This window comes from Pseudomonas sp. SbOxS1 (assembly GCF_013416725.1).
Taxonomy (GTDB): Bacteria; Pseudomonadota; Gammaproteobacteria; order Pseudomonadales; family Pseudomonadaceae; genus Aquipseudomonas.
In genome coordinates this window covers 229,071-342,872 of sequence record NZ_JAAVXC010000003.1, presented here as the reverse complement: position 1 = coordinate 342,872, position 113,802 = coordinate 229,071, and the positions used below count along the sequence as shown (strand labels likewise).

At 60.9% G+C, this 113,802-nt stretch carries 106 protein-coding genes, 4 tRNA genes and 1 pseudogene (2 of these 111 running past the window's edge); 85 read left to right on the top strand and 26 right to left on the bottom strand.

The genetic code is table 11. The features are described 5' to 3' along the window. From xopAW to HFK74_RS05855, 3 genes are all read right to left on the bottom strand, one after another. Positions 1-430 carry the 5' portion of an EF-hand domain-containing protein gene (gene xopAW / locus HFK74_RS05865; protein ID WP_180202716.1) on the bottom strand. Its footprint begins 248 nt before the window's first position, so 430 of the gene's 678 nt are visible here — the first part of the coding sequence; its start codon is at positions 428-430; its stop codon lies beyond the left edge, outside the window. A 171-nt stretch (positions 431-601) separates the two neighbouring features. Further along, the gene (locus tag HFK74_RS05860; protein WP_180202715.1) at positions 602-1,654 is read right to left on the bottom strand and encodes a cell wall metabolism sensor histidine kinase WalK; all 1,053 of its coding nucleotides are present in this window, start codon (positions 1,652-1,654) and stop codon (positions 602-604) included. Beyond that, complete coding sequence (locus HFK74_RS05855; protein WP_032831861.1) at positions 1,654-2,412, bottom strand: response regulator; 759 nt, start codon at positions 2,410-2,412, stop codon at positions 1,654-1,656. The genes HFK74_RS05860 and HFK74_RS05855 overlap by 1 nt, the downstream gene beginning before the upstream one ends. Positions 2,413-2,708: 296 nt before the next feature. Here HFK74_RS05855 and pyrF point away from each other — a divergent pair, with 296 nt between their 5' ends. Further along, entirely contained in the window at positions 2,709-3,407 is a 699-nt protein-coding gene (gene pyrF / locus HFK74_RS05850; protein WP_008016546.1) for an orotidine-5'-phosphate decarboxylase, read from the top strand. A gap of 100 nt (positions 3,408-3,507) precedes the next feature. Here the strand turns inward: pyrF and HFK74_RS05845 are convergent, their stop codons facing one another. Continuing rightward, entirely contained in the window at positions 3,508-4,512 is a 1,005-nt protein-coding gene (locus tag HFK74_RS05845; protein WP_180202714.1) for an NADP-dependent oxidoreductase, read from the bottom strand. Then, on the bottom strand, positions 4,509-4,646 hold the full coding sequence (locus HFK74_RS32985) for a hypothetical protein (RefSeq protein ID WP_218953559.1): 138 nt from the start codon (positions 4,644-4,646) through the stop codon (positions 4,509-4,511). Before HFK74_RS32985 ends, HFK74_RS05845 begins: the two co-directional genes overlap by 4 nt. Positions 4,647-4,747: 101 nt before the next feature. Here HFK74_RS32985 and HFK74_RS05840 point away from each other — a divergent pair, with 101 nt between their 5' ends. Together HFK74_RS05840 and HFK74_RS05835 are read left to right on the top strand one after the other, a co-directional pair. Continuing rightward, complete coding sequence (locus HFK74_RS05840) at positions 4,748-5,509, top strand: SDR family oxidoreductase (protein WP_180202713.1); 762 nt, start codon at positions 4,748-4,750, stop codon at positions 5,507-5,509. A gap of 134 nt (positions 5,510-5,643) precedes the next feature. Continuing rightward, positions 5,644-7,608, top strand: coding sequence for a methyl-accepting chemotaxis protein (locus tag HFK74_RS05835; protein ID WP_180202712.1), 1,965 nt, complete (start codon positions 5,644-5,646; stop codon positions 7,606-7,608). Positions 7,609-7,790: 182 nt separating this feature from the next. On the opposite strand, the gene HFK74_RS05830 is transcribed toward HFK74_RS05835, so the two are convergent. Next, positions 7,791-8,549 carry a hypothetical protein gene (locus HFK74_RS05830; RefSeq protein ID WP_180202711.1) on the bottom strand — a complete coding sequence of 253 codons (759 nt, stop codon included), beginning with the start codon at positions 8,547-8,549 and terminating at the stop codon, positions 7,791-7,793. Between the two features lie 351 nt (positions 8,550-8,900). On the opposite strand from HFK74_RS05830, the gene HFK74_RS05825 reads away from it, so the two are divergent. From HFK74_RS05825 to HFK74_RS05810, 4 genes are all read left to right on the top strand, one after another. Further along, a tRNA-Glu gene (locus HFK74_RS05825) sits at positions 8,901-8,976 on the top strand. Positions 8,977-8,978: 2 nt separating this feature from the next. Continuing rightward, a tRNA-Gly gene (locus HFK74_RS05820) sits at positions 8,979-9,054 on the top strand. A gap of 104 nt (positions 9,055-9,158) precedes the next feature. Further along, positions 9,159-9,234, top strand: a tRNA-Glu gene (locus HFK74_RS05815). 3 nt (positions 9,235-9,237) lie between these two features. Next, positions 9,238-9,313: transfer RNA gene (locus HFK74_RS05810), tRNA-Gly, on the top strand. Between the two features lie 113 nt (positions 9,314-9,426). Here HFK74_RS05810 and HFK74_RS05805 read toward each other — a convergent pair. Next, entirely contained in the window at positions 9,427-10,065 is a 639-nt protein-coding gene (locus HFK74_RS05805) for a LysE family translocator (RefSeq protein ID WP_180202710.1), read from the bottom strand. Positions 10,066-10,089: 24 nt separating this feature from the next. Continuing rightward, positions 10,090-10,716, bottom strand: a complete 627-nt coding sequence (locus tag HFK74_RS05800) for an alanyl-tRNA editing protein (protein ID WP_180202709.1) — start codon at positions 10,714-10,716, stop codon at positions 10,090-10,092. Between the two features lie 91 nt (positions 10,717-10,807). Here HFK74_RS05800 and HFK74_RS05795 point away from each other — a divergent pair, with 91 nt between their 5' ends. Further along, entirely contained in the window at positions 10,808-11,806 is a 999-nt protein-coding gene (locus tag HFK74_RS05795; RefSeq protein WP_180202708.1) for a LysR family transcriptional regulator, read from the top strand. A 59-nt stretch (positions 11,807-11,865) separates the two neighbouring features. Here the strand turns inward: HFK74_RS05795 and HFK74_RS05790 are convergent, their stop codons facing one another. Together HFK74_RS05790 and HFK74_RS05785 are read right to left on the bottom strand one after the other, a co-directional pair. Further along, the gene (locus tag HFK74_RS05790) at positions 11,866-12,273 is read right to left on the bottom strand and encodes a PA2817 family protein (protein ID WP_008062898.1); all 408 of its coding nucleotides are present in this window, start codon (positions 12,271-12,273) and stop codon (positions 11,866-11,868) included. 81 nt (positions 12,274-12,354) lie between these two features. Next, the gene (locus tag HFK74_RS05785; protein ID WP_180202707.1) at positions 12,355-14,802 is read right to left on the bottom strand and encodes an acyl-CoA dehydrogenase; all 2,448 of its coding nucleotides are present in this window, start codon (positions 14,800-14,802) and stop codon (positions 12,355-12,357) included. A 247-nt stretch (positions 14,803-15,049) separates the two neighbouring features. Between HFK74_RS05785 and HFK74_RS05780 the strand changes: the two genes are divergently transcribed. From HFK74_RS05780 to HFK74_RS05765, 4 genes are all read left to right on the top strand, one after another. Continuing rightward, positions 15,050-15,709 (top strand): transglutaminase family protein, encoded by a 660-nt coding sequence (locus HFK74_RS05780; protein WP_180202706.1) that lies wholly within the window; start codon positions 15,050-15,052, stop codon positions 15,707-15,709. A gap of 43 nt (positions 15,710-15,752) precedes the next feature. Further along, positions 15,753-16,376, top strand: a complete 624-nt coding sequence (locus HFK74_RS05775; protein WP_180202705.1) for a glutathione S-transferase family protein — start codon at positions 15,753-15,755, stop codon at positions 16,374-16,376. A gap of 132 nt (positions 16,377-16,508) precedes the next feature. Beyond that, positions 16,509-17,441 carry an ABC transporter ATP-binding protein gene (locus HFK74_RS05770; protein WP_180202704.1) on the top strand — a complete coding sequence of 311 codons (933 nt, stop codon included), beginning with the start codon at positions 16,509-16,511 and terminating at the stop codon, positions 17,439-17,441. After that, positions 17,438-18,217 (top strand): ABC transporter permease, encoded by a 780-nt coding sequence (locus HFK74_RS05765; protein WP_180202703.1) that lies wholly within the window; start codon positions 17,438-17,440, stop codon positions 18,215-18,217. Before HFK74_RS05770 ends, HFK74_RS05765 begins: the two co-directional genes overlap by 4 nt. 811 nt (positions 18,218-19,028) lie before the next feature. Here HFK74_RS05765 and HFK74_RS05760 read toward each other — a convergent pair. After that, complete coding sequence (locus HFK74_RS05760; protein ID WP_180202702.1) at positions 19,029-19,544, bottom strand: DUF2062 domain-containing protein; 516 nt, start codon at positions 19,542-19,544, stop codon at positions 19,029-19,031. A 136-nt stretch (positions 19,545-19,680) separates the two neighbouring features. Between HFK74_RS05760 and HFK74_RS05755 the strand changes: the two genes are divergently transcribed. The 12 genes from HFK74_RS05755 to HFK74_RS05700 all read left to right on the top strand — a co-directional run bounded on the left by HFK74_RS05755 (position 19,681) and on the right by HFK74_RS05700 (position 31,139). Continuing rightward, positions 19,681-21,906 (top strand): DNA internalization-related competence protein ComEC/Rec2, encoded by a 2,226-nt coding sequence (locus HFK74_RS05755; protein ID WP_180202701.1) that lies wholly within the window; start codon positions 19,681-19,683, stop codon positions 21,904-21,906. Positions 21,907-22,013: 107 nt separating this feature from the next. Then, positions 22,014-22,649 carry a MotA/TolQ/ExbB proton channel family protein gene (locus tag HFK74_RS05750; protein WP_008066570.1) on the top strand — a complete coding sequence of 212 codons (636 nt, stop codon included), beginning with the start codon at positions 22,014-22,016 and terminating at the stop codon, positions 22,647-22,649. Next, entirely contained in the window at positions 22,646-23,074 is a 429-nt protein-coding gene (locus HFK74_RS05745; RefSeq protein ID WP_008066569.1) for a biopolymer transporter ExbD, read from the top strand. Before HFK74_RS05750 ends, HFK74_RS05745 begins: the two co-directional genes overlap by 4 nt. Then, positions 23,074-24,084: a tetraacyldisaccharide 4'-kinase gene (gene lpxK, locus HFK74_RS05740; RefSeq protein WP_180202700.1), complete on the top strand. Its 1,011-nt coding sequence runs from the start codon at positions 23,074-23,076 to the stop codon at positions 24,082-24,084. The genes HFK74_RS05745 and lpxK overlap by 1 nt, the downstream gene beginning before the upstream one ends. A 25-nt stretch (positions 24,085-24,109) precedes the next feature. Further along, positions 24,110-24,295 (top strand): Trm112 family protein, encoded by a 186-nt coding sequence (locus HFK74_RS05735; protein ID WP_007945752.1) that lies wholly within the window; start codon positions 24,110-24,112, stop codon positions 24,293-24,295. Next, a complete protein-coding gene (kdsB, locus tag HFK74_RS05730; protein ID WP_180202699.1) occupies positions 24,292-25,056 on the top strand; it encodes a 3-deoxy-manno-octulosonate cytidylyltransferase in 765 nt (254 codons plus the stop codon). Before HFK74_RS05735 ends, kdsB begins: the two co-directional genes overlap by 4 nt. Continuing rightward, positions 25,056-25,520, top strand: a complete 465-nt coding sequence (locus HFK74_RS05725; RefSeq protein ID WP_008066559.1) for a low molecular weight protein-tyrosine-phosphatase — start codon at positions 25,056-25,058, stop codon at positions 25,518-25,520. The genes kdsB and HFK74_RS05725 overlap by 1 nt, the downstream gene beginning before the upstream one ends. Then, positions 25,517-26,536, top strand: coding sequence for a UDP-N-acetylmuramate dehydrogenase (gene murB / locus HFK74_RS05720; protein WP_180202698.1), 1,020 nt, complete (start codon positions 25,517-25,519; stop codon positions 26,534-26,536). Before HFK74_RS05725 ends, murB begins: the two co-directional genes overlap by 4 nt. Before the next feature lie 241 nt (positions 26,537-26,777). Beyond that, the gene (locus HFK74_RS05715) at positions 26,778-27,248 is read left to right on the top strand and encodes a (2Fe-2S)-binding protein (protein ID WP_008066557.1); all 471 of its coding nucleotides are present in this window, start codon (positions 26,778-26,780) and stop codon (positions 27,246-27,248) included. Then, complete coding sequence (locus tag HFK74_RS05710; protein ID WP_180202697.1) at positions 27,245-29,566, top strand: xanthine dehydrogenase family protein molybdopterin-binding subunit; 2,322 nt, start codon at positions 27,245-27,247, stop codon at positions 29,564-29,566. The genes HFK74_RS05715 and HFK74_RS05710 overlap by 4 nt, the downstream gene beginning before the upstream one ends. Then, positions 29,566-30,549 carry an XdhC family protein gene (locus HFK74_RS05705; protein WP_180202696.1) on the top strand — a complete coding sequence of 328 codons (984 nt, stop codon included), beginning with the start codon at positions 29,566-29,568 and terminating at the stop codon, positions 30,547-30,549. Before HFK74_RS05710 ends, HFK74_RS05705 begins: the two co-directional genes overlap by 1 nt. Continuing rightward, complete coding sequence (locus HFK74_RS05700; RefSeq protein WP_180202695.1) at positions 30,546-31,139, top strand: NTP transferase domain-containing protein; 594 nt, start codon at positions 30,546-30,548, stop codon at positions 31,137-31,139. Before HFK74_RS05705 ends, HFK74_RS05700 begins: the two co-directional genes overlap by 4 nt. A 212-nt stretch (positions 31,140-31,351) precedes the next feature. Here HFK74_RS05700 and rne read toward each other — a convergent pair whose 3' ends face one another. Further along, the gene (gene rne, locus HFK74_RS05695) at positions 31,352-34,630 is read right to left on the bottom strand and encodes a ribonuclease E (RefSeq protein ID WP_180202694.1); all 3,279 of its coding nucleotides are present in this window, start codon (positions 34,628-34,630) and stop codon (positions 31,352-31,354) included. Positions 34,631-35,332: 702 nt separating this feature from the next. On the opposite strand from rne, the gene rluC reads away from it, so the two are divergent. From rluC to HFK74_RS05680, 3 genes are read left to right on the top strand one after another with little or no spacing between them, the layout of a single operon-like run. Beyond that, positions 35,333-36,295, top strand: a complete 963-nt coding sequence (rluC, locus tag HFK74_RS05690; RefSeq protein WP_102669889.1) for a 23S rRNA pseudouridine(955/2504/2580) synthase RluC — start codon at positions 35,333-35,335, stop codon at positions 36,293-36,295. Beyond that, complete coding sequence (locus HFK74_RS05685; RefSeq protein ID WP_180202693.1) at positions 36,282-36,944, top strand: HAD-IA family hydrolase; 663 nt, start codon at positions 36,282-36,284, stop codon at positions 36,942-36,944. The genes rluC and HFK74_RS05685 overlap by 14 nt, the downstream gene beginning before the upstream one ends. 24 nt (positions 36,945-36,968) lie before the next feature. After that, entirely contained in the window at positions 36,969-37,958 is a 990-nt protein-coding gene (locus HFK74_RS05680; RefSeq protein WP_180202692.1) for a S49 family peptidase, read from the top strand. Positions 37,959-38,044: 86 nt separating this feature from the next. Here HFK74_RS05680 and HFK74_RS05675 read toward each other — a convergent pair whose 3' ends face one another. Further along, positions 38,045-38,623: a nucleoside triphosphate pyrophosphatase gene (locus HFK74_RS05675; RefSeq protein ID WP_180202691.1), complete on the bottom strand. Its 579-nt coding sequence runs from the start codon at positions 38,621-38,623 to the stop codon at positions 38,045-38,047. Between the two features lie 105 nt (positions 38,624-38,728). Between HFK74_RS05675 and HFK74_RS05670 the strand changes: the two genes are divergently transcribed. The 27 genes and pseudogenes from HFK74_RS05670 to HFK74_RS05540 all read left to right on the top strand — a co-directional run bounded on the left by HFK74_RS05670 (position 38,729) and on the right by HFK74_RS05540 (position 63,245). Then, complete coding sequence (locus HFK74_RS05670) at positions 38,729-39,256, top strand: YceD family protein (RefSeq protein WP_008066540.1); 528 nt, start codon at positions 38,729-38,731, stop codon at positions 39,254-39,256. A 13-nt stretch (positions 39,257-39,269) separates the two neighbouring features. After that, a complete protein-coding gene (gene rpmF, locus HFK74_RS05665; RefSeq protein WP_003179396.1) occupies positions 39,270-39,452 on the top strand; it encodes a 50S ribosomal protein L32 in 183 nt (60 codons plus the stop codon). A gap of 4 nt (positions 39,453-39,456) precedes the next feature. Beyond that, complete coding sequence (gene plsX, locus HFK74_RS05660) at positions 39,457-40,467, top strand: phosphate acyltransferase PlsX (protein ID WP_180202690.1); 1,011 nt, start codon at positions 39,457-39,459, stop codon at positions 40,465-40,467. Between the two features lie 126 nt (positions 40,468-40,593). Beyond that, entirely contained in the window at positions 40,594-41,532 is a 939-nt protein-coding gene (gene fabD, locus HFK74_RS05655; protein ID WP_180202689.1) for an ACP S-malonyltransferase, read from the top strand. Positions 41,533-41,548: 16 nt separating this feature from the next. Beyond that, positions 41,549-42,292 (top strand): 3-oxoacyl-ACP reductase FabG, encoded by a 744-nt coding sequence (gene fabG, locus HFK74_RS05650; RefSeq protein WP_008066534.1) that lies wholly within the window; start codon positions 41,549-41,551, stop codon positions 42,290-42,292. Positions 42,293-42,483: 191 nt separating this feature from the next. Next, on the top strand, positions 42,484-42,720 hold the full coding sequence (acpP, locus tag HFK74_RS05645) for an acyl carrier protein (RefSeq protein ID WP_007987170.1): 237 nt from the start codon (positions 42,484-42,486) through the stop codon (positions 42,718-42,720). Between the two features lie 109 nt (positions 42,721-42,829). Beyond that, positions 42,830-44,074, top strand: coding sequence for a beta-ketoacyl-ACP synthase II (gene fabF / locus HFK74_RS05640; RefSeq protein ID WP_180202688.1), 1,245 nt, complete (start codon positions 42,830-42,832; stop codon positions 44,072-44,074). Next, the gene (pabC, locus tag HFK74_RS05635; RefSeq protein ID WP_180202687.1) at positions 44,074-44,889 is read left to right on the top strand and encodes an aminodeoxychorismate lyase; all 816 of its coding nucleotides are present in this window, start codon (positions 44,074-44,076) and stop codon (positions 44,887-44,889) included. The genes fabF and pabC overlap by 1 nt, the downstream gene beginning before the upstream one ends. Positions 44,890-44,892: 3 nt before the next feature. Beyond that, on the top strand, positions 44,893-46,161 hold the full coding sequence (gene mltG, locus HFK74_RS05630; RefSeq protein ID WP_180202686.1) for an endolytic transglycosylase MltG: 1,269 nt from the start codon (positions 44,893-44,895) through the stop codon (positions 46,159-46,161). Between the two features lie 19 nt (positions 46,162-46,180). Further along, the gene (gene tmk, locus HFK74_RS05625; RefSeq protein WP_180202685.1) at positions 46,181-46,813 is read left to right on the top strand and encodes a dTMP kinase; all 633 of its coding nucleotides are present in this window, start codon (positions 46,181-46,183) and stop codon (positions 46,811-46,813) included. Then, positions 46,806-47,792: a DNA polymerase III subunit delta' gene (locus HFK74_RS05620; RefSeq protein ID WP_180202684.1), complete on the top strand. Its 987-nt coding sequence runs from the start codon at positions 46,806-46,808 to the stop codon at positions 47,790-47,792. Before tmk ends, HFK74_RS05620 begins: the two co-directional genes overlap by 8 nt. Before the next feature lie 36 nt (positions 47,793-47,828). After that, a pseudogene (locus tag HFK74_RS05615) lies at positions 47,829-47,912 on the top strand (pilus assembly protein PilZ); the annotation flags it as partial. Positions 47,913-47,926: 14 nt separating this feature from the next. Beyond that, positions 47,927-48,712, top strand: coding sequence for a TatD family hydrolase (locus HFK74_RS05610; protein WP_180202683.1), 786 nt, complete (start codon positions 47,927-47,929; stop codon positions 48,710-48,712). A 342-nt stretch (positions 48,713-49,054) separates the two neighbouring features. Beyond that, on the top strand, positions 49,055-49,693 hold the full coding sequence (locus HFK74_RS05605; protein WP_007945721.1) for a TetR/AcrR family transcriptional regulator: 639 nt from the start codon (positions 49,055-49,057) through the stop codon (positions 49,691-49,693). A 137-nt stretch (positions 49,694-49,830) separates the two neighbouring features. Beyond that, entirely contained in the window at positions 49,831-50,799 is a 969-nt protein-coding gene (locus tag HFK74_RS05600; RefSeq protein ID WP_180202682.1) for a GTP 3',8-cyclase MoaA, read from the top strand. 184 nt (positions 50,800-50,983) lie between these two features. After that, positions 50,984-51,592 (top strand): DUF4823 domain-containing protein, encoded by a 609-nt coding sequence (locus tag HFK74_RS05595; protein ID WP_008066520.1) that lies wholly within the window; start codon positions 50,984-50,986, stop codon positions 51,590-51,592. A gap of 16 nt (positions 51,593-51,608) precedes the next feature. Continuing rightward, the gene (locus HFK74_RS05590) at positions 51,609-52,169 is read left to right on the top strand and encodes a DUF1285 domain-containing protein (RefSeq protein ID WP_180202681.1); all 561 of its coding nucleotides are present in this window, start codon (positions 51,609-51,611) and stop codon (positions 52,167-52,169) included. 189 nt (positions 52,170-52,358) lie between these two features. Then, the gene (locus HFK74_RS05585) at positions 52,359-53,075 is read left to right on the top strand and encodes a FadR/GntR family transcriptional regulator (protein WP_180202680.1); all 717 of its coding nucleotides are present in this window, start codon (positions 52,359-52,361) and stop codon (positions 53,073-53,075) included. Between the two features lie 37 nt (positions 53,076-53,112). After that, on the top strand, positions 53,113-53,988 hold the full coding sequence (locus tag HFK74_RS05580) for an SMP-30/gluconolactonase/LRE family protein (protein ID WP_180202679.1): 876 nt from the start codon (positions 53,113-53,115) through the stop codon (positions 53,986-53,988). 273 nt (positions 53,989-54,261) lie between these two features. Beyond that, positions 54,262-55,080: an SDR family oxidoreductase gene (locus HFK74_RS05575; RefSeq protein ID WP_180202678.1), complete on the top strand. Its 819-nt coding sequence runs from the start codon at positions 54,262-54,264 to the stop codon at positions 55,078-55,080. 99 nt (positions 55,081-55,179) lie between these two features. After that, on the top strand, positions 55,180-56,184 hold the full coding sequence (locus HFK74_RS05570; RefSeq protein WP_180202677.1) for a substrate-binding domain-containing protein: 1,005 nt from the start codon (positions 55,180-55,182) through the stop codon (positions 56,182-56,184). Positions 56,185-56,248: 64 nt separating this feature from the next. Continuing rightward, positions 56,249-57,793, top strand: a complete 1,545-nt coding sequence (gene araG, locus HFK74_RS05565) for an L-arabinose ABC transporter ATP-binding protein AraG (RefSeq protein ID WP_180202676.1) — start codon at positions 56,249-56,251, stop codon at positions 57,791-57,793. A gap of 12 nt (positions 57,794-57,805) precedes the next feature. Continuing rightward, positions 57,806-58,774, top strand: coding sequence for an L-arabinose ABC transporter permease AraH (araH, locus tag HFK74_RS05560; protein ID WP_180202675.1), 969 nt, complete (start codon positions 57,806-57,808; stop codon positions 58,772-58,774). Positions 58,775-58,945: 171 nt separating this feature from the next. After that, entirely contained in the window at positions 58,946-59,659 is a 714-nt protein-coding gene (locus tag HFK74_RS05555) for a GntR family transcriptional regulator (protein ID WP_180202674.1), read from the top strand. Next, entirely contained in the window at positions 59,656-60,654 is a 999-nt protein-coding gene (locus tag HFK74_RS05550; protein ID WP_180202673.1) for an ADP-ribosylglycohydrolase family protein, read from the top strand. Before HFK74_RS05555 ends, HFK74_RS05550 begins: the two co-directional genes overlap by 4 nt. Before the next feature lie 202 nt (positions 60,655-60,856). Next, positions 60,857-62,323 (top strand): cytosine permease, encoded by a 1,467-nt coding sequence (locus HFK74_RS05545; RefSeq protein ID WP_180202672.1) that lies wholly within the window; start codon positions 60,857-60,859, stop codon positions 62,321-62,323. After that, a complete protein-coding gene (locus HFK74_RS05540; protein ID WP_180202671.1) occupies positions 62,316-63,245 on the top strand; it encodes a PfkB family carbohydrate kinase in 930 nt (309 codons plus the stop codon). Before HFK74_RS05545 ends, HFK74_RS05540 begins: the two co-directional genes overlap by 8 nt. Positions 63,246-63,354: 109 nt before the next feature. On the opposite strand, the gene HFK74_RS05535 is transcribed toward HFK74_RS05540, so the two are convergent. The 3 genes from HFK74_RS05535 to HFK74_RS05525 form a co-directional block, all read right to left on the bottom strand. Next, positions 63,355-63,609 carry a hypothetical protein gene (locus HFK74_RS05535; RefSeq protein ID WP_180202670.1) on the bottom strand — a complete coding sequence of 85 codons (255 nt, stop codon included), beginning with the start codon at positions 63,607-63,609 and terminating at the stop codon, positions 63,355-63,357. Positions 63,610-63,648: 39 nt separating this feature from the next. Then, positions 63,649-63,978 (bottom strand): hypothetical protein, encoded by a 330-nt coding sequence (locus HFK74_RS05530; protein WP_180202669.1) that lies wholly within the window; start codon positions 63,976-63,978, stop codon positions 63,649-63,651. An 84-nt stretch (positions 63,979-64,062) separates the two neighbouring features. Then, positions 64,063-65,268 carry an MFS transporter gene (locus HFK74_RS05525; protein ID WP_180202668.1) on the bottom strand — a complete coding sequence of 402 codons (1,206 nt, stop codon included), beginning with the start codon at positions 65,266-65,268 and terminating at the stop codon, positions 64,063-64,065. A 176-nt stretch (positions 65,269-65,444) separates the two neighbouring features. On the opposite strand from HFK74_RS05525, the gene HFK74_RS05520 reads away from it, so the two are divergent. The 6 genes from HFK74_RS05520 to HFK74_RS05495 all read left to right on the top strand — a co-directional run bounded on the left by HFK74_RS05520 (position 65,445) and on the right by HFK74_RS05495 (position 71,292). Continuing rightward, positions 65,445-65,927: a GNAT family N-acetyltransferase gene (locus HFK74_RS05520; protein ID WP_180202667.1), complete on the top strand. Its 483-nt coding sequence runs from the start codon at positions 65,445-65,447 to the stop codon at positions 65,925-65,927. 197 nt (positions 65,928-66,124) lie between these two features. Beyond that, complete coding sequence (locus tag HFK74_RS05515) at positions 66,125-67,117, top strand: 2-dehydro-3-deoxygalactonokinase (protein WP_180202666.1); 993 nt, start codon at positions 66,125-66,127, stop codon at positions 67,115-67,117. 19 nt (positions 67,118-67,136) lie between these two features. Beyond that, positions 67,137-67,757, top strand: a complete 621-nt coding sequence (locus tag HFK74_RS05510; protein WP_180202665.1) for a 2-dehydro-3-deoxy-6-phosphogalactonate aldolase — start codon at positions 67,137-67,139, stop codon at positions 67,755-67,757. A gap of 46 nt (positions 67,758-67,803) precedes the next feature. Further along, entirely contained in the window at positions 67,804-68,952 is a 1,149-nt protein-coding gene (dgoD, locus tag HFK74_RS05505; protein WP_008065848.1) for a galactonate dehydratase, read from the top strand. Positions 68,953-69,117: 165 nt separating this feature from the next. After that, positions 69,118-70,428, top strand: a complete 1,311-nt coding sequence (locus HFK74_RS05500; RefSeq protein WP_008065845.1) for an MFS transporter — start codon at positions 69,118-69,120, stop codon at positions 70,426-70,428. 60 nt (positions 70,429-70,488) lie between these two features. Continuing rightward, a complete protein-coding gene (locus HFK74_RS05495; RefSeq protein ID WP_180202664.1) occupies positions 70,489-71,292 on the top strand; it encodes an IclR family transcriptional regulator in 804 nt (267 codons plus the stop codon). Here the strand turns inward: HFK74_RS05495 and HFK74_RS05490 are convergent. Then, positions 71,289-72,341 carry an NAD(P)-dependent alcohol dehydrogenase gene (locus tag HFK74_RS05490; RefSeq protein WP_180202663.1) on the bottom strand — a complete coding sequence of 351 codons (1,053 nt, stop codon included), beginning with the start codon at positions 72,339-72,341 and terminating at the stop codon, positions 71,289-71,291. The genes HFK74_RS05495 and HFK74_RS05490 overlap by 4 nt on opposite strands. Positions 72,342-72,532: 191 nt before the next feature. Between HFK74_RS05490 and HFK74_RS05485 the strand changes: the two genes are divergently transcribed. Next, positions 72,533-73,423, top strand: a complete 891-nt coding sequence (locus HFK74_RS05485; RefSeq protein WP_180202662.1) for an AraC family transcriptional regulator — start codon at positions 72,533-72,535, stop codon at positions 73,421-73,423. A 185-nt stretch (positions 73,424-73,608) separates the two neighbouring features. On the opposite strand, the gene HFK74_RS05480 is transcribed toward HFK74_RS05485, so the two are convergent. Next, positions 73,609-75,273, bottom strand: a complete 1,665-nt coding sequence (locus tag HFK74_RS05480) for an electron transfer flavoprotein-ubiquinone oxidoreductase (protein ID WP_180202661.1) — start codon at positions 75,271-75,273, stop codon at positions 73,609-73,611. Positions 75,274-75,820: 547 nt separating this feature from the next. On the opposite strand from HFK74_RS05480, the gene HFK74_RS05475 reads away from it, so the two are divergent. The 10 genes from HFK74_RS05475 to HFK74_RS05430 all read left to right on the top strand — a co-directional run bounded on the left by HFK74_RS05475 (position 75,821) and on the right by HFK74_RS05430 (position 85,407). Next, the gene (locus tag HFK74_RS05475) at positions 75,821-76,570 is read left to right on the top strand and encodes an electron transfer flavoprotein subunit beta/FixA family protein (RefSeq protein ID WP_008017740.1); all 750 of its coding nucleotides are present in this window, start codon (positions 75,821-75,823) and stop codon (positions 76,568-76,570) included. Next, positions 76,571-77,500, top strand: a complete 930-nt coding sequence (locus tag HFK74_RS05470; RefSeq protein WP_096512851.1) for an electron transfer flavoprotein subunit alpha/FixB family protein — start codon at positions 76,571-76,573, stop codon at positions 77,498-77,500. Positions 77,501-77,688: 188 nt separating this feature from the next. After that, positions 77,689-78,513: an ABC transporter substrate-binding protein gene (locus HFK74_RS05465; RefSeq protein WP_180202660.1), complete on the top strand. Its 825-nt coding sequence runs from the start codon at positions 77,689-77,691 to the stop codon at positions 78,511-78,513. 9 nt (positions 78,514-78,522) lie between these two features. Further along, complete coding sequence (locus tag HFK74_RS05460; RefSeq protein ID WP_180202659.1) at positions 78,523-78,879, top strand: DUF4398 domain-containing protein; 357 nt, start codon at positions 78,523-78,525, stop codon at positions 78,877-78,879. Continuing rightward, positions 78,876-79,688 carry an OmpA family protein gene (locus HFK74_RS05455; protein WP_180202658.1) on the top strand — a complete coding sequence of 271 codons (813 nt, stop codon included), beginning with the start codon at positions 78,876-78,878 and terminating at the stop codon, positions 79,686-79,688. The genes HFK74_RS05460 and HFK74_RS05455 overlap by 4 nt, the downstream gene beginning before the upstream one ends. A 202-nt stretch (positions 79,689-79,890) precedes the next feature. Continuing rightward, entirely contained in the window at positions 79,891-81,330 is a 1,440-nt protein-coding gene (locus tag HFK74_RS05450) for a PLP-dependent aminotransferase family protein (RefSeq protein ID WP_008060827.1), read from the top strand. Positions 81,331-81,420: 90 nt separating this feature from the next. After that, the gene (locus HFK74_RS05445) at positions 81,421-81,876 is read left to right on the top strand and encodes a translation initiation factor 2 (protein WP_180202657.1); all 456 of its coding nucleotides are present in this window, start codon (positions 81,421-81,423) and stop codon (positions 81,874-81,876) included. A 165-nt stretch (positions 81,877-82,041) separates the two neighbouring features. Beyond that, positions 82,042-82,296 (top strand): YkgJ family cysteine cluster protein, encoded by a 255-nt coding sequence (locus HFK74_RS05440; protein ID WP_180202656.1) that lies wholly within the window; start codon positions 82,042-82,044, stop codon positions 82,294-82,296. Between the two features lie 41 nt (positions 82,297-82,337). Continuing rightward, positions 82,338-82,943 carry an START domain-containing protein gene (locus HFK74_RS05435; protein ID WP_180202655.1) on the top strand — a complete coding sequence of 202 codons (606 nt, stop codon included), beginning with the start codon at positions 82,338-82,340 and terminating at the stop codon, positions 82,941-82,943. A gap of 364 nt (positions 82,944-83,307) precedes the next feature. Then, positions 83,308-85,407, top strand: a complete 2,100-nt coding sequence (locus HFK74_RS05430; protein WP_180202771.1) for an LTA synthase family protein — start codon at positions 83,308-83,310, stop codon at positions 85,405-85,407. Between the two features lie 77 nt (positions 85,408-85,484). Here the strand turns inward: HFK74_RS05430 and HFK74_RS05425 are convergent, their stop codons facing one another. Further along, a complete protein-coding gene (locus HFK74_RS05425; RefSeq protein WP_008060837.1) occupies positions 85,485-85,637 on the bottom strand; it encodes a DUF3309 family protein in 153 nt (50 codons plus the stop codon). Between the two features lie 286 nt (positions 85,638-85,923). Here HFK74_RS05425 and HFK74_RS05420 point away from each other — a divergent pair, with 286 nt between their 5' ends. The 3 genes from HFK74_RS05420 to csrA all read left to right on the top strand — a co-directional run bounded on the left by HFK74_RS05420 (position 85,924) and on the right by csrA (position 87,480). Beyond that, the gene (locus HFK74_RS05420) at positions 85,924-86,739 is read left to right on the top strand and encodes an SDR family oxidoreductase (RefSeq protein WP_008060839.1); all 816 of its coding nucleotides are present in this window, start codon (positions 85,924-85,926) and stop codon (positions 86,737-86,739) included. Positions 86,740-86,803: 64 nt separating this feature from the next. After that, the gene (locus HFK74_RS05415) at positions 86,804-87,136 is read left to right on the top strand and encodes a YnfA family protein (protein ID WP_074878904.1); all 333 of its coding nucleotides are present in this window, start codon (positions 86,804-86,806) and stop codon (positions 87,134-87,136) included. 152 nt (positions 87,137-87,288) lie between these two features. After that, the gene (gene csrA, locus HFK74_RS05410; protein ID WP_180202654.1) at positions 87,289-87,480 is read left to right on the top strand and encodes a carbon storage regulator CsrA; all 192 of its coding nucleotides are present in this window, start codon (positions 87,289-87,291) and stop codon (positions 87,478-87,480) included. Here the strand turns inward: csrA and HFK74_RS05405 are convergent. The 4 genes from HFK74_RS05405 to HFK74_RS05390 form a co-directional block, all read right to left on the bottom strand. After that, positions 87,469-87,696, bottom strand: coding sequence for a YheU family protein (locus HFK74_RS05405; protein ID WP_008060849.1), 228 nt, complete (start codon positions 87,694-87,696; stop codon positions 87,469-87,471). The genes csrA and HFK74_RS05405 overlap by 12 nt on opposite strands. A 171-nt stretch (positions 87,697-87,867) precedes the next feature. Next, a complete protein-coding gene (locus HFK74_RS05400) occupies positions 87,868-89,058 on the bottom strand; it encodes an osmoprotectant NAGGN system M42 family peptidase (RefSeq protein ID WP_180202653.1) in 1,191 nt (396 codons plus the stop codon). A 137-nt stretch (positions 89,059-89,195) separates the two neighbouring features. After that, on the bottom strand, positions 89,196-90,941 hold the full coding sequence (gene ngg, locus HFK74_RS05395) for an N-acetylglutaminylglutamine synthetase (RefSeq protein WP_180202652.1): 1,746 nt from the start codon (positions 90,939-90,941) through the stop codon (positions 89,196-89,198). A gap of 3 nt (positions 90,942-90,944) precedes the next feature. Continuing rightward, positions 90,945-92,717 (bottom strand): N-acetylglutaminylglutamine amidotransferase, encoded by a 1,773-nt coding sequence (locus HFK74_RS05390; RefSeq protein ID WP_180202651.1) that lies wholly within the window; start codon positions 92,715-92,717, stop codon positions 90,945-90,947. A 296-nt stretch (positions 92,718-93,013) separates the two neighbouring features. Here HFK74_RS05390 and HFK74_RS05385 point away from each other — a divergent pair, with 296 nt between their 5' ends. After that, a complete protein-coding gene (locus HFK74_RS05385) occupies positions 93,014-97,828 on the top strand; it encodes an NEL-type E3 ubiquitin ligase domain-containing protein (protein ID WP_180202650.1) in 4,815 nt (1,604 codons plus the stop codon). Between the two features lie 5 nt (positions 97,829-97,833). Here the strand turns inward: HFK74_RS05385 and mnmC are convergent, their stop codons facing one another. Next, positions 97,834-99,816, bottom strand: a complete 1,983-nt coding sequence (gene mnmC, locus HFK74_RS05380) for a bifunctional tRNA (5-methylaminomethyl-2-thiouridine)(34)-methyltransferase MnmD/FAD-dependent 5-carboxymethylaminomethyl-2-thiouridine(34) oxidoreductase MnmC (protein WP_180202649.1) — start codon at positions 99,814-99,816, stop codon at positions 97,834-97,836. A 159-nt stretch (positions 99,817-99,975) separates the two neighbouring features. Between mnmC and pap the strand changes: the two genes are divergently transcribed. The 3 genes from pap (at position 99,976) to HFK74_RS05365 (ending at position 103,906) form a co-directional block, all read left to right on the top strand. After that, positions 99,976-101,481, top strand: a complete 1,506-nt coding sequence (pap, locus tag HFK74_RS05375) for a polyphosphate:AMP phosphotransferase (RefSeq protein ID WP_180202648.1) — start codon at positions 99,976-99,978, stop codon at positions 101,479-101,481. A 105-nt stretch (positions 101,482-101,586) separates the two neighbouring features. Next, positions 101,587-102,771, top strand: a complete 1,185-nt coding sequence (locus HFK74_RS05370) for a thiolase family protein (protein ID WP_180202647.1) — start codon at positions 101,587-101,589, stop codon at positions 102,769-102,771. 175 nt (positions 102,772-102,946) lie between these two features. Continuing rightward, positions 102,947-103,906, top strand: a complete 960-nt coding sequence (locus tag HFK74_RS05365) for a DMT family transporter (protein ID WP_180202646.1) — start codon at positions 102,947-102,949, stop codon at positions 103,904-103,906. Between the two features lie 147 nt (positions 103,907-104,053). On the opposite strand, the gene HFK74_RS05360 is transcribed toward HFK74_RS05365, so the two are convergent. Further along, a complete protein-coding gene (locus tag HFK74_RS05360; RefSeq protein ID WP_180202645.1) occupies positions 104,054-105,448 on the bottom strand; it encodes a class II fumarate hydratase in 1,395 nt (464 codons plus the stop codon). 192 nt (positions 105,449-105,640) lie between these two features. Here HFK74_RS05360 and HFK74_RS05355 point away from each other — a divergent pair, with 192 nt between their 5' ends. The 7 genes from HFK74_RS05355 to HFK74_RS05325 all read left to right on the top strand — a co-directional run bounded on the left by HFK74_RS05355 (position 105,641) and on the right by HFK74_RS05325 (position 113,697). Beyond that, positions 105,641-106,159, top strand: a complete 519-nt coding sequence (locus HFK74_RS05355) for a DUF2059 domain-containing protein (RefSeq protein WP_008060865.1) — start codon at positions 105,641-105,643, stop codon at positions 106,157-106,159. Between the two features lie 13 nt (positions 106,160-106,172). Then, complete coding sequence (locus tag HFK74_RS05350) at positions 106,173-106,472, top strand: BolA family transcriptional regulator (protein WP_180202644.1); 300 nt, start codon at positions 106,173-106,175, stop codon at positions 106,470-106,472. A 397-nt stretch (positions 106,473-106,869) separates the two neighbouring features. After that, positions 106,870-107,811 carry a rhodanese-related sulfurtransferase gene (locus HFK74_RS05345; protein ID WP_180202643.1) on the top strand — a complete coding sequence of 314 codons (942 nt, stop codon included), beginning with the start codon at positions 106,870-106,872 and terminating at the stop codon, positions 107,809-107,811. A gap of 36 nt (positions 107,812-107,847) precedes the next feature. Continuing rightward, the gene (locus tag HFK74_RS05340) at positions 107,848-108,450 is read left to right on the top strand and encodes a DsbA family protein (RefSeq protein ID WP_180202770.1); all 603 of its coding nucleotides are present in this window, start codon (positions 107,848-107,850) and stop codon (positions 108,448-108,450) included. Beyond that, positions 108,443-110,260, top strand: a complete 1,818-nt coding sequence (locus HFK74_RS05335; protein ID WP_180202642.1) for an ABC transporter ATP-binding protein — start codon at positions 108,443-108,445, stop codon at positions 110,258-110,260. The genes HFK74_RS05340 and HFK74_RS05335 overlap by 8 nt, the downstream gene beginning before the upstream one ends. 137 nt (positions 110,261-110,397) lie before the next feature. Then, on the top strand, positions 110,398-112,857 hold the full coding sequence (locus HFK74_RS05330) for an EAL domain-containing protein (protein ID WP_180202641.1): 2,460 nt from the start codon (positions 110,398-110,400) through the stop codon (positions 112,855-112,857). 45 nt (positions 112,858-112,902) lie between these two features. Further along, the gene (locus HFK74_RS05325) at positions 112,903-113,697 is read left to right on the top strand and encodes an iron-containing redox enzyme family protein (protein WP_180202640.1); all 795 of its coding nucleotides are present in this window, start codon (positions 112,903-112,905) and stop codon (positions 113,695-113,697) included. A 60-nt stretch (positions 113,698-113,757) separates the two neighbouring features. Here HFK74_RS05325 and sugE read toward each other — a convergent pair whose 3' ends face one another. Then, positions 113,758-113,802 carry the 3' portion of a quaternary ammonium compound efflux SMR transporter SugE gene (gene sugE, locus HFK74_RS05320; protein ID WP_008060873.1) on the bottom strand. 270 nt of this gene lie beyond the right edge of the window, so the window shows 45 of its 315 coding nt (coding positions 271-315); its start codon lies beyond the right edge, outside the window; its stop codon occupies positions 113,758-113,760.

The following is a 113,802-nucleotide window of genomic DNA, read 5'->3' as shown; positions in this document are numbered from 1 at the left end:
GCGCCGAGAAGATTGCCGTGCTGTCGGCGGTACTGCCAATGCTGCTCAGGCCGCTGTCAAGTTCGTCGCTGCTGAGGGTGCCATCACCGTCCGAATCCAGGGCCTTGATCAGTGTGTCAGCCAGTTCGGAGTCCGCTGCCGGGTCCCGTGGTGGCGGTGGCGGGGGAGCCATCGCGGCCATTTCTTCGCTGCTGAGGCTGCCGCTGGCGTCACTGTCGAGGTCAGCGAAGTTCTCGCTCAGGCTGACCAGTAATCCGTCATCGGTTTTTTGCGACAGGGCACTGTTGAGTTCGTCCTGATCCACCGCGCCGTCGCTGTTCGCATCGAGTTTGCTGAGCAGATCCTTCTGGAACTGTTGCGAACGGGCATTACTGGTCGTGGTGCTCGTGCTGCCGATGTAGCTTGTGTAGTTGCTGACACTACCAATCATTGGGCTCACTCCCTGGAATGGAAAACCGGTGGGTGTACCGGCTTATGCAGCCTCGGGGGGCAAGTTGTCGTGGGTGTGTGGAGTTTGTACCCAGTGTCACACAGGCGGCCATTTTTGAAGGTGCTGCATCATGGCGAGCTCATGCACGCCCACCCTGTAACAGTGGAGCATTCAAGCTCTGGGCAGGCGAATGACCGCCGTCAGGCCGCCACCGGGCGTCTGTTCCAGGCTTAGCTGCCCGCCCAGCCGTTGCGCCGCTTCGCGAGCAATGGTCATGCCCAGACCGACGCCGCCGGAGTTGCGATTGCGTGAGCCCTCCAATCGAAAGAATGGTTCGAACACTGCTTCGCGTTTATCCGCCGCGATTCCCGGACCGTGGTCGATGACCCGGATCACCAGCTGTTCGCGATTGTCTTCGAGCGTGATCAGCGCGTTCCCGGCATAACGCAAGGCATTGTCCAGCAGGTTGTTGATACAGGAGCGCAACGCCATCGGCTGGACTTGCAGCGGCGCGCAATGACCGCTGGCCTGGACGTCGGCACCTTGGTCCTGGGCGTTTTCGCTCAGGGACTCGACCAGCGCCTGCACATCCATCCACTGTGAAGCCTCGCTGGTGCGCTGTTCGTGCAGGTAGCCCAGGGTCGCATCGAGCATGCTGATCATGTCGTCCAGATCCTGGCGCATCTGCCCTTGCAGCTTGTCGTCGTCGATCTGTTCCAGGCGCAGTTTGAGGCGCGACAGGGGCGTGCGCAGGTCGTGGGACACGGCGCCGAGCATGCGCGAGCGCTGCTTTACCTGCTCGATGATGCGTTGCTGCATCTTGTTGAACGTATGCGCTGCTTGCCGCGCTTCCCGCGGGCCGGACTCCTCCAACGGCACACTGTCGAGGTTTTCACTCAGGCGCTCGGCCGCATCGCTCAGGCGCTGGATCGGCCGGCTCAGCAATTTGGCGCCGTACCAGGCGGCAATGATCAGCGAGATCAGTTGAAACGTCAGCGGCACCAGCGGTCCACCGAACCAAGGCCTTGGAGGGCGATTGGCCAGGCGCGGGTCCATCGGTGGGCGTTGCCCCTCCAGCTCTTCGGAAAACGCCGGTGGCGCAGGGGGAGGGGGCGGCGGGCCGTAATAGTGAAACCAGGCAAATGCCAGCAGGTGCGCCAGGATAATCGCGATCAGCAGGACGCCAAACAGGCGGCCGAACAACGTATCGAAGCGCGCCCGCATCAGCCGATGTCCCGGGCGTCGAACAGGTAACCCTCGCCCCGGACGGTTTTGATCAGTTGCGGGGCCTTGGGGTCGTCACCGAGTTTCTGCCGCAGGCGCGACACCAGCAGGTCAATGCTGCGATCGAAGGCTTCGATCGAACGGCCACGGGCGGCATCCAGCAGTTGCTCGCGGCTCAGGACCCGGCGCGGACGTTCAATAAACACCCACAGCAGGCGAAATTCGGCATTCGACAGCGGCACCACCAGGCCATCGGCTGCAATCAATTGGCGCAGCACGCTGTTCAGGCGCCAATTGTCGAAGCGGATGTTCGCGCGTTGTTCGCTGCGGTCGTCCCGCACCCGGCGCAGGATGGTCTGGATGCGCGCGACCAGCTCGCGGGGCTCGAACGGCTTGGCCATGTAGTCGTCGGCGCCGAGCTCAAGGCCGATGATCCGGTCGGTGGGTTCGCAGCGGGCCGTGAGCATCAGGATCGGAATATCCGATTCGCCGCGCAACCAGCGGCACAGCGACAGGCCGTCTTCGCCGGGCAGCATCAGGTCGAGCACCACCACGTCGAAATGCTCCGCCTGCATCGCCAGGCGCATGGCGGCGCCATCGGTGACACCGCTGGCATGGATGTTGAAGCGGGCCAGGTAGTCGATCATCAGCTCGCGGATCGGCACGTCATCGTCGACGATCAGTGCGCGAATGCTCCAGCGTTTCTCATCGCCGGGCGCTTTTTGATCGTCGTTCACGGGGGCTGGAGTGTTGTACATGCGTGCGTTCATCTGCCAGGTAGGCTGCCAACCACAAAGATAGGCCGCGAGGTTGTGGTTCCAGCATAGGCGTCCTGCCCGGAGGCGGGAAGCGCTGAGGTAAGGACGTATTGCGGTTGCCGAGGGTAGCGGGCAAGGATGTTGAGTGCGTGTCGTGACTGTACCGAACTCGACACAATTGCCGCAAAGGCTAGTCTTGCCTGAGCGTTCTCGACGATTTACCGATCATCGGGTCCCGCAGGGCCATTGGTTCCGCTACAATGCGCGCCGATTTCGACTTGCCTGAGAGCCCACTCATGTCCGCCTGCCAGACTCCTATCATCGTCGCCCTGGATTTCCCTACCCGTGACGCCGCACTGAAGCTGGCCGACCAGTTGGACCCGAAACTGTGCCGGGTCAAAGTCGGTAAAGAACTGTTCACCAGCTGCGCTTCGGAAATCGTCGGCACCCTGCGTGACAAGGGTTTCGAAGTGTTCCTGGACCTCAAGTTCCATGACATCCCCAACACCACCGCCATGGCCGTCAAGGCCGCGGCGGAAATGGGCGTGTGGATGGTCAACGTCCACTGCTCCGGTGGCCTGCGCATGATGGCTGCCTGCCGCGAAGTGCTGGACCAGCGCACCGGCCCGAAACCGCTGCTGATCGGTGTGACGGTGTTGACCAGCATGGAGCGTGAGGACCTGGCCGGTATCGGTCTGGACATCGAGCCGCAGGAGCAGGTGCTGCGTCTGGCGGCACTGGCGGAAAAAGCCGGGATGGATGGCCTGGTGTGCTCGGCCCTGGAGGCCCAGGCGCTGAAAGCGGCGCACCCGTCGCTGCAACTGGTGACCCCGGGGATTCGCCCGGCGGGCAGCGCCCAGGACGACCAGCGCCGCATCCTGACTCCGCGCCAGGCGCTGGATGCCGGTTCCGATTACCTGGTGATCGGCCGTCCGATCAGCCAGGCGGCGGATCCGGCCAAGGCGCTGGCTTCTGTAGTGGCTGAACTTGCCTGAATACCTGTAGGAGCCGGCTTGCCGGCGAATGCATCACCGCGGTTCACCTGAATACCCGCGGTGATGCATTCGCTGGCAAGCCAGCTCCTACAGAACAGCGTCAGACTTTCAGCACCAACTTGCCGAAATTCTCCCCGCTGAACAACTTCATCAGCGTCTCCGGGAAGGTCTCCAGTCCCTCCACGATGTCTTCCTTGCTCTTGAGCTGCCCCTTGGCCATCCAGCCGGCCATTTCCTGTCCGGCGGCGGCGAACTGCGCGGCGTAGTCCATCACCACAAAACCTTCCATGCGGGCGCGGTTGACCAGCAGTGACAGGTAGTTGGCCGGACCCTTGACCGCTTCCTTGTTGTTGTACTGGCTGATGGCGCCACAGATCACCACCCGGGCTTTCAGGTTCAAGCGACTCAATACCGCGTCGAGGATGTCGCCACCCACGTTATCGAAGTACACGTCGACGCCTTTGGGGCATTCGCGCTTGAGGCCTGCAACGACATCTTCGTTCTTGTAGTCGATGACACCGTCAAAACCCAGCTCGTCGATGAGGAACCTGCACTTGTCCGCGCCGCCGGCGATGCCGACGACCCGACAACCCTTGATCTTGGCAATCTGCCCGGCAATGCTGCCCACCGCACCGGCAGCACCCGACAGCACCACGGTATCTCCGGCCTTGGGCGCACCCACGTCGAGCAACGCGAAGTAAGCGGTCATGCCGGTCATGCCCAGCGCAGACAAATAGCGCGGCAGCGGTGCCAGTTTCGGATCGACCTTATAGAACCCGCGCGGCTCACCCAGGAAATAATCCTGCACCCCGAGGGCGCCGTTGACGTAGTCGCCGACCGCGAACCCCGGGTTGTTCGAAGCCACGACCTTGCCCACGCCCAGCGCGCGCATCACTTCGCCAAGACCGACCGGAGGGATGTAGGACTTGCCTTCGTTCATCCAGCCGCGCATGGCCGGGTCCAGGGACAGGTACTCGTTCTTGACCAGTATCTGGCCTGCAGCCGGTTCGCCGACCGGTACTTCCTGATAGGTAAAGGTTTCCCGGGTCGCGGCACCCACTGGGCGTTTGGCGAGCAGAAATTGGCGATTGGTCTGGGACGTCATGGCAGGCACTCAGGATGAATGAAACCTTGTTGATAGACCCTCAAGGTCGATGTCGCAAGTTCGGCTGATGCGGCGAATACGGCCTGATCCAGTGCGGTGATAGTTGGTACGGTAGTTCCATCACTGTCGCTCATGGGGGCTCAACCGGCCTTTTGATAGTGCTGCCGGGTAAGGGGGACGGTGGCTATGCTGGGGAACACGCGATCCCCGCAAACTTATCTTCGAGGACAGAACAATGAGCATGACGTTTTCCGGCCAGGTGGCAGTGGTGACAGGCGCGGCAGCCGGCATTGGCCGGGCCACTGCCCAGGCGTTTGCCGCCGAAGGCCTGAAGGTGGTGGTGGCCGACATGGACACCGCGGGCGGCGAGGGCACGGTCGCGCTGATCCGTACGGCAGGCGGCGAAGCGACCTTCGTGCGTTGCAACGTGACGGTGGAAAGCGATGTAAAGAATCTGATGGACGAAGTGGTCAATACCTACGGCCGTCTCGACTATGCCTTCAACAATGCCGGTATCGAGATCGAGAAAGGCAAGCTGGCCGAAGGTACGGTCGACGAATTTGACGCGATCATGGGCGTCAACGTCAAAGGTGTCTGGCTGTGCATGAAGTACCAGTTGCCTTTGCTGCTGGCCCAGGGCGGTGGTGCAATCGTCAACACCGCGTCAGTGGCCGGCCTTGGGGCTGCGCCGAAGATGAGCATCTACGCGGCGTCCAAGCATGCTGTCATCGGCCTGACCAAGTCGGCCGCGATTGAATACGCCAAGAAAAAAATCCGCGTCAATGCCGTGTGCCCGGCGGTGATCGACACCGACATGTTCCGCCGTGCTTATGAAGCAGACCCGAAGAAAGGCGAGTTCGCCAATGCGATGCACCCGGTGGGCCGCATCGGCAAGGTCGAGGAAATCGCCAGCGCGGTGCTGTACCTGTGCAGCGATGGCGCAGCGTTCACCACGGGGCACTCATTGGCCGTGGATGGCGGGGTTACGGCGTTTTGATAGCGGATCGACCTCCAGCGTTCTGAAAACGACGTGCACGTAGCTTTTTGCCATTATTCAGGCGCCAGAGTCTTGTGTTGATACAGGGCCGTTGCGACTCTGCCGTTACTGACTATGGCGGGGGACTGAGTGCAATGATTTCGGCCGTGCAAGGACGTTTTGCCAACCTCGGTATGGCAAAAAAACTGGGTGTCGGGTTCGCGCTGGTGCTGTTGCTGACGGCCCTGGTGGCGGCCATCGGCGTATGGTCGCTGCATACCATCAGCCAGCGCTTCGACGGGCTCAAGCAGATGTCTTCGCTCAACAACGGTTTGCTCAAGGTGCGACTGCTGGAGCAGGAATATGCCTTGCACGGCAGCCCGAAAACCGTCGATGCCCTGCACGCAGGCGTTGACGGCCTGGTCGACCTGGCAAACCAGCTCAAGTCAGCATCCGCGGCCAATGTACCGGTGATGAATGACGTCGAGCAGTCCCTGGCTGCTTACCGCAAGGCGTTTGACGAGTTTGTATCGCTCAGCCAGGCCAAGGACCTGGCGCTGGAAATGGCCAGTTGGTCGGTGTCCAGCGTGGCCAACAACCTCGACGTCCTGCAAGCCGGGCTGGCCGATGACGGCGCTTACACCTTGAAGGAATCCGAAGGCAAGGACGGGGCGGCATTCATCGAGCAAGCCAGTCAGGTCAGCCAGGTTTCGCGGTTGATGCTGCAAGCCATGAACGAAGCACGCGTGCGCCTGGACCAGAGCCGCAAGGGCGACGACAGTGCCGGGCAGGGCAAGATCGAACAGGCCAGCCAGGCGCTGACCCAGGCCGAGCAACTCAAGACCCTGGTCAAGGATGAGGGCTACCAGACGGTCCTCAATGAAGTCACCGGCCATATCGCCAGTTTCAGCGACAAGCTCGCTGAGTACACCGGCCTGCTGGAGCAGGAAAAAACCGTCTACCAACAATTGCATCAACGCGCTGCCCAGGTGGTGGAGCGGGTGGATCAGGCCTATGTCGCTGAAGACCAGTCGATGCAGGCGCAACTGAAAAACAACTCCCTGCTGATACTCGGCTCTTCCGTGCTGGCCCTGCTGGTCGGCTTGATTGCGGCGTGGGTGATTACCCGCTTGATCGTGGCGCCGCTGCGCACTGTGATTCGGGTGGCGCAGCAGATCGCTGCAGGGGACCTGAGTGCGAAGGTCGAGGTGACCCGTCGTGACGAGATCGGTCAGTTGATGCAGGCCATGCAACAGATGGGCGCAGGGCTGAGCCAGATCGTCAGCGGTTTGCAGGCGGGCATCGAGCAGTTGGCCACGTCAGCGCAGTCCTTGTCGGCCGTGACCGAACAGACCAACCTCGAAGTCAGCAGCCAGAAGGAAGAAACCGAGCAGGTGGCGACGGCCATGAACCAGATGACCGCCACCGTGCACGACGTCGCGCGTAATGCGGAGGAGGCCGCCCTGGCGGCGCAAACGGCCGATGGCAAGGTTGAAAGCGGGCAACAGGTGGTGCGCCAGAGCATGGTGCGGATCGAGCAACTGGCGGATTCCGCCACGTCGGCCAGTTCAAGCATCGAAAGCCTGAGCGCGGAAATCCAGAACATCGGCACGGTGCTCGGCGTTATCAAGAGCGTGGCGGAACAGACCAACCTGTTGGCCTTGAACGCGGCCATCGAAGCGGCCCGGGCCGGCGAGCAGGGTAGGGGGTTCGCGGTGGTGGCCGATGAAGTGCGGGCCCTGGCCAGGCGCACCCAGCAATCGACCGAAGAGATCGAGCGACTGGTCAGCGCTTTGCGCGCGGCGGCGCAGGCGTCGGTGCAGCAGATACAAAGCAGTGGTGAGTTGGTGAAACTGGCGGTCAGTGATGCACTGCAGACCGAAAGTGCGCTGGGCAGTATCGCGGCGGCCGTGTCCTTGATTCAGCAGATGAACCAGCAGATCGCCGCGGCTGCCGAGGAGCAGAGCTCGGTGGCTGAGGAAATCAATCGCAGCGTCACCAGTATTCGTGCGAGCGCGGACCAGTCTTCGCTGGCGATGCAGGGCAATGCGGCGTCGAGTATCGAGCTGGCGCAGTTGGGGGTTGAGTTGAAGGGGATGGTGGGGCATTTCAGGCTTTGAACCTTGCCCCCTGGGTCTGGCTTGTCGGGTTGCTGCATCGCAGCGAAGGCAGCCTGCCGGCCGACCTGATTTCGGATGGAGGTGATCGCCTGTAGGAGCCCGGCTTGCCGGCGAAGGCGCCCTTGAATATTGCGCTGTTCTTTCGACCGCCTTCGCCGGCAAGCCGGGCTCCTACAAGGTGATCAGTCGTAGATCACTTTCTTCTTCCAGTCCGCATCCGCCTCGACGTCCTTGAGGCCTTCGGTCAGTTGGTTGACGTCGCCTTCTACCGGAGCGATACGGTCCATGACCTGGTCGTTGGCGCGGGCCAGGAGTTTTTCCAGGTATTCCAGTTGTTCGGCGTAGACCTGGGGATCCTGCTGTTTGCGCAGGTACTGCACGCCGCGTTCGAACGCCAGCCGTGCCTGGCCAGGCTGGTTCTGTTGCAGGGAATGCTGGCCGAGGTTGTTGAAAAACTCGATGTGCAGCAGCACCAGGATATGGCGCACTTCACGGATCCAGCCCTTGGCTTCGCTGGGTGACAGGAAACCATCCTGGGCAGCGCGGGTGATCTGGCCGTGCAGGGCTTCGAGCAGGAAACGCACGTCCTTGGCCTTGGCTTCCGTCTGGATCGGTGCCGGCGGGTTGTTGACCGGGATCGATTCACCCTGGGCAACCAGAGCCTCCAGTTCAATGATTCGTGCCTTGAGGTTGGCGCTGGTCTTTTCCAGGTTCAGCAGGCGTTGGCAGACATTCAGTTCCAGGCGGGTCAGCAACAGTTTGAGCCCTGGCGTCATCAACTGGCCGGGAAACGTCTCGGTGATCTCACCACAGCGACGCAGGCGGTCATTGAGTTCAACCTTGGTGCGGGCCTTCTCCAGCTTATTGTTTTCCACCACATGGTTGATGTAGCCAATGGCGATCAAGAGTGCGATCCCGGCTCCGACGAGCAGGGCGATCATGAGTGGTGTCACCGGTAAGACCTCTTTATAGGGTTTGCATGCGAGTGAAGTCGCCTGGCTCGGCGTGGCTGAAGTTGTATCGGCCGCGGCCCGCTTATATAAATGCTGGCACTCTGGAGCATATTGCCATCACTCATGGCGTCGACTATAACGTCTTGGAGAGTGTCAGAATATAGGCGCCAGACCCCAGGCGACGGAAAAGCCGGGAGGGGCCGCAAAGCAGCGCGAAGTCATTGATTTAAATAAATTTATAACAGGGGGTTGACGACCTCTCAATCCATCCATAGAATGCGCGCCACTTGCAGCGTAAAGCGAACAGCGAAACGAAGCAGGGAGTGAATGTTGTAGTGTGTCCCCTTCGTCTAGTGGCCTAGGACACCGCCCTTTCACGGCGGTAACAGGGGTTCGAGTCCCCTAGGGGACGCCAATGCGGGAATAGCTCAGTTGGTAGAGCACGACCTTGCCAAGGTCGGGGTCGCGAGTTCGAGTCTCGTTTCCCGCTCCATTTTTAAACAGTATTGCTTTCGGGCGGTACTGAGTGAAACCAGAACCAAGTCTTCGGATGCGGATCTGGGCACCGAAACACACACCATGTGTTCCGGGCAGCGTGTCCCCTTCGTCTAGTGGCCTAGGACACCGCCCTTTCACGGCGGTAACAGGGGTTCGAGTCCCCTAGGGGACGCCATTTGCGGGAATAGCTCAGTTGGTAGAGCACGACCTTGCCAAGGTCGGGGTCGCGAGTTCGAGTCTCGTTTCCCGCTCCATATTTAACAAAAACGCCGCTCACTGAGCGGCGTTTTTGTTTGCGCGCGATTTATCGTCATCACAAAAAAAGCCCGCCAGTCAGACTGAGCGGGCCTTTTGTGTGCGCGCGCAATTACATCGACAGGATCAATCGCCCGGCAAACAGGATCAGGATCACCCCCATGCTGCGTTCGAACCAGTGCCCCATGCGCATGAACAGCAACCTCACCCGGCTGCTGGAAAAGAACAAGGCAACGATCACAAACCACAGGGCATTCACAAGGCACATCCAGGCACCGTATAGCGCCTGAATCTCCAGTGGTGTCGTGGCGCTGATGATGGTGGTGAAGATCGCCAGGAAGAACAGGGTGGCCTTGGGATTGGTGGCGTTGGTCAGAAAGCCTGTCGTGAACGCCTTCAGCAGCGTTTGCTCGACCACTGGTTGATCAGTCGGCTGATCGCCTTCCAGTACGGATTTCGGCCGGCTGCGCACCAGGCTCACACCCAGATAAAGGATGTAGGCACCCCCCACGACCTTGGCCACCGTCAGCAGCCAGGGAATGCTATGCATCAGCGCGCCGACGCCGAGCAAGGTGTACAGCACGTGCACGGAAATCCCCGCGCCGATCCCCAGTGCCGTGCAGATGCCAGCCACCCGGCCGAAACACACGCTCTGGCGAATCGTCACGGCGAAATCCGGTCCGGGAGCGACCACGGCCAGAAAGTGAATCGTCGCCAGTGCCAGGAATTCGCCCAGGTAATTCGAAAGCATCTCAACTCCAGAAGGTCACAGGACTCAGTCCACGTGGTAGTGGACGGACAACGTGCCTTTCTTTTGCGAGAGGGCCGTGATCGTGACCGCGCCCAAATCCTTCAGGCTGCGTACATGGGTGCCGCCACAGCCATAGGCGGGCAGTTCACCGAAACTGATTTCCCGGGCGCCTTCGCGTAGCGATGTCAGGCGCGGCAGATCATGGGCGATCCACTGCTCAAGGCCGTTTTGAACGGTCTGCGCGTCAACGTCCTGCGCCGATTCTGCGGGTTTGAATTGCACCCGCCCTTCGCCGGGCCAGTGATGCGCCTTGATCGGCATCCAGCCCTTGGCCTGGACGAAGTGGCCAATCAAATGGCCGGCCGAATGCATGCGTGTATTGAACTGACGACGTTGTTCGTCGATCCGGATCTGGGTCATGCCAAGGTTGACCGGTTGATCGACGAAATGGACGATCCGGTCTGGGTCCTGGACGACGCGCAGCACCCGGCTGTCGGCAATCCAGCCCGTGTCACAAGGTTGCCCGCCACCCTGGGGGTGGAACAGGGTTGCGCGCAGCACCACGGCAAATTCGCTCTCGTGAGGTGCGCAGTCCAGGACTTCCACATTGGCCTTGAGCTCATCACTATGGAAAAAGAGGCGAAGCGTCATATGCCATGCTCGTATTCAAATTTCTATTTTTTATTATATGAAGCGTGGTTTAGCGTGATAATCCGTTCAAACATCAAAGGACTGTTGCGTTGTGAGCATAAATCTTCCACTGCCGCTGCTGGGTGAAATGGCAATTTTCGTCAAGGTCGTCGAAACCGGCAGCTTCTCCGAAGCCGCACGCCAGCTGGGTTCTTCGCCCTCGGCTGTCAGTCGCAGCATCTCGCGCCTGGAAAAGGCCCTGGCCACTCGCCTGCTGCAACGAACCACGCGCAAGTTACGTTTGAGCGACGGTGGCGAAGAGGTCTTCAAGCGCTGCCAGGAGATGGTCAACGCCGCCCGGTCAGTGATGGAAATCAGTGGCCAGTTCACTGATGAGCCCGAAGGGGTGGTGCGCCTCAGCGTCCCCAAAGCGGTAGGCCGCATCGTGATTCACCCGCATATGCCGGAGTTTTTGCGCCGTTATCCCAAGGTGGATGTGGAGCTGTTGCTTGAGGATCGCCAGGTGGATCTGATCGATGATCACGTCGACCTGGCAATTCGTATCACCGACCGGCCGCCAGCGGGATTGGTGGGGCGACAATTGCTGAGCATCGACCATTTGCTCTGCGCCACACCCCAATACCTGGCTGAGCACGGTACGCCGACCCACCCCCATGACTTGCTCAACCACAGTTGCATCTACCTGGGCGAAACCCCGAGCGATGCACGCTGGAAGTTCAAGAAAGGCAGCAAAACGGTAACCGTCGGGGTGCGCGGGCGCTATGCCGCCAATCACACAGGTATACGTTTTGGCGCGGTACTGCAGCACATCGGCATCGGCAGCCTGCCGTACTTCACCGCACGTCGTGCCTTGGAGAAGGGGTTGATGGTGCAAGTACTGCCGGACTGGACTTTTCTGGCGTCCTACCATGGGGGCGCGTGGCTGCTGTACTCGCCCACCCGATACCTGCCTCCCAAGCTACGGGTGTTGATCGATTACCTGGTGGAGTGCCTGGAGAAGGAGCCGACGTTGGGCAAGCCAGGCAAGTCGAGCCCAATGAATATGGCTGTATCGGAATATGAGTTGCCCGAGAGCGAGGGCTTGTTCTGACGGCATGAAAAAGGCCCGCAGGTTCAACCATGCGGGCCTTTTTCATTGCCGATTGCGGATCAGTGCTTGCTGTCCTGATTGGACAAGGACAGCAGCTGTTTTTCCTGGTTCCAGTCGAAAGGTTCGTCATTCTGTTCGGCTTCGAAACGACGCTCCTCCAGTGCCTGGTACAGGTCGATTTCATCATCGGGCATGTAATGCAGGCAGTCACCGGCGAAGTACCACAGCAGGTCGCGTGGCACCAGGTGGGCGATTTGCGGGTAGCGGGTGATGACCTGGCACAGAATGTCCTGGCCCAGGTATTGGCTTTCGATCGGGTCGACCGGCAGCAGTGCAAGCAGTTCGTCGAAGCGCTCCAGGAACAAGGCATGGCTTTCGTCGGGAACCTGTTCGGCCTCACCTACGGCGACCAGGATGCTGCGCAAATGGTCGAGCAAAACGAGATGATCGGCAACGATGTTGGACACGAGATAAGTCCTCAAGAGCAAAACGGGCGCGGGAGTATAAAGCTCCCGCGCACATTTTCCCATGATGGAGCGCTGGATGGGTCAGCGCACCTTGCCATCGGTCAGGGCTATTTCATCTTTATCGAAAGCATCGACATCGATCACTTTGCGTCGCGCCACTTCGGCCTCACGTAGCGTGTGAGCTTCCACCGGTTGCAACACCCCGGCTTCCAAACCTGCATCTATGACATTTTCCCCTGCGACCGGTTTGAGCTGGCCGCTCTTGAGTGCCACGTGCAGTTTCTTGCGTAAGGGTTGCACAGCGTTCAACTGATTGCAGGTGTGCTGCAGGACGCCGACAGGGTCTTCGGCCGATTGCGGACGGTAGCAACCCAGCAGCACTTCTTCCAGGGCCGGATCACCCTTGGCGCGACCAATCACTGCCGCGACTTCGGCGCCGAGTTTGTCCGACGGCCCTTTATGGCGACGCCCGAACGGGAACACGATCACCCGCAATAGACAGGCCAGCACTTTGTTCGGAAAGTTGTTCAGCAATTCGTCCATGGCCCGCTCAGCGTGACCGAGGCTTTCTTCCATGGCCCAGGTAAACAGCGGCTTCATGTACTCCGGCGAGTTGAGGTCGTTGTAACGCTTGAGCGCGGCGCTGGCCAGATATAGGTTGCTCAGCACATCACCGAGACGTGCCGACAGGCGTTCGCGGCGTTTCAGTTCGCCGCCGAGCAGCATCATGCTGAGGTCGGCGAGCAGCGCGAATGCGGCCGCCTGACGGTTCAGTGCGCGGAAATAACCCTGGCTGAGCTTGTCGCCCGGCACGTGCTCCAGGTGCCCGAAACCGAGGTTCAGCACCAGCGTGCTGGCGGCGTTACCCACGGCAAAGCCGATGTGCTTGAGTAGCAGGCCATCGAACTCGGTGAGTGCCTGGTCCTTGTCCTCCCGAGTGGCCAGGGCCATCTCCTTGAGCACGAAGGGGTGGCAGCGAATCGCGCCCTGGCCAAAGATCATCAGGTTGCGCGAAAGAATGTTCGCGCCTTCCACGGTAATGAAGATCGGTGCGCCGTTCCATTTGCGCCCCAGGTAGTTGTTCGGCCCCATGATGATCGCCTTGCCGCCGTGCACATCCATCGCCTGGCTGATGCACTCGCGGCCACGCTCGGTGAGGTGGTACTTGAGAATCGCCGACAGCACCGATGGTTTCTCGCCGAGGTCCACCGCGTTGGCGGTCAGCATCCGCGCAGCGTCCATCATCCAGGCGTTGCCGCCGATGCGCGCCATGGCTTCCTGGATGCCTTCGAAAGCGGCAATCGGCACGTTGAACTGCTCGCGAATCTGCGCGTACTGGCCGGTCACCAGGCTGGTGAACTTGGCCATGCCGGTGCCCACCGCCGGCAGGGAAATCGAACGCCCGACGGACAGGCAATTCATCAGCATCATCCAGCCCTTGCCGAGCATGTCCTGGCCGCCGATCAGGAACTCCAGCGGCACGAACACGTCCTTGCCGGAGTTCGGCCCGTTCATGAACGCCGCGCCCAGGGGCAGGTGACGACGGCCGATCTCCACACCGGGCAGATCGGTTGGGATCAGCGCCAGGCTGATACCCAGGTCTTCCTCCTCTCCCAACAGGTGCTCCGGGTCGTAGGCCTTGAATGCCAGGCCGAGCAGGGTGGCCACCGGGCCCAGGGTGATGTAGCGCTTTTCCCAGTTCAGGCGCAGGCCGAGGGTTTCCTTGCCTTCCCATTCGCCTTTGCAGATCACCCCGGTGTCGGGCATGCCGCCCGCGTCCGAGCCGGCCAGGGGGCCGGTCAGTGCAAAGCAGGGGATTTCGTCGCCGCGCGCCAGACGTGGCAGGTAGTGGTTGCGTTGTTCGTCAGTGCCGTAATGCAGCAACAACTCGGCCGGGCCGAGGGAGTTGGGGACCATCACGGTGGAGGCGAGATCGCCGCTGTGGCTAGCCAGTTTCATCGCCACTTGCGAGTGCGCGTAGGCCGAGAAACCCTTGCCGCCAAACTCCTTGGGAATGATCAGGGCAAAGAAACCGTTGTCCTTGATGTACGTCCAGGCTTCGGCCGGCAAGTCCATGGTTTGACCGAGCTGCCAGTCGCTGACCATGGCGCAGAGTTCTTCGGTCGGGCCGTCGATGAAGGCCTGTTCTTCTTCGCTCAGTTGCGCCTTGGGATAGGACAATAGTTTGTTCCAGTCCGGGCGGCCGCTGAACAGCTCGCCGTCCCACCACACGGTGCCGGCTTCGATGGCGTCACGTTCGGTTTCCGACATCGGCGGCAGGGTTTTCTGGAACCAGTTGAACATCGGTGCGCTGAAGAATTTGCGGCGCAGATCAGGCAACAGCAGGGGGGCCGCCACGGCGGCGGTCAGCACCCAGAAAATCACCAAAAGCCAGCCCGGTGCGCGACTGAACGCGCCCATTGCCAGCAGATAGACAGCCACGATGCCCAGGACAGGCAGCGGCGCGATACGACGGTGGGCTAAATAAGCTATCCCGACAACCAGAACCAGTATCCACAACAGCAGCATATTTAATCCTCCGTGAACCCAGGGCGAACCAACCCACAGAGCTTAGACGGCATCCGCAAAACAGGGGGTCAGAGCAATGTGATTGAAATCGTGGGAAACCCTGGATGATTGTGTAGGCCTCAGGTGCAACAGACCGTGAAAAATCGTTCATTGAGCGGGCGGCAAAGCGCCCATGTTTGGCCGAAACGTCGTTATCTCTGTGCTGAACCTCTCGCTAGACTCGGGACTTCCCAAGGAGATTGCCCTCATGCACGAGTACCTGAGCCCCGGCCGCTTCATCGATAGTGACCACCCCTCGGTGGTGGAGTTCGCCGAAAAACATCGTGGTGCCAGTCGCGACCCGCTGGAGCAGGCGATCCATCTCTATTACGCCGTGCGCGAGGCGGTGCGCTACAACCCGTACACTTTCAGCCGTGACCCACAGACCCTGCGTGGCAGTTATGCGCTGGCGACCGGGGAAAGTTATTGCGTGCCCAAGGCCACCTTGCTGGCAGGGGCTGCGCGGCATTGCGGGATTGCTGCACGCATCGGTCTGGCGGACGTACGCAATCATCTGTCGACCCCGCGTCTGCTCGAATTGCTCAAGAGCGACGTGTTCGCCATGCACGGCTACACCGAGCTTTACCTGAAGGGTCGTTGGGTCAAGGCCACCCCTGCGTTCAACCAGGGCTTGTGCGACCTGTTCAATGTGGCGCCGCTGGAATTCGACGGGATCAATGACAGCGTTTTCCATCCCTTCAATCGCGACGGCGAGAAACTGATGGAGTACCTGATCGACCACGGCCAGTTCACCGACGTGCCGGAAAGGTTCTTCTTCGAGCACCTTGAAAAGTGTTATCCGCACTTGTTCGGCGAGCAGCTGCCGCCGCTGCTGGGGGACATGCAGAGCGATTTGAGTCGCGCTTGATCCGGCGTATGCTGCCTGCGCATTCATCAATCGAGAGGCGGACATGCTGAAGATCTGGGGTCGGAAAAATTCATCGAATGTCAGGAAACCATTGTGGGCCGCCGAGGAACTGGGCCTGGCCTATGAGGCCATCGATGCGGGTGGCGCCTTCGGTGTTGTCGATACGCCCGAGTACCGTGCCATGAACCCCAATGGCCGCGTGCCAGTGATTGAAGAGGATGGATTCGTGTTGTGGGAATCCAACGCCATCGTCCGTTATTTGATGGCCAGGCATGCGCCGAATACCCCGTGGTACCCGGCAGACCTGCAAGCGCGGGCCAGCGCCGAAAAGTGGATGGACTGGACCACGTCGAGTTTTGCAGGACCCTTCCGCACGGTGTTCTGGGGCGTCCTGCGTACCCCGGCCGATCAACAGGACTGGCCCGCGATCAAGGCGGCGATCAAGGAATGCGAAGCGCTGCTGGCGATGGCTGACCAGGCGCTGGTGACCCGGCCATACCTGTCCGGTGACGAGATCGGCATGGGCGACATTCCCCTGGGCAGTTTCATTTATGCCTGGTTCGAGATGCCGATCGAGCGTTCGCCGCTGCCCCGCCTGGAGGCCTGGTACGCAAGGTTGCAACAGCGTCCGGCGTATCGCAAGGCGGTCATGACCGCGTTGACTTAATACTCACTATCGACACACTTGACTGTACTTGTGGGGCGGCGACAAGCACCATTGCGTCCATGCGCCGCGGTTGCATTGCTTGCCGCCCGCCCTTATTTGTCCCTTTCTTCCCTTCTTGGTGCGTAATCCGATATGAGTTCCGCTCTGTCCATACGGCAGCTAACCAAAACCTACGGCAACGGTTTCCAGGCCTTGAGTGGTATCGATCTGGATGTCGCCGAAGGTGACTTCTTCGCCTTGCTCGGCCCCAACGGCGCCGGCAAGTCCACGACCATCGGCATTCTCTCGACCCTGGTGAACAAGACCAGCGGCACGGTGAATATCTTCGGTCATGACCTGGACAAGAACCCGGCGGCGCTCAAACGCTCCATCGGCGTGGTACCCCAGGAGTTCAACTTCAACCAGTTTGAAAAGACCTTCGACATCGTCGTGACCCAGGCCGGTTACTACGGCATCCCGTCGAAAATCGCCAAGGAACGCGCCGAGCAGTACCTGACTCAGCTCGGCCTGTGGGACAAGCGCGATGTGCCGTCGCGTTCGCTGTCCGGCGGCATGAAGCGTCGCCTGATGATCGCCCGCGCGCTGGTCCACGAACCGCGCCTGTTGATCCTCGACGAACCGACTGCCGGGGTGGACATCGAGCTGCGTCGTTCGATGTGGACCTTCCTCACCGAGCTGAACAAGAAAGGCATCACCATCATCCTCACCACCCACTATCTGGAAGAGGCTGAGCAGTTGTGCCGCAACATCGGCATCATCGACCACGGCACCATCGTCGAGAACACCAGCATGAAGCAGCTGCTCGGCCAGCTGCATGTCGAGACTTTCCTGCTGGATTTGAAGGGCGCTGTGAGCACGCCGCCGCAGCTGATCGGCTATCCATCGCGTTTGCTCGATGGCCACACCCTGGAAGTCCAGGTGGATAAAAGCATGGGCATCACTGCGCTGTTCACTCAGCTGGCCCAGCAGAACATCGAAGTGCTGAGCCTGCGTAACAAAACCAATCGCCTCGAGGAGTTGTTCGTGTCCCTGGTGGAGAAAAATCTGTCGAAGGTGGCGGTATGAGTTCCGAGCTGCAGCCCAACCTCGTAGCCCTCAACACCATCGTTTACCGTGAGGTCCGACGCTTTACCCGGATCTGGCCGCAGACCTTGCTGCCGCCAGCGATTACCATGGTTCTGTACTTCGTGATCTTCGGCAATCTGATCGGCCGGCAAATCGGCGACATGGGTGGCTTCACCTATATGGAGTACATCGTGCCGGGGCTGATCATGATGTCGGTGATCACCAACTCCTATGGCAACGTGGTGTCGAGTTTTTTTGGCAGCAAGTTCCAGCGCTCCATCGAGGAATTGATGGTATCGCCGGTGTCGCCGCACACCATTCTGATCGGCTACACCCTCGGTGGCGTGCTGCGCGGCTTGATGGTCGGGATCATCGTGACGCTGTTGTCGCTGTTCTTCACCGATTTGCAGGTGCATCACTTGGGCGTGACCATTCTGGTGGTGGTGCTGACGGCGACGATCTTCTCGCTGCTGGGCTTCATCAACGCCGTGTTTGCGCGCAACTTCGATGACATCTCGATCATCCCGACGTTTGTGCTGACGCCCTTGACCTACCTGGGCGGGGTGTTCTACTCGATCTCGTTGCTGCCGCCGTTTTGGCAGACCGTGTCCCTGGCCAACCCGGTGCTGCACATGGTCAATGCGTTCCGCTACGGCATTCTCGGGGTTTCGGATATCCGGATCAGCATTGCGATTACGTTCATGCTGGTGGCGACGGTTGTGTTGTACATCGGTTGTGCGCGGTTGCTGGTGAGTGGGCGGGGGATGCGTACTTAAGATCTCAAACGATGGCGGCCTGGCAGCCGACATTCTCTTTCAGGTGTATATATCCATTCCTGCGGTAACGGCCACTTAGGGTTTCGCTCTTACAGCGAGTCACTTGTAAAAGCCCCAAGTAACCAAGGGCTCTTGCCCCTTGCGTTCGGTGCCTCGCTAAGGCTCGGCATGCCCTCGCTCCGGTCCTGCTCCGTGGGTCGCCGCGATGGGCCATCCCTGGCCCAGCGCGGCTAAACCGGCATCCATGCCGGTTTACCCACTGCGCAGAACCTCCACTCGGCCTCTCGATGGGGCAAGAAAATCAAAAGCCAGATCAAGATCAAACGCAAAAGCGAGGCGGCCTGACAGCCGGCCTGATTTTGCGGGTGTACCCGACCCCCCGTAGGAGCCAGGCTTGCCGGCGAAGAACGATAACGCAGTACAACAGACACACCGCAGCGCCTGATTCGCCGGCAAGCCTGGCTCCTACAAGGGATTGTGGTGCCTGGAAAAGATCAGGTCGGCTGTAAGGCCGCCTCGCTTTTGTTTTTGATCTGGGGTGCCCCGTTAACCACGATGGCCGAACGCAGGCATTGTGCAGTGGGTAAACCGGCAGGACGCCGGTTTAGCCGCGCTGGGCCAGGGACGGCCCATCGCGGCGACCCACGGAGCAATGCCGGAGTGAGGGCATGCCGAGCCCTAGCGAGGCACCGAGTGGTGGGGCAAAGCCTTTTGGTTCCTTTTTGGCGTTTGAAAAAGGGAGTCGCCGTAAGGGCGAAACCATAAGCAGCCGTTACCGCAGCAACGGATATGCACACGATCAACCGGCCTCTCACATCCGACTCTGCTTACGCCGCCGCCACTGCCGCGCCACCCACCAGCGCCAATACATCATCACCAGACAATAGGCCAACGCCCCAAGCACAACGCCTACCACCACCGACCCCAGCAAAAACGGCTGCCACAAGGTCGAGAGCTCACCACTGATCCATTCCCAGGTCAGCTCGTCCGGCAGATGCCGTGCAGGAACATCCATCAACCAGGCACCGGTCTGGTAAGTGCAGAAGAACACCGCCGGCATGGTGATCGGGTTGGTCAACCAGACCAGGCTGACCGCAATCGGCATGTTGCCGCGCACGATGATCGCGAGAACCGCAGCGACCAGCATCTGCAACGGAATCGGCAGGAATGCCGCGAACAGGCCGACCGCCATGGCCCGGGCGACGGAATGGCGATTGAGGTGCCAGAGGTTCGGGTCATGCAGCAGGGTGCCGAGAAAGCGTAAGGACTTGTGTTCCCTGATGCTGCTCGGGTCTGGCATGTAGCGTTTGAATAAGCGCCGGGGCATAAGGCTTCTCGGTCGGTCAAGGCGGCAAGTATGTCTGGATTCTATGAGGCGCCCATTCAGACTTTGTGACAATTGTTAACGACGGACGTGCGCCAGGCCGGCTATGCCTAGGGACGGGACTCTCAAGGACGGGCGTATGCGCACAGGGATGATGGCGCTGGCGTTGGGCCTGCTGGCCTTGCGTTTTTTACCGGTGTTACCGCCGGTCTGGTTGTGGTTGTTGATGCCGGTGGCCGGCTTGATGTTGCTGCCGTTCAGGACGTATCCGGTGGCGTTTTTCCTGTTTGGCTTGAGTTGGGCCTGCGCCCATGCCCAATGGGCCCTGGACGATCGGCTGTCGCCGGCCCTCGACGGGGAAACGCGCTGGGTTGAAGGGCGAGTCAGCGGGTTGCCACAGAATGGCGAGGGTGTGGTGCGTTTCGAATTGACCGACAGTCAGTCACGTCGCACCGTCCTGCCGCGACATTTGCGCCTGGCCTGGTACGACGGCCCGCCGGTCAACAGCGGCGAACGCTGGCGGCTGGCGGTCAAGCTGAAGCGACCCGTGGGATTGCTCAATCCACATGCCTTCGACTATGAGGCCTGGCTGTTGGCGCAACGCATCGGTGCGACCGGGACCGTCAAGGCCGGGGAGCGACTTGCGCCCGCCCGGTGGGCCTGGCGCGACGGTATCCGCCAGAGGCTGCAGGCCGTGGACGCCCAAGGTCGAACGGGTGTGCTGGTGGCGTTGGTGCTCGGAGACGGCGCGGGGCTCAGTCGCGAAGACTGGCAGGTGTTGCAAGACACCGGCACCGTGCACCTGCTGGTGATTTCCGGACAACACGTCGGCTTGTTGGCGGGGCTGGTTTATCTGTTGATCGCCGGGCTTGCCCGTTACGGTTTGTGGCCAGGCCGTCTGCCATGGTTGCCCTGGGCCTGCGGCCTGGCTTTCGTCGCCGCCCTTGGCTACGGGCTGCTGGCTGGCTTCGAAGTGCCGGTTCGTCGGGCTTGCCTGATGATCGGCCTGGTGCTGCTGTGGCGCCTGCGTTTTCGCCACCTCGGTGCCTGGTGGCCACTGTTGCTGGCGCTCAATGGCGTCTTGCTGATGGACCCGTTGGCGAGTCTGCAACCGGGTTTCTGGCTGTCCTTCGCGGCGGTGGCGGTGCTGATCTTCACGTTCGGTGGGCGCTTGGGGCCTTGGCCATGGTGGCAAACCTGGACCCGTGCCCAGTGGTTGATCGCTATCGGCCTTGGCCCGTTCTTGCTGGTCCTGGGACTGCCAATCAGCCTCAGCGGGCCACTGGTCAATCTGCTGGCGGTGCCCTGGATCAGCCTGGTGGTGCTGCCCCCTGCATTGCTCGGCACACTGTTGCTGCCGGTGCCCTACATCGGCGAGTGGCTGCTGTGGCTGGCGGGTGGCTTGATCGATTGGCTATTCACCGGGCTGGCATTGGTCGCCGGCAAGGTTCCCGCGTGGGTGCCCGCGGCCATCCCGCTGTGGGTCTGGGGCATCGGCACGCTGGGCGCCTTTTTGTTGCTGCTGCCGCGGGGCGTGCCGATGCGACCGTTAGGCTGGCCTTTATTGCTATTGCTGGTTTTTCCGCCGCGGCCGATGCTGCCCGAAGGCATTGCCGAGGTCTGGCAACTGGATGTGGGGCAAGGGCTGGCGATCATGGTGCGCACTCGCCATCACACACTGCTGTATGACGCCGGTCCGCGTTTGCGTGGTCTCGACCAAGGTGAACGGGTGGTACTGCCGGCACTGCGCAAACTGGGGGTGAAGGCGGTCGACCTGATGTTGATCAGCCATGCCCATGCCGATCACGCCGGTGGCGCCCGGGCAGTGGCCAACGGTTTGCCGGTGAACCGGGTGCTCAGTGGCGAACCTGCCGACTTGCCTGGCGAGTTGCAGGCCGAGGGCTGTGGGAGCGGCCGGCAATGGACGTGGGACGGGGTGAACTTTCAACTGTGGCACTGGCCGCTGGCCAGGGACAGCAACCAGAATTCCTGCGTGTTGCAGATCGAAGCCAATGGCGAGCGATTGTTGCTCAGCGGTGACATCGACACCCACGCCGAGCGCGCGTTGCTCGACAGCGCATTGGCCGTGCCTACCGATTGGTTGCAGGCACCGCACCACGGTAGTCGCAGTTCGTCTTCGATGGTGCTGCTCAACGTCTTGCAGCCCAAGGCGGCACTGATCTCCCGTGGTCATGGCAACTCGTTCGGCCATCCCCATCCGGTAGTGATCGAACGCTATCGGCAGCGTGCGATGGCGATCTACGACAGTGCGGAGCAAGGCGCCGTTCATCTGCAACTGGGGCGTTTCGAGGCACCGCGCTCGATGCGTCAAGAACGGCGTTTCTGGCGTGATCCGCCACCCTAGGGCAAATAACCCGGGGTTATCAAAGGCCGACCGGATGCGACATCACAGTCTTCGGTGCGCCCACCCCCTATGTTAGAGTGGCGCACTTTTTCGAGGGGACTGTCACTGTGTGGGAATTGGTCAAATCCGGCGGCTGGATGATGCTGCCGATCATCCTGAGTTCCATCGCGGCCATGGCAATCGTTGCCGAGCGCCTGTGGACCCTGCGAGCCAGTCGCGTGACCCCGGAGCATTTGCTCGGGCAGGTCTGGGTCTGGATCAAGGACAAGCAACTCAACAAGGAAAAGCTCAAGGAACTGCGCGCCAATTCGCCGTTGGGTGAAATCCTGGCCGCTGGCCTGGCGAATTCCCGGCATGGTCGCGAGATCATGAAGGAGTGTATCGAAGAGGCCGCCGCGCGGGTCATCCACGAGCTGGAACGCTACATCAATGCCCTTGGCACCATTGCTGCCATGGCCCCGTTGCTGGGCCTGCTGGGCACGGTGCTGGGCATGATCGATATTTTCAGCGCGTTCATGGGCACGGGCATGACCACCAACGCCGCGGTGCTGGCCGGGGGGATCTCCAAGGCGCTGATCACCACGGCCGCCGGTTTGATGGTCGGTATCCCGTCGGTATTCTTCCACCGCTTCCTGCAACGCCGGATCGATGAACTGGTGGTGGGCATGGAGCAGGAAGCGATCAAGCTGGTCGAAGTCGTGCAGGGTGATCGTGACGTGGATCTGGCGGGGGTCAAAGCGTGAAATTCCGCCGCAAGCAACGGGAGAATGTGGACATCAACCTCGCGTCGCTGATCGACGTGGTGTTTATCCTGCTGCTGTTTTTCGTCGTGACCACCACGTTCACCCGTGAAACCCAGTTGCGTGTCGATCTGCCCGAAGCGGTCAGTGGTGCGCCTTCCGATGACCAGACTCGGCAACTGGACATCGCGATCAGTGCCGACGGCGTGTTTTCAGTGAACAACCAGGTATTGCCCAAAAGCGACCTGGCGACGCTGATGGATGCCCTGCAGAAACAATCCAATGGCGACACAAGCCGGCCGCTGTCCATCAGCGCCGACGGAAAATCCCAGCATCAGTCGGTCATCACCGCCATGGACGCTGCCGGCAAGCTCGGTTTCAGCCATTTGCGCATGACCACGGTCGAGGCGGCGCCGGCCGCGCCCTGATGACCATGTCCGATCGCTTGCTCGCTGCGTGGTACCGGGGGCATCCGGCCCTGAAACTGTTACAGCCGCTGGAGTGGTTGTACCGCTGCGTGGTCAACAACAAGCGCAAGCGCTTTCTGGCCGGCGAGGGTGAGATCTATCAGCCACCGGTGCCGCTGATCGTGGTGGGCAACATCACTGTCGGCGGCACCGGCAAGACACCGCTGATCCTGTGGATGATCCAGCACTGTCAACGCAGTGGTTTGCGGGTCGGCGTGGTCAGCCGGGGTTACGGTGCCAAGCCTGCGCAATTGCCGTGGCGGGTCGAGGCTGATCAAAGCGCCGACATCGCCGGCGATGAGCCGCTGTTGATCGTGCAGCGGACCGGCGTGCCCTTGATGATCGACCCGGATCGCAGTCGCGCGGTCAAAGCCCTGTTGGCGAGTGAACCTCTGGACCTGATCCTGTCCGATGACGGCATGCAGCATTACCGCCTGGCCCGGGACCTGGAGCTGGTCCTGATCGACGCGGCCCGAGGATTGGGTAACCGCCGCTGCTTGCCGGCCGGGCCACTGCGTGAACCGGTCGAGCGCCTGCAAAGTGTCGACGCGGTGCTCTACAACGGCGCCACGGCGGACAGCGGCGACGGCTTTGCCTTCCAGTTGCAACCGACGGCGCTGGTCAACCTGCAAAGCGGCGAGCGGCGCCCGCTCGATCACTTTCCTGCAGGCCAGGCGCTGCATGCGGTGGCCGGCATCGGTAACCCCCAGCGTTTCTTCAAGACCCTCGAAACGTTACACTGGCAGCCAGTTCCGCATGCGTTCGCCGACCACGCCGAATACAGCGTGCAGGCCTTGAATTTCAACCCGTCATTGCCATTGGTGATGACCGAAAAGGATGCGGTGAAGTGCCGTGCCTTCGCCGCCGCCGACTGGTGGTACCTGGCGGTCGACGCTGTGCCGTCGCCAGCCTTCACGGTCTGGTTCGATACCCAGTTGATGCGCCTGTTGCCGGCTCGTCTTTTGCCTTAAATCCGTTTCTATCCAGGGAATGATCATGGACACCAAATTGCTCGATATCCTCGCTTGCCCGGTCTGCAAAGGCCCGCTCAAGCTCAGCGCCGACAAGACCGAGCTGATCAGCAAGGGCGCTGGCCTCGCGTACCCGATTCGCGACGGCATCCCGGTGATGCTCGAAACCGAAGCCCGTACCCTGACCACCGACGAGCGCCTGGATAAATGACTACAGCCTTTACCGTCGTTATTCCCGCGCGCTACGCCTCCACCCGCCTGCCGGGCAAGCCGCTGTTGTTGATCGCCGGCAAGCCGATGATCCAGCACGTCTGGGAGCAGGCGTGCAAGAGCAGCGCCCAGCGCGTGGTGGTTGCCACGGACGATGCACGCATCGCCCAGGCCTGCGAAGGTTTTGGTGCCGAAGTGGTGATGACTCGCGAAGACCACAACTCCGGCACCGATCGCCTGGCTGAAGTCGCGACGAAGCTGGGCCTGGCGCCTGACGCGATCGTGGTCAACGTCCAGGGTGACGAGCCGCTGATCCCGCCCACTGTCATTGACCAGGTGGCCGTCAACCTGGCTGCCCACACCGAAGCGCGCATGGCCACGCTGGCCGAGCCGATCGAAGACGTGGAGAGCCTGTTCAACACCAACGTGGTCAAGGTCGTCAGCGACCTCAATGGCCTGGCACTGACCTTCAGTCGCGCCACGTTGCCATGGGCACGGGACACGTTCGCCAAGAGCCTGGAGCAAATGCCCGAAGGTGTGCCGTATCGCCGCCACATCGGCATCTACGCCTACCGCGCCGGTTTCCTGCATGACTTCGTCAGCTGGGGCCCGTGCTGGCTGGAAAACACCGAGTGCCTGGAACAGCTGCGCGCCTTGTGGCACGGGGTACGCATTCACGTCGCCGATGCGCTGATCGCTCCGCCTGCCGGTGTCGATACCGTTGAAGACCTTGAGCGCGTTCGTCGCCTGCTGGAGGCCTGATGCGGGTTCTGTTTGTCTGCCTGGGCAACATCTGCCGTTCACCCACGGCCGAAGGCGTTCTGCGGCATAAATTGCGCGAAGCAGGGCTGGCCGATCAAGTCGAAGTGGCCTCCGCCGGCACCGGCGACTGGCACGTGGGCAGTGCACCGGACAAGCGCAGCCAGGCGGCTGCCAAGCGTCGTGGTTATGATTTGTCCGCCCAACGCGCCCAGCAGGTCACCCGCGCCGATTTCTCCGAGTACGACCTGATTTTGGCGATGGACAACAGCAACCTGCGCAACCTCATGGATCTGCAACCGGCCAGGAGCAGGGCGGAGCTGGACCTGTTCCTGCGTCGCTACCCCTCGGAGGTCGAGGAAGTCCCGGACCCCTACAACGACAGTGAACATGGCTTTGAACATGTGCTGGACTTGATCGAGCGCGCCAGTGACCTGCTGGTGATCGAACTGAAGGAACGGTTATGAGTTTGCAAGTGCGATCACGGGTTTCGCTCAAGCCGTTCAACAGCTTTGGCGTGGATGTCCAGGCCCGCCTGTTTGCCGAGGCCCATAGCGACGCCGATGTGCGTGAGGCCCTGGCCTACGCGCGGGAACACCAGGTGCCCTTGCTGGTGATCGGCGGTGGCAGCAACTTGCTGCTGACGGCCGATATCGAATCGCTGGTGCTGCGCATGGCCACCCGCGGAATACGCGTGATCAGCGACGATGGCAGCAAAGTCGTGATCGAGGCCGAGGCGGGCGAACCCTGGCACCCGTTCGTGCAGCACACCCTGGTGCAGGGCTGGTCGGGCCTGGAAAACCTCAGCCTGATTCCCGGCACCGTTGGCGCGGCCCCCATGCAGAACATCGGCGCCTATGGCGTGGAGATCAAGGATGTATTCGCCGGCCTGACCGCCCTCGATCGCCAGACTGGCGAACTGCGCGACTTCAGCCTGCAAGAATGCAACTTCGCCTACCGCGACAGCGTGTTCAAGCAGGAGCCTGGGCGCTGGTTGATCCTGCGTGTGCGTTTCATCCTCGATCGCACCGCACACCTGCATCTGGAGTACGGTCCTGTGCGTCAGCGCCTGACCGAGCAAGGCATCGATCATCCGACCGCCACGGACGTCAGCCAGGCGATTTGCAGCATTCGCAACGAGAAACTTCCGGACCCGGCAGTGCTCGGCAATGCCGGCAGCTTTTTCAAGAACCCCCTGGTGCCCGCGGCGCTGGTTGCACAGCTCAAGGGTGAATACCCGGACCTGGTGGCCTACGGGCAACCCGACGGGCAGATGAAGCTGGCTGCCGGCTGGTTGATCGAGCGGGCAGGGTGGAAGGGTTTCCGCGATGCCGACGCCGGCGTGCACAAAATGCAGGCCTTGGTGCTGGTCAATTACGGCAATGCGACAGGATTGCAACTGCTGGGCCTGGCACAGCGCATCCAGAAAGACATTTCAGAGCGTTTCCATGTCGACCTGGAAATGGAGCCCAATCGGTATTGAAGCTAAGCTTTCATGACGGATTGTCAAAGCCCTGCATAACTCAAGTTGTGCAGGGCTTTTTTGTTAATGCAGGCTTAACCCGGTCTGCTGACGATACAAGCATTTGCTCCACCAAAGGCCCGGTGCAGACGTGTCCGTTTGCATAAGAGAGCCCATTAGCCTGAGCCGATCTGCGTGCCCCACCCAAGATCCAATGGCAGATTGCTCGACCCCATAACTCAAGCACTATGCGGGCGTGCCCATGATTACCCTGAAACTCAATGGTCAAGACCATCCACTCGACGTCACCGAGGATATGCCCTTGCTCTGGGCGATTCGCGACGTGGCCGGTTATAACGGCACCAAGTTTGGCTGTGGCATGGGCCTTTGCGGCGCCTGCACGATTCATATCGAAGGGGCGCCGGCGCGCAGTTGCATCACGCCGATTGGCTCGGTCGTCGGCCAGAACGTCACCACCATCGACAACCTGCACGCCGACCCGGTCGGCAAAGTCGTGCAGCAAGCCTGGCTCGATACGGCCGTGGCCCAATGCGGTTACTGCCAGGGCGGGCAGATCATGTCCGCCACCGCACTGCTCAAGACCAATCCCGACCCCAGCGATGAGCAGATCGAAGAGGCGATGGTCGGCAACATCTGCCGCTGCGGTACCTACAACCGCATCAAGACCGCCATCCGCCAGGCATCCACTCACCTGAAGGAGGCCAAGGCATGAGCCGGTTACCGAATGATTTCGCCCTGAGCAACCTCAGTCGGCGGGGTTTCCTCAAGGGCGTGGGGGCCGCCAGTGCGCTGGTGGTGGCCGCGAGTTGGGGCTGGCAGGACGCGTTTGCCGAAGAGGCGCAGAAAAAGTTCGGCGCCGACGGCATGCCCCATGGCTGGATCGACGATCCCAAGGTGTATGTGAGCATCGCCACTGATGGCACGGTGACGGTGGTCTGCAACCGTTCGGAAATGGGCCAGGGCGTACGGACCAGCCTGACCATGGTAGTGGCCGACGAGCTGGAAGCCGATTGGGCGCGGGTCAAGGTGCAACAGGCGCCGGGCGATGAAGTGCGGTTCGGCAACCAGGATACCGACGGCTCGCGCAGCATGCGTCACTGGTACGAGCCGATGCGTCGTTGTGGCGCTGCCGCCCGGACCATGCTGGAACAGGCCGCCGCCGACCAATGGAAGGTGCCAGTCGGCGAATGTCGTGCGCAGCTGCATAAAGTCATCCATACGCCTTCCGGTCGCGAACTGGAGTATGGCGCCCTGGCCGCCGCTGCCGGCGCCCTGGCCGTGCCGGCCCGTGACAGCCTGCGTCTCAAGCAGCCCTCGGAGTTTCGCTACATCGGCAAGGAAGGCACCCGGGCCATCGATGGCGACGACATCGTCAACGGCCGCGCGGTGTACGGCGCAGACGTGCATTTCGATGGCATGCTGTTCGCCACCATTGCCCGCCCGGCGGTGTATGGCGGCAAGGTCAAGAGCTTCGATGGCAGTGCGGCGATGAAAGTGCCGGGGGTGGTCAAGGTCATCCAGATCGAGAGCCGGTCCTTGCCCTCGGAGTTTCAACCCCTGGGCGGCATCGCGGTGGTGGCCAACAACACCTGGGCGGCGATCAAGGGGCGTGAGGCCTTGAAAATAGAATGGGACGACGGCCCCAATGCCAGCTACGACTCGATCGCCTACCGCAAGGAGCTTGAGGCCGCCTCGCTCAAGCCCGGCAAAGTGATACGCAATACCGGCAACATCGACGACGCCATGGCCAATGCCGTGAACACCCTGGAAGCCTCCTACTATCTGCCGCACCTGTCACAATCGCCAATGGAGCCGATGGTCGCCATCGCTCGCTACAAGGACGGCATGTGCCAGGCCTGGGGGCCAAGCCAGGCGCCACAGGTCACCCGCGAGCGCATCGGCGAACGCCTGGGCGTGCCATTCGATAACGTCACCTTCAACGTGACATTGCTGGGCGGAGGCTTCGGGCGCAAGTCCAAACCGGACTTCATCATCGAGGCTGCCATCCTGGCCAAGGAGTTCCCCGGCAAGGCGGTGCGGGTGCAATGGACCCGTGAAGACGATATTCACTGTTCCTATTTTCACACCGTGTCGGCCGAATACCTCAAGGCCAGCCTGAACAAGGACGGCTTGCCTTCCGGCTGGCTGCACCGCACGGTAGCGCCGAGCATCACCGCGTTGTTCGCGCCGGGCATGAACCATGAGGCTGCCTTCGAGCTGGGCATGGGCTTCACCAACATGGCCTACGCGATTCCCAACATTCGCCTGGAAAACCCCGAGGCCACCGTCCACACGCGGGTTGGCTGGTATCGCTCGGTGTCGAACATCCCCCACGGTTTTGCGATCCAGAGCTTCATCGATGAACTGGCGCACAAGGCCGGGGAGGACCCGCTCAAGTACCAGGTCAGATTGCTCGGCCCTGACCGCCAGATCGATCCGCGCACCTTGAGTGAAGAATGGAACTACGGTGAATCGCCCGAGCGTTATCCGATCGACACCGCTCGCCTGCGCACGGTACTGGAAACCGCCGCCAAGGCCGCCGGTTGGGGCCGCGAGTTGCCCAAGGGCCGGGGCCTGGGCCTGGCGGTGCATTACAGTTTCGTGACCTACGTGGCGGCGGTGATCGAGGTCGAAGTCAAGGACGATGGCACCTTGATCGTGCACAAAGCCGACATCGCCGTGGATTGCGGGCCGCAGATCAACCCCGAGCGGATTCGCGCGCAGTTCGAAGGCGCCTGCGTCATGGGCCTGGGCAACGCGGTGTTGGGCGAAATCAGCTTCAAGGATGGCAAGGTGCAGCAGGACAACTTCCACATGTACGAAGTGGCGCGCATGTCCCTGGCGCCCAAGGAAGTCGCGGTGCACCTGGTAACGCCGCCCGGCAACGTGCCGTTGGGCGGTGTCGGTGAGCCGGGTGTACCGCCGATTGCGCCGGCGCTGTGCAACGCGATCTTCGCTGCCACCGGCAAGCGTATCCGCAGCCTGCCGATCCGTTATCAATTGCAGGGTTGGCAGAAGGTCGAGGCGTGATGGACAGTGCCGATCTGAATGTCCTGCGCAGCGTGCTGGAGTGGCGCCGCGCCGGCCAGCGGGTGATGTTGTACAGCGTCGTGCAGACCTGGGGCACCGCGCCCCGGGCGCCTGGCGCCATGTTGGCGTTGCGCGGGGACGGCGTGGTGATTGGCTCGGTGTCCGGCGGTTGTGTCGAGGACGACCTGATTGCCCGCTTGCATGACGGCCGCATTGCGGCCGACGGACCGCCGGTGCAACTGATCACCTACGGCGTGACGCGTGAGGAGGCCGCGCGCTTCGGTTTACCCTGCGGCGGCACCTTGCGTTTGACCGAGGAGCGCGTTGGCGACCCAGGGTGGGTCGCCGAGTTGCTGGCGCGCTGCGAAGCCCATGAAATCGTCGCACGTTCGCTGGATATCGCCACCGGAAAGGTCATTTTGCAACCCGCCGCCAACACCGATGAGCTGGCCTTCGATGGTCAGGTCCTGCGGGCCATTTATGGCCCGCGTTGGCGCCTGTTGTTGATCGGCGCCGGGCAGTTGTCCCGGTATGTCGCCGAAATGGCGCGGCTGCTGGATTTCGAAGTACTCATTTGCGATCCGCGCAGCGAGTTCGTCTACGGCTGGGAGGAGCAGCACGGTCGATTCGTCCCGGGCATGCCCGATGAGGCGGTGGTGAACATCCAGACCGACGAGCGCACGGCCATCGTTGCGCTGACTCACGACCCCCGCCTTGATGACATGGCCTTGCTGACAGCGCTCGACTCCCGGGCTTTTTATGTCGGCGCACTCGGTTCGCGGGTCAACAGCCAGAAGCGCCGGGACAACCTGGCTCAGCTCGGCCTGTCGCAACAGGCCATCGAGCGGCTGCATGGCCCGGTCGGCTTGCACATCGGCAGCCACAGCCCGGCGGAAATCGCCTTGTCGCTGATGGCCGAGATCGTGGCAATCAAGAATGGTGTCGAGCTCAAGCAGAAGAAGCCGCTGCGGGAGGGTGTATGAGTCAATCCATCGGGGTGATCGTGCTGGCGGCGGGGCAGGGCAGTCGGTTTCGACAGGTCGCGGGCGAAGACAAGGACAAGCTGCTGGCTGATTGCAGGGGGCGTGATGATGGTGCGGTTCGATCGGTCATCGAACACGTCCTGGTGAATCTGCCTCCCACCTTGGATAAGCGCTATTTGGTGACCACGGCCGATCGACCGCAAGTGATCCGCATGGCCAAGGCCTATGACTATGAGATCGTCCTGATCGAATCGACCGGGATGGGCGACAGCATTGCGGCCGGGGTCGCGGAGAGTGCGCAGCTTGATGGCTGGCTGATGGTGCTGGGGGATATGCCGTTCATCCTGCCGTCGAGCATTGAACACGTTGTGGCTCAGATGGGCGATGACTGCATCAGCGTGCCGGTGCAGGAGGGTGAATACGGGCATCCGGTGGGGTTTGGGCGCCGTTTTGGTCCAGGGTTGATGACGTTATCAGGCGATCGCGGCGCCAAGGCGTTGTTTGCCCAGGGGCGGGTGGTTAAAGTGAAAGTGGATGATCCCGGTGTGTTGTGGGATGTGGATGTGCCTGAAAAGCTGAACTTCAAGTAATCGCAGATATCCTTGTAGGAGCGAGCGGGCGGCGATCCGACTTGCCCGCGAAGAACGATAACGCGGAGGATCTGTTGAACCGCGGCGTCTCCTTCGCGGGCAAGCCTCGCTCCTACAGGGAAACGGTGTATCAGGGAAACGGTGTGATTGTTTCGGACATAAAAAAGCCCCGCCCGGGATCACCGGGCGGGGCTTTTCATTAGCCGAGGGAATCAGACGAGAGGTTTAGGCTCGTGCTCTTTTTCCTGGGCTTTCTCGTGTTGCTCAACCGCTTCCTGAACGGAGCGAGGTGCTTCGGCAATCACTGACTCAACCGGCTCGGCAGCCACTTCGGCAGCCGGGGCAGATGCCTCGACCACTTCGGCAACAACCGGTGCTGGCTCGGCAGCGACAACCTGGGCAGCAGCGGCCGCCTGTTCGGCTTCCTTCTGCAGGCGCTCTTCTTCACGCTTGCGACGACGCACTTCACGTGGGTCGTTCGGTGCACGACCGCTTGGCGTCAGGGCGCTGACAGGCGCGGCTTCAACCACCGGGGCAGGTTCTTCAGCAACCACCGGCGCTTCAACTACCGGAGCAGGCACTTCGGCAACCACTGGCGCTTCAACCACTGGAGCAGGCTCGGCAGCGGCAACCACTGGCTCGGAGACCATCGCCTGTTCCACTTCAGCTTCAGCAACCGGCGCTGGAGCAGGGGTTTCGGCTACGGCTGGCTCGGCAACCCAGTTGAACGCGGTTTGCTCTTCGCGAACTTCACGAACAGTTTCAGTCACGGTTTCAGAAACGGTTTCGCTAACCGATTCTGCAACCACGGCTGGCTCAGCGGCAGCTTCAACCACTGGCTGGGCTTCTGGCGCTGCTGCCACTTCGATTTCCGGCGAAGCCGAGGCTTCGACCGGAGTCGTCGCTTCCACGACTGGCGCTTCGACCGGAGCTGTTTCCAGGGTAGCGGCGGTGGCGCGTTCGGCTTGCTCGTTGGCCTGTGCTTCGGCCGGAGCGCTGATCACGCTGCTGGCAACGGCTGCGGTAACAGCCAGGCCAGCGGCCAGGTCAGCGGTGCTTGGCGCTTCATTGTTATCGCCGGCTTCGGACTCATCCGAACCTTCGATCACGTTGCCGTTGGCATCACGCTGACGCTCGCGACGGTTGCTGCGACGACGCTGGCCACGGGAGCGGCGGCGTGGACGATCGCCTTCGGCGCCTTCCTGACCCTCTTCCTGCAGTTGCTCTTCGTTGCCGGTCAGCTCTTCTTCGGCTACGGCAGCCGCTTGTTCGGCACGTGGTTGACGTTCTTCACGCGGTGGGCGTGGAGCGCGTTCTTCGCGTGGCGGACGGGCCGGGCGTTCTTCAGTGGCAGGGGTAGCGGCAGCGACAGCAGCAGCGGCAGGAGCGACGGCGTCCAGAGGCTCGCGCAGTTCACGCACACGCTCTTCACGCTCACCACGTGGCTTGCGATCTTCGCGTGGGGCGCGTGGAGCACGTTCTTCACGAGGCGCGCGTGGTGCGCGTTCTTCACGAGGGGCACGTTCTTCGCGGGCTACGACCGGCGTTTCTTCACGGGTTTCGCGAGGCTCGCGGACTTCACGTGGCTGGCGCTCTTCGCGTGGGGCGCGTTCCTCACGGGGGGCGCGCTCTTCACGAGGCTTGCGCTCCTCATCGCGGCGACCGGTACGGGTGCGGCTCTGCTGGCGGCCATTGCGACGTTCTTCATTGCTGCGGGCTGGACGCTCAGGGGCAGCCGGTTTCTCGACCACGGCCGGAGCGACAGGCTCTTCCTTGCCGGCGAACAGGCTGACCAGCGACTTCACCAGGCCTTTGAACAGGCTTGGTTCTGGTACCGCGACTGGTGCGGCAACCGGAGCGGCGACGACTTCGGTTGGAACCGGAGCGTTGGCGCGGGCTGGAGCCGTCTTGACCGCGGCTTCCTGGCGTACCAGGGTGCGGGTCGCGGCAGCTGGCTGCACTTCTTCCACTTCGGCAGCGGCAGCAGCGATTTCGTAGCTGGACTGGTTGATCGCCGCTTCCGGGCTGTCATCACGCAGGCGCTGCACTTCGAAGTGCGGCGTTTCGAGGTGATCGTTCGGCAGGATGACGATGCGGGCACGGGTGCGCAGTTCGATCTTGGTGATCGAGTTGCGTTTTTCGTTGAGCAGGAACGCGGCCACCGGGATCGGCACTTGTGCACGAACTTCGGCGGTGCGGTCTTTCAGGGCTTCTTCTTCGATCAGGCGCAGGATCGCCAGGGACAGCGATTCAACGTCACGGATGATGCCGGTGCCATTGCAACGCGGGCAAACGATGCCGCTGCTTTCGCCCAGTGATGGACGCAGGCGCTGACGGGACATTTCCAGCAGGCCGAAGCGCGAGATGCGACCGACTTGCACGCGAGCGCGGTCGGCTTCCAGGCATTCGCGGACTTTTTCTTCCACGGCGCGCTGGTTCTTGGCAGGGGTCATGTCGATGAAGTCGATGACGATCAGGCCGCCGATGTCGCGCAGGCGCAACTGACGGGCGATTTCTTCGGCGGCTTCAAGGTTGGTCTGCAGTGCGGTTTCTTCGATGTCGCTGCCTTTGGTGGCGCGCGCCGAGTTGATGTCGATGGACACCAGGGCTTCGGTAGGATCGATCACGATGGAGCCGCCGGAAGGCAGTTCGACAACGCGCTGGAAAGCGGTTTCGATCTGGCTTTCGATCTGGAAGCGGTTGAACAGCGGCACGCTGTCTTCGTACAGCTTGATCTTGCTGGCGTACTGCGGCATCACCTGGCGGATGAAGGTCAGGGCTTCGTCCTGGGCTTCAACGCTGTCGATCAGGACTTCGCCGATGTCCTGGCGCAGGTAGTCGCGGATCGCGCGGATTATCACGTTGCTTTCCTGGTAGATCAGGAAAGGCGCGGAACGATCCAGAGAAGCTTCTTTGATGGCGGTCCACAGTTGCAGCAGGTAGTCGAGGTCCCACTGCATTTCTTCGCTGCTGCGGCCCAGGCCGGCAGTGCGCACGATCAGGCCCATGTCGGCTGGTGCGACCAGACCGTTCAGCGCTTCACGCAGTTCGTTGCGCTCTTCACCTTCGATGCGACGGGAGATACCGCCGGCACGCGGGTTGTTCGGCATCAGGACCAGGTAACGACCGGCCAGGCTGATGAAGGTGGTCAGGGCTGCGCCCTTGTTGCCACGCTCTTCTTTTTCGACCTGGACGATGACTTCCTGGCCTTCGCTCAGGACATCCTTGATGTTGACGCGGCCTTCAGGGGTTTTCTTGAAGTATTCGCGGGAGATTTCTTTGAGGGGCAGGAAGCCGTGGCGCTCAGAGCCGAAATCGACAAAGGCAGCCTCCAGGCTTGGTTCGATGCGAGTAATCCGGCCTTTATAGATGTTGGCCTTCTTCTGCTCGCGTGCACCGGATTCGATGTCCAGGTCGTAGAGGCGCTGGCCATCTACCAGTGCAACACGCAACTCTTCGGGTTGAGTTGCGTTAATCAGCATTCTTTTCATGTAGTACCGTCGGTTTCCGGGCTGCCGGAAACGGCGTTCGGCACACACGACTTCTCATGGTCGGTGTCAGGTGCGTCGGGAGTGGTTGGCCATTCCCGTGTCCAGCGATGTCCGGCCAATGTGGGCCTTCGTCGCGACGTACGCGTCCTGCTTGCTGTGGCTACTTAAGCACTCAGTCAGGAGGAGGAATCAACCGGCGGCTGTGGACGAGATGAAGCGTCTTGATAAAGCCTATTGCTACACAGGCCAGCGGTTGTGCATCTCCACCCTACACGTATCCCTGATAATTCGGGTGCTGCCGCGCGCAGAATCCGCAGCGGGTTGGCATTTACCGTGAGCTCCGAAAGGGGAGGTCACGCATCATGGCTAATTTAGGCGTTGTTTCCGAAGCGTTTCGCTCGGGGTCATCCGCAGCTGACTGCACTTTGTGAACTGGCCATGAATATTGGCTCGAAAAGCGAGTGGAAACTCTGCTTTGCGGTTTGATTCAGGCCTCATGTCACCTGCGCTTGTTACAGTTGCAAACTCCACCGTTACGTAGCGAAAGCCCCGTAGGACGGCCTCGCGTCCTGGTGAATTGCGTTGGTCAGGGCCGGTTTTTGACCGTTGGTCCGCTGCCCAGGCCGCTTTTGGCGGCGTTCGCGACTATAGCAGCAATGATTAAGTGCTTCAATTCCATAAAAAATTGTTATCATCCGCGCCATGACGACGACTACCCCCCCGACTCCAGGCGTACAACTGCTTGAGGTCTCGCCGGAATATGCCGGCCAACGTATTGATAACTTCCTTCTCGCTCGGCTCAAAGGCGTGCCCAAGACCTTGATTTACCGCATTTTGCGCAAAGGCGAAGTGCGAGTGAACAAGGGCCGGATCAAGCCCGAATACAAGCTGCAGGCGGGCGATATCGTGCGCGTGCCGCCGGTTCGCGTGCCTGAGCGCGACGAGCCGGTGCCGCTGGCCCAGGGGCTGCTGCAGCGCCTGGAAGCCTCGATTGTCTTCGAAGACAAGGCCCTGATCGTGATCAACAAGCCCGCCGGCATTGCGGTGCATGGTGGTAGCGGCCTGACTTTCGGGGTGATCGAAGCCTTTCGTCAGTTGCGCCCCGATTGCAAGGAACTCGAACTGGTTCACCGCCTCGACCGTGACACGTCCGGCCTGTTGATGATCGCCAAGAAGCGCAGCATGTTGCGCCACTTGCACACCGCGTTGCGCGGTGATGGCGTCGACAAGCGCTACATGGCGCTGGTGCGCGGCAACTGGGCGAGCTCGATCAAGCAAGTCCGTGCGGCGCTGGGCAAGAGTAACCTGCGCTCCGGCGAACGCATGGTCGAGGTCGACGAGGAGGAGGGCAAGGAGTCCGTGACTGTGTTCAAGGTCCTGCGCCGCTTCGGCGACTTTGCCACCCTGATCGAAGCCAAGCCGATTACCGGCCGGACTCACCAGATCCGCGTGCATACCTTGCACGCCGGGCATTGCATCGCTGGCGACACCAAGTACGGCGACGAAGGTTTCAGCAAGGAAATTCGCGATCTGGGCGGCAAGCGCCTGTTCCTGCATGCCTACATGCTGACCGTGCCGTTGCCGGATGGTGGCGAACTGAAATTGCAGGCGCCTGTCGACGAAATGTGGGCTAAAACCGTGGAGCGCCTGAGTGCACCCATCTGATTACAAGCTGCTGATTTTCGATTGGGACGGCACGCTGGCCGATTCCATTGGCCGGATTGTCGAGGCGATGCACGTGGCATCGCAGCGCTCCGGGTTTGAGCAGTGCGATGACTTTGCCGTCAAGGGCATCATCGGCCTGGGGCTGCCGGAGGCGATTCGGACCCTGTATCCCGACATCGGCGATGCCGAGTTGGTAGCCTTTCGACAGCACTACGCCGATCACTACATTGCTTCGGAGGCGGAACCTTCGCCCTTGTTCGAGGGCGTGGTCGAGTCCCTCGAGGCGTTTCGTGCCGAGGGCTATCATCTGGCCGTGGCCACGGGCAAAGCCCGTCGCGGGCTGGATCGGGTGCTGAAGTCTCACGGCTGGGAAAATTACTTCGATATCACCCGGGCCGCCGACGAGACGGCCAGCAAGCCCCATCCGTTGATGCTTGAGCAGATACTTGCCCATTGTGATGTCCCTGCGGATCAGGCCCTGATGGTGGGTGACTCGTCCTTCGATTTGCAGATGGCACGCAACGCGGGCATGGATTCGGTGGCGGTCAGCTACGGCGCGCAATCGATCGAAGCGCTGAAGCTGTTCGAGCCACGACTGGCCATCGATCGTTTTTCACAATTGCATGCCTGGCTGAGTCAGCGGGCCTAATACGTTATTGCTGGGGTAGATGGCATGGCCGACGAATGGAAGGCGCCCGCCAAGGCGAGCGCAGAGAGCGGTGACGAAAAAAGCTGGAAGCTGCTGGAAAAGACCCTGCTGGCCGGTGTGCAGGAGCAGCGTCGCTCTCGGCGCTGGGGTATTTTCTTCAAGTTGCTGACCTTCGTGTACCTGTTCGTCGCGTTGGCGCTGTTCACGCCGCTGATGGACATGGAGAAGGCTGCTACCCGCAGTGGCAACTACACCGCGCTGATCGACGTCAACGGCATGATCGCCGACAAGGAGCCGGCCAGTGCCGACAACATCGTCGGCAGCCTGCGGGCCGCCTTCGAAGACGATAAGGTCAAGGGTGTCATCTTGCGCATCAACAGCCCGGGCGGCAGTCCGGTGCAGTCAGGTTATGTCTATGACGAGATCCGCCGACTGCGTGGCCTGCATCCGGATACCAAGCTTTACGCGGTAATTTCAGATCTGGGCGCTTCCGGTGCGTATTACATCGCCAGTGCGGCGGACCAGATCTATGCCGACAAGGCGAGCCTGGTGGGCTCCATCGGGGTGACGGCGGCGGGGTACGGGTTTGTCGGCACCATGGAGAAGCTGGGTGTGGAGCGTCGCACCTACACCTCGGGCGAACACAAATCCTTCCTCGATCCGTTCCAGCCGCAGAAGCCTGAAGAAACGGCGTTCTGGCAGGGCGTGCTCGATACCACGCACAAACAGTTCATCAATAGCGTCAAGCAGGGTCGTGGCGATCGCCTGAAGGACAAAGAGCATCCGGAGCTGTTCTCCGGGCTGGTCTGGTCGGGTGAGCAGGCGCTGCCGCTGGGCTTGGTCGATGGCCTGGGTAATGCCAGTTATGTTGCGCGGGATGTGATCGGCGAAAAAGAGTTGGTGGATTTCACCGTTCAGGAATCGCCGTTCGATCGTTTCTCGAAAAAGCTCGGCGCCAGCGTGGCTGAGCACTTGGCGATGTGGATGGGGTTTAACGGTCCGTCATTGCGTTAAGTGTTTCAAGGTCAAAAGATCGCAGCCTTCGGCAGCTCCTACACAGATCACCCGTAGGAGTTGCCGAAGGCTGCGATCTTTTGCTTTTAGGGGATTTGCACGCCTTCGGCCAGCAACATATCGACAAGGCGAATCAGCGGCAGGCCAACAAGGCTGGTGGCATCCGGGCCCTCAGTGCTCTGAAACAGGCTCACCCCCAGTCCCTCGGCCTTGAAGCTGCCAGCGCAGTCGTAGGGTTGTTCGGCGCGCAGATAGCGCTCGATGCGTTCGCTGTCGAGGGTGCGCATGTGCACCGTGAAAGGTACGCAGTCGACCTGGCAGTGACCGGTCTGGCTGTTCAGCAGGGCCAGTCCGGTCAGGAACGTCACGCTGGCGCCGCTTGCGGCCAGCAGTTGCTCGCGGGCTTTTTCGAAGGTGTGGGGCTTGCCGATAATCCGTTCGCCAAGCACTGCGACCTGGTCGGAACCGATAATCAGATGAGCGGTATGGCTGGCAGCCAGGGCGCGCGCTTTCTCTTCGGCGAGGCGTTTGACCAGCTCGATGGCGGATTCGCCAGGGCGATGGCTTTCGTCGATGTCCGGCGAGCTGCAGCTGAATGGCAGCTGCAGGCGGGCCAGCAAATCCCGGCGATAGACGGAGCTTGAAGCGAGTAATAAGGGCAGCATGCGCAACTCCAAATGGCAGGCGAGAATTCTAGCGGGGCTTCCAAGTGACGGACAGGGCTGAATTTCCTTTGACATGGGCGGGTGCATCCCTATAATGCTGCGCCTATGTTGAATGACCCGATTCCACCTCACGTTGACCCGCGCAAATTGGCTGATCGTGGCACCACCCTCCAAGGTGAAATGCTGCTGGCCGATTTGAAGAGACTCTGCGACCCGCTTTCCGACAATGTCGGTACGGTGCAGGCTAAATTCGTTTTTGAACGAGATGAACGTAAATCTGTGGTCATCCACAGCTTTATCGACACTGAAGTCAAAATGGTTTGCCAGCGTTGTCTTGAGCTGGTCACCCTGCCGATCCATAGCGAATGCAGTTACGCTGTGGTGAAGGAGGGTGCGAATACCCAGTCGTTACCGAAAGGTTATGACGTGCTGGAACTGGGCGAAGATCCTTTGGATCTGCAGTCACTGATCGAGGAGGAGCTTCTGCTCGCCTTGCCCATTGTGCCTGCTCATCATCCGGAAGAATGCCAGCAGCCGGCGGGAGCAGATGAGCCCGAACCGAGCGAGGACGAGGTAACGCGGTCCAACCCGTTCAGTGTATTGGCGCAGTTAAAGCGTGACCCAAACGTTTAGGAGTTAATCAATTATGGCTGTTCAGCAGAACAAAAAATCCCGCTCTGCCCGTGACATGCGCCGTTCGCACGACGCTCTCGAGGCTAGCACCCTGTCTGTAGAAAAAACCACCGGTGAAGTTCACCTGCGTCACCACGTATCGCCAGAAGGCGTATACCGTGGCCGTAAAGTGATCGACAAGGGCGCTGACGAGTAATCACTTGTCCGCTCAAGTCATCGCGATTGACGCAATGGGCGGGGACTTCGGTCCCCGCAGCATTGTCCAGGCCAGTATTGCTTGCCTGTCTGCTACGCCCTCGCTGCACCTGACCCTCGTCGGTCAACCCTCCCTCCTTGAAGAATTGATCGCTGGCCATTCGGCTGTGGATCGCGCGCGCCTGTCGATTGCTCCGGCGTGCGAAGTCATCGCCATGGACGAAAAACCCGCCCAGGCCCTGCGCGGCAAACCCGACTCGTCGATGCGCGTGGCGCTTGAATTGCTGCGTGATGGCAAGGTCCAGGCCTGTGTCAGTGCCGGTAACACCGGGGCGCTGATGGCGTTGTCGCGATTTGTACTCAAGACCTTGCCGGGCATTGATCGACCAGCCATGGTGGCGGCGATCCCGACGCAGAAAGGTTACTGCCAGTTGCTCGACCTGGGCGCCAATGTCGATTGCAGTGCCGAGCATCTGTTGCAGTTTGCGGTGATGGGCTCGGTCGCTGCAGAAACCCTGGGCATCGTGCGTCCGCGCGTGGCATTGCTGAATATCGGCACCGAGGACATCAAGGGCAACCAGCAGGTCAAGCTCGCTGCAACCTTGCTGCAAACTGCCCGTGGCATCAATTACATCGGTTTTGTCGAAGGCGACGGGTTGTACCGTGGCGAAGCGGACGTCGTGGTGTGTGATGGTTTTGTCGGCAACATCCTGCTCAAGTCCAGCGAGGGGCTGGCGACCATGATTGCCGGGCGCATCGAGGCGTTGTTCAAGAAAAGCCTGCCGTCACGCATGGTCGGAGCCTTGGCTCTGCCACTGATGAAGCGCCTGCAAGCCGACCTGGCACCTGCACGACATAACGGCGCGAGCTTCCTCGGTTTGCAGGGGATTGTCGTAAAGAGTCACGGTTCTGCAGGGGTTCAGGGCTTTCAAAGTGCCATCTCCCGTGCCCTGATCGAGATTCAGGAAAACCTGCCTGAACGCATCCACGGTCGTCTGGAGGATTTGTTGCTTTAGGCGTTTTCGTCGGACAATGCTTAAATGTGACCGCTTGGTTCAAATGGCCATCCAACTCTCAGTTTCTTGCGTCCCCCTGAGCGGGACGTCAATTCTCCGACGACAAGATCATTAGGGGCTTGTTACATGTCTGCTTCCCTCGCATTCGTCTTTCCGGGACAGGGTTCGCAGTCCCTCGGCATGCTGGCCGAGTTGGGCGCGCAACACCCGGTCGTCCTCGACACGTTCAAAGAAGCTTCCGATGCCCTGGGTTACGACCTGTGGGCGCTGACCCAGCAAGGGCCGGAAGAACAACTCAACCAGACCGATAAAACCCAACCGGCGATTCTGACCGCTTCGATCGCCCTGTGGCGTTTGTGGCTGGCTGAAGGCGGCGCGCTCCCGGCTTATGTGGCCGGTCACAGCCTGGGTGAATACAGCGCCCTGGTGGCGGCTGGCAGCTTGAGCCTGGCGGACGCGGTAAAGCTCGTCGAGCGCCGTGGCCAGCTGATGCAGGAAGCCGTGCCGGCCGGGCAGGGCGGCATGGCTGCCATCCTCGGTCTGGAAGACGCTGACGTACTGGCTGCCTGTGCCGAAGCGGCACAAGGTGAAGTGGTCAGCGCGGTCAACTTCAACTCCCCGGGGCAAGTGGTCATTGCCGGTGCCAAGGCAGCGGTCGAGCGAGCCATCGAAGGCTGCAAGGCACGTGGCGCCAAGCGCGCCATGCCGTTGCCGGTCAGCGTGCCGTCGCACTGCGAGCTGATGCGCCCGGCGGCCGAGCGTTTCGCCGAATCGATCGCCGCGATCGATTGGCAGGCCCCACAGATCCCCGTGGTACAGAACGTCAGCGCCCAGGTGCCGGCGGATCTGGAAACCCTCAAGCGTGATCTGCTCGAGCAACTTTACAAGCCAGTACGCTGGGTAGAATCCGTGCAGACCCTGGCCGCCAAAGGCGCGACCAATCTGGTGGAATGCGGCCCGGGCAAAGTACTGGCCGGTCTGAACAAGCGCTGCGCCGAAGGCGTATCGACTTCCAATCTCAACACCCCAGACGCTTTCGCTGCCGCCCGTGCAGCGCTGGCCTGAATCAGGAGAAGCTTGCATGAGTCTGCAAGGTAAAGTTGCACTGGTCACCGGTGCGAGCCGCGGTATCGGCCAGGCCATCGCCCTGGAACTGGGTCGTCAGGGCGCCATCGTTGTGGGCACCGCGACCACAGCTTCCGGTGCCGAGCGCATTGCCGCCACCCTGAAGGAAAACGGCATCCAGGGCACCGGCCTTGAGCTCAATGTCACCAGCGACGAGTCCGTAACCGAGGTGCTGAAGAACATTCAGGCGCAGTTCGGTGCGCCGGCGATACTGGTCAACAATGCCGGCATCACCCGCGATAACCTGATGATGCGCATGAAAGACGACGAGTGGCATGACGTGGTCGATACCAACCTGACCAGTCTGTTCCGCCTCTCCAAGGGCGTTTTGCGTGGTATGACCAAGGCCCGTTGGGGACGAATTATCAGTATTGGCTCGGTTGTGGGTGCCATGGGCAACGCAGGCCAAGTAAACTACGCTGCCGCCAAGGCCGGCCTGGAAGGTTTCAGCCGCTCACTGGCGCGTGAAGTCGGTTCGCGTTCGATTACGGTAAACTCGGTGACCCCAGGGTTCATCGACACCGATATGACCCGCGAACTGCCCGAGGCACAGCGTGAAGCCTTGCAGACGCAGATTCCGCTGGGTCGTCTGGGGCAAGCTCAAGAGATCGCGTCTGTGGTCGCTTTTCTTGCGTCGGACGGTGCGGCTTACGTTACTGGGGCTACAATCCCGGTGAACGGCGGGATGTACATGAGTTAAATGTGACGGATCGTTTCAAAAAAATGTCATACGAGCTGTCTAAAATCCGTTATAAAGCTGCAATCTATTTATAGGCAGCGGGTCACCGGGTCTGAGGAGTGAAGCTTTCAGTTGAAAAGCTGAAAAGTCTTTCTATACACTTACCCACTGGCCAGCTGCCTGAATTTGTCCATTAGGAGTGAAAACAAGGTATGAGCACCATCGAAGAGCGCGTCAAGAAAATCGTTGCCGAGCAACTGGGCGTTAAAGAAGAAGAAGTGGTCAACACTGCTTCCTTCGTTGAAGACCTGGGTGCTGACTCCCTTGACACCGTTGAGCTGGTGATGGCTCTGGAAGAGGAATTCGAGACCGAAATCCCTGACGAAGAAGCTGAGAAGATCACTACTGTACAAGCTGCAATCGACTACGTTACTGCCCACCAGGCGTAATAGTTTGTAATCGTTGCTCGCTGTCATGGAAAAACCGCACTGCCATCATGGCGTGCGGTTTTTTCTTTAGGCCTGATGCAAAGTCGTCATTTGAAAAAAGGAGAGTGCTGTGTCGCGTAGACGCGTCGTAGTCACCGGTATGGGTATGTTGTCGCCACTGGGCACGGATGTGCCGAGCAGCTGGCAGGGCATTCTGGCTGGCCGCAGTGGCATTGGTCTGATCGAACACACCGACCTTTCTGCCTATTCCACCCGTTTTGGCGGCTCGGTAAAGGGCTTCAATGTCGAGGAATACCTGTCGCTCAAGGAAGCTCGCAAGCTCGACCTGTTCATTCAGTACGGTCTGGCCGCAGGTTTTCAGGCAGTGCGCAATGCCGGTCTGGAAGTGACCGATGCCAACCGTGAACGCATCGGCGTGGCCATGGGTTCGGGTATCGGTGGACTGACCAACATCGAAGAAACCAGTCGCACCTTGCATGAGACCGGTCCGCGACGGATTTCTCCGTTCTTCGTGCCCGGCTCGATCATCAATATGATTTCCGGTTTCCTGTCCATCCACCTGGGGGCACAGGGGCCTAACTATGCCATCGCCACGGCGTGTACCACCGGTACGCACTGCATCGGCATGGCTGCTCGCAACATCATGTACGACGAAGCCGACGTGATGATCGCCGGCGGTGCCGAAATGGCCGCCTGTGGCCTGGGCATGGGCGGCTTCGGCGCCTCGCGCGCGCTGTCGACCCGCAACGACGAGCCGACCCGCGCCAGCCGTCCATGGGACAAGGGCCGTGATGGCTTCGTATTGTCCAATGGCGCCGGTGCGCTGGTGCTGGAAGAGCTGGAACACGCCAAGGCCCGCGGCGCGACCATCTATGCCGAACTGATCGGTTTCGGCACCAGTGGCGATGCCTACCACATGACTTCGCCGCCAGCCGATGGCGCAGGGGCTGCACGCTGCATCACCAATGCGCTGCGAGACGCCAAGATCAATGGCGATCAAGTGCAGTACATCAATGCCCACGGCACCTCGACGCCGGCTGGCGACCTCGCTGAAGTCAATGCGATCAAGTCGGTGTTTGGGGAGCACGCCTACAAGCTGGCCGTGAGTTCGACCAAGTCGATGACCGGCCACTTGCTGGGTGCGGCAGGCGCGGTCGAAGCCATCTTCAGCGTGCTGGCGATCAACAGCCAGGTGGCGCCACCGACCATCAACCTCGATGAGCCGGACGAAGGCTGCGACCTCGACTTCGTGCCGCACACTGCGCGCAACATGGATATCGATGTGGTCGTCTCCAACTCCTTCGGTTTTGGCGGCACCAACGGCTCGCTGGTGTTCCGCCGGTTCGCAGGCTGATGGACAGCTGGGTCGACGGTCAGCCAGCTGATGCATTGTCGCTGAAGGATCGCGGCCTGGCCTACGGCGACGGTCTGTTCGAGACCATCGCCGTGCATGATGGCTTTCCGGTGCTGCTGGATCGTCATCTGGTGCGCCTCGCCAGGGGCTGCCGACGGTTGGCAATCAATCTGGACCAGGCGGTCGTGGTCGCGGAATTGTTGACCTATGCCGAGCAGCTGAACGAAGGCGTGCTCAAGCTGATCGTTACCCGCGGCGACGGCCAGCGTGGCTACGCTTTCGATCCTTCGGCCCAGGCCCGTCGTATCCTGTCGGGTAATCCTCCTGCGGTTTACCCGGACGCCCATGCAGAGCAGGGCATTCGCCTGTTCCCGTGCACCACCCGACTTTCGTTCCAGCCCCTGCTCGCAGGTCTCAAGCACCTGAACCGTCTTGAGCAGGTGATGGCGCGCGCCGAATGGCAGGACACCGAACATGCCGAAGGCTTGATGCTCGATCAGGCCGGTCGCGTGATCGAGGGCGTGTTCAGCAACCTGTTCCTGGTGCATGACGGCGTGTTGATCACCGCGGATTTGACCTACTGCGGCGTAGAAGGTGTGATGCGTGCCGAGTTGTTGTCCCAGGCCGAATCCTTGGGCATCCCCCTGCAAATCACCGATATCACGCTCGAGCAGCTGCAGGGCGCTGACGAAGTGTTTGTCTGCAACAGCGTGTATGGCGTTTGGCCGGTGCGCGCCTATGCCGCACTGAGCTGGCCGGTTGGGCCGCTCACCCGTAAACTCCAAACCATTGCCCGCGCGCTACTGGATGCTTGATACGTGAGACGTAAATTCTTGCTGCTGCTGGAAACCGGACTGGTTCTGGCGGGGCTGATGTTAGGTGCTTCTGCCTGGAAAATTCATTCGGCACTGGTGCAACCGTTGAATATCACGCAGGAAGAACTGCTGGAGGTGCCCAAGGGCACCACTCCGAACCGCACCTTCCTGCGGATGGAAGCCGACGGCGTCATCAAGGACGCGTTCTGGCTGCGCGTCTATTGGCGCTTCAACTTGCCCAAACAGCCATTGCACAGCGGTGAGTACCGCATGACGCCCGGCATGACCGTCGAAGGTCTGATCGACCTGTGGAAGCGCGGGGAAATGGTGCAATACAGCCTGACCCTGGTCGAAGGCTGGAATTTCCATCAGGTCCGTGCGGCCCTGGCCAAGGAAGAAAAGCTTGAGCAAACCCTGAGCGGCCTGAGCGACAGCCAGGTCATGGACAAGCTCGGCCATAGCGGGATTTTCCCCGAGGGGCGATTCTTTCCCGATACCTACCGCTTCGTGCGCGGCATGACCGACACCGAATTGCTGAAAACTGCTTACGAACGCCTCGACGAAGTGCTGGCCAAGGAGTGGAACCAGCGTGCGGCCGACCTGCCTTACTCCGGGCCCTATCAAGCCCTGATCATGGCCTCGCTGGTGGAGAAGGAAACCGGCGTGCCACAGGAACGCGGGCAGATTGCCGGCGTATTCGTGCGTCGCATGGAAATCGGCATGCTGTTGCAAACGGACCCGACGGTGATCTATGGCCTGGGTGACCGTTACAACGGCAAGCTGACCCGCGCCCATCTCAAGGAAGCGAACCCATACAACACCTATATGATTTCCGGTCTGCCGCCGACCCCGATTGCCATGGTCGGCCGCGAAGCCATCCACGCGGCGCTCAATCCGGTGGAGGGCACCAGCCTCTACTTCGTGGCTCGCGGTGACGGCAGCCATGTGTTCTCCGATGATCTGGACGCGCACAACAATGCCGTGCGAGAGTTCCAGCTCAAGCGTCGCGCCGATTACCGCTCCAGCCCGGCGCCGGTGAGCACGTCCCAGACGCCGGATACTCAGGCGCCGGATACCCAGGTACCGCCAACCGAATCGACACAACCCGAGCCTCCCGAGGCCCAGCTCCCTGTCCCGGCGGCCTCTCCCGACACAGCGCCCGAGGCTGCACCTGCGGTGCCCGAGCAAGATCCCGTGCCTGAGCCTGCTGCCACACCGGAACCGCAAGCGGAGCCGCAACCGAACACCACAACGCCGCAAAGCCCACAATGAATCTGACTAAGGACTGCCTGTGACTGGCTTGTTTATTACGCTGGAAGGCCCGGAAGGCGCCGGCAAGAGCACCAATCGCGAATATCTGGCCGAGCGCCTGCGCGCTGCCGGTATCGAGGTGGTGCTGACCCGGGAGCCGGGCGGCACGCCGCTGGCCGAACGCATTCGCGACGTGCTGTTGGCGCCGGTTGATGAAGCCATGAACCCGGACACCGAGTTGTTGCTGGTGTTCGCCGCGCGTGCCCAACACCTGGCCGAAGTCATTCGCCCGGCGCTGGCCCGCGGTGCCGTGGTGTTGTGTGATCGCTTCACCGATTCGACCTACGCCTACCAGGGCGGTGGCCGCGGCTTGTCACTGGAGCGTATTGCTACGCTGGAAGCCTTTGTCCAGGGTGACCTGCGCCCCGACCTGACGCTGATTTTCGACCTGCCGGTGGAAGTGGGCCTGGCGCGCGCCAGTGCCCGTGGACGCCTGGATCGCTTTGAGCTGGAAGGCCGGGCCTTTTTCGATGCCGTGCGCAGTGCTTTCCTCCAGCGAGCGGCAGCGCAGCCTGCGCGTTACGTGTTGATCGACGCCGCGCAGCCATTGGCGCAGGTTCAGCAATCCCTGGATGTCTTGCTGCCACGCCTGGTGGAGTTGAGTCGTGGCTGAAGCCTATCCGTGGCAGGACAGTCTCTGGCAGCAACTGGCAGGTCGTGCGCAACACGCCCATGCCTATTTGCTGCATGGCCCGGCCGGGATCGGCAAGCGGGCCCTGGCCGAGCGTCTGATGGCCAGCCTGCTGTGCCAGCGTCCGACCGCCCAGGGCGCTTGTGGCGAATGCAAGTCGTGCCTGTTGCTCAAGGCCGGCAGTCATCCCGATAACTACATCCTGGAGCCGGAAGAAGCCGACAAGGCCATCAAGGTCGACCAGGTGCGCGACCTGGTCAGTTTCGTGGTGCAGACCGCGCAATTGGGTGGACGCAAAGTGGTGCTGATCGAGCCGGTCGAGTCGATGAACATCAACGCCGCCAACGCCTTGCTCAAAAGCCTCGAAGAGCCGTCTGGCGACACCGTGCTGCTGTTGGTCAGTCACCAGCCCAGCCGCCTGTTGCCGACCATCAAGAGTCGCTGTGTGCAGCAAGCCTGTCCGCTGCCGGGCGAGGCCATGAGCCTGGACTGGCTAGCCAGGGCCTTGCCGGACTGTTCGCAGGAAGAACGCATCGAATTGCTGACCCTGGCCGCCGGTTCGCCGTTGGCCGCCGTCAACCTGAACGCCCAGGGCGTGCGCGAGCAGCGCGCGCAAGTGGTCGAAGGGGTGAAGAAGTTGCTCAAGCAGCAACAATCGCCGACACAACTGGCCGAGGGCTGGAATGCGATTCCGTTGTTGCTGCTGTTCGACTGGTTCTGTGATTGGTCGAGCCTGATCCTGCGCTACCAATTAACCCAGGATGAACAAGGGCTGGGGCTGACGGACATGCGCAAGGTGATCCAGTACCTGGCGCAGAAAACCGCCCAGGACAAAGTCCTGAATATCCAGGACTGGATTCTCGCCCAGCGCCAGAAGGTGTTGAGCAAAGCCAACCTCAACCGGGTGTTGTTGCTGGAGGCGCTGCTGGTGCAATGGGCGACGCTGCCTGCCCAGAGGTGACCGTCGGCGCCAGGATTCTGGGCATCAAGTGTCATTGACGGCGATAATACTGTGCGCAGTCGAATCGAAACCCACCTGGCCGGAGCCCTGAAATCCGGCCGTCCCACTCATACGATGTAAGTTGCAGCCCTTTTATGCTCGTAGATTCCCATTGTCACCTTGATCGCCTCGACCTCGCCGCCCATGACGGCTCGCTGGATGCCGCCCTTGATGCGGCCCGGCAGCGTGGGGTAGGGCACTTCCTGTGTATCGGCGTCAGTGCTGATAACGCGGCCGACGTCAAAGCCCTGGCCGAGCGCTATGACGATGTCGATTGTTCGGTCGGCGTGCATCCGCTGGATGTGCAGCCCGGTGCGGCGCCTGCGCTGGGCTGGCTGTTACAAGAGCTCAATCATCCGCGCGTGGTGGCGATCGGCGAAACCGGCCTGGATTATCACTACGAGCCGGAAGCGGCCGAGTTGCAGCAGCAATCTTTCCGTTTGCACCTGCAAGCGGCCCAGCAGACCGGCAAGCCGGTGATCATCCACACCCGGGGCGCGCGCGCCGATACCTTGAACCTGCTGCGTGAGGCCGCTCTGCCCCAGGCGGGCGTGCTGCACTGCTTCACCGAAGACTGGGACATGGCGAAAGCCGCGCTGGACATGGGTTACTACATTTCCCTTTCCGGGATTGTCACATTCCGCAATGCCGACGCGTTGCGTGACGTGGCGAGCAAGGTACCGGCGGACCGTTTGCTGGTGGAAACCGACTCGCCATACCTCGCGCCGATCCCCTACCGTGGCAAGCCGAACCTGCCGCAGTACGTACGCGAAGTAGCGGAATTTCTGGCAATGTTGCGTGGTGAGCCTTATGAGCGATTTGCCGAGCAGACCACGGCGAATTTCAAGCGCCTGTTCCCGCTGGCGCATGTAAAAGGTTAAATCGCAGGCAAAAAAAACCCGGGTTCTGGGGGGTGAATCCGGGTTAAGACCATTAGGAGTAAAACAATGGCACGCGGTCCGTTGGTACCAATATCGGCGTGACACTTGGGGGAGATGCCCCGCCGACAGTTCAAGTATTGATCAGGATTTCGTACCGTCCAGTTTGTACATCGCGGTTTTTAAACATATTTGGAATACAGGCGCTTCAGAAGAGTTCTCATCAACGGACGATGTGCTGAGAAATCATCAAGAAACACAGATATGGTCGGATGATCCGTGCATTTTTGCGCAATTTAGGCATAATACGCGGCTTCGAATTTTGACCCCTACAGACCTTTTCTTATGCATAAAGAACCTCGTAAGGTCCGTGAGTTTCGTCGCCGCGAGCAAGAAATTCTCGATACCGCGCTCAAGCTGTTCCTCGACCAGGGTGAAGACAGTGTCACCGTCGAGATGATTGCTGATGCTGTCGGTATCGGCAAAGGCACGATCTACAAGCACTTCAAGTCCAAGGCCGAGATCTACCTGCGCCTGATGCTCGACTATGAGCGCGATTTGAACGAGCTGTTGCATTCGGCCGATGTCGACAAGGACAAGGAAGCCCTGTCCCGCGCCTATTTCGAATTCCGCATGCGCGACCCACAGCGGTACCGGTTGTTTGACCGCCTGGAAGAAAAGGTCGTCAAGGGCAACCAGGTGCCGGAGATGGTCGAGGAACTGCACAAGATCCGCGCCTCGAACTTCGAACGCCTGACCTTGCTCATCAAGGGCCGGATCAGCGAAGGCAAGCTCGAAGACGTGCCGCCTTACTTCCATTACTGCGCGTCCTGGGCGCTGGTGCACGGTGCCGTGGCGCTGTATCACTCGCCGTTCTGGAGCAATGTTCTGGAAGACCAGGAAGGCTTCTTCCAGTTCCTGATGGACATCGGCGTGCGCATGGGCAACAAGCGCAAGCGCGACAGCGATACCCCGAGCAGCTGAGCCATTCAGCCGCCTTATTGCCCGTGATTTCGCTATATGGCGCAGTACCGCAGGAATATACTCAGGCAGAGGGCTTGCTAAAACTTGATTTGTGAGTCAAGTTTTAACGGCCCGAATATTCTTGCGCCGGAGTGATCATGATCGTTGACCGACAAGGCAGGCGTTTTCGCAATTTGCGAGTCAGCCTGACCTCAGCCTGCAATTACGCGTGTACCTACTGCGTGCCTAACGGCAAGCGGCTGGTGGCTGCGCAGGATGAACTGTCGGCCGAAGCCATGGCGCGCGGGGTGGCCTACCTGATCGAAGCGGCGGGTATCGAGCGCTTGCGCATCACCGGTGGCGAACCGCTGGTCAGCCCGAAACTCGAAGCCTTCATGGGCGCCGTCGGCCAGATGGGGCTGCAGGACATCAGCCTGACCACCAACGGCCAGCTGTTGGCGAAGAAGCTGCCGATCCTGGTGGATGCCGGCATTCGACGCATCAACGTTTCCCTCGATACCCTTGACGCCAGTGCATTCCGCGGCATTGCCCGTGGCGGCGATCTGGCGACCGTGCTGGGCGGCATGGACCAGGCCCGGGCGGCGGGCATGAAGGTCAAGGTCAACATGGTGCCGCTGCGCGGCCAGAACCTCGATCAGGTGATGCCGCTGCTCGATTACTGCCTGGAGCGCGGCTTTGAATTGCGCTTCATCGAGTTGATGCGTATGGGCCACCTGGCCAGCGACTCCAATGCCTTCCTGCAGCAATTTGTCAGCCTGCAACAGCTGCTGAGCCTGATCGGCGAACACTATGAGTATCTCCAGGCCGATGCGCCTGTCGATGCGACCGCCGTGCGTTATGAAATTCCGGGGCTGGGGCATTTCGGCGTGATCGCCAACGAAAGCGTGCCGTTCTGCCGCACCTGCTCGCGGTTGCGCCTGTCGTCCACTGGCTGGCTGCATGGCTGCCTGTCGTCAAGCAATCGCCACTATGTCGGTGATCTGCTCGATAAACCGCGTCATCAGGCGTTGCCGGCTTTGCAGCGGTTGCTGGTCAAGGCGTTGGGCGATAAGCAGGAAGTGGCGTTTTCCGGCGGTGCGACCGTCATGAAGATTATTGGCGGCTGAGCCGGCTGTGGCGAGGGGATTCATCCCCGCTGGGCTGCGCAGCGGCCCCAAAAATGGGACTGCTGCGCAGTCCATCGGGGATGAATCCCCTCGCCACAAATGTTCCTACTCCTGAATAGCTGGCGCAAAAGCTGCATCCCACGGCCATTCGCCGGTTTTCCGTCACCGGCCCCTGGAGGATAGGATGCGTAGCCTGGTTTTGCTGCTGGCCATTTTGGCGCTCGGTGGCTGCATGAATGTCAGCGACATGGCCGAAGGGACTCGCTACCACATGAGCGACGCCGGCCTGCTGGACCACAGCGACAGCCGCCGGGTGAACAACCTGCGCATTCAGCCGGACTCCTTCGTCTACATTGCCCAGGGTGCCTTTGTGCCGCCGGGCAGTGCCGTGTACCCGCGCCCCAACGTAATCGCCGAAGTCGCCTTCGATGGCTTCATCGAGTATTTCCCGATGGTTCGCCGCGCCCGCACTCCACAGGGCCTTGATCAGGCAATGGGTGAAGCCCGTGCAGTCGGTGCCCATTACCTGCTCTATACCCGTTTCGCCAAGTCCGATGACCGCATCGGCAACTCGGATGAATGGCTGGATCAGGAAGCCGTGGATCGCCTCGGCATCGACACCGGCGTGATTCAGATCATGTTGATCGAGACCAGCACCCAGTATTTGATTGATACTGCGCGTATCAAGAGTCGTGGGGGCCTGCTGACATTCCACGACGAAAAACCAGAAGACCTGATGGGCCCGCCGTTGCAACAGTACGCGCGCAGCCTGCTGGGGCTCAGCGACCAGTAATTTCAAGGAGAACGCCATGAGTGGCCCGCAAAAAGCCAACGACCTGCTGGGGCAAATCCCCAAGACCCAAGGCTTGCCACCGGTCCACTTGTGGAACCCCGATTTCTGCGGCGACATCGACATGCGCATCGCCCGCGACGGCACTTGGTATTACCTGGGCACGCCGATCGGGCGCAAGCCGATGGTCAAGCTGTTCTCCACCATCATCCGCCGCGACGGTGATGATTACTTCCTCATCACGCCGGTCGAGAAGGTCGGCATCAAGGTCGATGACGCGCCTTTCGTGGCGATTGCGGTGGACGTGGAAGGCGAGGGCGAGGCGCAGGTACTGCGCTTTACCACCAATGTCGATGAGACGGCTGAGGCCGGTACCGAGCATCCGATTCGCGTAGTCATCGATCCCGACACACAAGAGCCGGCGCCTTACGTGCATGTGCGCACCAATCTCGAAGCGCTGATCCATCGCAATGTGTTCTATCAATTGGTGGACCTGGCCGTTACCCGCGAGATCGATGGGCAACGTTGGCTGGGTGTGTGGAGTGGTGGTGAGTTCTTCCGCATCGGTCTCGAACCCTGACACATTCCCCTGTGGGAGCGAGCCTGCTCGCGATGGCGGTATTACATTCAACATCAATGTGGACTGTTACTCCGTCATCGCGAGCAGGCTCGCTCCCACAGGGGGCTCAGCTGATTCCAAAAATCAATTTGACACCCAATCATATGATGATTAGCGTGGACACCCATCGCGATCGGCTTTGAGGTGTCCATGTCCAGCAGTTTTCACGCGTCGACGGTCGACTGGCTGGGCTGCTGGATCGCAGCCGGGCACGTCAAGCCGGGTGAAGCGCTCAAGGTCGAGGCCGACCTCGGCGAACAGTTGGGTGTCAGTCGCACCGTCATTCGCGAAGCCATCAAGACCCTGGTGGCCAAGGGCATGCTCGAAGTCGGGCCGAAAGTCGGTACACGGGTATTGCCGGTGCGGCGCTGGAACCTCTTCGATCCGCAAGTCGTAGGCTGGCTGTCGCGCAGCGGCTTGCCGGAAAACTTCGTCGATGACTTGCTCGACTTGCGCCGCACCATCGAACCGATGGCCGTGCGCTGGGCCTGCGAACGGGCAACCGCCCAACAGCTCGATGCCATTTCATTGGCCTACAACGCGTTGGCGCGGGCGGTGGACAGCGGTGTCGATTACAACCGCGCCGACCAGCTCTTCCACGAGTGCATCCTCGCTGCCAGCCACAATCAATTCATCGAACAAATGGTCCCGGCCCTGGGCGCACTGTTGGCTGTGTGTTTCGAAGTGTCCGCCGCCGACCCCGACGAACTGCGCCGCACCTTGCCCATTCATAAAGACATGGCCGACGCCATCGCCGCCCGGGATACCGCACGGGGCGTGTGGGCCTGCATGACCCTGATCGATAATGCCGACCTGGCAATCAAGCGCTATTACCCGCAGGTCATGGCCGACAAAAAAGCCAGCTGAACCCCACATAAAAAACAAGAATAATGCAGGAGGTTTCATGGAGTGGACTGCGGTTACCGAGCACCGGGCGCAACTCGGTGAAGGTCCGTTCTGGGATGCGCCGACCCAGGCGCTGTACTGGGTGGACATCGCCGGCAAACAGGCGCTGCGGTTGATCGGCGCCAACGTGCAGATCTGGCAGATGCCGGAGCACGTATCGGCGTTCATCCCTTGTGCGAGCGGCGATGCGCTGGTGACCTTGAGCAGCGGCGTGTATCGGCTTGACCTCGATTCTCCGGGATTGGAGCCACGACTGACCTTGTTCTGCGTGGCCGATCCGCAGCCCGGCAACCGTGCCAACGAAGCCCGCTGCGATGCCCAGGGCAGGTTGTGGCTCGGCACCATGCAAAACAACATCGGCGAGCAGGGCGAAGACCTGCCCATCGAACGGCGGTCCGGTGGCCTGTTCCGGGTTGATCGCGATGCACGGGTGACGCCGCTGCTGCGTGGCCTGGGTATACCCAATACGCTGCTGTGGAGTGATGACGCCACCACTGTTTATTTCGGCGACAGCCTCGACGGCACGTTGTACCGGCACTTCATTCGTACCGACGGCCATCTCGAACCGCCACAGACCTGGTTCGGCCCCCACCCACTCGGCGGCCCGGACGGCTCGGCAATGGACGCCGAGGGTTTCATCTGGAATGCCCGATGGGACGGCAGTTGCCTGCTCAGGCTGAGCCCGCAAGGCAAGGTCGATCGAGTGATCGAACTGCCCGTCAGCCGTCCGACCAGCTGCGTATTCGGCGACGCCGACCTGAAAACCCTGTACATCACCAGCGCCGCGAGCCCCCTTGGGCATCCGCTGGATGGGGCCGTGTTGTCGATTCGCGTCGACGTTGCAGGAAAGGTCTGTAGTCGATTTTCCGGATAAATCCCATAATATGGGACTACAAATTATATATTGAGATTATTGGCCGGTCAGGTTTATAGTCGGCTCCATCAGTTACACGCACTCACACTTAAAAAAACAAAACAGGTGAAGTGATGCAGCGATATTCCCCCGCACTCCCTGGTGGAGTCCGCGTTTCAGGCCATCCCAAGGCTGAAACGTTTTCGCGCCTGCCTGTTTCTTCTTCAACGCCTTTTGACCGGACATCCACAGATGTCCGGTTTTCGTCGTGCTTTCGAACAGGAGTCCTGATCCATGGCTGAACCTCTTTCGTTACCACCCGTGCCCGAACCTCCCAAGGGCGAGCGCCTGAAAAACAAAGTCGTGTTGTTGACTGGCGCTGCCCAGGGCATCGGTGAGGCGATTGTGGCGACCTTCGCGTCCCAGCAGGCCAAGCTGATCATCAGCGATATCCAGGCCGAAAAAGTCGAAAACGTCGCGGCACAGTGGCGGGGCAAAGGGGCCGACGTGGTGGCGATCAAGGCCGACGTTTCGCAGCCGCAAGACCTGCAAGCGATGGCCCGGTTGGCGGTCGAGCGTCACGGGCGGATCGACGTGCTGGTCAATTGCGCCGGGGTCAACGTGTTCCGTGACCCGCTGGAAATGACCGAGGAAGACTGGCGTCGCTGCTTCGCCATCGACCTGGATGGCGCGTGGTACGGCTGCAAGGCGGTATTGCCGCAGATGATCGAGCAGGGCATCGGCAGCATCATCAACATTGCCTCGACCCATTCCACCCACATCATTCCGGGCTGCTTCCCGTATCCCGTGGCCAAGCACGGCCTGCTCGGCCTGACCCGCGCCCTGGGTATCGAATACGCACCCAAGGGCATTCGCGTCAACGCGATTGCACCGGGCTACATCGAAACCCAATTGAACGTCGACTACTGGAACGGCTTTGCCGACCCTCATGCCGAGCGTCAGCGCGCCTTCGACCTGCACCCGCCGCGCCGCATCGGCCAGCCGATCGAAGTGGCCATGACCGCAGTGTTCCTGGCCAGTGATGAAGCGCCGTTCATCAACGCTTCGTGCATCACCATCGATGGCGGGCGCTCAGTGATGTACCACGACTAGGTAGACCGGATCCCAGGGGCAAAACTGCGCCTGAAATTCAATCATCATACGATATGACTATTGGCACTACGCTCAACAAAAACAACAAGGAGTCAGCTTATGAATCGTCGTCATGCCATCCGTTCCCTGTGCTGCGCCGCCGTGGCGGTCAGCGCGTTCAGCCTCAGCAGCACGCTGCTGGCGGCCGAGGAAGTGAAAATCGGTTTCCTGGTCAAGCAAGCGGAAGAGCCCTGGTTCCAGACCGAATGGGCCTTCGCTGAAAAGGCCGGCAAGGAGAAGGGCTTTACCCTGATCAAGATCGCCGTACCTGACGGCGAGAAAACTCTCTCGGCCATCGACAGCCTGGCGGCCAATGGCGCCAAGGGCTTCGTGATCTGCCCGCCGGACGTGTCCCTGGGCCCTGCGATCATGGCCAAGGCCAAGCTAAACGGTTTGAAAGTGATCGCTGTCGATGACCGCTTCGTCGATGCCAGCGGCAAGTTCATGGAGGACGTGCCGTACCTGGGCATGGCCGCCTTCGAAGTCGGCCAGAAGCAGGGCAGTGCCATGGCCACCGAAGCGAAAAAACGCGGCTGGGAGTGGAAGGACACCTACGCGGTGATCAACACCTACAACGAGCTCGACACCGGCAAGAAACGCACCGACGGCTCGGTCAAGGCGCTGGAAGATGCCGGCATGCCCAAGGATCACATCCTGTTCTCGGCCCTGAAAACCCTCGACGTACCGGGCAGCATGGACGCCACCAACTCGGCGCTGGTGAAGCTGCCGGGCGCGGCGAAGAACCTGATCATCGGCGGCATGAACGACAACACCGTGCTCGGCGGCGTGCGTGCCACTGAAGCCGCCGGTTTTACCGCGGCGAACGTGATCGGCATCGGCATCAACGGCACCGACGCCATTGGCGAGCTGAAGAAACCAAACAGCGGCTTCTACGGGTCGATGCTGCCAAGCCCGCACATCGAGGGCTACAACACCGCCAGCATGATGTACGAGTGGGTCACCAGCGGCAAAGAACCGGCGAAATACACCGCCATGGACGACGTGACGCTGATCACGCGCGACAACTTCAAGCAGGAGCTGGAAAAGATCGGCCTGTGGAACTGAGGGCCGGTTGATTTCATCGGCGGCCCCGGCAGCGGGGTTGCCTGATCTGTGTGATGAGGTGGCTATGCACGCGCAAACCCAAGTACAGCAACACTCCGCCGGCGGCAGCTTGCGCTTCAACGGGATCGGCAAGACCTTTCCTGGCGTGAAGGCGCTGGACAACATCAACTTCGTCGCCCATCCGGGGCAGGTTCATGCCTTGATGGGCGAGAACGGTGCCGGCAAGTCGACCCTGCTGAAGATCCTCGGCGGCGCCTACACCCCCAGCAGCGGCGACCTGCAGATCGGCGGCCAGACAATGGCTTTCAAATCCACCGCCGACAGCATTGGCAGTGGCGTTGCAGTTATTCATCAAGAGCTGCACCTGGTGCCGGAAATGACGGTCGCGGAGAATCTTTTTCTCGGTCACCTGCCGGCCAGTTTCGGCCTGATCAATCGCGGCACTTTGCGCCAGCAAGCCCTGGCCTGTCTCAGGGGCCTGGCCGACGAAATCGACCCGCAGGAGAAAGTCGGGCGCCTGTCCCTCGGTCAGCGACAACTGGTGGAGATTGCCAAGGCCTTGTCCCGTGGCGCGCATGTCATCGCCTTCGACGAGCCCACCAGCAGCCTGTCGGCGCGGGAGATCGATCGCTTGATGGCGATCATCGGGCGGCTGCGCGACGAAGGCAAAGTGGTGCTCTACGTCTCCCATCGCATGGAAGAAGTGTTCCGCATCTGCAACGCGGTGACGGTGTTCAAGGACGGCCGTTACGTGCGCACCTTCGAAGACATGAGCGAGTTGACCCACGATCAATTGGTTACCTGCATGGTCGGTCGCGACATTCAGGACATCTACGATTACCGCCCGCGCCCGCGCGGTGCGGTGGCATTGAAGGTCGACCGCCTGCTCGGGCCTGGCCTGCGCGAACCGGTGAGTTTCGACGCGCACAAGGGCGAGATTCTTGGCTTGTTCGGCCTGGTCGGCGCGGGGCGCACGGAACTGTTTCGCCTGCTCAGCGGCCTGGAGCGCAACAGTGCCGGCCGCCTTGAACTGCGCGGCCATGAACTGAAACTGCGCTCGCCCCGGGATGCGATCGCGGCCGGGATTTTGCTGTGCCCTGAGGACCGCAAGAAGGAGGGCATCCTGCCGCTGGCGAGCGTCGCCGAGAACATCAATATTAGCGCCCGTGGTGCGCACTCGACCTTCGGTTGCCTGCTGCGTGGCCTGTGGGAGAAGGGCAACGCCGACCAGCAGATCAAGGCGCTCAAGGTAAAGACGCCACACGCCGGGCAACAGATCAAGTTTCTGTCCGGCGGCAACCAGCAGAAGGCCATTCTCGGTCGCTGGCTGTCGATGCCGATGAAAGTCCTGCTGCTCGACGAGCCCACCCGTGGCATCGACATCGGCGCCAAGGCCGAGATCTACCAGATCATCCATAACCTGGCCGCCAGCGGTATTGCGGTGATCGTGGTGTCCAGCGACCTGATGGAAGTGATGGGCATTTCCGACCGCATCCTGGTGTTGTGCGAAGGCGCGCTGCGCGGCGAACTGAGCCGTGAACAGGCCAATGAATCCAACCTGCTGCAACTGGCTTTGCCGCGCCAACGCGCTGACGGCGTGGCGAACTGAGAGGTGACTATGATGACAACCCAAAACGAAACCCTGCCGACTGCACGCAAACCCCTGGACCTGCGGCGCTTTCTCGACGACTGGGTGATGCTGCTGGCGGCCGTCGGTATCTTCGTGCTGTGCACCTTGCTGATCGACAACTTCCTCTCGCCGTTGAACATGCGCGGCCTGGGCCTGGCGATTTCCACCACCGGGATCGCCGCGTGCACCATGTTGTACTGCCTGGCGTCCGGGCATTTCGACTTGTCGGTGGGGTCGGTGATCGCCTGCGCCGGGGTGGTTGCCGCCGTGGTGATGCGCGACACCGACAGCCTCTTTCTCGGTGTCAGCGCAGCGCTGGCGATGGGGCTGATCGTCGGGTTGATCAACGGTATCGTGATTGCCAAGCTGCGGGTCAATGCGCTGATCACCACGCTGGCGACCATGCAGATCGTGCGCGGCCTGGCCTACATCTTCGCCAACGGCAAGGCGGTGGGGGTGTCCCAGGAGTCGTTCTTCGTGTTCGGCAACGGCCAGTTGTTCGGCGTGCCGGTGCCGATCCTGATTACCATTGTCTGCTTCCTGTTCTTCGGCTGGCTGCTCAACTACACCACCTACGGGCGCAACACCATGGCCATCGGCGGTAACCAGGAAGCGGCGCTGCTGGCGGGGGTCAACGTTGACCGGACCAAGATCATCATCTTCGCCGTACACGGCCTGATCGGTGCGCTGGCCGGGGTGATCCTGGCATCGCGCATGACCTCGGGCCAGCCGATGATCGGCCAGGGTTTCGAGCTGACGGTGATCTCGGCCTGCGTGCTCGGCGGCGTGTCGCTCAGTGGCGGCATCGGCATGATCCGACATGTGATTGCCGGGGTGTTGATCCTGGCGATCATCGAGAACGCGATGAACCTGAAGAACATCGATACGTTCTATCAGTATGTGATCCGAGGTTCGATCCTGTTACTGGCCGTCGTGATAGACCGCTTGAAACAGCGCTGAGATTTTTGCCAGTCTCCCAGGCCCCTTCGCCGGCAAGCCGGCTCCTACAAGGGCTCGCATACCCTGTAGGAGCCGGCTTGCCGGCGAAGGCGGTGTCACTGATGCTCTCCTTCTGTCACCTCCCGTAAATATTTCTTGCCCGTCTCGACACGTTTCGGTTTCAATTTGTACATGATTAGACAGGTACGATTCGACAAGAAACAACGGGTGGTCGACGAACTCATCCGGCGCATTGAAAGCGGTCTCATGGAAGACGGTTTTCATCTGCCGGGCGAGCATCAGTTGGCTCAAGAATTCAAAGTCAGCCGAGGAACCTTGCGTGAAGCGCTGGCCGAGTTGAAACGGCGCAACTACATTGCGACGCAAAGCGGGGTCGGTTCCATCGTCACCTTCGACGGTGTGGCGCTCGACCAGCGCAGCGGCTGGGCCCAGGCCCTGGCCGACAGTGGTGCGCTGATCAATACCGAAGTGCTGCGGCTGGAGGCGGTGACCCGTCCTGATTTGCTGCCGCGTTTCGGCACCGACCAGTTCATCACCCTGGACCGTCGCCGGCGATCCAACGATGGCACGCTGGTTTCCCTCGAACGCTCCTTGATGCCCGCTACCGGAGGTCTGGAAAGCCTGCCGCGGGTTGGCTTGATCGATGATTCGCTGACCATCACCCTGGCCGCCTATGGCTACATCGGCGAGCGAGGTGATCAATGGATCGGTGCCGAGCCGTTGAACGCCGAAGATGCCGAACTGCTGGGCCGTCCGGTCGGCACGGTGTTCCTCAAGGCCTTGCGCACCACCTACGACCGGCAAAACCGCTTCATGGAGCAGGTGGAAAGCCTGCTCGACCCTGTGCATTTTCGCCTGCACCTGCAATTCGGAGCGTCGAAATGACGGCGCTCAATCGTGCGCTTGGCGCGTTCTACGGCCTGGCCCTGGGCGATGCGCTGGGCATGCCGACCCAATCCCTGAGCCGCGCCCTCATCCAGGCGCGCTTCGGCGAAATCACCGACCTTGAAGATGCCGGTCCCGATCAGCCGATCGCCGCCAATATGCCCAAGGGCTCGATCACCGACGACACCGAGCAGGCCATTCTGGTCGGTCAATTGTTGGTCGAGGGGCAAGGCAACATCGAACCTTCGGTCCTCGCACAACGCTTGATCGAATGGGAAGCGGTGATGCAGGCCAAGGGCTCGCAGGACTTGCTCGGCCCTTCGACCAAACGCGCGATCGAAATGATCCTCGCCGGCCATTCGCCCGAAGAAGCCGGGCGCTACGGCACCACCAATGGCGCGGCGATGCGGATCACCCCGGTCGGGATTGCCGCGGATGTGGCCAATCCCGAGCGCTTCATCGATGCCGTGGTGCAGGCCTGCCAGGTCACCCACAACACCACGCTGGGCATTTCCAGCGCGGCGGCGGTGGCGGCGGTCGTTTCCGCGGGGATCAACGGCATGGACCTGGGCGAGGCGCTGAACCTCGGCCAGCAATTCGCCCAGCAAGCCGAAGGCCATGGCCACTGGGTGGCCGGCGGACGCATCGCTTCGCGCATCAGTTGGGCGCGCAGCATCAGCGTCGACAGTGACAAGGCGTTGCTCGCCGATTTGCTGTACGACGTGATCGGCACCTCGGTGGCTTCGCAGGAGTCGGTGGTGGTGTCGTTTGCCCTGGCCCAGCAAGTGGCCATCGGCGAAATGACTGCCTTCGAGGCACTGTGCATGGCGGCGAGCCTGGGTGGCGACACTGACACCATCGCGGCGATTCTGGGGGCGATGCTTGGGGCTTGCCTGGGGCTGCAGAGTTGGCCGCTGGCGATGATCGAGAAGGTCAAGGCCGTCAATGATCTGGAGCTTGAGCCATTGGTGAAAGGACTGTTGGCTTTGCGCTGACAGGACTGACGCCATCGCGAGCAATGCATTCCCCTGTAGGAGCGAGCCTGCTCGCGATGGACTTCAGGACGACGCGGTTGATCAGGAAACCCGCATCATCGTTCACGTCCATCGCGAGCAGGCTCGCTCCTACAGGGGGCATTGTCGACTCTAAAAATCTGATTTGCCCACAACCACAAAAATGGCAACAGGAGCATTTTTCATGAGTTCATCGAACGCCGGGCAGAGCGCCGGGCAACTGGAAACCCGCGGCATCGAGCCGGTGCCGGAGGCCGAGTGCAACGGGCATCCGCTGCAGCTGTTCTGGGTCTGGTTCGCCGCCAACATTTCCATCCTCGGCCTGCCGCTGGGGGCAACCCTCGTGGCCTTTCGCGGGTTGGCGATCTGGCAGGCGGTCATCGTCGCGATCCTCGGTGCCGCCGGTTCCTTCGCGGTGGTCGGGATCATTTCCATCGCCGGTCGTCGTGGTCGCGCGCCGAGCCTGACCCTGTCCCGCGCCATCTTCGGCGTGCGCGGCAATATCGGCCCGACCCTGGTGTCGCTGATGTCGCGCCTGGGCTGGGAAACCGTCAACACCACCACCGCCGCGTTCGTGCTGTTGTCGCTGTGCTCGATCCTCTTCGGTTCGCCGGTGGAAGCCAAAAGCGCGCCGCTGCTGACCCTGGTGTTCATCGCGATTTTCGTGCTGCTGACCTTGTCGGTGTCCGGCCTCGGTCACGCCACGTTGCTGGTGATCCAGAAGTGGGCGACCTACGTGTTCGGCGCACTGAACATCCTGGTTGGCGGGTTCCTCTGCGCCACCATCGACTGGAGCGCCGTATTCAACGCCACGCCGGCGCCAATGAGCGCGATGATCATCGGCATCGGCACCATGGCGGCCGGCACCGGTATCGGTTGGGCCAACGCCGGCGCGGACATGTCGCGCTATCAGCACCGCAGCGTCAAGGCCGTGCGCCTGGTGGCGTCGGCAGCGTTCGGCGCGGGCATCCCGCTGGTGCTGCTGATCACCCTCGGCGGCTTGCTGTCGGTGGGCAACAACGACCTGGCCCAGGCCACCGATCCGATCATCGCCATCCGCGACATGCTGCCGACCTGGATGGCCGTGCCGTACCTGATCACCGCCTTTGGTGGGCTGCTGCTGTCGAACAACCTGTCGGTGTACTCCGCTGGCCTGACCACGCTGACCCTGGGCCTGAAGGTCAAGCGCGTCTACGCCGTGGTGGTGGACATCGTGGCGATCTTCGCCGGTTCGATTTACTTCATGCTGATCGCCGACAGTTTCTACGGCCCGTTCATCACCTTCATTTCCCTGTTGGCGGTGCCGATCACCGCGTGGGTCGGGATCTTCGTGGTCGATCTGATGCATCGTCACTACTACAGCCCCAAGGACTTGCTGGACGTGAGCCCAACTAGCGCCTATTGGTATCGCGGCGGCGTCGAGTGGCGCGCGTTCGGTGCCTGGGCGGTGGCGATCGTGCTCGGTTTCAGCTTTACCACCATCGGCACCACGGCGGAAAACGTCTGGTTCAAGGGTTTCCTGTCCGACTCGTGGCTGGGGCATAACGGCCTCGGCTGGATCGTGACCTTTGTGGTCGCCGGTGGCATTTACCTGCTACTCGGCGGGGCGAAGGATCGTCGCGGCGCGCTGATCGAGAACGCTCATGCCTAAGATGCTGCACACCGGCCAGGTCATCATCGACCTGGTCATGGCCGTGGATAAATTGCCGCAAGCGGGGGGCGATGTGTTGGCGCAGTCCGCCAGCTTCGAAGCCGGCGGCGGTTTCAATGTGATGGCCGCCGCGCAACGTAACGGTCTGCCGGTGGTTTATCTCGGTCGGCATGGCACCGGGCGTTTCGGCGATCTGGCCCGCGCAGCGATGCTGGCTGAAGGTATCCGCATCGGTATCATTCATCCCGCCGAGCGCGATACCGGGATCTGCGTGGCGATCACCGACGCCTCGGCCGAACGCAGCTTCGTGTCCTACATCGGCGCCGAGGGCGAAGTGACTGCGCAGGACCTGGCCAGTGTGCCGGTCGAGGCGGGCGATTATGTCTACGTCAGCGGCTACAGTCTCCTGCAGGCGGGGAAGGCGCGGGCGCTGGTGGATTGGGTGCTGGCGTTACCGAGCGGGATCAACGTGGTGTTCGATCCGGGGCCGCTGGTGGATTCGCCGGATGCGCCGCTGATGCAGGCGTTGCTGGCGCGCATTGATGTGTGGACCAGCAATGCGGTCGAGGCGTTGCGATTCACCGGGGCAACGGACATCGCCCAGGCGCTGGATCGTCTGGTCGAGCATTTGCCGCGCGATGTGCTCATGGTCGTTCGCGACGGACCCCAAGGATGCTGGATAGACCAGCAGGGCGAGCGGCGACATGTACCAGGTTTCAAGGTGCAGGCGGTGGACAGCAATGGCGCCGGTGATGCCCACGCCGGGGTGTTCGTGGCGGGGCTGGCGCAGGGGTTGTCTGCGCTTGATGCTGCGCAAAGGGCTAATGCGGCAGCGGCGTTGGCGGTAACCCGGTGGGGGCCGGCGACATCGCCTGGGACGGTAGAGGTGGATGAGTTGATCAGGAAGACTTTCGGCGGATGATCCACCGCCATCGCGAGCAGGCTCGCTCCCACAATGGATCTGTGAACGACACAAATCCCCTGTGGGAGCGAGCCTGCTCGCGAAGGGGCCTGACATTCAGCACATAAAATCAGGCATCCAGCTTGCGCGCCGCTTCGACGCCGGCGGCGCTGAGTTTGATCGGCAGGTTCAGCGAGTGTTCGCCGGCCTCGTTGCACACCACGTTGCCGTGCTGGATCAGCCCGCGGTCTTGAAGTGTAGCGAGGGTACTGGCGACGACTTTCTCCCCCCGGTAATTGTCCAGCACCTCCTTGCCCAGGCCGCTCGGGTGGGCGTGCAGCAGGCGGGTCAGGACTTCTTTTTCCAGGTTTTTATCGACGTTCATGGTTACCTCTTCGTTGCGATGGGTAGGTAGTGCGGCGAATTACTGGCTCGCGCCCCCTAAGGAGTCCTCGGTGGTGGTCGAGCCGATGCCGGGGCTGGCGTTATCGGGTGTCTTGGTATCGGGCAGGTTCAAGCCGCCCTGGCGGCCCATATCGTTGCCCTGGGTCCGCGGATCGGTGCCGGTTGATGGCGGCAGGCTGCTGTCGACGCCCGTACCATTGGTATTCATGGCGGGGGCGCTCTGGATGGCGGGGGCCTTGGGCTTTTCGACCGGATTGGTCGGGCCTGTACCGGAGGCAGTGGTGGCAGCGATGGCGAGCGGGGACAGCAGGACAGCGAGGGCGAGGGCGGTCAACCTGGACGAGATCATGGGGGTGTCTCCATTGATTTAGAGTCCTTACCTGATGTTGGTCCGCCCCCGTTTCGAATTGGTGCCTGATCAACGACGAACGGTTCAGGCCTGCTGCAACGCCTTGGTCGTGCAGACTCGACGCCAGATCAATCGCCCCACGGTGATCAGCCAATTAAGCAGGGCAACCGCCATTACCGTGAGCAGCAGCGTGGCCATGCCTTGTTCGACGATGATTTTCCCGGCGAGCAACGGAAAGCCGAACACGCCGATAAAGTACGACAGGCTGAACAACAGCAAGGCCTGCGCCGTGGTGCCGCTCGGCGCTTCATTGGCGGCGAGGCCGTTGATCACCGAGTACGTCAGCCCGTAGCCGACCCCGAGCATGACCGCCGCGATCAAGTAGCTCAGGCCATCATTGACCACGAAACCGAACATCAGGATCGAGCCCAGCATCAGGCCAGACAGCAGGCAGGAAGCGCGCAACGGATCACGCTTGACCACGTAACCGGCGATCAGCATGCGGCTGCTGATCGCCGCACTCATGAAGCCCAGGAAGAACAGCGAATAATCGAGCGAGCGCGCCGCTGCGTAGCTGGTCTGAAAACTCGACAGGCCACCGAACACGCAACCGCCGAGGCCGACCATGATGATTGGAAACACCGCTCTGGACGACAGCACCCGGGTCGTTGCACGCCATGAAATCCGCGACACCGCAGTCGATTGCAACGATGCGTTTTCCAGGTGTCGATCGAGCTGCCAGAACAGCAACACCCCGATCAGGCTGGCCAGCGCAGCGAGGTAAAAGGCGGCCGTCAGCGGGTAGCCGAGGGCGCTTGCGGCACGACCCAGCAAGGGCCCGCTGCCGATCCCGGTCATCATGCTGCCCGACAACAACGCGAAGTATTTGGCCCGTTGCGCGGGAGTGACCAGGCTCGCGACGATGATCGGCCCGAGGGTGTAGAACACCCCCCAACCCAACCCCAGCAAGAGCCCGAAAAACAGCAGCAGATGGCCAAAGCCCGGCGTCAGGGCGAAGCCCAGGCTGGCCGCCACCAGCAACATGCCGAACAGCGCGACCGAACGCGCGGCACCAAGCAGGTCGGACAAGTGACCGGACACAATCACCGCCGCAAACGTGCTGAGCATCGCCGCCGAAATCACACTGCCGGCGTCGTGTTCGTTGCCGCCGCGCGAGCCGATCAGCAGCGACAGCAAGAAGGTCGAACCGTAGGACAGTGAGAGCAGGTAGCTGGCCAGGCAAAAGAGGCCGAACAATTTGCTGGAGACTGGAGGTGTTGCAGTGGACATGAAGCGGTTTCCTTGACCCGATGAATACGCAGGTCATCTATCTATCATGCAACGTGTCTATGTTAGGTCTGAGCTTGGTGATGCCAGGGTTAGTGCGAACCGGAGTAAGGTGCTCCCTCGCCACAATTCTCACGGCGCCTTAGTATGGCGTTTTCAACTTTTGACAAGGCACGTCCATGACGATCGAAATCCGCCCGGCGACCCCCAGTGACGCGCCGCAAATCCTCGCGTTCATCACTGAACTGGCCGACTACGAACGTGCTCGCCATGAAGTCATCGCCAGTGTCGCCGACATCGAACGCAGCCTGTTCAGTGAAGGGGCGACGGCCCATGGCCTGATCTGCCTGCGCGATGGAGTGCCCATCGGTTTTGCAGTGTTCTTTTTCAGCTACTCCACGTGGCTGGGCAGCAACTGCCTGTACCTCGAAGACTTGTACATCACCCCTGAACAGCGCGGCGGCGGTGCGGGTAAAACCCTGCTGCGTCACCTGGCGAAAATCGCCTGTGCCAACGACTGTGGGCGCTTTGAATGGAGCGTGCTGGAGTGGAACACCCCGGCCATCGACTTCTACAAGTCCCTGGGCGCGCAGCCGCAGGAAGAGTGGGTTCGATACCGCATGGATGGGGCAGTCTTGCGGGAATTTGCTGAGGGTAATTAATACCGTTCAAAAGATCGCAGCCTTCGGCAGCCCCTACATGAATCGCGTGTAAACCCGATCCTGTAGGAGCTGCCGAAGGCTGCGATCTTTTTTTGTCTAATCTCAATATATGGGATTGATATTTATATATTGAGATTTGTCGATGCCAAGGTTTATAGTCCGCCTCACTCACTGCCAAAAACAGAACAGGTGAAGCGATGCAGGCGCAATTGATCGCGCTCGACTGGGGGACAACCTCATTACGTGCTTACAAACTTGCCGCGGGCGGCCAGGTGCTCGAACAACGTTCGCTGTCGTCGGGGATCATGCAGTTGCCCAAGGCTGCGCGAATCATCAACGGTCGCGAATGCGTCGACGGTTTTGAACTGGCGTTTGACGAGGCCTGTGGTGATTGGCTCGACGAACAACCCGACTTGCCGGTGATCGCCTGTGGCATGGTCGGCAGCGCCCAGGGCTGGCGCGAAGCCGCCTACCGCGACACACCGGCGAACGTCGCCAGTCTTGGCACTTCCCTGCAAACCGTTCGCAGTCTTCGCGGTGTCGATGTGCACATCGTGCCGGGGGTGATCCAGCGTTCGCTCCTGCCGAACGTGATGCGCGGCGAAGAAACCCAGGTGCTCGGCGTCCTGCAGAACCTCGCGGGCGAGGCGGGCAGCGATCTGCTGATCGGCCTGCCGGGCAGCCATTCGAAATGGGTGGAAGTGGCCGACGGCTGCATCGTGCATTTCGATACCTTCATGACCGGCGAAGTCTTCGCCGTGCTCAGCGAACACAGCATCCTGGGGCGCACCCAGCAGCGCGGCGCGTCATTTGATGCGGGTGCATTCGATCGCGGCGTGCAGGTGGCGTTGTCGGCAGACGGCGAAATCGGCCCCTTGTCGACCTTGTTCAGCGCCCGCAGCCTCGGCCTGACCGGTGAACTCAGCGCCACGGCGCAAGCGGATTACCTGTCCGGCCTGTTGATCGGCCATGAGCTGTCGGCCCTGGCTTGCGTGCAGCGCCGTCGGCGCAACAGCGTGCATCTGCCTTCGATCATCCTGATCGGCAATTCCCAGCTGTGCAGCCGCTACAGCCGCGCACTCGATGCCTGCGGTTTTGCGCGGGTGACGTTGGCCGAGCAGGCCACCGAACGCGGGTTGTGGCAGCTGGCACTGGCGGCCGGCCTGATCGCGTCCACGCCAAATCGTTAAACCTGACTGGAGTCCTGACATGCTCAAACAAGCACTGGCGCAAAACGGGCTGATCGCGATCTTGCGTGGCCTGCGCCCGCAAGAAGCCGCCGCCATTGGTGAAGTCCTGTATGCCGCCGGATTTCGCGTCATCGAGGTGCCGCTCAATTCCCCTGAGCCGTACGAAAGCATCCGCATCCTGCGAAGCACGTTGCCCGCTGATTGCCTGATCGGCGCGGGCACGGTGCTGACGCCGCAGCAGGTTGAACAGGTGAAGGCGGCCGGCGGCCAGGTGATCGTCATGCCCCACAGCGATCCGAAGGTGTTGCGCGCGGCGAAAGCGGCCGGCCTTTACCTCTCGCCCGGTGTCGCCACCCCGACCGAAGCCTTCGCGGCACTGGCCGAAGGCGCGGATGTGCTGAAGATGTTCCCGGCCGAGCAGATGGGCCCGGCGGTCGTCAAGGCCTGGCTCGCGGTACTGCCGGCGGGAACGATCCTGGCACCGGTCGGTGGCATCACCCCGGACAACATGCAGGTGTTCATCGACGCGGGCGTCAAAGGCTTCGGCCTCGGTTCCGGGTTGTTCAAGCCGGGCATGACGCCGGAGGAAGTGGCGCTTAACGCCAAGGCTTACGTGGCTGCCTGGAAAGCCCTTCGCTAAGACTTTTTGGCGCTGCGAGCGCTGCATCTATAAGAGAGACAACAAGATGAAAATCACCAAACTGACCACCTTCATCGTTCCGCCACGCTGGTGCTTCCTCAAGGTCGAGACCGACGAAGGCGTGACCGGCTGGGGCGAGCCCGTGGTCGAAGGTCGCGCCCACACCGTGGCTGCTGCCGTTGAGGAATTGTCCGATTACCTGATCGGCAAAGATCCACGCAATATCGAAGACATCTGGACCGTGCTGTACCGCGGTGGCTTCTACCGTGGCGGTGCGATCCACATGAGCGCCCTGGCCGGCATCGACCAGGCGTTGTGGGACATCAAGGGCAAGGCGCTGGGCGTGTCGGTCAGTGACCTGCTGGGTGGGCAGGTGCGGGACAAGATCCGCGTGTATTCGTGGATCGGCGGCGACCGCCCGGCAGACACCGCGCGCGCCGCGAAAGAAGCGGTCAGCCGGGGTTTCACCGCGGTGAAAATGAATGGCACCGAAGAGCTGCAGTTCCTCGATACCTTCGACAAGGTCGACCTGGCCCTGGCCAACGTCGCCGCCGTGCGTGATGCGGTGGGGCCGAACGTCGGCATCGGCGTCGACTTCCATGGCCGGGTCCACAAGCCCATGGCCAAGGTGCTGATGAAGGAACTCGACCCATACAAACTGATGTTCATCGAAGAACCGGTGCTCAGCGAAAACTACGAAGCGCTGAAGGAACTGGCACCGCTGACCAGCACGCCGATTGCCCTGGGTGAGCGCCTGTTCTCGCGCTGGGATTTCAAGCGCGTGCTCAGCGAAGGCTACGTCGACATCATCCAGCCGGATGCTTCCCATGCGGGCGGCATCACCGAAACCCGCAAGATCGCCAACATGGCCGAAGCCTACGACGTGGCACTGGCGCTGCATTGCCCGCTGGGCCCGATTGCCCTGGCGGCGTGCCTGCAACTGGACGCGGCCTGCTACAACGCGTTCATCCAGGAACAGAGCCTGGGCATCCATTACAACGAGAGCAACGACCTGCTCGACTATGTGAAGGACCCGCGGGTGTTCGACTATGACAAAGGCTTCGTGAAAATCCCGAACGGCCCGGGCCTGGGCATCGAGATCAACGAGGAATACGTGATCGAACGCGCCGCGGTCGGCCACCGCTGGCGCAACCCGATCTGGCGCCATGCCGACGGCAGTTTTGCCGAGTGGTGAGTGCTGCCTGACCCACCGCAAAATGATCGTTCCCACGCTCTGCGTGGGAATGCCTCACCGGACGCTCTGCGTCCGCTTTTGGGACGCGGAGCGTCCCTGGCTGCATTCCCACGCAGAGCGTGGGAACGATCACGACCTCAATAAACATAAAAAGAGGCACTCCTCATGCAACCGCAAACCCTCACCGGGCAGGCGTCGTTGGCGGCGCCCAGCCGCAAGCGTTTTTTCATCATGGTCCTGTTGTTCATCACCGTGGTGATCAACTACCTGGACCGCAGCAACCTGTCGATCGCCGCACCGGCGCTGACGAGCGACCTGGGCATCGATCCGATCCACGTCGGCCTGATCTTCTCGGCCTTCGGCTGGACCTACGCCGCCATGCAGATTCCCGGTGGCTGGCTGGTGGACCGGGTGCCGCCGCGCATTCTCTATACCGCCGCACTGCTGTTATGGTCGATTGCCACGGTCATGCTCGGCTTCGCGGGCAGTTTCGTCGCGCTGTTCGTGTTGCGCATGGCCGTCGGTGCCCTGGAAGCGCCGGCCTATCCGATCAACAGCCGCGTGGTCACCACCTGGTTCCCGGAGCGTGAGCGCGCCACGGCCATCGGTTTCTACACCTCCGGGCAGTTCGTCGGCCTGGCATTCCTGACACCGGTATTGGCCTGGTTGCAGCATGAATTCGGCTGGCACATGGTGTTCGTCACCACCGGCGCAGTGGGCATTCTGTGGGCGGTGATCTGGTACGCGGTGTATCGCGAGCCACGGGATTTCAAAGGCGCCAACGACGCCGAAATCGAGCTGATCAAAGAAGGCGGCGGGCTGGTGGACATCCAGTCGGAACAGGCCAAGGTCAAGGCCAAATTCAGCTGGACCGATCTGGGCATTGTCCTGACCAAGCGCAAGCTCTGGGGCATCTACCTCGGCCAGTTCTGCCTCAACTCGACGCTGTGGTTTTTCCTGACGTGGTTCCCGACCTACCTGGTGAAATACCGCGGCATGGACTTCATCAAGTCCGGCTTGCTGGCGTCGCTGCCGTTTCTCGCAGCGTTCGTCGGCGTGCTGTGTTCCGGGTTCTTTTCGGACTTCCTGATTCGTCGTGGCTACACCGTGGGTTTCGCCCGCAAGTTGCCGATCATCAGTGGCCTGCTGATTTCCACTTCGATCATCGGCGCCAACTTCGTCGAATCGACGCCGCTGGTGATTGCCTTCCTCGCGCTGGCGTTTTTCGGCAACGGCCTGGCGTCGATCACCTGGTCGCTGGTGTCGACCCTGGCGCCAGCGCGCTTGCTTGGGCTGACCGGCGGGGTGTTCAACTTCATCGGCAACCTGTCGGCCATCGCCACGCCGATCGTCATCGGCTTCCTGGCCAGCGGTGACTCCTTTGCCCCGGCCATCACCTATATCTCGGTGCTGGCGTTGATCGGTGCACTTTCCTACATCTTGCTGGTGGGCAAGGTCGAGCGTATCAAGTTGTAGTCGTGACCTGCGGGCGACCATAATGCCGCCCGTTCACTCGCTCAACGGTAAAGGCTGGATATGCAGGAAGACGCCCCAAAAATCGCCAAGGACGCCGCGCCGACCGGCACCCAGACACTGCTTCGCGGCCTGGGTGTGGTTCAGGCCGTGGCCAGTGGCGCCCGCGATCTCAAGGAAATCGCCCGGTTGATCGGTACCACGCGCAGCACTACCCATCGCCTGGCCAGTTGCCTGGTGGACGAGCGGTATCTGCGGGTAGTGCCGCAGGTCGGTTATCTGTTGGGGCCCAAGCTGATCGAACTGGGGTTTCAGGCGCGCGAAGAAGTGCCGCTGGTGACCCTGGCCGGGCCGTACCTGGATGAGTTGTCGGCGTTGACCGGCGACACCATTCACCTGGCTATCCGCGAAGGCGACGAGGTGCTGTACCTGCACAAGAATCCGGGGCGCAACGGTCCGGAGATGCGCTCGCGGGTCGGCCATCGCATGCCCTTGGCGCGCACCGGGATCGGCAAGGCGTTGATGCTCGATGACTCGCCGCAAGAGTGGCAGCGCTTGTACGAAGTCAGCCTGCCGGTGGGTGGGAAAAATCAGTTCTGGCCGCAGCATCCCGAGCAATCCTGGGAGCAGTTCCAGCAGCGCATGATCGAGTACGTGGCCGGCGGTTATGCCTTCGATCTGGAAGACAACGAACCGTCGATCCGCTGTGTGGCGGCACCGATCCGCGATGCCAGCAAACGCATCGTCGCCGCCATCAGCATCGCCAGCACCGTGCCGTACATGCCGCTGGAAAAAATGGCCGAGCTGATTCCCCTGATCAAAGGGGTTACGGCCCGGCTGTCGGCGGAGCTTGGCCTCAAGGTTTAAAGCTTGAGGGTCGCCATGTCGATGACGAAGCGGTACTTCACGTCACCGGCGATCATGCGCGCGTAGGCCTCGTTGATCTGGCGGATGTCGAGCATCTCGATGTCGCAAGTGATGTTGTGCTCGGCGCAGAAATCCAGCACTTCCTGGGTTTCGGCGACACCGCCGATCAAGGATCCGGCCAACACGCGACGGCCCAGCACCAGTTTCGCGGCATGCACCGGCGGATCGATCGGTTCGATCAGGCCCACCAGAATGTGCACGCCGTCGAAGCGCAGGGTGTCAAGGTACGGGTTGAGGTCGTGCTGCACCGGAATGGTGTCCAGCAGGAAGTCGAAATGTCCCGCCGCAGCCTTCATCTGTTCGGCATCGGTGGACACGATCACGTGATCGGCGCCCTGACGACGACCTTCCTCGGCCTTGCTCGCCGAACGGGTGAACAACGTCACTTCGGCGCCCATGGCCTTGGCGAACTTGATGCCCATGTGGCCCAGGCCACCCATGCCGAGAATCCCGACCTTGTCGCCCGCCTTGACGCCGTAATGCTTGAGCGGCGAGTAGGTGGTAATGCCGGCGCAGAGAATCGGTGCGGCGCTGGCCAGGTCGAGTTTTTCCGGAATACGCACCACGAAATGCTCGCTGACCACGATGCTGTCGGAGTAACCCCCCATGGTGTTGCTGCCATCGACGCGGTCGGGGGTGGCGTAGGTCATGGTCGGACCTTCGAGGCAGTATTGCTCCAGGTCGGCCTGGCAAGCTTCGCAATGGCGGCAGGAGTCGACCATGCAGCCGACGCCGACCAGATCGCCGACCTTATGTTTAGTAACGTTCGCACCTATGGCGGTAACTTTTCCGACGATCTCATGGCCAGGCATCAACGGGTAAACGGCGATGCCCCATTCGTTGCGTGCCTGATGGATGTCGGAATGGCACACGCCGCAGTAGAGAATCTCGATCGCGACGTCGTCGGGCCGTGGGCTGCGACGTTGGAATTTCATCGGGGCGAGGGGTGTGGTGGCCGACTGGGCGGCATATCCGATGGCGGTGTACATGGTGAGCCTCGCAAAAGCGTTAACAGGTGAGGCGGCGCATTCTGGGCGCCGGTCCCCCTCGCGGCCATGGCGATTCCTCCGGGTGTCATGCCTATTCCTCCGGCATGCGCCCTTGATCGATCGCATTGGCGATCAGACCTGCGATGATGTTTTCATCCCTTTTTCCGTGACTTTTTTTGTGAAGACCTTCGATGTTGTTGACCCGTCACCTTGATGCCAATGCCACCCTGGTTTCGCTGATCCAGCCGCTATCGACGCGCGACGGATTCGTCCCGACCGCCTTGCCGGGCGTGCAGGTTTTGCGGGCCAGTTGCGATGTGGCCCGTGGGCCGCAAATCTATGAGCCGAGCCTGGTGATCATCGCCCAGGGCAGCAAACTGGCGTACCTGGGGCCGCGCACCCTGGAATATGGAGCCGGGCATTACCTGATCCAGGCGCTGCCGGTGCCGTTCGAGTGCGAAACCTTTGCGGCGCCCGACGGGCCGATGCTCGGGGTCTCGGTTGCGATCGACCGGGTGATGCTGGGCGAGCTGGTATTGGCGATGGGCCTGGCGCCGGGGCGGCATATCCCGGCACAAACACCTGAGTCCATGACCTCGGCCGTGCTCGATGATGCGATGCGCGGTTGTGTCGAGCGGCTGCTGCGTTGCCTGCACGATCCGCTGGAATGCCAGATCATGGGGCAGGCGCGCCTGCGTGAATTGCTGTTTGTCGCACTCCGTGGTCCGCAGGCCGATGTATTGCGGGCGCTGGTTGAGCAGCAGGGGCAGTTCGCCCGGATCGCGGCATCCCTCAGTCATCTGCATGCGCATTACACCGAACCTTTGAACGTCGAGACCCTGGCCAGTTGCGCGAACATGAGTGCGTCGACCTTTCACGAGCATTTCAAGCGCAGCACCTTGTTGTCGCCGGTGCAGTATCTGAAGCGATTGCGTTTGCTCAGGGCGCAGCAGTTGTTGCTGGGCGAGGGGTTGGGCGTGGCGCAGGTGGCGCATCGGGTGGGGTATCAGAGCACGTCGCAGTTCAGTCGCGAGTACAAGCGCTACTTCGAGCGCAACCCCGGGGACGAACGCGCCGCCTGATCCACCGCAAATCCCTTGTAGGAGCCGAGCTTGCTCGCGAAGGCGGTGTGTCATTCAACATTGATCTCGCCTGACACACCGCCTTCGCGAGCAAGCTCGGCTCCTACAGGGGGCCGTGTATGAGCTTGAATTGCAGGCAACAAAAAGGCCCCCGAATTGGGAGCCTTGATGTTCAGCGGTTCGGCTTACATGTTCGGGTAAGTCGGGCCGCCGGCACCTTCCGGTGTCACCCAGGTGATGTTCTGTGCAGGGTCCTTGATGTCGCAGGTCTTGCAGTGAACACAGTTCTGGGCGTTGATCTGGAAGCGCTTCTCGCCGTCTTCCATGGTGACCACTTCATACACGCCGGCCGGGCAGTAGCGCTGGGCAGGTTCGTCGTACAGCGGCAGGTTCTTGCTGATCGGGATGCTCGCGTCGGCCAGTTTCAGGTGGCACGGCTGCTCTTCTTCATGGTTGGTACCGGAGATGAACACCGAGCTCAGTTTGTCGAAGCTGATCTTGCCATCCGGTTTCGGGTAGTCGATCTTCTTGCAGTCGGCCGCCAGTTTCAGGCATGCATAATCCGGCTTGGTGTCGTGCAGGGTGAACGGCAGTTTGCCGCCGAAGATGTTCTGGTCCAGCCAGTTGAAACCGCCGCCGACGATGGCGCCGAACTTGTGGATCGCCGGGCCGAAGTTGCGGCTGGCGAACAGTTCTTCGTACAGCCAGCTGTTCTTGAAGCTTTCGACGTAATTGGTCAGTTCGTCGCCGCCTTCGGACTCGGCGAACAGGCGATCGGCCACGGCGTCAGCCGCCAGCATGCCGGACTTCATCGCGGTGTGACTGCCCTTGATCTTGGCGAAGTTCAGGGTGCCGAGGTCGCAACCGATCAGCGCGCCGCCCTTGAAGACCATCTTCGGCAGCGAGTTCAGGCCGCCTTTGCAGATGGCACGGGCGCCGTAGCTGACGCGCTTGCCGCCTTCCAGGTACTGCTTGAGCACCGGGTGATGCTTGAGGCGCTGGAACTCGTCGAACGGCGACAGGTAGGTGTTGCTGTAGGACAGGTCGACGATCAGGCCTACCACAACCTGGTTGTTTTCCAGGTGGTAGAGGAACGAGCCGCCGGTGTTCTCGGTGCCCATGATGTCCATCGGCCAACCGGCGGTGTGCACCACCAGGCCTGGCTGGTGCTTGGCCGGGTCGACTTCCCAAATCTCTTTCAGGCCGATGCCGTAGTGCTGGGCGTCGGCATCGCTGGCGAGGTTGAAGCGCTTGATCAGTTGCTTGCCGATGTGGCCGCGGCAACCTTCGGCGAACAGCGTGTACTTGCCGCGCAGTTCCATGCCCGGGGTGTACAGGCCTTCCTTCGGGTTGCCTTCGCGGTCAACGCCCAGATCGCCGGTGATGATCCCGCGAACCACGCCGTTCTCGTCGAATAGCGCTTCCTGGGCGGCGAAGCCCGGGTAGATCTCCACGCCCAGGTTCTCGGCCTGCTGGGCCAGCCAGCGGCACAGGTTGCCCAGGGAGATGATGTAGTTGCCTTCGTTGTGCATGGTCTTGGGCACAAAGAAGTCTGGAATTTTTTGCGCGCTTTCGGCGTTTTTCAGCACGAAGATGTCATCGCGGGTGACCGGCGTGTTCAGCGGCGCGCCGAGTTCTTTCCAGTCCGGGAACAGTTCGTTCAGGGCGCGGGGTTCGAACACCGCACCAGACAGGATGTGAGCACCGACTTCGGAGCCTTTTTCGACCACGCAGACGCTGATTTCCTTACCGGCTTCGGCGGCCTTCTGCTTCAATCGGCAGGCAGCGGAAAGACCAGCGGGGCCGGCACCGACGATGACCACGTCGAATTCCATGTATTCGCGTTCCACAGGTTATCTCCTACTCAAGGCTCAACAGTTTTTTTTCTAATATGGAGGTTGGGTGTCGCATCCATGAATCCCTGCGCAACGCCGGGAGCGGACAATCGATTAACCACCTTTCTCTTTGGTGGCGCATTATATCTACACCACTCTCAGCGTCCAATACAAACGTTTGTTTGAAATGGCTCCAAGCCAGAGAAATCAAAGTCACGCGCCTTATGAACGGCCATTTTGGCGTATTGACCGGAATAGGTGTTCCGGTCAAGATACGGGCGGTTTTGCGCTCGCCGTAGGCTGACTGTTGGCTTCAAGAGCACCTCTAAAGACAGGGCGATGGCAGTAGAAGGTGATACGCCGCGCGGGTTTGACGCGCAGTTTACACGTCGCGATATTGAATGACTCGTTAGTCACTCCTGACGAACGGTCATCAGCATCATGAGCGATGGTCACTTGACACGTTTGCCGGCGTTTTTGGAGGTGCCCTTGCGCCCGATGAGCATCAACCGCCAGGTTCGCCTAGGCGACTTTCTTTTCACCGGAGAGTAACGAGGAATCCATGAAGGTTCTTGTAGCTGTCAAACGCGTTGTGGATTACAACGTGAAAGTTCGCGTCAAGGCGGACAATTCCGGCGTCGATCTTGCCAACGTCAAGATGTCGATGAACCCGTTCTGCGAGATCGCCGTGGAAGAAGCCGTACGCCTGAAAGAAAAAGGTGTTGCGACTGAAATCGTCGTCGTCTCCGTGGGCCCGTCCACCGCTCAAGAGCAACTGCGCACCGCGCTGGCTCTGGGTGCCGATCGCGCCATCCTCGTCGAGTCCGCCGAAGACCTGACTTCCCTGGCTGTTGCCAAGCTGCTCAAGGCTGTTGTCGACAAGGAACAGCCTCAGCTGGTGATCCTTGGCAAACAAGCCATCGACAGCGACAACAACCAGACCGGCCAGATGCTGGCGGCACTGAGCGGCTACGGTCAGGGCACGTTCGCCTCGAAAGTCGAAATCAGCGGCGACAGCGTGGCTGTCACCCGTGAAATCGACGGCGGCGCGCAGACAGTTTCCCTGAAACTGCCGGCCATCGTCACCACCGACCTGCGTTTGAACGAGCCGCGCTACGCGTCTCTGCCAAACATCATGAAAGCCAAGAAGAAGCCTCTCGAGACGCTGACTCCGGACGCTTTGGGCGTTTCCACCGCCTCCACCAACAAGACCGTGAAAGTCGAAGCGCCTGCTGCACGCAGCGCGGGTATCAAGGTCAAGTCGGTGGCTGAACTGGTCGAGAAACTGAAAAACGAAGCGAAGGTAATCTAAATGACTATCTTGGTTATTGCTGAACACGACAACAAAGTACTGGCCCCGGCCACGCTGAACACTGTTGCTGCCGCGGCCAAAATCGGCGGCGACATCCACGTGCTGGTTGCAGGCCAGGGCGCTGGCGCCGTGGCTGAAGCCGCTGCGAAAATCGCTGGCGTGAGCAAAGTCCTGAACGCTGACAACGCCGCTTACGCGCATCAGCTGCCGGAAAACGTTGCGCCACTGGTTGCAGAGTTGGGCAAGGGCTACAGTCACATCCTGGCTGCCGCCACTTCCAACGGCAAAAACATCCTGCCGCGCGTTGCCGCTGCACTGGACGTTGACCAGATCTCCGAGATCATCTCGGTCGAAAGCGCTGACACCTTCAAGCGCCCAATCTACGCCGGTAACGCCATCGCTACCGTTCAGTCGAACGCTGCGGTCAAGGTGATCACCGTGCGTGCCACCGGTTTCGATCCGGTTGCCGCTGAAGGTGGTTCGGCTTCGGTTGAATCGGTTGCTGCTGCTCACGACGCTGCGATCTCCAGCTTCGTTGGCGAAGAGCTGGCCAAGTCCGATCGTCCGGAACTGACCGCTGCCAAGATCGTCGTTTCCGGCGGCCGCGGCATGCAGAACGGCGACAACTTCAAGCACCTGTACGCCCTGGCCGACAAGCTGGGCGCTGCCGTGGGTGCTTCGCGCGCCGCGGTCGACGCAGGTTTCGTACCCAACGATATGCAGGTCGGTCAGACCGGCAAGATCGTTGCTCCACAGCTGTACATCGCGGTCGGTATCTCCGGCGCGATCCAGCACCTGGCCGGCATGAAAGACTCCAAGGTGATCGTTGCGATCAACAAGGACGAAGAAGCGCCGATCTTCCAGGTGGCCGATTACGGCCTGGTGGCGGACCTGTTCGAAGCCATCCCTGAGCTGGAGAAGCTGGTCTAATCCGGCGGCTTCACTTATAAAGAGCCCGACCTTCTGGTCGGGCTTTTTTTTGCCTTTCCTGTACCTGTAGGAGCTGGCTTGCCAGCGAAGAGGCCGTCACATTCAACATCATTGTTGTCTGTGACGCCGCCTTCGCTGGCAAGCCAGCTCCTACAGATATAACCGGACATGAGTGGGAGTGTATTGCCATGGATCTGCGCCGCGTGTGTGGGTGGTCATTGTTACTGGGGCTGACGGTATTCCCGGCGCTGTCCAATGCCGTCGGCAAGTGCGAACGCCTTGTGGTCACCGGCAGCCCGGATGCGCCACCGTACCTGTGGCAAGACCCGCAAGATCCCAAGCACCTGATCGGCGCCAGTGCCGATTTGTTGCAGCAGGTAGCGGGGCAGTTGGGCATCAAGGTCCAGTTGCTCTACGCCGGTAAACGCGCACAGGCGCTGGAGGAAGTACGCAGCGGGCGCATGGACATGCTGGCCGATGCCCCGTTGACGGTCAGCGAGCTGGAATCCCTGGACTACATTCATCCAGCGTTGCTGGAGAACGATTACCTGGTGTGGACCCGCAAGGATTCATCGCTGGTCTACAACGCAGTCGCGGACCTGCACGGTCATCCCGGGGCGTTGTCGGAAAAGTCGCGATTAACCGCGCAGTTCGCCACTTTCGCCGAGCAGCAATTGACCCTCGCCCGTACGCCAAACCTGACCCAGGCCTTTCAGAAATTGCTCTTGGGCGAGGTGGAATTCGTCCTGGCAGGGCGTTACTCCGGCATGGCAATGGCGCAGACCCTGGGCATGGCCAATGACCTGGTGCCCCGTACGCAACCGGTCGACAAACCGGGTCTGTTTCTGGCGGTTTCCCACAACTCGGCCTGCAACGATCCGTGGTTGCGCGGACAGTTGGCCAAAAAGATGACAGAATTGCCCGCGTCCGGACTGACGGAGGCCGTGCTGCAACGCAATATCGAGCGTTGGAACGCGCAGCAGAAGCAACCTGTCAGTACCCCAAAACAGTAGGGATTCTTAGTGAGTATTCGACCTCTTTTCGCTGCCCTGGCCGTTCTGGCTCTGGCGGGTTGTGCAGCCGATCCGGCGCCGAATGAACAAATGCGCCTGACCGCACAGGCCGTCGAGCAGGCCAAGGCCGTGGGCGCCACTGCCGACGAAGTGCCGGAAATGAAACTGGCCGAAGACAAGTACAACCGGGCCAAGGGCAGCATGGCTGACCAGTCTTTCCGGAATGCGCGGATGCGTGCCGAGCAGGCCGAGCTGGATGCGCGCCTGGCCGAAGCCCGGGTCTTGACCCTCAAGAGTGAAGAACAGCTGAACGTGCTCAATACCCGCATCGCCCGCCTGCAAAAGCAGTTGGGAGCAGCCCAATGAGCCTCAAGTCCTACGTTTTCGGCGCTTTGATCCTGGCAGCAACCGTGAGCCTTGTCGGCTGCGCCGGCCAGCAAGGCGAAGCGGCGCTGCAACAGGCGGGCGCCGACTTCCAGAAGGTCAAGGAAGACTCCAACGTGCTGCGCATCGCCCCCAAGGACGTGATACGCGCCGGTGAGTCCCTGGCCCGCGCCGACCGTTTGTCCACCTATTGGGGCAGCGGCTCGGATGTGGTGCATTACGCTTACCTGAGCCAGCGCTACAGCGAAATCGCCAGGGAACACACCAATCAGGTGCTCAACGAAGAGCGCGCCGCCAAGCTCGAGCTGGAACGCCAGCGCCTGCAACTGGCCCTGCGCGAATCCAAGTTGCTCAGCGTGCAGCAGCAGGGCAAATGGCTGGAAGAGCAGATCCTTGCCTTGGCTACCACCCAGACCGACCGTGGCCTGGTGATGACCCTGGGGGACGTGCTGTTCGACACCGGCGAAGCAGAGCTGAAAAGCTCGGCCAACCGCGTGGTGCTCAAGATTGTGCAGTTCCTGCAGCTCAACCCCAAGCGCGTGGTGCGCATCGAAGGCTACGCCGACAGTACCGGTGGCAAGCAGGAGAATCTCAAGCTGTCCCGCGACCGGGCGCAATCGGTGGCGGACGTGCTGATGGACCTGGGCATCGACGACAAGCGCATCCGGGTTGAAGGCTATGGCGACGAGTATCCGGTTGACGCGAACGCCTCCGAACGGGGCCGGGCGCAGAACCGTCGGGTGGAAATTGTGTTTTCCGACGAAAAAGGCCAGCTCGGCGCTGCCCGCTAAAGGGTAGCGTCTCTGGAAAGCCCGGCCTGCCAGACAGCGCCGGGTTTTTTTTCGCCTGCCGATTACCGCACAAAACAGTACAGTTTTTGCTGACACTGCACTGTACTGTCGACTATTGTGGCAACTGTCCCAGTACACTTCTAAACTGTTCCGGTATTGTTTCACACAAGAATAAAATGCCCGTGAAATCGAGTGCTGCGTCATGACCAACCTCTTGCTCTACCAACGTATTGCTCAGCAACTGGCCGAAGACATCCGCCGTGGTGTCTATCAACCGGGAGAGCGCGTGCCTTCGGTGCGCAAGATGAGTTCGCAGCTCAATGTCAGCCATGCCACGGTGCTGCAGGCCTATGCCAACCTCGAAGATCAGGGGCTGATCCGCGCGCGGCCGCAGTCCGGTTACTACGTACACCAGACTCCGGCGCTGACCGCGCCGACACCGGACATTGCCCGGGTCGAACGTCCAGGCCTGGTAACGCGCAGCAGCATCATTCAGCAGGTGTTGGTCGAATCCCGCCGCGAAGGCGTTTTTCCGCTGGGCGCCGCGGTGCCCAGCGTCGACTATTTGCCGGTGCGAGCCCTGCATCAGCAATTGGCCAAAGTCACCCGATTCCATAGCCCGCGGGCTTTCAGCTACATGTTCAGCCCCGGTTTCGAACCCCTGCGCCGACAGGTGGCGATCCGCATGCGCGATGCCGGCGTGGTGGTCGACCCTTCGGAAGTGGTGATCACCCACGGCTGCGTCGACGCCTTGCAGATGTCCCTGCGGGTGCTGACCCGGCCCGGTGACCTGATCGCGGCCGAGTCGCCGACCTATTACGGTTTGCTGCAGCTGGCCGATCTCCTGGGCCTCAAGGTCATCGAGATCCCCAGCGACCCGTCCACCGGCATGAGCCTCGAAGCCCTGCAATTGGCGGCCAACCAGTGGTCGATCAAGGCGCTGGTACTGACCACTCGTCTGAGCAACCCGTTAGGCGGCACCATGCCGGAAGAGCGGCAGAAGCAGCTGCTGCGCCTGGCGTCGGACTTTGACATCCAGGTCGTCGAAGACGATATCTACGGCGAGCTGATGTTCGAGCAGGGCCGCACCAAATCGCTCAAGGCCTATGACCGGCTGGACCGGGTGATTTACTGCTCGAGCTTCTCCAAGACCCTGTCGCCGGGGGTACGGATCGGCTGGATGATTGCCGGCAAGTACCAGCAGGAGATCCAGCGCCTGCAAACCTTCAGTACCCATTCGGCCTGCAGCGTCACGCAGATGGGCATTGCCGCCTATCTGGAAAACGGTGGTTACGACCGCCATTTGCGTTACATCCGCCAGGAGTACCGCAAGAACCTCAGCGCCTTCCAGCTGGCGGTGCAGCAGTATTTCCCCGAAGGCACGCAGATGACCCGGCCTACCGGCGGTTTCATTTTGTGGGTGAGCTTGCCGGGGCGGGTCAACACCCAGGAACTGCATGTGCGGGCGTTGCAGCAGGGCATCAGTATTGCGCCGGGGCTGATATTCAGTAACACCGAGCAGTTCAACCACTGCATCCGGCTCAATTGCGGCATCCCGTGGAACCGCGAAGCCGAACGTGCGTTGATGACCCTGGGCATGCTTGCCACCCAGCTCTGCCAGGAGATGGCTGGCGGCTTTTGACCAGGCGGCCTCTGTCCGTGCTTGTCACGGGGCGTGCAACAGGCGAGCATAGGCACCTCTGTCGTTTTCGCCGTTTGCGTCGTTGGGTACATGAAGCCGATTTTTCCTGCCGTCTGGCTGTTGATCTGCCTGTTAGCGAGTGTTCAGCCGGCGTCCGTCAAGGCCGAATCCGTGCAGGAAAAACCCGCCGCCAGCGCTGCCAAGGCAACCCCGAAAAAAACCGCAACGGTCAAAAAGCCCGCTGCGGTAAAGAAGCGCGCACCGATTGCCTCCAAGTCCAAACCGGCCAGCGAAGTGGTGAAAACCCCGGTACCTTCCGCCGACCTGGATTTGAGCCTGCCCAAGGACATGGTCGAAGAGCTGAAACCGGTCGGGACGGTTCCATTGCCCAAGCGTGAGCCGGTATTGCCGCAGATGTTCGGTGACAAAAGCAGCCAGTTCCAGCTCAACGGCAGGCTGATCAACAACGAAATGCAGCTGCAAATGCGTAACGAAGAGCGTCATGAAGTGGAAGGCGCTGCGCTGGAATTCGAATTCAAGCGGTAAATCCCGCCTTTGGCAGACCCGCCGGCCAGACGCTTGGTCGGAGACTGGCCGGTCACGCCCGTTTGCAGGCAAATACCCGGGCAAGGGTAATTTAAAACAACTGTTTTAGCGGTTACTCTGTGCCCCGTCCTTCAACACATTGCTCGTCGCGAGGAGCTTTTCGTCATGAAATGCCGTGAGGGCTGTGGCGCCTGCTGCATTGCCCCTTCCATCAGTTCACCGATTCCCGGTATGCCCCATGGCAAAGCCGCCGGGGAACGTTGCCTGCAATTGTCTGCCGATAACCTGTGCAACATTTTCGGTAAACCCGAGCGCCCGGCGGTGTGTTCGGCCTTCGAGGCTGACATCGAGGTGTGTGGCAATAGCAGCGAAGAGGCTATCCGGTTGATTGGCTGGTGGGAGCAGATGACCGCGGCGTGATGTGTTCGACGAACGGAACTTAAACAATAAGGAATAAGATTATGGGTTCGCTGCATCGTATCGCTGTGTTGTGTGGTTTGACCGCTGTACTGGCCACTTCGGTCGCCCAGGCCGAAGACTGGAAAGTCGCCAAGAACGAAGACGGCATCAAGATCTCCCTGAGTGAAGTGGCCGGCTCCGACTACAAGGCCTATCAGGGCGTCACCCTGATGAAGACCACCGTGGCCAAACTGCGCGCGCTGCAGGAAGACGTGGTCGGCGCCTGCGCCTGGATTCACGAGTGCAAGACCCAGAAGTTGCTCAAGCACGAAGGCGACCAGAGCTGGACCTACACCCAGTTCAATACGCCATGGCCGGTCACGCCGCGTGATTCGGTGCTGCATATCACCACGATCACGGGCGCCGATGGCAGCCTGACGCGCAAGCTCGAGGGCGTGCCGAAATACCTTCCTGAAGAAAAGGGCTTTGTGCGGGTCGCCAAGGTCGATGGTTTCTGGAAGTTCGTCCCCAAGGGCGATCAGGTTGAAGTGACCTACCAGGTGCATACCGAGCCAGGTGGTAGCGTGCCATCGATGGTGGCCAACAAGTTTGTGGTGGATGCGCCGTTCAATACCTTGAAAAACCTGAAGGCTGTGGCCGAGAAATAAAAGCGGGTACCACCCATTCCCCTGTAGACGCGATGCTTGCTCGCGATGGACGTCAACAATAACGCGGGCTGTCTGCATGCCCGTGCCGTCCTGGCGTTTTTCGTCGGAACGCCGCCCGGAGCGAGCATCGCTCCTACACAAACCTTTATTGTGTTTCCGAATATTCGTTGCACAGAATTTTCACAAAGCCTCCAAGACAATTCCCCCCGCGCGGCCATCGACGAACAGTAATCAATGGCAATGCCGCGATTGATCGTGCAACATTTGCGCACCGCGCGAACCCCGGGGCCGAGTACTGGCCAACAGAGGGCAGGGCGCAGCTGTATTTTCGAAACTTAAACTTCCAATGGGTCCTAAAAACGACATGGCAATCCCGGACGCCCTGAGTCAGAAGCGAGCATCGAGTCGCTTGCTGCAACCGACCGTCAAATCGCATCTGGCCTACACACTGTTGTGCGCTCTGGTCATGATGGTGATGTTTTCCGTGCTGCGCCTCGCGCTGCTGGTCTACAACCGCGAAATGATCCTCGACACCCCGGCCGCGACCTTTTTCGAAGCATTCGCCAACGGCTTGCGTTTCGACCTGCGCCTGGTGGTCTACCTGAGCGTTCCGCTGGTGCTGGCGCTGTTCAGTGCCCGAGCCATGGCAGCGCGGGGGATCTTCCGCTTCTGGCTGACAGTCACCTCCAGCATCGCGCTGTTCCTGGGCCTGATGGAGATGGACTTCTACCGTGAATTCCACCAGCGCCTCAACGGCTTGGTCTTCCAGTATGTGAAGGAAGACCCGAAAACCGTGATGAGCATGCTCTGGTACGGTTTTCCGGTGGTTCGCTACCTGCTGTCCTGGGCCCTGGGTACCTGGATCCTGAGCCTCGCGTTCAAGGGCGCCGACCGTGCCACGCGTCCTCGTGGCCCTTTCAGCGGCGGCAGCATCAGCACCCGCCAGGTCGCCCCCTGGTACTCGCGCGCCGTGGTGTTCGTGGTGTGCCTGCTGATCTGCGTGGTCGCGGCCCGCGGTACCTTGCGTCAAGGCCCGCCCATGCGTTGGGGTGATGTCTACACCACCGATTCCAACTTCGCCAACCAACTGGGCCTCAACGGTACCCTGTCCCTGGTGGCTGCGGCGAAGAGCCGGATGTCCGAAGATCGCGATAACATCTGGAAGGCCACGTTGCCTCAACCGATGGCGCAGCAGACCGTGCGCGACATGCTGGTGATGAAGGACGACAAACTGGTGGATGCCGAGACCGCCGCCGTGCGTCGCGACTACACGCCACCCGCCGACAAGACCCTGCCGATCAAGAACGTTGTCGTGATCCTGATGGAAAGCATGGCCGGTCACTCGGTGGGTGCATTGGGCGCACCGGGTAACATCACGCCTTACCTCGACAAACTGTCGAAGGAAGGCCTGCTGTTCGACCGTTTCTTCTCCAACGGTACCCACACCCACCAGGGCATGTTCGCCACCATGGCGTGCTTCCCGAACCTGCCGGGTTTCGAGTACCTGATGCAGACCCCGGAAGGCAGCCACAAACTGTCTGGCCTGCCGCAGTTGCTCAGCGCCCGTGACTACGACGATGTGTATGTCTACAACGGCGATTTCGCCTGGGACAACCAGTCGGGTTTCTTCAGCAACCAGGGCATGACCAATTTCATCGGGCGTAACGACTTCGTTAACCCGGTGTTCTCCGACCCGACCTGGGGTGTGTCCGACCAGGACATGTTCGACCGTGGCCTGGTGGAGCTCAAGGCCCGCGATGGCAAGGACAAGAAACCGTTCTATGCCTTGCTGCAAACCTTGTCCAACCACACGCCTTATGCGTTGCCGACCCCCTTGCCGGTCGAGCCCGTCACCGATCGTGGCAGCCTGAACGAACATTTGACCGCCATGCGCTACGCGGATTGGGCGCTGGGTCAGTTCTTCGAGAAGGCGCGCAATGAGCCTTACTTCAAGGAAACCCTGTTCGTCATCGTCGGCGACCACGGCTTCGGCAACGAACGTCAGATCACCGAAATGGACCTGGGTCGCTTCAACGTGCCGATGCTGATGATCGCACCGGGCATCCAGGAAAAATTCGGCACGCTGGACCACACCGTTGGCACCCAGGTCGACATCGTGCCGACCATCATGGGCCGGATCGGTGGCGAAGTGCGTCATCAGTGCTGGGGCCGTGACTTGCTCAACCTGCCGGAAGGCGATACCGGTTTCGGTGTGATCAAGCCGTCGGGCAGCGAGCAGACCACTGCGATCATCACCGCGGACCAGATCCTGGTTCTGCCCAAGGACAAGGACATGGCACCGAAGATGTACCAGTACGAACTGGGCGCTACGCCTCGTGCCGTGGTCGTTCCTGATGCACCGCGTACCGCCGAGCTTAAAACCAAGCTCGAAGCGTTCCTGCAAACGGCGACCAAGAGCCTGATCGACAACACCGCCGGTGTGGTCGACGGCAAGCCGGATTAAACTGGCAAGACCGAGCAAATAGCGATGCAATAAAAAAGAGGCTCCTTTAGAGCCTCTTTTTTTTACCGGTCAGAACTTCATATCTTGCCGAGCAACAACAGGATCAGTATCACCACCAACACCACGCCGATGATACCGGACGGGCCATAACCCCAACTTCTGGAGTGCGGGAAGACCGGTAGACCACCGATCAGTAACAGGATCAGAATGATCAGGAGAATTGTGCCCATGTCTGTTTCCTTGCTTTAAGTATTCAGGAATGACCTAGCCGTTATCAGTCAGCGGGAATGTCATTTATTCGAGCTGCTTAAAAAATCGGACCGTTACACAGGGCAGAAAATTCCAGGTTTTTTTGCTGTTTTTAGAACTATTGCCTATTCCGTCTGCTGTTGCGTTAGTTGCTTGAGCCGCGCTTGCGGTTTGCTCGGGGCATTCAGCAATCTGATAGAGCGTGGGACGGCCAATATCCTTCGCTACACTCGACGCATCTTCCCCGGAACAACAAGGCTGTTTGCTATGCAAAATCGCATGATGATCACTGGTGCGGGCTCCGGCCTGGGTCGCGAAATCGCGCTGCGCTGGGCGCGCGAGGGCTGGCAGCTGGCCTTGTCGGACGTCAGCGAACCGGGCCTGCAGGAAACCCTCAAGCAGGTGCGCGAAGCCGGTGGTGACGGTTTTATCCAGCGTTGCGATGTGCGTGATTACAGTCAGCTGACCGCGTTTGCCCAGGCCTGCGAATCGAAGTTCGGTGGTATCGACGTCATCGTCAATAACGCGGGCGTGGCCTCGGGCGGGTTTTTCAGCGAACTGTCCCTGGAAGACTGGGACTGGCAGATCGCAATCAACCTCATGGGCGTGGTCAAGGGCTGCAAGGCCTTCCTGCCGTTGCTGGAGAAGAGCAAGGGCAAGATCATCAACATCGCGTCGATGGCGGCATTGATGCAAGGGCCGGCCATGAGCAACTACAACGTGGCCAAGGCCGGCGTGGTGGCGTTGTCCGAAAGCCTGCTGATCGAACTGGCGCATCAGGAAGTCGGCGTGCATGTGGTGTGCCCGTCGTTTTTCCAGACCAATCTGCTGGACTCCTTCCGCGGCCCGACGCCAGCCATGAAAGCCCAGGTTGGCAAGTTGCTGGAAAGCTCGCCCATCAGTGCCGCCGATATCGCCGACTATATCTACCAGCAGGTCGCCGCCGGCGAGTTCATGATCCTGCCCCACGAACAGGGCCGCCAGGCCTGGGCGCTCAAGCAGAAGAACCCGCAACTGCTCTACAACGAAATGACCCTGATGGCCGACAAGATGCGCGCCAAGGCCAGGCAATCGGCAAGCTGAACTTGCCCCCACGGAACAGCCTCGTTAGGGTGGCCGCCATCGGCCATCCTCGCGAGACGTTCGCATGCTCAATTACCTGTGGTTTTTCCTCGCCGCGTTGTTCGAAATCGCCGGTTGCTTCGCCTTCTGGATGTGGTTGCGCCAGGGTAAAAGTGCCTGGTGGGTGGTGCCGGCGTTACTCAGCCTGACGTTGTTCGCGTTGTTGCTGACGCGCATAGAGGCGACTTACGCAGGCCGTGCCTATGCCGCTTATGGCGGTATCTACATCATTGCTTCGATTGGCTGGCTGGCGGTGGTCGAGCGGATTCGGCCACTGGGCTCCGACTGGCTGGGCGTTGCGCTGTGTGTGATCGGGGCCAGCGTTATCCTGTTCGGCCCGCGCTTCTCGGCTTCCTGACGAATCGGCCCTCGATTGAGGCGCGTGTCAGGCATTTCCTTCAGCAAGGCAACCCAATGGTTGTAGGTTCGGTCTGGATTGCCCTGGCTGTCTTGTAGGCCCGCCGTGCAGCGGGCATCTTCAAGGCCCGGTAACCCTGAAGGACCAAAGCCATGCTTGTACTGAGTCGCGTAGTCGGCGAATTGATTTCCATCGGCGACACCATTTCGGTGCGCATCATTGCCGTCAATGGCGGTAACGTGCGCTTCGGCATCGAAGCCCCGAACCATGTCAACGTGCACCGCAGCGAGATCTACGAGCGAATCCAGCGCAAGCAGGCGCGAAACAAAAAATCAGTCGAATAGATGCTTGGGCACGTCATGCTTGAGCATCAACTGGCATTGCTCGCTCTCCGGATCGAAGACAATCAGGGCCTGGCCCTTGATCAATGCCTGGCGAACACGCAATACGCGGGTCTCCAGCGGCGTGTCATCGCCATTGTCGGTACCGTCGCGGGTCACGAAATCTTCGATCAGGCGGGTCAGGGTATCGACTTCAAGTTGGTCGTGGGGAATCAGCATAGGCACCTCGGCTAAACAATGGCGCGATGCTACGGTGAATCACGGGTCGGGGCTAGCCTGGGTCCTGCGTTGTCGGGTCTGACGCCATCGCCAGCAGGCTGGCTCCCACAGGATCTTGTGGGAGCCAGCCTGCTGGCGATGGCGATTGATCGGGCAATGTGGATGTCAGGCTCAGTTGTCCGAACGCTGCCCCACCAGGCTATCCACCGACGGCACCCGCGTATCGCTTTCCATCTGCGTCTCGTGTTCGATCTGGTGACTGAACCGGTCCAGCGAGCCGGTGGCCGGTTGCGCGTCGCTGGCGAACACCGGCGGGCTGAGGATGTAGGCGCCGAGCAGGCGGCTGAGGGCGGCGAGACTGTCGATGTGGGTGCGTTCGTAGCCGTGGGTGGCGTCGCAGCCAAAGGCGAGCAGGGCGGTGCGGATGTCATGGCCGGCGGTGACGGCCGAGTGCGCGTCGCTGAAGTAGTAGCGGAACAGGTCGCGGCGCACCGGCAACTCGTTGTCACTGGCCAGGCGCAACAGGTGCCGCGACAGGTGATAGTCGTACGGCCCGCCGGAATCCTGCATTGCAATGCTCACTGCGTGCTCGCTGGAGTGCTGGCCGGGCGCGACGGGCGCAATGTCGATGCCGACGAACTCACTGACGTCCCAGGGCAACGCCGCCGCAGCGCCACTGCCGGTTTCCTCAGTGATGGTGAACAGCGGATGACAATCGATCGCCAACTCTTCGCCGCTGTCGACGATCGCTTTCAACGCTGCAAGCAACGCCGCGACGCCGGCCTTGTCGTCCAGGTGACGGGCGCTGATGTGGCCACTTTCGGTGAACTCCGGCAACGGGTCGAAGGCGACGAAATCGCCGACGCTGATGCCCAGGGAATCGCAATCGGCGCGGGTGGTGCAATAGGCGTCCAGGCGCAACTCGATGTGATCCCAGCTGATCGGCATTTCATCCACGGCGGTGTTGAACGCGTGCCCGGAAGCCATCAAGGGCAGCACACTGCCGCGAATCACGCCGTTGTCGGTAAACAGGCTGACGCGGCTGCCCTCGGCAAAGCGGCTGGACCAGCAACCCACGGGGGCCAGCGTCAGGCGGCCGTTGTCCTTGATGGCGCGCACGGCGGCGCCAATGGTGTCCAGGTGCGCGGAAACCGCACGGTCCGGGCTGTTTTTTTTGCCCTTGAGGGTGGCGCGGATGGTGCCGCGACGGGTCATCTCGAAGGGAATGCCCAGCTCTTCCAACCGTTCGGCGACGTAACGCACGATGGTATCGGTGAAGCCGGTGGGGCTGGGAATGGCGAGCATTTCCAGAAGGACTTTTTGCAGATAGGTCAGGTCCGGTTCCGGGTATTGGCGGGTCATGGAAACTCCTGATGAGGTTGGGGATCGTTTTCGCGCGCAGCAAAGGAATGAATCAACGGACGCTCTGCGTTCGGCTCTTGAGGGACGCGGAGCGTCCCGGGCTGCATTCCCACGCAGAGCGTGGGAACGATCGGGCGCTACACGGCCGGCTGACTGTGCGGAAACAACAGATCCACAAACCGCTCGGCCGTTGGCTGTGGCTCATGGTTGGCCAGTCCGGCGCGCTCGTTGGCTTCGATAAACACGTACTGCGGCTGATCGGCGGCAGTCACCATCAGGTCGAGGCCGACCACGGGAATATCGAGCGCCCGCGCCGCGCGCACCGCGGCGTCCACCAGCGTGGGGTGCAGGATCGCAGTGACGTCTTCGAGAATCCCGCCGGTATGAAGATTCGCCGTACGCCGCACGAACAGATGCTCGCCCGCTGGCAGTATGCTGTTGTAGTCGTAACCCGCGGCCTGCACGGTGCGCTCGGTCTCAGGGTCGAGCGGGATTTTGCTTTCGCCGCCTGTAGCCGCCTGGCGCCGTCGGCTCTGGGCTTCGATCAGCGCGCCGATGGAGTGCTGGCCATCGCCCACCACCTCGGCCGGCCGACGAATCGCCGCGGCAACCACTTCAAAACCGATCACCAGGATCCGCAGGTCGAGACCCTCGTGGTAGCTTTCCAGCAGCACGCGACTGTCGAACTGGCGGGCCGCCTCGATGGCGTTCTGGAGCTCTTCGATGGTCTGTAGATCGACCGCCACCCCTTGCCCCTGTTCCCCGTCCAGCGGCTTGACCACCAGCCGCTGGTGTTCGTCGAGAAACGCCAGGTTGTCATCGGCGTTACCCGCCAGTTGTTGCGCGGGCAGGTTCAGGCCGGCGGCCGTGAGCACTTTATGGGTCAGGCTTTTGTCCTGGCACAGGCTCATGCTGATGGCGCTGGTGAGGTCAGTCAGCGACTCACGGCAACGTACTCGCCGTCCGCCGTGGCTGAGGGTAAACATCCCGGCCTCGGCATCATCGACTTGCACATCGATGCCGCGGCGATGGGCTTCCTCGACGATGATCCGCGCGTACGGATTGAACGCCGCTTCAGGGCCTGGGCCAAGAAACAGCGACTGGTTGATGCCGTTCTTGCGCTTGATGGCGAAGGTCGAGAGATTGCGAAAACCGAGCTTGGCGTAAAGATTCTTCGCCTGGCGATTGTCGTGCAGCACGGACAAGTCCAGGTAACTCAGCCCACGGCTCATGAAGTGTTCGATCAGGTGCCGAACCAATACTTCACCCACGCCGGGCCGCGAACAGCGCGGATCGACCGCCAGGCACCACAGGCTGCTGCCGTGTTCCGGATCGTTGAAGGCCTTTTGATGATTGAGGCCCATGACGCTGCCGATGACCGCGCCGCTGTCCTCGTCCTCGGCCAGCCAGTACACCGGGCCGCCCAGATGACGCGGGGTCAGCAAACGGGCGTCGATCGGCAACATGCCGCGCGCCTGATACAACTGATTGATCGCCTGCCAGTCGGCATCGCCTTGCGCGCGACGAATGCGAAAACCGCGAAACACACGGGTCGCCTGCCGGTAATCGCTGAACCACAACCGCAAGGTGTCGGAGGGGTCGAGAAACAATTGGGCCGGCTCCAGCCCCAGCACTTGCTGGGGCGCGGCAACATAGAGGGCGATGTCGCGCTCGCCCGGTTGCTCATTGAGCAACTCTTGGGCGAGGCTCACCGGGTCGGGGAACGTATGGCCGATCAACAGCCGGCCCCAGCCGCAATGCACGGCAATCGGCGCGCCGGCGAGTTCGCTGCCGTCTTCGGCCAGACGCGCCTGCAAGCGTTCGTAGGAGGGCGCCTGCCCCCGCAACAGGCGTTGGCTGTACGCCGTGGCTTGAGGTTTCATTGATCAGATTCCTTGTTCACTGAGCCACAGGTTCAGCGCCGCCAGTTGCCACAACTTGGAGCCGCGCAACGGCGTCAACTGGCCTTGTGGATCGGTCAGCAAGCGATCGAGCATCGCCGGGTTGAACAGGCCACGATCCTGGCTCGGATCGAGCAGCAATTCGCGCACCCAGTTCAGCGTGTCGCCCTGCAAATGCTTGAGGCCCGGCACCGGGAAGTAGCCTTTCTTGCGGTCAATGACTTCGCTCGGAATCACCAGGCGCGCCGCTTCCTTGAGCACTTGCTTGCCACCGTCAGGTAGTTTGAATTTGCCCGGCACCCGGGCTGACAATTCCACCAGGCGATAGTCAAGAAACGGCGTGCGCGCTTCCAGGCCCCAGGCCATGGTCATGTTGTCGACGCGTTTGACCGGGTCGTCCACCAGCATCACCGTGCTGTCCAGGCGCAGGGCCTTGTCCACCGCCGCATCGGCACCGGGCTGTGCGAAATGTTCCTTCACGAAGTCGCCAGCGGCATCATTCGGGGTCAGCCATTTCGGCTGTACGGTGGCGGTGTAATCCTCGTAGCTGCGGTCGAAAAACGCTTCGCGATAAGCCGCGTAGGGATCGTCTGCGCCATCGACCTGCGGATACCAGTGATACCCGGCGAACAATTCGTCCGCACCCTGGCCGCTTTGCACCACTTTGCAATGCTTGGCCACTTCACGGGACAACAGATAGAAAGCGATGCAGTCATGACTGACCATCGGCTCGCTCATCGCGCGGAAGGCGGCGGGCAGTTGTTCGATGATCTCTTTTTCGTCGATGCGCAGTTGGTGGTGCTGGGTGCCGTAGTGCCTGGCAATGAGATCCGAATACTGAAACTCGTCACCGCGCTCGCCGCCGGCATCCTGGAAGCCGATGGAGAAGGTCGAGAGGTTTTCCACGCCGACCTCACGCAACAGACCGACCAGCATGCTCGAATCGACACCGCCCGACAGCAGCACGCCAACGTCCACCGCCGCCCGTTGACGAATCGCCACCGCCTCGCGGGTGCTGTCGAGGACGCGGTCGCGCCAGTCTTCGAGGGTCAGATTCTTCTCATCCTCGTGTGGGCCGTAGGGCAGGGTCCACCAGGTTTTCTGCTCGGTACGGCCATCCGCTTCAACGCGCATCCAGGTCGCCGGTGGCAGTTTTTCGATGCCGGCCAGCAGGGTGCGTGGCGCCGGGACCACGGCATGGAAATTCAGATAATGATTCAAGGCCACCGGATCGAGGATCGGGTTGATGTCGCCGCCCTTGAGCAACGCTGGCAACGCCGAGGCAAAGCGCAGGCGCTGGCCGGTGCGCGACAGGTACAGCGGTTTCACGCCGAGACGGTCACGGGCGATGAACAGGCGCTTGGCATCGCGCTCCCAGATGGCGAAGGCAAACATGCCGTTGAGCTTGGGCAGCAGGGCTTCGCCCCAGGCGTGGTAGCCCTTGAGCAGCACTTCGGTGTCGCCGCCGGAATAGAAGGCATAACCGAGGTTTTCGAGTTCGCTGCGCAGTTCCGGGAAGTTGTAGATCGCGCCGTTGAAGGCTAGGGACAGGCCCAGTTGCTGGTCAATCATAGGCTGCGCCGAGCCGTCCGACAGGTCCATGATTTTCAGGCGGCGATGGCCCAGGGCAATCGGCCCCTGGCTCAGAAAACCCCAGGCGTCGGGGCCGCGAGGTGCCAGGTGATGGGTGATTCGCTCAATGGCTGCAAGGTCTGCAGGTTGATTGTCAAAGCGTAACTCGCCAGCTAATCCGCACATAAGTTCCTTACCGGTTTTTCCGTTGGGGAGGGTCAATCGATACCGAACCAAAACGGCAGGTACTCAGAAACTGACCCGCCTCGGTTGTGGGAGTTTTAGAACGATAAGTTATAAGTAGGATTTGCGGGACGAATGGCAGGCACGGCAGAAATACCCTTGGCCGTGGCGGTAATTATTGCTGGGATACATAGAAGTAGCTGCTCGGACGGGGTGCGATCCGACCCGGTATTCGAATTATCAATTGCCTGCCGGGCTTCCTAAACTGAGCGTCTCTTAATGCAATAAGGATATTGCTCATGCAGGCTACAACTTCCAAAACACCCCCCGCAGCGGTGCCACTGACATCGGCAGAGCACCTCGAAGCGTTGTTGGAACACACAGGTGACCTGGACAAGGCGCAAGTGCTGCAAGCGTCTATTGCTCCATGGTTGGCGACAGCGGATCTGAACGTGGTGCAGGCGTTGAAGGCTGCGTTCGAGCAGTCTTTTGCCACTCAAGACAAAGTCAAGGAGGCGCTCAAACAGCTCAAGCCTTTGGACGAGTTCTGCAAAGAGCAACTGATCACGTTCCTCAAGGGTAAATGGACGGTCGATTTTGACGTCGAGCGGGACATGCTGGACATCACGAAAACACAGTACACGTCCACAGGCGCACTCCCTGCCTTCGGGTACCCAGATCTAAAAACCACCACATCACGCAGCCTGCTCCAGGCGGCCATGGAAAACTTCACCGCTGGAGAAGCAACGAGTGGCGGTTTTACGGCGGAGTCGGTCATTCGCATCAATGAACAAGCCCAGTCAGGCGCCGAAATCACCCCGGTAAAATTTGCCGCACTGAGTCGTGAACTCGACCTGGGTGCCCGCTATCAGCGCCATATCGACCAGGCCCTGGCCTTGCCGGCCAGACCCGCAGCGAATGCGCCTGTGGATGATCGGGCCAGCGTCGCGGACATCCGGCGGCTGAAGGTGCTGGACATGCGAGTTGCCCTGCACATGGCCTCCCTGAAAAATGACATCACTCCCGCGGTCTACACGATGCTGCTGAGTGTGATCGATCAGGATCTCCCGGCCGCTCAAACCAGGGATGCGCTGTTCGATGGCGGTCCGGTGCATTGGCAGGGCTTGATGATTCATGACACCTGCATCTGTGGGGCACTGGTATTTACCAGAGTCTCCATCGATACCGAGCCCAAGGCCCGGTGTGTCGTCTACATGCCGAACGAACCCCGACGACCGCTGTATGAATACGCCTCGCTGGATGAATTCAAGGTCTACCTGACCCTCCATCTGCAAAGCAAAAGCTACAGAAAATCTTTCATCGAGCAGTACTTGCATGGTCACGATAAAACCGGGTTTTTTACCGAGTTTGACAAGACCAAGACGTTGGGCACGCTCGCTGCCGCGCCTGCAGACACGTGTCTTGCCGATTTTTTCTTCAGTACTTTTGTCAGCACGACTCAAAAAGACGCACGAGTGCTTGCCGTGCCGACTGCAGACGTCGATGAGCAGCAACGGGAAAAAACCCTTGAGCTATTGCTCGATGGTGGTCTCCTACTACTGAACGCAGCTGCTTTTTTCGTACCCGTGATTGGTCATTTGATGCTGATGACGGCCGCCGTCGACATCCTCATCGACGTGTATGAAGGTGTGGTTGACTGGACGCACGACGAGCGGGCCGAGGCGTTGAAACATTTGTTGAGTGTGGTGGAAAACGTTGCACAGCTGGCAGCGTTTGCCGTCGGCGGAAAAATCATCGGCAAAGTGATCGGTAAGGGCGCGAAGGAACAGGAGGAATTCTTCGACGGCTTCGAGGCGGTCACTCGCACTGATGGTAAAGCAAGATTGTGGAAACCCGACCTCGAGCCCTATAAACAGACCACGACCCTGCCAATCGACGCGCAACCTGATGCGCAAGGGCTTTACCGGCATGCGGGGCAGACATCGATCGTCATCGAGGGCGCTCCCTATCGAGCCACCCGCAACGCAGCGGGATCGACATGGACCCTCAATCATCCTCTGCGCACTGACGCCTTTGCGCCTGCCGTCGAGCGAAATGTGGAAGGCGGCTGGCGGCATGTTTATGAGCACGCACACGAGTGGCGCGACGGTGCTTATGCCTTGGGGCGCACGGATCCGCGCCTGAGTGATCTGGGCAGCGATCTGGACGCGATTGCCGACATCACCGACATGACCCCTGAAAAGTTGCACCAGCTTCATCAAGGCAACCTCAAGTTACCGCAGCGGCTGACCGATTGTGTCGAGCGCTTCAGGATTGATCGGCGCATCACCGAGATGGTCACGGCAATGGACCGGGGGGAGACCGCAAACAAGGACTTCATCCAGGAGCAACTGCTTACACTGCCGAAGCTATCCGGCTGGCCGGAGGAGCGTTTCATTGAAGTGCGCGACGAGAAGGACCTGGTGGTGTCCCGCTTCCCCGAGACAGCTCCACGCGATGATGACGTCAACAGCGTGCACGTCTATCAGTCGGATCTGGATTCGGGGAAACTGCTCGATACGGTCATCAGTGGTCTCTATCCGCATGAGGTGCAGGACATCATCGGAGTTACAACCACTGAATCGAAATCTCAGTTGCTGGCCAAGAAGATCGCGACAAGCCTCAAGAGTAATCGCCAGCCGCTGTTTGAGTGGCTCTATAAAACCTGGGACGGCAGCGCCACCGGTGACGTGGCGACGTTGGGCGAACACGCCACAGACCTTCCCGTTCGGGTGCGCCAGGAATTGCTGGATAACGCCTCTGGCAGGGATCTCAGTTTTTTGCGTGACCGCAAGATCCTGGGAATGGATCTCGCCCGGGAGGTCAGCGAGGCACAGGCGCAGATCAGGCAGGACCGTGCGCTCACCGGGTTGCACCTCCCGCCATTGGCCAATGCCGATACCGACAGACTGACGCTCGGGCTTATGGACAGGGTGCAAGGCTGGGATGACAGCTGTCGAATTGAAGTGCGAGAGGCGCGCGCGACCGGCACCTTGCTGGACAGTGTGGGCGAGACGGATGCGCAATTGCTGCGGATCATTGTCAGGACGCCCACCGGCTACCAGGTTACCGAAAACAATGGCAATGTGTCTTCCACGCTGTTTGGCGACACGCTGCTTGAGTCGGTACTTGACGCATTGCCAGCCACCCAGCGCACCCGCATGAGTCTCACTGGCGACCATGCGCTGGATGTGCCGACGATGCGATCACGACTGATGAGGGCCGCCGCTGGCGATCCGGCGCGTACCGGGCGAGTGTTACGAGGGGAGCGCAGTGAGACACCCCAGTATCTTTCTGCTTGCGTCCTGGCAGATCCCCCCGCTACGGCCTCTCATGCAAGGGGCTTGATTCGTAAAGTCAAAAAGCTCTATCCGCTGTTCACGAATGCCCAGGCTTCGGAGTTTCTCGACAGCGCCGGCACCACCCAGATGCAGCGGGTCAATCGCATCAAAGTGCTGGAGCAGCAACTGGAAAAATTGCGCGGTGTGCTGCACACCTGGCGTGTCGATGAAGCGGCAATGAAGACGGTACCGGGGCAGCTAAACGATATCCGTGTCAGCCGTCGCCAAGTGGCCAATACCATCGAAAAATGCTGGCGCCGGATAGCACGGTCCACTCGCACTTCTACAATGCTCAGGCTGGAGCGCAACCCTGTAGGCCCATTGCCGACGCTGACCGAGCAGGATGTTGCCCATGTGCGCAGCCTTTCCATCACTGAGATGCAGGCTGGCGATGAGTTGGCGTATTTCCTTACACCGTTCAAGGGGCTTGTCACGCTGAACCTGGACCACAATAAACTCACGCGATTGCCTGAAGCGTTGTCGTTCATGCCTAATCTTGAGCATTTGAGCCTGGAGGGTAATCAGATAAAACTGGACGTGTACACCTTGCGCAAACTGACGGATATGCGCCAATTGCGCTCGTTGAGGCTGAACGGCAATCGCCTGGGAGCCACGGTTGACGTCAGCAAAATGCCGAATCTTAAAGAACTGTCGCTGCGTGATACTTACGCGACGGAACTGCCAGTCGGGCTTGCTGACTTGCAGAATCTGGAGTTCGTAGATCTGCGAGGAAACGAAATAGTGGAGTTGCCGGAATGGCTGTACAACCTCCGTCAGCGAAGCGCTCTGGCGATCAACCTGAGTAGTAACCCCGTATCCGCACGTAGCCGAGCGAGGCTGGGAACCTTCCATGGCAATACGGGCATCGGGATGGGGTTGTGGCCAAATGAAACTGTGGTGGTCCATGATCAAATGGCTCGAGACCTGTGGATGCCAACACCGGCTGAAGCGACCTATACCAGTCGTAATGGTGTATGGCTGGCGCTGAAGGAAAACCCCAAATCGAAAGCATTCTTTGAGTTGCTGGCACAACTTGGAAGCTCGGCCGATAGCCGCTTTGTACGCGAAGACATGACGCGGCGGGTTTGGAGTGTCATAGAGGCGATACGGAGCGATGAGGCGTTGTGCCGTCGATTGCTGAAGATGGCCGCGACAGCCCGTTGTGCTGATGACGCGGCGTCGCTCTTCAGTAATCTTGAGGTCGCCGTCGAGATCGACAAGGTGGTTCGACTGTCCGCTAACGCCCATGATCAGGCCGCTCGGCTGTTGAAACTTGGACGAAGCCTGTTCCGCCTGGATTATCTGGCCAAAATTGCCAAAGAACGGGTCGCGGCCAGTCCAGCGCTCGATGATGTTGAAGTGGAGCTGGCTTATCGCATCGGTCTGGCCGACAGGCTCGAACTGATTGGTCAGCCCCAGCACATGCGTTATGGAGCGATCAGTGGCGTAGACGCAAAAGATCTGAACCGGGCCTACAACAGAGTCATTGCCGCAGAACACTCACCTGAACTATTGAACGACCTCACCGGTCGCGAGTTCTGGAGCGACTTTTTGCGAGAACATCATGGCGAGAAATTCTCCGAAATGATCGCGCGCTTTCATGTGAAGCTGGAGGCAGCGGATGAAGACAAGGTAAACCTTGGCGAGGATTATGACGCCACGGTCGCCAAAATCCAGGCTGAAATGAATACGGCTGAGAGCAATTTATTAAAGGAGCTGACCCAGGCAGCCTTGGCGGCCGACGCGGCAAAGACCTGCTTTGCGCTGGATTGATCGCCTCAGGCCTTGCCTCGAATCAATCGGCGCAAGGCGAAGCGGTTCGGATGGCACGCCTCGGCCACGGCCCTGGGCAAGGGCAGCGGTTCGTTGTCCAGCCACGCCGCCAGCAACTCGCCTGACAACGGTGCGGTGATCAAGCCTCGGGAACCGTGGCCACTGTTGACGTACAGGCCATCCAGCCAGGGGCAAGGGATGTCCGGGATTTGCCGGGCATCCTTGCTCAAGGCGCTGTAGGCGTCGACGAATACCTGGCTGTCGGCCAATGGCCCGACGATTGGCAAGTAATCCGGGCTGGTGCAGCGAAACGCTGCGCGACCTGCAAGTGCATCAGGTTGCAATGCATTTGCGCCGAGCCGAGCGACCAGGTCTGCCGAAATTTCTTCGAGCATTTGCAGATTGCCTGCATGTTCGGCAGCGGTCGGGGTCAGGTCATCGGAGTTGAAATCAAAACTGGCGCCCAGGGTGTGTTCACCCAAACGAGCTGGGGCGACATAACCTTCTGCGCAGACGACGGTGCCCAGTGCCTGGCTTTCAGAGGTCTGGGGCAAGCGGGTGATTTGTCCGCGAATACGCTTGAGCGGCAACTCGCTGCTGAAGGTGAATCGCTTGATCTCGGCAGCGCCGGCCAGCACCACGGCAGGTGCGTCGGCCAGCAACTTTTCGCCATCCCATGCTTGCCAACCGCCGTCCACACGGCGCAACTCCAGCACATCGTGATGGGTCAGCAGCTCAATGTTCGATTGTCCGGCCTGCCATTGGCACAGCGCGGGCGGATGTACCCAGCCGCCTTCGGGGTAAAACAGGCCTCCCGATGGCAGGGCGATACCGGCACGAGCCTCGGCGTGTGCCTGGTCGAGTGTGTGCAGCAATTCACTGGGGAACGCCGTCGCCAGTTGCGCCTGACGCTCGGTTTCCTTGGCATTGAAGGCCAGTTGCAAGACCCCGCAATCATCCCAGTCAACGCCCCGTTGCAAGTGCTCAAGCAAGCGTCGGGTGTAACCGAATCCGCTGACAATCAATTGCGACAACGCTGTGCCGTGGGCGGACAGCTTGAGGTACAGCACGCCCTGGGGATTGCCCGAGGCTTCCTGCGCCAGCGCATCGTGACGCTCCAGCAGACGCACCTGCCAACCGCGTGCAGCCAGGCTGGCGGCGGTGGCACAACCGGCCAGCCCGGCGCCGATCACCAGCGCACGGCGTTCCCCGGTGAGCGGGGTCGGTCGGGCAAACCAGGGTTTCGCCACAGCGGGCTTCGGGGTTTCTGCTGGCCAGCCGAGGAAAGTGCCGCGCAGGATTTCCCATTTGTGGCCGATGCCGGGCGTGCGTTTCATCTTGAAGCCTGCGGCGTTGAGCAGCCGGCGCACCCAACCGGTGCTGGTGAAGGTGCTGATGGTCGAACCGGGCGCCGCCAGGCGGGCCAGCTCGGCAAACAGTTCGGCGGTCCACATGTCGGGGTTTTTCGCCGGAGCGAAACCGTCGAGAAACCAGGCGTCGATCTGCGCATCCAGTTGCGGTAGCTGCTCCAGCGCATCGCCGATCAGCAAGGTGAGCGTGACGCGGCCGTTATCCAGGACCAGGCGCTGGAAGCCTTGGTGGATCGCCCTGTATTGCGCCAGCAGTTGATCGGCGAATGGCTTGAGTTCCGGCCACAACGCCAACGCCCGTTGCAGGTCGGGCAGGCTCAACGGGTATTTTTCGACACTGACAAAATGCAGTCGTGCACCGGCCACAGCGTGCTGCTCGAACAACTGCCAGGCGCACAGGAAATTCAACCCGGTACCGAACCCGGTTTCGCCAATCACCAATCGCCCGCCCGCCGGCAGCGCGGCGAATCGTTCACCCAAAGCGTTCTGTTCCAGGAACACATAGCGGGTTTCGTCCAGCCCGGACAGGTCGGAAAAATACACATCATCGAACACCCGCGAGCGCGGGAGCCCTTGGTCGTCCCAGTCGATCTGGGCATGGGGCATTACAGGTTTCATGGCAGGCTCGGTCACGGCAAGGTCGCCATTCTATCCGATCGCGGCAGGGGGCATGATCCATGGCAAGGCCTGCAACGGCCAAAGCGATGAAAATGGGATTTCTGCCCCGCAGGAGCAGTCAATCCACTAATCTTGCTCAAATCTGCCAGGGAGCCGCCCATGTTCGAATCTGCTGAAATCGATCACGCCATCGACAAAGAAACCTACGACGCCGAGGTACCGGCCTTGCGTGAAGCCTTGCTTGAAGCGCAATTCGAATTGCGCCAGCAGAGCCGCTTCCCGGTGATCATCCTGATCAACGGCATCGAAGGCGCCGGCAAGGGCGAGACGGTCAAGTTGCTCAATGAATGGATGGACCCGCGCTTGATCGAGGTCCGCACCTTCGATCAGCAAACCGACGAAGAGCTGGCGCGGCCACCGGCCTGGCGCTATTGGCGGATGCTTCCGGCCCAGGGCCGCATGGGCATCTTCTTCGGCAACTGGTACAGCCAGATGCTGCAGGCCCGGGTGCACGGCGTTATCAAGGACCCGAGGTTCGATCAAAGCATCAACGGCGCCGAACGCCTGGAAAAAATGCTGTGCGACGAAGGCGCACTGATCTTCAAGTTCTGGTTCCACCTCTCCAAGAAACAAATGAAGGCACGCCTCAAGGCGCTGGCTGATGACCCGCTGCACAGCTGGCGGATCAGCCCGCTGGACTGGCAGCAGTCCGAAACCTACGACCGCTTTGTGAAATACGGTGAACGCGTCTTGCGGCGCACCAGCCGCGACTATGCGCCGTGGCATGTGATCGCCGGAAAGGATGCGCATTATCGCAGCCTGGTGGTCGGGAAAATTCTGCTCGAAGGCCTGCAGGCCGCCCTGAAACGGCCGCAAATCCACCCGGAAAAAGTCAACGCCGCGCCGGTGTTCCCAAGCGTCGATCAATTGAATCTGCTGGACAGCCTCGACCTGACCTTGAATCTGGCCAAGGGCGATTATGAAGAGCAACTGATCACCGAACAGGCCAGGTTTTCCGGGTTGATGCGCGACAAACGCATGCGCCGCCACGCACTGATGGCGGTGTTTGAAGGCAATGACGCAGCGGGCAAGGGCGGGGCGATTCGCCGGGTGGCCGCGGCACTGGACCCGCGCCAATACAACATCGTACCGATTGCCGCGCCCACCGAAGAGGAACGGGCGCAGCCGTATCTCTGGCGTTTCTGGCGGCATGTTCCCGCGCGGGGCAAATTCACCGTGTTCGACCGTTCCTGGTATGGCCGGGTGTTGGTGGAACGCATCGAAGGCTTCTGCACCCCGGCAGACTGGCTGCGTGCCTACGGTGAAATCAACGATTTTGAGGAGCAGCTCAGCGATGCCGGAGTGATCGTGGTCAAGTTCTGGCTGGCCATCGACAAGCAGACGCAGCTGGAGCGTTTCCAGGAACGCGAAGAGATCCCGTTCAAGCGCTTCAAGATCACCGAGGACGATTGGCGCAACCGCGAAAAGTGGGATGACTATCGCACCGCCGTCGGCGACATGGTTGACCGTACCAGCACGGAAATCTCGCCCTGGACCCTGGTGGAGGCCAATGACAAGCGCTGGGCCCGGGTCAAGGTGCTGCGCACCATCAACCGCGCACTGGAAGAGGCGTTCGAAAAGTCGGACAAGCGCAAGGGCAAGTAGCCAGGCGATGGTTGCGCATACGCGAGGTGAATGATTGTCGCGGTCGGTTATTGGGCGGGCTTATGCTCGGTTCACTCTCAACCGACAACAACAATGAGGTATGCCATGCGTGAAGTGGTGATCGTCGACAGCGTGCGGACCGGCCTGGCCAAATCCTTTCGCGGCAAGTTCAACATGACCCGTCCCGACGACATGGCGGCGCATTGTGTCGACGCCTTGCTGGCGCGCACCGGGATCGACCCGGCCAGTGTCGAGGACTGCATCGTCGGTGCCGGCTCCAACGAAGGCTCCCAGGGCTATAACATCGGGCGCAACGTCGCGGTATTGTCGCGCCTGGGCATTGGTGTGGCCGGCATGACCCTGAACCGCTTCTGCTCGTCGGGCTTGCAGGCAATCGCCATTGCCGCCAACCAGATCGCATCCGGTTGCAGCGACATCATCGTTGCCGGTGGCGTCGAGTCCATCAGCCTGACGATGAAAAGCATCAACACCGATCACCTGATCAACCCGCTGCTCAAGGAACAGGTGCCGGGGATCTACTTCCCGATGGGCCAGACCGCCGAAATCGTCGCTCGACGTTACGACGTCAGCCGCGAAGAACAGGACCTGTATGCCTTGCAAAGCCAGCAGCGCACTGCCCAGGCACAAGCGGCGGGGTTGTTCGACGATGAGATCGTGCCGATGGCGGTGAAGTATCGGGTTGAAGACAAGGCCAGCGGCCAGGTGCAGATTCTCGAAGGTGTCGTGGATCACGATGACTGCAACCGACCTGAGACCACCCTGCAAAGCCTGGCCGGGTTGAAACCGGTGTTCCTCGAAGATGGCTCGGTCACCGCCGGTAACTCGTCGCAGCTGTCCGACGGCGCTTCCATGACCCTGGTGATGAGCCTGGAAAAAGCCCTGGCGCTAGGGTTGAAGCCCAAGGCGTTCTTCCGCGGATTCACCGTGGCGGGCTGCGAACCGGACGAGATGGGCATCGGCCCGGTGTTCTCGGTGCCCAAGCTGCTCAAGGCCAAGGGCCTGCACCTGGGCGACATCGATTTGTGGGAACTCAACGAAGCCTTCGCCTCGCAGTGCCTGTACGCGCGTAACCGGCTGGAGATCGACAACGACAGGTACAACGTCAATGGCGGCTCGATCTCCATTGGCCACCCGTTCGGCATGACCGGTTCGCGTCAGGTCGGGCACATCGTTCGCGAGTTGCAGCGGCGCAATCTGCGTTACGGCATCGTCACCATGTGCGTGGGCGGCGGGATGGGGGCTACCGGATTGTTCGAGGCGGTGCGCTGATCCGACGCTTGTGCATGAACCCCTTGCGCCGCCTGGTCAGCTGGTCGGCGGCGCCTCGCCAGAAAATGGTTGCGACCTGCACAGTTTCATTCGCGGCCAGGCGTTAACTGTCCCTGTGTGCCATGCGTCTCAACGCCTAGAATGATGCGACTTGTTTTTCCGGATCGGGGTTCGCATGCACATTTCATCGGGTCGCTGGGGTTATGGGCTATTCCTGGCCTTGCTGACCGCGCTGTTGTGGGGAATCCTGCCGATCAAGCTCAAGCAGGTGCTGCTGGTGATGGACCCGGTCACGGTGACCTGGTTTCGCCTGATGGTGTCCGGCGGCTGCCTGTTCCTTTACCTGGCGGCGACCAGGCGCCTGCCGAGCCGCAAGGTGCTCGGGCCGCGGGGTGGCTGGCTGGTGCTTATGGCCGTGCTGGGCCTGGTGGGCAACTACGTGCTGTACCTGATGGGGCTCAACCTGCTCAGTCCCGGCACCGCGCAACTGGTGGTGCAGATGGGCCCGATCATGTTGCTGATCGCCAGTGTGTTTGTGTTCAAGGAGCGGTTCAGCCTGGGGCAGGGGATTGGCCTGATCGTGCTGTTGGTCGGCTTCGTCCTGTTTTTCAATCAGCGCCTGAGTGAGCTGTTGACCTCGTTGAGCGACTACACCGCCGGTGTGTTGCTGGTGTTGCTGGCGTCTACGGTCTGGACCTTTTATGCGCTGGGGCAGAAGCAATTGCTCACGGTGTGGAATTCGCTGCAGGTGATGATGGTGATCTACCTGTTCTGCGGGCTGTTGCTGACGCCTTGGGTGCATCCGTTGGAAGCACTGCAATTGAACCCGTTGCAAGGCTGGCTGTTGCTGGCGTGCTGCATGAACACCCTGATTGCCTATGGCGCATTTGCCGAGGCGCTGGCGCATTGGGAGGCGTCGCGGGTCAGTGCGACGCTGGCCATTACACCCTTGGTGACTTTTGGTGCCGTTGCACTGGCCGCCTGGTGGTGGCCGGAGTACGTGCATGCCGAAACCATCAATGGTTTGGGGTATGGCGGGGCGGTGCTGGTGGTATTGGGGTCGGCGCTGGTGGCGTTGGGGCCGTCGTTGATTGCCGGGCTCAAGGCGCGCAAGGTGAGGATGGCGGCCAGTTAGACCGCGTTATCGTTCTTCGCGGGCAAGCCTCGCTCCTACAAGGACGGGTGACGGTCACAAATATTGCAATCGACACCAAACCTGTAGGAGCGAGCGGGCGGCGATCCGACTTGCCCGCGAAGGCGAACTAACAGGCGCTACAGGAATTCAGCCCTTGGCCCCAGCCTCCAGCATATTCTCCGGCCGCACCCAGGCATCGAACTGCTCATCGGTCAGATACCCCAGCTGCAACGCCGCCGCACGCAACGTCAGCCCTTCGCTGTAAGCCTTCTTGGCGATCTCCGCCGATTTGTCATAACCAATGTGCGGATTCAGCGCCGTCACCAACATCAAGCCGCGTTCCAGATGCTCAGCCATTTGCCCGGCGTCCGGCTCCAGGCCCGCGATGCAATGCTCCTGGAAGTTGCTGCAGCCATCGGCCAGCAGGCGGATCGATTGCAGCAGGTTGTGGATGATCACCGGCTTGAACACATTCAGCTGCAGGTGACCCTGGCTCGCCGCGAAGCCGATGGTCACGTCGTTGCCCAAGACCTGGCAGGCCAGCATCGACAGCGCCTCGCACTGGGTCGGGTTGACCTTGCCCGGCATGATCGAACTGCCCGGCTCGTTGGCCGGCAGTTTGACTTCGGCAAAGCCGGCGCGCGGGCCGGAGCCGAGCAAGCGCAAGTCATTGGCAATTTTCATCAGGGTCACGGCGAGGGTTTTCAGCGCGCCAGACAGAGTGGTCAGTGGTTCGTGGCCGGCCAGTGCCGCAAACTTGTTCGGTGCGGTGATGAACGGCAAGCCGGAAAGGGCGGCCAGTTCCGCGGCGATGGCTTCACCGAAACCGTGGGGCGAGTTCAGCCCGGTGCCGACCGCCGTACCGCCCTGGGCCAGCTCACAGACCGCCGGCAGTGCGCTGCGGATCGCCCGTTCGGCGTAATCGAGCTGGGCGATGAACGCCGAGACTTCCTGGCCAAAGGTGATCGGCGTGGCGTCCATCATGTGGGTGCGGCCGGTCTTGACCAGTTTCATGTGGCGGGCCGACAGCTCGGCCAGGCCACCGGACAGTTCGCTGATCGCCGGTAGCAAATGCTGTTGCACCGCCTGTGCGGCGGCGATGTGCATGGCCGTGGGGAAGCAGTCGTTGGAACTCTGGGAGCGGTTGACGTGATCGTTGGGGTGCACCGGCGACTTGCCGCCACGCGGGTTGCCGGCCAGTTCGTTGGCGCGTCCGGCGATCACTTCGTTGACGTTCATGTTGCTCTGGGTGCCGCTGCCGGTCTGCCAGACCACCAGCGGGAACTGATCGTCATGCTCGCCATCGAGCACTTCATCGGCCGCCTGCTCGATCAGCCTGGCGATGTCGGCGGGCAGATCGCCGTTACGGTCGTTGACCCGCGCCGCCGCTTTCTTGATCAGCGCCAAGGCGTGCAGTACCGCCAGCGGCATGCGTTCGTCGCCGATGGCAAAGTTGACCAGCGAGCGTTGTGTCTGAGCCCCCCAATAGGCCTCATCCGGGACTTCCACCTGGCCCAGGCTGTCGGTTTCGATTCGGCTCATCGTGCACACTCCTGTAGGTCTGATTGCGCAGTTTAGGCCGTGATCGGCGGCCGTGGTTCCATCAGTCTGGATTCTGCCCATTCAACCCCTCTAAATCAGGCGCGACAAGGCTTGGGGTTGAGCGACAGAGTTTTTTAGGCGCAGAATGGACGTCCTTGGGGTTTTACCTCGCCTGCTAGAAAAGGAAACTCGATGACTCGTCTTCGTGCCATCTGTACCGCGGTTGCACTGGTCTGCGCCAGCGGCCCTGTTTTTGCCGATACCGCCAGCCACAACGCCAGTGCCGAGGCTTTCCTGACCCTGGCGCATGCGGACAAACTGGGTACTCCGGTGTACATGCAAGTACAGCAGATGTTCGCCCAGCGCTTCCAGCAAACCAAAGCCCCCGAGTCGAAAAAAGCCGTACTCGAAACCTACCAGGCCAAGGCCAACGCCGCCCTGGACCAGGCCATTGGCTGGAACAAGCTGAAGCCGGACATGGTCAAGCTCTACACCACCAACTTCACCGAGTCGGAGCTCAAGGACCTGGTCGCGTTCTACCAGTCGCCACTGGGCAAGAAAGTCCTGGAGAAAATGCCGCAGCTGACCCAGCAATCGGCCCAGATGACCCAGGCCAAGCTGGAAAGCGCGGTGCCTGTGGTCAACAAGCTGCTGGCTGACATGACTGCCGAGCTGGAGCCTAAAGCCGCACCAGCCAAGAAAAAGCCTTGAGCCGGAGTTGGGCATGACCATGCAACAACGCATTGAATCGACGCTGGGCCTGCTTCAGCCCGAGCATTTGCAGGTGCTGGATGAAAGCCACATGCACAGCCGTGGGTTGCAAACCCACTTCAAGGCCGTGGTGGTCAGTGCACAGTTCGAAGGCTTGAACCGGGTCAAGCGCCACCAGAAAGTCTACGGCACGCTTGGCGAGCTGATGGGCGAGTTCCACGCTTTGGCGCTGCACACCTACACGCCGGAGGAATGGGCGCACATCGACGCGGCCCCGGCCTCGCCGACTTGTGCTGGTGGCAGTAAATCCTGACACGCCCCTCCTGTAGGAGCTGGCTTGCCAGCGAAGGCGATCTCGAGGATGCCTTCGCCTGTAGGAGCGAGGCTTGCCCGCGAAGAACGATTACGCGGTACGACAGATACACCGCAGCGTCTGGTTCGCTTGTAGGAGCCAGGCTTGCCGGCGAAGAACGATTACGCGGTAAGACAGATACACCGCAGCGTCCGGTTCGCTTGTAGGAGCCAGGCTTGCCGGCGAAGAACGATTACGCGGTACGACAGATACACCGCAGCGTCTGGTTCGCCGGCAAGCCTGGCTCCTACAGAAATGGCGTTATTTTTGTTAGACTATGAAACGCGCCGCTCACCCGGCGCGTTTTTTTTCGCATCCGGTTCACCCCTTACGAGGGTAGCCACCTGGAGATTTACCCATGACACAACAGATTGTCGTGGCGGCACTGTATAAGTTCGTCACCCTGCAAGATTACGTCGCCCTGCGCGAGCCCCTGCTCAAGGCCATGGTCGACAACGGCATCAAAGGCACGCTGCTGATCGCCGAAGAAGGCATCAACGGCACCGTGTCTGGCAGCCGCGAAGGCATTGACGGGCTGATGGCCTGGCTCAAGAACGACCCGCGCATGGACGACATCGACCATAAAGAGTCGTACTGCGACGAGCAGCCGTTCTACCGCACCAAGGTCAAGCTCAAGAAAGAGATCGTGACCCTGGGCGTCGAAGGCGTGGACCCGAACAGGAAGGTCGGCACCTACGTCGACCCGCAGGACTGGAACGCGCTGATCAGCGATCCGGAAGTGCTGTTGATCGATACCCGCAACGACTACGAAGTCTCGATCGGCACCTTCGAAGGCGCTATCGACCCGAAAACCACCAGTTTTCGCGAATTTCCCGACTACATCAAAGCCAACTTCGATCCGTCCGTACACAAGAAGGTGGCGATGTTCTGCACCGGCGGCATTCGTTGTGAAAAAGCTTCGAGCTACATGCTCAGCGAGGGCTTCGATGAGGTCTATCACCTCAAGGGTGGCATCCTGAAATACCTCGAAGAGGTGCCTCAGGAAGAAACCAAGTGGCAGGGCGACTGCTTCGTGTTCGACAACCGCGTGACGGTTCGCCACGACCTGAGCGAAGGCGACTACGATCAATGTCATGCCTGCCGCACACCGGTCAGCGTCGACGACCGGGCCAGCGAGCATTATGTGGCCGGGATCAGTTGCCCGCATTGCTGGGATACGCTGAGCGAGAAAACCCGTCGCAGCGCCATCGACCGGCAAAAGCAGATCGAACTGGCCAAGGCACGCAACCTGCCGCACCCGATCGGCTGCAACTACAAGCAAGCATCCACCGAGGCCTGAACCATGTCTGCACGCCTGCTCTATGTGATGGACCCGATGTGTTCCTGGTGCTGGGGTTTCGCCCCGGTTGCCAACGCGTTGGTCGAGCAGGCGCAAGCCGCAGGCGTGGACGTGCACCTGGTGGTGGGTGGGTTGCGCACCGGCAGTGGCTCGGCGCTGGAGCCGAGCACCCGCCGCTACATCCTTGAGCACTGGCAGGCCGTCACCGAGGCCACGGGGCAACCCTTCAAGCTCGAGGGTGCGTTGCCCGACGGCTTCGTCTATGACACCGAGCCGGCCTGCCGGGCGCTGGTGACTGCACGGGGCCTGGCGCCGGATTGCGCGTGGAAGCTGCTGGGGTTGATCCAGCATGCGTTTTACGCCGAAGGTCGCGATGTCACCCGCGCCAGCGTTCTGGTTGAGTTGGCGGAACGGGCCGGGCTGCCGCGCATCGAGTTCGCCGCCGCTTTCGACCGTGCCGATACGCACGCCGCGACGGCTGCCGATTTCACCTGGGTCCAGGACCTGGGCATTGCCGGTTTCCCGACGTTGCTGGCGGAACGCAATGGCCAGTTGGCGTTGCTGACCAATGGCTATCAGCCCCTCAGTGTCCTGTCCCCGTTGCTCGGCCGCTGGCTGGAGCGTGCTGCCTGTGCATGATCCGGCCAACGACACCCCAACCGTTAAACGTGTCGACCGGCTGAGCTGGGCAGAAATCCGTCGCCTGGCCCTTCATCACAAGAAATCCCTGTGGATCGCCAACGGCGTGGCCGTGTTGGCGACCCTGTGCAGCGTACCGATTCCCTTGCTCCTGCCGTTGCTGGTAGACGAAGTGTTGCTGGGGCACGGTGACGCCGCGCTGAACATCATGAACCTCGCATTGCCGGAGGGCTGGCAGAAAGCCGCGGGCTACATCGGCCTGATGCTGGTGGTGACCCTGGCCCTGCGTTGCGCGGCATTGCTGTTCAACGTGGTGCAGGCGCGCCTGTTTGCCGCCTTGGCCAAGGACATCGTCTACCGCATTCGCATCCGCCTGATCGAACGCCTCAAGCGTATTTCGCTGGGGGAATATGAAAGCCTGGGCAGCGGCACGGTGACCACGCACCTGGTGACCGATCTCGACACCCTGGACAAATTCGTCGGCGAAACCCTCAGTCGTTTCCTGGTGGCCATGCTGACGCTGGTGGGCACCGCGGGCATCCTGGTGTGGATGCACTGGCAACTGGCGTTGCTGATCCTGTTGTTCAATCCGCTGGTGATCTACGCCACGGTGCAGCTGGGCAAGCGGGTCAAGCACCTGAAGAAACTCGAGAACGACAGCACCTCGCGCTTCACCCAGGCATTGACCGAAACCCTGGACGCGATCCAGGAAGTGCGTGCCGGCAACCGCCAGGGCTTTTTCCTCGGCCGTTTGGGACAACGTGCCCGGGACGTTCGTGATTACGCGGTGAACTCGCAATGGAAAACCGATGCCTCGAACCGGGCCAGCGGTTTGCTGTTCCAGTTCGGAATCGATATTTTCCGTGCCGCCGCCATGCTGACCGTGCTGTTTTCCGACCTGTCCATCGGCCAGATGCTCGCGGTATTCAGCTACCTGTGGTTCATGATCGGCCCGGTCGAACAACTGCTGAACCTGCAGTACGCGTATTACGCTGCCGGCGGCGCACTATCGCGGATCAACGAGCTGCTTGCGCGGGCCGATGAGCCGCAACACCCGGGCGGTGTCGACCCGTTCAAAGGTCGTGACACCGTTGGCATCGAAGTTCAGGGATTGAGTTTCGGCTATGGCGACGAACTGGTGTTGAACCAGATGGATCTGTCGATTGCGCCGGGCGAAAAGGTCGCGATCGTCGGCGCCAGCGGCGGCGGCAAGAGCACCCTGGTGCAGTTGCTGCTCGGCTTGTACACGCCGCTGGCCGGGACCATCCGCTTCGGTGGTTCGACCCAGCAGGAAATCGGCCTGGAAACCGTGCGGGAAAATGTCGCGGTGGTCCTGCAACACCCGGCGCTGTTCAATGACACCATCCGCGCGAACCTGACCATGGGGCGTGAACGCAGCGACGAGGCGTGCTGGAATGCCCTGGAAATCGCGCAATTGCACAACACCGTACGCGAGTTGCCCAATGGCCTGGACAGCATCGTCGGGCGTTCCGGCGTGCGCTTGTCCGGCGGCCAGCGCCAACGCCTGGCCATCGCGCGGATGGTGCTGGCCGATCCCAAGGTGGTGATTCTCGACGAGGCCACCTCGGCGCTGGATGCCGCCACCGAATACAACCTGCACCAGGCCCTGGCGCGATTCCTCAGCCACCGCACCACCCTGATCATCGCCCACCGCTTGTCCGCGGTGAAACAGGCCGATCGGGTGCTGGTGTTTGACGGCGGTCAGATCGCCGAGGATGGCGACCACCAGCAGCTGATTGCCGAAGGTGGTCTGTACGCCAAGCTTTATGGACATTTGCAGCAGCACTGAGTCAGTGCCAAGGCACCTTGAGTGAACTTTCCCGCAATGGGAGGCAGGGTGCCGCTTGCCGGGATGCGGAAGGCCCCCTAGTCTAGCTGTAGCGATCACGTGGATGATGATCTGGTAGTGCTAAAACAAGGGACCTCATGAATCAAACGCGGACTCTCGGAACGCCACGGTTGCTGGGCATCGTCTGGCCATTTATCGCCGTTGTGTTATTTCAGGCCCTGTTGGGAGGCGTCAGTCTTTATGTATTGTCGGCGGTCCGTGGTTATGTGGCCGGTGAAAGCCTGTGGTCCAAGGGCCAGAAGGACGCCATCTATTACCTCAACCTGTATGCCGACAGTCGCGACGAGAGCAAATTTCTCAAGTACCAGCAGGCCATTGCCGTCCCTCAGGGAGGGCATGAGTTGCGACTGGCACTTGACCAGCAGCCACCCGATATCGAGGCGGCCAGGGTGGCGATTCTCAAGGGTGGCAACCATCCCGATGACGTCCCGAGCCTGATCTGGCTGTACCTCAATTTCCGCCATTTCAGCTACCTCGAAAAAGCCATCGACCTCTGGACCGTGGGTGATGCGTACCTTGATCAACTCGATGATGTCGCCAGGGACATGCACCGGCACATCAGCATCAAGCCGGCCAACCCTGCCGACATCCATCGCTGGAAGGAACAGATTTTCGCCATCAACAACGAGGTGACGCCAGCGGCGAAGGCCTTCAGCGATGCCTTGGGCGAAGGCTCGCGGATGATCCTGCGCCTGCTGCTGGCGACGAACCTGGCCACCGCCCTCGGCCTGATCGCCCTGGCGCTGCTGCGCACGCACAAGCTGCTCAAGCAGCGACACGCGTTTGCCGACGCCCTGCAACTGGAGAAGGAGCGGGCGCAAATCACCCTGCAATCGATTGGCGACGCGGTGATCACCACCAATGTCGAGGGCGCGATCGCCTACATGAATCCGGCCGCCGAAGCCTTGACCCACTGGAACGCCGAACAGGCGACCGGGTTGCCGCTGGCGGCGCTGTTCAATCTGCTGGACGACAATGCCCAGGCCGATGGCTTTACCTTGATCGAGCACATCCTGAGCGGTCAGCTCAGTGGCGGCAGCGAACACTCCAAGCTCATTCAGCGCCTCGATGGCAGCACGGTGTCGGTCACCCTGGTGGGGGCGCCGATCCGTAATGCCGGGAAGGTCAGCGGTGCCGTGCTGGTGCTGCATGACATGACTCAGGAGCGGCAATACATCGCCAATCTGTCCTGGCAGGCGACCCATGATGCGTTGACCGGGCTCGCCAACCGCCGCGAGTTTGAATTCCGTCTGGAACAGGCGCTGCAGGCCCTGACGCGACAGCCTGGACGCCACGCATTGATGTTCCTCGACCTGGACCAGTTCAAGTTGGTCAACGACACCTGCGGGCACGCGGCGGGCGACGAGTTACTGCGGCATATTTGCGCGCTGTTGCAATCCGGGTTGCGCGAGAGCGACACCCTGGCCCGGTTGGGCGGTGACGAGTTCGGCATCCTGCTGGAGAACTGCGCGCCAGAGGCGGCCGAAAAAATTGCCGAGGGGCTGCGCCAGACCGTGCAGAACCTGCACTTCGTGTGGAAGGGGCGGCCGTTCGTGACCACCGTGAGCATCGGGCTGGTGCATATCAATGCGCATCCGACCACCCTTGAAGTCTCATTGCGCGCGGCCGACATGGCCTGCTACATGGCCAAGGAAAAGGGTCGCAACCGGGTTCAGGTATATCACGCCGACGACTCGGAGCTGTCCCTGCGCTTTGGCGAAATGGCCTGGGTGCAGCGCTTGCACATGGCCCTGGAAGAAGATCGTTTTTGCCTGTACGCCCAGGAAATTGCCCCGCTCGGTCATGTCGAAAAGGGCGGCGGACATATCGAGATTCTGCTGCGCCTGCATGACGAAGCCGGGCGCATGATATTGCCCGACAGTTTTATCCCGGCAGCAGAGCGTTATGGCCTGATGACTTCCCTGGATCGTTGGGTTGTACAGAACGTATTCAAGATCATTGCCCAATGTATAGCCGAGAAGCACAAAGAGCCTTTAGCGATGTGTGCGATTAATCTGTCAGGCACAACTATAGGAGATGAAGCGTTCCTGGACTTCCTGCGTCAACAGTTCATTAGTTACGCCATACCACCTGAAATAATTTGTTTTGAAATCACTGAAACCAGTGCTATTTCAAATCTTGCCAGTGCAATTAAATTCATCAATGAACTCAAAGGTTTAGGGTGCCTGTTTTCCCTGGATGACTTTTGCGCCGGTATGTCCTCGTTCGCCTACTTGAAACATTTGCCTGTAGACTTCCTGAAGATCGACGGGAGTTTCGTAAAGGATATGCTGGACGACCCGATTAACCGCGCCATGGTCGAAGTGATCAACCACATCGGTCATGTCATGGGTAAGCGTACGATTGCCGAGTTTGTTGAAACGCCCCAGATCGAGCAGGCATTGCTGGAGATCGGGGTTGATTACGCTCAAGGGTATGTCATAGAACGCCCGCATCTGTTTACCTGCGACAGCTTGAAAAGTCGTCCAGCCAGGCCGCAGCCCCTGTTGTTCAAGGCGCCCGGCACGTTCCGTTGAAGTCTCTCGTTGATCGGAACAATCACAATCAAAAGGAGCCCGACAGTGATCGAGACATTCAACCGAACCGGACCACTCATGGAAGCTGCAAGTTATCCCGACTGGGCCCAGCGCCTGATTCAGGATTGCAGCGCGAGTAAGCGCCGGGTTGTAGAGCACGAGCTGTATCAGCGCATGCGAGATAACAGACTCAGCGCCAGGACGATGCGCCAGTACCTGATCGGTGGCTGGCCCGTGGTCGAACAGTTCGCGTTATACATGGCACAGAACCTGACCAAGACCCGTTTTGCCCGCCACCCGGGTGAAGACATGGCGCGTCGCTGGTTGATGCGCAACATTCGTGTCGAACTCAACCATGCCGACTACTGGGTGAACTGGAGCCGTGCCCACGGCGTCAGCCTGGAAGATCTGCAGGCGCAGCAGGTAGCCCCTGAACTTCACGCCTTGAGCCATTGGTGCTGGCACACCAGTTCTTCAGACTCACTGATCGTTGCCATTGCCGCCACCAATTACGCCATCGAAGGCGCGACCGGTGAGTGGTCGGCGGTGGTCTGTTCCAATGGTCTTTATGCGGCAGCCTTCCCCGAGGAGGATCGCAAGCGGGCCATGAAGTGGCTGAAGATGCATGCCCAGTACGACGATGCCCACCCGTGGGAAGCGCTGGAAATCATCTGCACCCTGGCCGGCATGAACCCGAGCAAGTCATTGCAGGTGGAATTGCGCCAGGCCGTGTGCAAGAGCTACGACTACATGTTCCTGTTCCTGGAACGTTGCATGCAGCTGGAGCATTCGGAAAAGGCCCCGGTGATGCGTGAGCGCTTGGAGATGGCCGAAAGCTGATCGTTGAACGCCCATGAAAAAGCCCGCCCCTGGTGACAGGGGCGGGCTTTTTTACAGGTGTCAGGCGCTGACTTTAAGCCCCACCAGCCCGGTGATGATCAACGC

What these genes read in the sequence shown, in the direction of transcription:
- HFK74_RS05860 (WP_180202715.1), bottom strand. Translation starts at nt 1,654, where the DNA reads ATGCGGGCGCGCTTCGATACGTTGTTCGGCCGCCTGTTTGGCGTCCTG.
- HFK74_RS05855 (WP_032831861.1), bottom strand. Translation starts at nt 2,412, where the DNA reads ATGTACAACACTCCAGCCCCCGTGAACGACGATCAAAAAGCGCCCGGC.
- pyrF (WP_008016546.1), top strand. Translation starts at nt 2,709, where the DNA reads ATGTCCGCCTGCCAGACTCCTATCATCGTCGCCCTGGATTTCCCTACC.
- HFK74_RS05845 (WP_180202714.1), bottom strand. Translation starts at nt 4,512, where the DNA reads ATGACGTCCCAGACCAATCGCCAATTTCTGCTCGCCAAACGCCCAGTG.
- HFK74_RS32985 (WP_218953559.1), bottom strand. Translation starts at nt 4,646, where the DNA reads ATGAGCGACAGTGATGGAACTACCGTACCAACTATCACCGCACTGGAT.
- HFK74_RS05840 (WP_180202713.1), top strand. Translation starts at nt 4,748, where the DNA reads ATGAGCATGACGTTTTCCGGCCAGGTGGCAGTGGTGACAGGCGCGGCA.
- HFK74_RS05835 (WP_180202712.1), top strand. Translation starts at nt 5,644, where the DNA reads ATGATTTCGGCCGTGCAAGGACGTTTTGCCAACCTCGGTATGGCAAAA.
- HFK74_RS05830 (WP_180202711.1), bottom strand. Translation starts at nt 8,549, where the DNA reads ATGATCGCCCTGCTCGTCGGAGCCGGGATCGCACTCTTGATCGCCATT.
- HFK74_RS05805 (WP_180202710.1), bottom strand. Translation starts at nt 10,065, where the DNA reads ATGCTTTCGAATTACCTGGGCGAATTCCTGGCACTGGCGACGATTCAC.
- HFK74_RS05800 (WP_180202709.1), bottom strand. Translation starts at nt 10,716, where the DNA reads ATGACGCTTCGCCTCTTTTTCCATAGTGATGAGCTCAAGGCCAATGTG.
- HFK74_RS05785 (WP_180202707.1), bottom strand. Translation starts at nt 14,802, where the DNA reads ATGCTGCTGTTGTGGATACTGGTTCTGGTTGTCGGGATAGCTTATTTA.
- HFK74_RS05780 (WP_180202706.1), top strand. Translation starts at nt 15,050, where the DNA reads ATGCACGAGTACCTGAGCCCCGGCCGCTTCATCGATAGTGACCACCCC.
- HFK74_RS05775 (WP_180202705.1), top strand. Translation starts at nt 15,753, where the DNA reads ATGCTGAAGATCTGGGGTCGGAAAAATTCATCGAATGTCAGGAAACCA.
- HFK74_RS05770 (WP_180202704.1), top strand. Translation starts at nt 16,509, where the DNA reads ATGAGTTCCGCTCTGTCCATACGGCAGCTAACCAAAACCTACGGCAAC.
- HFK74_RS05765 (WP_180202703.1), top strand. Translation starts at nt 17,438, where the DNA reads ATGAGTTCCGAGCTGCAGCCCAACCTCGTAGCCCTCAACACCATCGTT.
- HFK74_RS05760 (WP_180202702.1), bottom strand. Translation starts at nt 19,544, where the DNA reads ATGCCCCGGCGCTTATTCAAACGCTACATGCCAGACCCGAGCAGCATC.
- HFK74_RS05755 (WP_180202701.1), top strand. Translation starts at nt 19,681, where the DNA reads ATGCGCACAGGGATGATGGCGCTGGCGTTGGGCCTGCTGGCCTTGCGT.
- lpxK (WP_180202700.1), top strand. Translation starts at nt 23,074, where the DNA reads ATGACCATGTCCGATCGCTTGCTCGCTGCGTGGTACCGGGGGCATCCG.
- HFK74_RS05735 (WP_007945752.1), top strand. Translation starts at nt 24,110, where the DNA reads ATGGACACCAAATTGCTCGATATCCTCGCTTGCCCGGTCTGCAAAGGC.
- kdsB (WP_180202699.1), top strand. Translation starts at nt 24,292, where the DNA reads ATGACTACAGCCTTTACCGTCGTTATTCCCGCGCGCTACGCCTCCACC.
- HFK74_RS05725 (WP_008066559.1), top strand. Translation starts at nt 25,056, where the DNA reads ATGCGGGTTCTGTTTGTCTGCCTGGGCAACATCTGCCGTTCACCCACG.
- murB (WP_180202698.1), top strand. Translation starts at nt 25,517, where the DNA reads ATGAGTTTGCAAGTGCGATCACGGGTTTCGCTCAAGCCGTTCAACAGC.
- HFK74_RS05715 (WP_008066557.1), top strand. Translation starts at nt 26,778, where the DNA reads ATGATTACCCTGAAACTCAATGGTCAAGACCATCCACTCGACGTCACC.
- HFK74_RS05710 (WP_180202697.1), top strand. Translation starts at nt 27,245, where the DNA reads ATGAGCCGGTTACCGAATGATTTCGCCCTGAGCAACCTCAGTCGGCGG.
- HFK74_RS05705 (WP_180202696.1), top strand. Translation starts at nt 29,566, where the DNA reads ATGGACAGTGCCGATCTGAATGTCCTGCGCAGCGTGCTGGAGTGGCGC.
- HFK74_RS05700 (WP_180202695.1), top strand. Translation starts at nt 30,546, where the DNA reads ATGAGTCAATCCATCGGGGTGATCGTGCTGGCGGCGGGGCAGGGCAGT.
- rne (WP_180202694.1), bottom strand. Translation starts at nt 34,630, where the DNA reads ATGAAAAGAATGCTGATTAACGCAACTCAACCCGAAGAGTTGCGTGTT.
- rluC (WP_102669889.1), top strand. Translation starts at nt 35,333, where the DNA reads ATGACGACGACTACCCCCCCGACTCCAGGCGTACAACTGCTTGAGGTC.
- HFK74_RS05680 (WP_180202692.1), top strand. Translation starts at nt 36,969, where the DNA reads ATGGCCGACGAATGGAAGGCGCCCGCCAAGGCGAGCGCAGAGAGCGGT.
- HFK74_RS05675 (WP_180202691.1), bottom strand. Translation starts at nt 38,623, where the DNA reads ATGCTGCCCTTATTACTCGCTTCAAGCTCCGTCTATCGCCGGGATTTG.
- HFK74_RS05670 (WP_008066540.1), top strand. Translation starts at nt 38,729, where the DNA reads ATGTTGAATGACCCGATTCCACCTCACGTTGACCCGCGCAAATTGGCT.
- rpmF (WP_003179396.1), top strand. Translation starts at nt 39,270, where the DNA reads ATGGCTGTTCAGCAGAACAAAAAATCCCGCTCTGCCCGTGACATGCGC.
- fabD (WP_180202689.1), top strand. Translation starts at nt 40,594, where the DNA reads ATGTCTGCTTCCCTCGCATTCGTCTTTCCGGGACAGGGTTCGCAGTCC.
- fabG (WP_008066534.1), top strand. Translation starts at nt 41,549, where the DNA reads ATGAGTCTGCAAGGTAAAGTTGCACTGGTCACCGGTGCGAGCCGCGGT.
- acpP (WP_007987170.1), top strand. Translation starts at nt 42,484, where the DNA reads ATGAGCACCATCGAAGAGCGCGTCAAGAAAATCGTTGCCGAGCAACTG.
- pabC (WP_180202687.1), top strand. Translation starts at nt 44,074, where the DNA reads ATGGACAGCTGGGTCGACGGTCAGCCAGCTGATGCATTGTCGCTGAAG.
- HFK74_RS05610 (WP_180202683.1), top strand. Translation starts at nt 47,927, where the DNA reads ATGCTCGTAGATTCCCATTGTCACCTTGATCGCCTCGACCTCGCCGCC.
- HFK74_RS05605 (WP_007945721.1), top strand. Translation starts at nt 49,055, where the DNA reads ATGCATAAAGAACCTCGTAAGGTCCGTGAGTTTCGTCGCCGCGAGCAA.
- HFK74_RS05600 (WP_180202682.1), top strand. Translation starts at nt 49,831, where the DNA reads ATGATCGTTGACCGACAAGGCAGGCGTTTTCGCAATTTGCGAGTCAGC.
- HFK74_RS05595 (WP_008066520.1), top strand. Translation starts at nt 50,984, where the DNA reads ATGCGTAGCCTGGTTTTGCTGCTGGCCATTTTGGCGCTCGGTGGCTGC.
- HFK74_RS05590 (WP_180202681.1), top strand. Translation starts at nt 51,609, where the DNA reads ATGAGTGGCCCGCAAAAAGCCAACGACCTGCTGGGGCAAATCCCCAAG.
- HFK74_RS05585 (WP_180202680.1), top strand. Translation starts at nt 52,359, where the DNA reads ATGTCCAGCAGTTTTCACGCGTCGACGGTCGACTGGCTGGGCTGCTGG.
- HFK74_RS05580 (WP_180202679.1), top strand. Translation starts at nt 53,113, where the DNA reads ATGGAGTGGACTGCGGTTACCGAGCACCGGGCGCAACTCGGTGAAGGT.
- HFK74_RS05575 (WP_180202678.1), top strand. Translation starts at nt 54,262, where the DNA reads ATGGCTGAACCTCTTTCGTTACCACCCGTGCCCGAACCTCCCAAGGGC.
- HFK74_RS05570 (WP_180202677.1), top strand. Translation starts at nt 55,180, where the DNA reads ATGAATCGTCGTCATGCCATCCGTTCCCTGTGCTGCGCCGCCGTGGCG.
- araG (WP_180202676.1), top strand. Translation starts at nt 56,249, where the DNA reads ATGCACGCGCAAACCCAAGTACAGCAACACTCCGCCGGCGGCAGCTTG.
- araH (WP_180202675.1), top strand. Translation starts at nt 57,806, where the DNA reads ATGACAACCCAAAACGAAACCCTGCCGACTGCACGCAAACCCCTGGAC.
- HFK74_RS05555 (WP_180202674.1), top strand. Translation starts at nt 58,946, where the DNA reads ATGATTAGACAGGTACGATTCGACAAGAAACAACGGGTGGTCGACGAA.
- HFK74_RS05550 (WP_180202673.1), top strand. Translation starts at nt 59,656, where the DNA reads ATGACGGCGCTCAATCGTGCGCTTGGCGCGTTCTACGGCCTGGCCCTG.
- HFK74_RS05545 (WP_180202672.1), top strand. Translation starts at nt 60,857, where the DNA reads ATGAGTTCATCGAACGCCGGGCAGAGCGCCGGGCAACTGGAAACCCGC.
- HFK74_RS05540 (WP_180202671.1), top strand. Translation starts at nt 62,316, where the DNA reads ATGCCTAAGATGCTGCACACCGGCCAGGTCATCATCGACCTGGTCATG.
- HFK74_RS05535 (WP_180202670.1), bottom strand. Translation starts at nt 63,609, where the DNA reads ATGAACGTCGATAAAAACCTGGAAAAAGAAGTCCTGACCCGCCTGCTG.
- HFK74_RS05530 (WP_180202669.1), bottom strand. Translation starts at nt 63,978, where the DNA reads ATGATCTCGTCCAGGTTGACCGCCCTCGCCCTCGCTGTCCTGCTGTCC.
- HFK74_RS05525 (WP_180202668.1), bottom strand. Translation starts at nt 65,268, where the DNA reads ATGTCCACTGCAACACCTCCAGTCTCCAGCAAATTGTTCGGCCTCTTT.
- HFK74_RS05520 (WP_180202667.1), top strand. Translation starts at nt 65,445, where the DNA reads ATGACGATCGAAATCCGCCCGGCGACCCCCAGTGACGCGCCGCAAATC.
- HFK74_RS05515 (WP_180202666.1), top strand. Translation starts at nt 66,125, where the DNA reads ATGCAGGCGCAATTGATCGCGCTCGACTGGGGGACAACCTCATTACGT.
- HFK74_RS05510 (WP_180202665.1), top strand. Translation starts at nt 67,137, where the DNA reads ATGCTCAAACAAGCACTGGCGCAAAACGGGCTGATCGCGATCTTGCGT.
- dgoD (WP_008065848.1), top strand. Translation starts at nt 67,804, where the DNA reads ATGAAAATCACCAAACTGACCACCTTCATCGTTCCGCCACGCTGGTGC.
- HFK74_RS05500 (WP_008065845.1), top strand. Translation starts at nt 69,118, where the DNA reads ATGCAACCGCAAACCCTCACCGGGCAGGCGTCGTTGGCGGCGCCCAGC.
- HFK74_RS05495 (WP_180202664.1), top strand. Translation starts at nt 70,489, where the DNA reads ATGCAGGAAGACGCCCCAAAAATCGCCAAGGACGCCGCGCCGACCGGC.
- HFK74_RS05490 (WP_180202663.1), bottom strand. Translation starts at nt 72,341, where the DNA reads ATGTACACCGCCATCGGATATGCCGCCCAGTCGGCCACCACACCCCTC.
- HFK74_RS05485 (WP_180202662.1), top strand. Translation starts at nt 72,533, where the DNA reads ATGTTGTTGACCCGTCACCTTGATGCCAATGCCACCCTGGTTTCGCTG.
- HFK74_RS05475 (WP_008017740.1), top strand. Translation starts at nt 75,821, where the DNA reads ATGAAGGTTCTTGTAGCTGTCAAACGCGTTGTGGATTACAACGTGAAA.
- HFK74_RS05470 (WP_096512851.1), top strand. Translation starts at nt 76,571, where the DNA reads ATGACTATCTTGGTTATTGCTGAACACGACAACAAAGTACTGGCCCCG.
- HFK74_RS05465 (WP_180202660.1), top strand. Translation starts at nt 77,689, where the DNA reads ATGGATCTGCGCCGCGTGTGTGGGTGGTCATTGTTACTGGGGCTGACG.
- HFK74_RS05455 (WP_180202658.1), top strand. Translation starts at nt 78,876, where the DNA reads ATGAGCCTCAAGTCCTACGTTTTCGGCGCTTTGATCCTGGCAGCAACC.
- HFK74_RS05450 (WP_008060827.1), top strand. Translation starts at nt 79,891, where the DNA reads ATGACCAACCTCTTGCTCTACCAACGTATTGCTCAGCAACTGGCCGAA.
- HFK74_RS05445 (WP_180202657.1), top strand. Translation starts at nt 81,421, where the DNA reads ATGAAGCCGATTTTTCCTGCCGTCTGGCTGTTGATCTGCCTGTTAGCG.
- HFK74_RS05440 (WP_180202656.1), top strand. Translation starts at nt 82,042, where the DNA reads ATGAAATGCCGTGAGGGCTGTGGCGCCTGCTGCATTGCCCCTTCCATC.
- HFK74_RS05435 (WP_180202655.1), top strand. Translation starts at nt 82,338, where the DNA reads ATGGGTTCGCTGCATCGTATCGCTGTGTTGTGTGGTTTGACCGCTGTA.
- HFK74_RS05430 (WP_180202771.1), top strand. Translation starts at nt 83,308, where the DNA reads ATGGCAATCCCGGACGCCCTGAGTCAGAAGCGAGCATCGAGTCGCTTG.
- HFK74_RS05425 (WP_008060837.1), bottom strand. Translation starts at nt 85,637, where the DNA reads ATGGGCACAATTCTCCTGATCATTCTGATCCTGTTACTGATCGGTGGT.
- HFK74_RS05420 (WP_008060839.1), top strand. Translation starts at nt 85,924, where the DNA reads ATGCAAAATCGCATGATGATCACTGGTGCGGGCTCCGGCCTGGGTCGC.
- HFK74_RS05415 (WP_074878904.1), top strand. Translation starts at nt 86,804, where the DNA reads ATGCTCAATTACCTGTGGTTTTTCCTCGCCGCGTTGTTCGAAATCGCC.
- csrA (WP_180202654.1), top strand. Translation starts at nt 87,289, where the DNA reads ATGCTTGTACTGAGTCGCGTAGTCGGCGAATTGATTTCCATCGGCGAC.
- HFK74_RS05405 (WP_008060849.1), bottom strand. Translation starts at nt 87,696, where the DNA reads ATGCTGATTCCCCACGACCAACTTGAAGTCGATACCCTGACCCGCCTG.
- HFK74_RS05400 (WP_180202653.1), bottom strand. Translation starts at nt 89,058, where the DNA reads ATGACCCGCCAATACCCGGAACCGGACCTGACCTATCTGCAAAAAGTC.
- ngg (WP_180202652.1), bottom strand. Translation starts at nt 90,941, where the DNA reads ATGAAACCTCAAGCCACGGCGTACAGCCAACGCCTGTTGCGGGGGCAG.
- HFK74_RS05390 (WP_180202651.1), bottom strand. Translation starts at nt 92,717, where the DNA reads ATGTGCGGATTAGCTGGCGAGTTACGCTTTGACAATCAACCTGCAGAC.
- HFK74_RS05385 (WP_180202650.1), top strand. Translation starts at nt 93,014, where the DNA reads ATGCAGGCTACAACTTCCAAAACACCCCCCGCAGCGGTGCCACTGACA.
- mnmC (WP_180202649.1), bottom strand. Translation starts at nt 99,816, where the DNA reads ATGAAACCTGTAATGCCCCATGCCCAGATCGACTGGGACGACCAAGGG.
- pap (WP_180202648.1), top strand. Translation starts at nt 99,976, where the DNA reads ATGTTCGAATCTGCTGAAATCGATCACGCCATCGACAAAGAAACCTAC.
- HFK74_RS05370 (WP_180202647.1), top strand. Translation starts at nt 101,587, where the DNA reads ATGCGTGAAGTGGTGATCGTCGACAGCGTGCGGACCGGCCTGGCCAAA.
- HFK74_RS05365 (WP_180202646.1), top strand. Translation starts at nt 102,947, where the DNA reads ATGCACATTTCATCGGGTCGCTGGGGTTATGGGCTATTCCTGGCCTTG.
- HFK74_RS05360 (WP_180202645.1), bottom strand. Translation starts at nt 105,448, where the DNA reads ATGAGCCGAATCGAAACCGACAGCCTGGGCCAGGTGGAAGTCCCGGAT.
- HFK74_RS05355 (WP_008060865.1), top strand. Translation starts at nt 105,641, where the DNA reads ATGACTCGTCTTCGTGCCATCTGTACCGCGGTTGCACTGGTCTGCGCC.
- HFK74_RS05350 (WP_180202644.1), top strand. Translation starts at nt 106,173, where the DNA reads ATGACCATGCAACAACGCATTGAATCGACGCTGGGCCTGCTTCAGCCC.
- HFK74_RS05345 (WP_180202643.1), top strand. Translation starts at nt 106,870, where the DNA reads ATGACACAACAGATTGTCGTGGCGGCACTGTATAAGTTCGTCACCCTG.
- HFK74_RS05340 (WP_180202770.1), top strand. Translation starts at nt 107,848, where the DNA reads ATGTGTTCCTGGTGCTGGGGTTTCGCCCCGGTTGCCAACGCGTTGGTC.
- HFK74_RS05330 (WP_180202641.1), top strand. Translation starts at nt 110,398, where the DNA reads ATGAATCAAACGCGGACTCTCGGAACGCCACGGTTGCTGGGCATCGTC.